114 protein-coding genes, 2 tRNA genes and 1 CRISPR repeat array (1 of these 117 running past the window's edge) are annotated in these 114491 nt (G+C 68.2%); of the genes, 63 read left to right on the forward strand and 53 right to left on the reverse strand.

The genetic code is table 11. From position 1 onward, the window contains the following. Positions 1–130: 130 nt before the first annotated feature. The 11 genes from ABGA98_RS41450 to dacB all read right to left on the reverse strand — a co-directional run bounded on the left by ABGA98_RS41450 (position 131) and on the right by dacB (position 10030). A complete protein-coding gene (locus ABGA98_RS41450; protein WP_347623962.1) occupies positions 131–586 on the reverse strand; it encodes a DUF3180 domain-containing protein in 456 nt (151 codons plus the stop codon). Beyond that, positions 583–1086 carry a 2-amino-4-hydroxy-6-hydroxymethyldihydropteridine diphosphokinase gene (folK, locus tag ABGA98_RS41455; protein WP_347623963.1) on the reverse strand — a complete coding sequence of 168 codons (504 nt, stop codon included), beginning with the start codon at positions 1084–1086 and terminating at the stop codon, positions 583–585. The genes ABGA98_RS41450 and folK overlap by 4 nt, the downstream gene beginning before the upstream one ends. Continuing rightward, on the reverse strand, positions 1086–1448 hold the full coding sequence (gene folB, locus ABGA98_RS41460; protein WP_132597766.1) for a dihydroneopterin aldolase: 363 nt from the start codon (positions 1446–1448) through the stop codon (positions 1086–1088). Before folB ends, folK begins: the two co-directional genes overlap by 1 nt. After that, complete coding sequence (locus tag ABGA98_RS41465; protein ID WP_132332063.1) at positions 1438–1884, reverse strand: nuclear transport factor 2 family protein; 447 nt, start codon at positions 1882–1884, stop codon at positions 1438–1440. The genes folB and ABGA98_RS41465 overlap by 11 nt, the downstream gene beginning before the upstream one ends. After that, a complete protein-coding gene (folP, locus tag ABGA98_RS41470) occupies positions 1881–2687 on the reverse strand; it encodes a dihydropteroate synthase (RefSeq protein ID WP_347624080.1) in 807 nt (268 codons plus the stop codon). The genes ABGA98_RS41465 and folP overlap by 4 nt, the downstream gene beginning before the upstream one ends. Positions 2688–2796: 109 nt before the next feature. Then, positions 2797–3375 (reverse strand): GTP cyclohydrolase I FolE, encoded by a 579-nt coding sequence (gene folE / locus ABGA98_RS41475; RefSeq protein WP_132597767.1) that lies wholly within the window; start codon positions 3373–3375, stop codon positions 2797–2799. Further along, positions 3372–5366: an ATP-dependent zinc metalloprotease FtsH gene (gene ftsH, locus ABGA98_RS41480; protein ID WP_347623964.1), complete on the reverse strand. Its 1995-nt coding sequence runs from the start codon at positions 5364–5366 to the stop codon at positions 3372–3374. Before ftsH ends, folE begins: the two co-directional genes overlap by 4 nt. A gap of 246 nt (positions 5367–5612) precedes the next feature. Continuing rightward, complete coding sequence (hpt, locus tag ABGA98_RS41485) at positions 5613–6164, reverse strand: hypoxanthine phosphoribosyltransferase (protein WP_347623965.1); 552 nt, start codon at positions 6162–6164, stop codon at positions 5613–5615. Positions 6165–6174: 10 nt separating this feature from the next. Next, positions 6175–7167: a tRNA lysidine(34) synthetase TilS gene (tilS, locus tag ABGA98_RS41490; RefSeq protein WP_347623966.1), complete on the reverse strand. Its 993-nt coding sequence runs from the start codon at positions 7165–7167 to the stop codon at positions 6175–6177. A 65-nt stretch (positions 7168–7232) separates the two neighbouring features. Then, positions 7233–8309, reverse strand: coding sequence for a zinc-dependent metalloprotease (locus ABGA98_RS41495; protein WP_347623967.1), 1077 nt, complete (start codon positions 8307–8309; stop codon positions 7233–7235). Positions 8310–8629: 320 nt separating this feature from the next. Then, positions 8630–10030: a D-alanyl-D-alanine carboxypeptidase/D-alanyl-D-alanine-endopeptidase gene (dacB, locus tag ABGA98_RS41500; RefSeq protein ID WP_347623968.1), complete on the reverse strand. Its 1401-nt coding sequence runs from the start codon at positions 10028–10030 to the stop codon at positions 8630–8632. Positions 10031–10219: 189 nt separating this feature from the next. On the opposite strand from dacB, the gene ABGA98_RS41505 reads away from it, so the two are divergent. After that, the gene (locus ABGA98_RS41505) at positions 10220–10717 is read left to right on the forward strand and encodes an inorganic diphosphatase (RefSeq protein WP_132510444.1); all 498 of its coding nucleotides are present in this window, start codon (positions 10220–10222) and stop codon (positions 10715–10717) included. Positions 10718–10720: 3 nt separating this feature from the next. Here ABGA98_RS41505 and ABGA98_RS41510 read toward each other — a convergent pair whose 3' ends face one another. The 5 genes from ABGA98_RS41510 to ABGA98_RS41530 form a co-directional block, all read right to left on the reverse strand. Then, positions 10721–11830, reverse strand: coding sequence for a C40 family peptidase (locus ABGA98_RS41510; RefSeq protein ID WP_347623969.1), 1110 nt, complete (start codon positions 11828–11830; stop codon positions 10721–10723). 78 nt (positions 11831–11908) lie between these two features. Beyond that, complete coding sequence (locus tag ABGA98_RS41515) at positions 11909–13363, reverse strand: sigma-70 family RNA polymerase sigma factor (RefSeq protein ID WP_347623970.1); 1455 nt, start codon at positions 13361–13363, stop codon at positions 11909–11911. A gap of 173 nt (positions 13364–13536) precedes the next feature. After that, on the reverse strand, positions 13537–14337 hold the full coding sequence (locus ABGA98_RS41520) for a hypothetical protein (RefSeq protein WP_347623971.1): 801 nt from the start codon (positions 14335–14337) through the stop codon (positions 13537–13539). A 63-nt stretch (positions 14338–14400) separates the two neighbouring features. After that, positions 14401–16011, reverse strand: a complete 1611-nt coding sequence (locus ABGA98_RS41525) for an ATP-binding cassette domain-containing protein (protein WP_347623972.1) — start codon at positions 16009–16011, stop codon at positions 14401–14403. A gap of 52 nt (positions 16012–16063) precedes the next feature. Beyond that, entirely contained in the window at positions 16064–17062 is a 999-nt protein-coding gene (locus tag ABGA98_RS41530; RefSeq protein WP_347623973.1) for a teichoic acid biosynthesis protein C, read from the reverse strand. 114 nt (positions 17063–17176) lie between these two features. On the opposite strand from ABGA98_RS41530, the gene ABGA98_RS41535 reads away from it, so the two are divergent. The 5 genes from ABGA98_RS41535 to ABGA98_RS41555 all read left to right on the forward strand — a co-directional run bounded on the left by ABGA98_RS41535 (position 17177) and on the right by ABGA98_RS41555 (position 21683). After that, positions 17177–18343 carry a DUF4185 domain-containing protein gene (locus ABGA98_RS41535; RefSeq protein ID WP_347623974.1) on the forward strand — a complete coding sequence of 389 codons (1167 nt, stop codon included), beginning with the start codon at positions 17177–17179 and terminating at the stop codon, positions 18341–18343. Continuing rightward, a complete protein-coding gene (locus tag ABGA98_RS41540) occupies positions 18340–19350 on the forward strand; it encodes a DUF4432 family protein (RefSeq protein WP_347623975.1) in 1011 nt (336 codons plus the stop codon). Before ABGA98_RS41535 ends, ABGA98_RS41540 begins: the two co-directional genes overlap by 4 nt. Then, on the forward strand, positions 19347–20117 hold the full coding sequence (locus ABGA98_RS41545; RefSeq protein WP_347623976.1) for an SDR family oxidoreductase: 771 nt from the start codon (positions 19347–19349) through the stop codon (positions 20115–20117). Before ABGA98_RS41540 ends, ABGA98_RS41545 begins: the two co-directional genes overlap by 4 nt. Before the next feature lie 232 nt (positions 20118–20349). Continuing rightward, positions 20350–20769: a peptidase inhibitor family I36 protein gene (locus ABGA98_RS41550; protein WP_347623977.1), complete on the forward strand. Its 420-nt coding sequence runs from the start codon at positions 20350–20352 to the stop codon at positions 20767–20769. 80 nt (positions 20770–20849) lie between these two features. Beyond that, complete coding sequence (locus ABGA98_RS41555; protein ID WP_347623978.1) at positions 20850–21683, forward strand: hypothetical protein; 834 nt, start codon at positions 20850–20852, stop codon at positions 21681–21683. On the opposite strand, the gene ABGA98_RS41560 is transcribed toward ABGA98_RS41555, so the two are convergent. The 9 genes from ABGA98_RS41560 to ABGA98_RS41600 form a co-directional block, all read right to left on the reverse strand. After that, a complete protein-coding gene (locus ABGA98_RS41560; protein WP_347623979.1) occupies positions 21642–23078 on the reverse strand; it encodes a peptidase S10 in 1437 nt (478 codons plus the stop codon). The genes ABGA98_RS41555 and ABGA98_RS41560 overlap by 42 nt on opposite strands. A gap of 17 nt (positions 23079–23095) precedes the next feature. Beyond that, positions 23096–24322 carry an enolase C-terminal domain-like protein gene (locus tag ABGA98_RS41565; protein ID WP_347623980.1) on the reverse strand — a complete coding sequence of 409 codons (1227 nt, stop codon included), beginning with the start codon at positions 24320–24322 and terminating at the stop codon, positions 23096–23098. Then, complete coding sequence (locus ABGA98_RS41570) at positions 24319–27303, reverse strand: glycoside hydrolase family 38 C-terminal domain-containing protein (RefSeq protein WP_347623981.1); 2985 nt, start codon at positions 27301–27303, stop codon at positions 24319–24321. The genes ABGA98_RS41565 and ABGA98_RS41570 overlap by 4 nt, the downstream gene beginning before the upstream one ends. Continuing rightward, positions 27303–28112: a carbohydrate ABC transporter permease gene (locus ABGA98_RS41575; protein ID WP_347623982.1), complete on the reverse strand. Its 810-nt coding sequence runs from the start codon at positions 28110–28112 to the stop codon at positions 27303–27305. The genes ABGA98_RS41570 and ABGA98_RS41575 overlap by 1 nt, the downstream gene beginning before the upstream one ends. Further along, positions 28109–28960, reverse strand: a complete 852-nt coding sequence (locus tag ABGA98_RS41580; RefSeq protein ID WP_347623983.1) for a sugar ABC transporter permease — start codon at positions 28958–28960, stop codon at positions 28109–28111. Before ABGA98_RS41580 ends, ABGA98_RS41575 begins: the two co-directional genes overlap by 4 nt. After that, on the reverse strand, positions 28957–30210 hold the full coding sequence (locus tag ABGA98_RS41585) for an ABC transporter substrate-binding protein (RefSeq protein WP_347623984.1): 1254 nt from the start codon (positions 30208–30210) through the stop codon (positions 28957–28959). The genes ABGA98_RS41580 and ABGA98_RS41585 overlap by 4 nt, the downstream gene beginning before the upstream one ends. Positions 30211–30252: 42 nt before the next feature. Next, a complete protein-coding gene (locus ABGA98_RS41590; protein ID WP_347623985.1) occupies positions 30253–30951 on the reverse strand; it encodes a FadR/GntR family transcriptional regulator in 699 nt (232 codons plus the stop codon). A gap of 103 nt (positions 30952–31054) precedes the next feature. Further along, positions 31055–31615 carry a dihydrofolate reductase family protein gene (locus ABGA98_RS41595; RefSeq protein ID WP_347623986.1) on the reverse strand — a complete coding sequence of 187 codons (561 nt, stop codon included), beginning with the start codon at positions 31613–31615 and terminating at the stop codon, positions 31055–31057. A 30-nt stretch (positions 31616–31645) separates the two neighbouring features. After that, positions 31646–32779: a LacI family DNA-binding transcriptional regulator gene (locus ABGA98_RS41600; RefSeq protein WP_347623987.1), complete on the reverse strand. Its 1134-nt coding sequence runs from the start codon at positions 32777–32779 to the stop codon at positions 31646–31648. A gap of 212 nt (positions 32780–32991) precedes the next feature. Here ABGA98_RS41600 and ABGA98_RS41605 point away from each other — a divergent pair, with 212 nt between their 5' ends. From ABGA98_RS41605 to ABGA98_RS41670, 14 genes are all read left to right on the forward strand, one after another. Next, positions 32992–34152, forward strand: a complete 1161-nt coding sequence (locus ABGA98_RS41605; RefSeq protein ID WP_347623988.1) for an ABC transporter substrate-binding protein — start codon at positions 32992–32994, stop codon at positions 34150–34152. Between the two features lie 39 nt (positions 34153–34191). Then, positions 34192–35067, forward strand: coding sequence for a branched-chain amino acid ABC transporter permease (locus ABGA98_RS41610; protein WP_347623989.1), 876 nt, complete (start codon positions 34192–34194; stop codon positions 35065–35067). A gap of 44 nt (positions 35068–35111) precedes the next feature. Further along, positions 35112–36122, forward strand: a complete 1011-nt coding sequence (locus ABGA98_RS41615; protein WP_347623990.1) for a branched-chain amino acid ABC transporter permease — start codon at positions 35112–35114, stop codon at positions 36120–36122. After that, positions 36122–36901, forward strand: coding sequence for an ATP-binding cassette domain-containing protein (locus ABGA98_RS41620; RefSeq protein ID WP_347624081.1), 780 nt, complete (start codon positions 36122–36124; stop codon positions 36899–36901). The genes ABGA98_RS41615 and ABGA98_RS41620 overlap by 1 nt, the downstream gene beginning before the upstream one ends. Then, positions 36891–37673, forward strand: a complete 783-nt coding sequence (locus tag ABGA98_RS41625) for an ABC transporter ATP-binding protein (RefSeq protein ID WP_347623991.1) — start codon at positions 36891–36893, stop codon at positions 37671–37673. The genes ABGA98_RS41620 and ABGA98_RS41625 overlap by 11 nt, the downstream gene beginning before the upstream one ends. Continuing rightward, positions 37654–38688 carry a M14 family metallopeptidase gene (locus ABGA98_RS41630; protein ID WP_347623992.1) on the forward strand — a complete coding sequence of 345 codons (1035 nt, stop codon included), beginning with the start codon at positions 37654–37656 and terminating at the stop codon, positions 38686–38688. The genes ABGA98_RS41625 and ABGA98_RS41630 overlap by 20 nt, the downstream gene beginning before the upstream one ends. Then, positions 38685–39290, forward strand: a complete 606-nt coding sequence (locus tag ABGA98_RS41635) for an urea carboxylase-associated family protein (protein WP_347623993.1) — start codon at positions 38685–38687, stop codon at positions 39288–39290. Before ABGA98_RS41630 ends, ABGA98_RS41635 begins: the two co-directional genes overlap by 4 nt. Beyond that, the gene (locus tag ABGA98_RS41640) at positions 39291–40667 is read left to right on the forward strand and encodes an amidase (protein ID WP_347623994.1); all 1377 of its coding nucleotides are present in this window, start codon (positions 39291–39293) and stop codon (positions 40665–40667) included. Between the two features lie 82 nt (positions 40668–40749). After that, on the forward strand, positions 40750–42393 hold the full coding sequence (locus tag ABGA98_RS41645; RefSeq protein ID WP_347623995.1) for a rhodanese-like domain-containing protein: 1644 nt from the start codon (positions 40750–40752) through the stop codon (positions 42391–42393). A gap of 36 nt (positions 42394–42429) precedes the next feature. Next, positions 42430–43605, forward strand: coding sequence for an aminotransferase class I/II-fold pyridoxal phosphate-dependent enzyme (locus tag ABGA98_RS41650; RefSeq protein WP_347623996.1), 1176 nt, complete (start codon positions 42430–42432; stop codon positions 43603–43605). Positions 43606–43658: 53 nt separating this feature from the next. Continuing rightward, on the forward strand, positions 43659–44207 hold the full coding sequence (locus tag ABGA98_RS41655; protein ID WP_347623997.1) for a cysteine dioxygenase family protein: 549 nt from the start codon (positions 43659–43661) through the stop codon (positions 44205–44207). Positions 44208–44430: 223 nt separating this feature from the next. Then, entirely contained in the window at positions 44431–46704 is a 2274-nt protein-coding gene (locus tag ABGA98_RS41660; RefSeq protein WP_347623998.1) for a LuxR C-terminal-related transcriptional regulator, read from the forward strand. Positions 46705–46923: 219 nt separating this feature from the next. Then, on the forward strand, positions 46924–47253 hold the full coding sequence (locus ABGA98_RS41665) for a hypothetical protein (RefSeq protein ID WP_347623999.1): 330 nt from the start codon (positions 46924–46926) through the stop codon (positions 47251–47253). 11 nt (positions 47254–47264) lie between these two features. Further along, the gene (locus ABGA98_RS41670; RefSeq protein ID WP_347624000.1) at positions 47265–48596 is read left to right on the forward strand and encodes a hypothetical protein; all 1332 of its coding nucleotides are present in this window, start codon (positions 47265–47267) and stop codon (positions 48594–48596) included. 34 nt (positions 48597–48630) lie between these two features. Here ABGA98_RS41670 and ABGA98_RS41675 read toward each other — a convergent pair whose 3' ends face one another. Beyond that, a complete protein-coding gene (locus ABGA98_RS41675) occupies positions 48631–49443 on the reverse strand; it encodes a helix-turn-helix transcriptional regulator (RefSeq protein ID WP_347624001.1) in 813 nt (270 codons plus the stop codon). Positions 49444–49556: 113 nt separating this feature from the next. Between ABGA98_RS41675 and ABGA98_RS41680 the strand changes: the two genes are divergently transcribed. After that, positions 49557–49958 carry a hypothetical protein gene (locus ABGA98_RS41680; protein WP_347624002.1) on the forward strand — a complete coding sequence of 134 codons (402 nt, stop codon included), beginning with the start codon at positions 49557–49559 and terminating at the stop codon, positions 49956–49958. A gap of 13 nt (positions 49959–49971) precedes the next feature. Here ABGA98_RS41680 and ABGA98_RS41685 read toward each other — a convergent pair whose 3' ends face one another. Together ABGA98_RS41685 and ABGA98_RS41690 are read right to left on the reverse strand one after the other, a co-directional pair. Further along, the gene (locus ABGA98_RS41685; protein ID WP_347624003.1) at positions 49972–50613 is read right to left on the reverse strand and encodes an HAD-IA family hydrolase; all 642 of its coding nucleotides are present in this window, start codon (positions 50611–50613) and stop codon (positions 49972–49974) included. Between the two features lie 142 nt (positions 50614–50755). Continuing rightward, positions 50756–51343 (reverse strand): hypothetical protein, encoded by a 588-nt coding sequence (locus tag ABGA98_RS41690; protein WP_347624004.1) that lies wholly within the window; start codon positions 51341–51343, stop codon positions 50756–50758. A gap of 170 nt (positions 51344–51513) precedes the next feature. On the opposite strand from ABGA98_RS41690, the gene ABGA98_RS41695 reads away from it, so the two are divergent. Continuing rightward, on the forward strand, positions 51514–52338 hold the full coding sequence (locus tag ABGA98_RS41695) for a helix-turn-helix domain-containing protein (protein WP_347624005.1): 825 nt from the start codon (positions 51514–51516) through the stop codon (positions 52336–52338). A gap of 66 nt (positions 52339–52404) precedes the next feature. Further along, on the forward strand, positions 52405–52986 hold the full coding sequence (locus ABGA98_RS41700) for a dihydrofolate reductase (protein WP_347624006.1): 582 nt from the start codon (positions 52405–52407) through the stop codon (positions 52984–52986). Here the strand turns inward: ABGA98_RS41700 and ABGA98_RS41705 are convergent. Then, positions 52968–53342 carry a hypothetical protein gene (locus ABGA98_RS41705; protein ID WP_347624007.1) on the reverse strand — a complete coding sequence of 125 codons (375 nt, stop codon included), beginning with the start codon at positions 53340–53342 and terminating at the stop codon, positions 52968–52970. The genes ABGA98_RS41700 and ABGA98_RS41705 overlap by 19 nt on opposite strands. A gap of 9 nt (positions 53343–53351) precedes the next feature. Here ABGA98_RS41705 and ABGA98_RS41710 point away from each other — a divergent pair, with 9 nt between their 5' ends. The 6 genes from ABGA98_RS41710 (at position 53352) to ABGA98_RS41735 (ending at position 57401) form a co-directional block, all read left to right on the forward strand. Then, a complete protein-coding gene (locus tag ABGA98_RS41710) occupies positions 53352–53582 on the forward strand; it encodes a hypothetical protein (RefSeq protein ID WP_347624008.1) in 231 nt (76 codons plus the stop codon). Between the two features lie 341 nt (positions 53583–53923). Beyond that, positions 53924–55075: an MFS transporter gene (locus ABGA98_RS41715; protein ID WP_347624009.1), complete on the forward strand. Its 1152-nt coding sequence runs from the start codon at positions 53924–53926 to the stop codon at positions 55073–55075. A gap of 1 nt (position 55076) precedes the next feature. Further along, positions 55077–55955, forward strand: a complete 879-nt coding sequence (locus ABGA98_RS41720; RefSeq protein ID WP_347624010.1) for an alpha/beta hydrolase — start codon at positions 55077–55079, stop codon at positions 55953–55955. 67 nt (positions 55956–56022) lie between these two features. Further along, the gene (locus ABGA98_RS41725; protein ID WP_347624011.1) at positions 56023–56559 is read left to right on the forward strand and encodes a carboxymuconolactone decarboxylase family protein; all 537 of its coding nucleotides are present in this window, start codon (positions 56023–56025) and stop codon (positions 56557–56559) included. A gap of 102 nt (positions 56560–56661) precedes the next feature. Beyond that, positions 56662–56808 carry a hypothetical protein gene (locus tag ABGA98_RS41730; RefSeq protein ID WP_347624012.1) on the forward strand — a complete coding sequence of 49 codons (147 nt, stop codon included), beginning with the start codon at positions 56662–56664 and terminating at the stop codon, positions 56806–56808. Further along, positions 56805–57401, forward strand: a complete 597-nt coding sequence (locus ABGA98_RS41735; RefSeq protein ID WP_347624013.1) for a pyridoxamine 5'-phosphate oxidase family protein — start codon at positions 56805–56807, stop codon at positions 57399–57401. Before ABGA98_RS41730 ends, ABGA98_RS41735 begins: the two co-directional genes overlap by 4 nt. A gap of 1053 nt (positions 57402–58454) precedes the next feature. On the opposite strand, the gene ABGA98_RS41740 is transcribed toward ABGA98_RS41735, so the two are convergent. After that, positions 58455–58871 (reverse strand): NUDIX hydrolase, encoded by a 417-nt coding sequence (locus tag ABGA98_RS41740; protein WP_347624014.1) that lies wholly within the window; start codon positions 58869–58871, stop codon positions 58455–58457. Between the two features lie 616 nt (positions 58872–59487). On the opposite strand from ABGA98_RS41740, the gene ABGA98_RS41745 reads away from it, so the two are divergent. Together ABGA98_RS41745 and ABGA98_RS41750 are read left to right on the forward strand one after the other, a co-directional pair. After that, the gene (locus ABGA98_RS41745; RefSeq protein WP_347624015.1) at positions 59488–60087 is read left to right on the forward strand and encodes a hypothetical protein; all 600 of its coding nucleotides are present in this window, start codon (positions 59488–59490) and stop codon (positions 60085–60087) included. A 183-nt stretch (positions 60088–60270) separates the two neighbouring features. Next, a complete protein-coding gene (locus tag ABGA98_RS41750) occupies positions 60271–60660 on the forward strand; it encodes a hypothetical protein (protein WP_347624016.1) in 390 nt (129 codons plus the stop codon). Positions 60661–60784: 124 nt separating this feature from the next. On the opposite strand, the gene ABGA98_RS41755 is transcribed toward ABGA98_RS41750, so the two are convergent. Next, entirely contained in the window at positions 60785–61021 is a 237-nt protein-coding gene (locus tag ABGA98_RS41755; protein ID WP_347624017.1) for a winged helix-turn-helix domain-containing protein, read from the reverse strand. Positions 61022–61144: 123 nt separating this feature from the next. On the opposite strand from ABGA98_RS41755, the gene ABGA98_RS41760 reads away from it, so the two are divergent. Both ABGA98_RS41760 and ABGA98_RS41765 read left to right on the forward strand, forming a co-directional pair. Then, positions 61145–61330 (forward strand): hypothetical protein, encoded by a 186-nt coding sequence (locus ABGA98_RS41760; protein ID WP_347624018.1) that lies wholly within the window; start codon positions 61145–61147, stop codon positions 61328–61330. An 807-nt stretch (positions 61331–62137) separates the two neighbouring features. After that, a complete protein-coding gene (locus tag ABGA98_RS41765; RefSeq protein ID WP_347624019.1) occupies positions 62138–62416 on the forward strand; it encodes a hypothetical protein in 279 nt (92 codons plus the stop codon). 332 nt (positions 62417–62748) lie between these two features. Here ABGA98_RS41765 and ABGA98_RS41770 read toward each other — a convergent pair whose 3' ends face one another. Together ABGA98_RS41770 and ABGA98_RS41775 are read right to left on the reverse strand one after the other, a co-directional pair. Next, positions 62749–63714 (reverse strand): SUMF1/EgtB/PvdO family nonheme iron enzyme, encoded by a 966-nt coding sequence (locus ABGA98_RS41770; protein ID WP_347624020.1) that lies wholly within the window; start codon positions 63712–63714, stop codon positions 62749–62751. 41 nt (positions 63715–63755) lie between these two features. Beyond that, complete coding sequence (locus tag ABGA98_RS41775) at positions 63756–64532, reverse strand: aminotransferase class IV family protein (protein ID WP_347624021.1); 777 nt, start codon at positions 64530–64532, stop codon at positions 63756–63758. 234 nt (positions 64533–64766) lie between these two features. Here ABGA98_RS41775 and ABGA98_RS41780 point away from each other — a divergent pair, with 234 nt between their 5' ends. From ABGA98_RS41780 to ABGA98_RS41840, 13 genes are all read left to right on the forward strand, one after another. Next, positions 64767–64955 (forward strand): hypothetical protein, encoded by a 189-nt coding sequence (locus ABGA98_RS41780; RefSeq protein WP_347624022.1) that lies wholly within the window; start codon positions 64767–64769, stop codon positions 64953–64955. Positions 64956–65045: 90 nt separating this feature from the next. After that, on the forward strand, positions 65046–65360 hold the full coding sequence (locus tag ABGA98_RS41785) for a WhiB family transcriptional regulator (protein WP_347624023.1): 315 nt from the start codon (positions 65046–65048) through the stop codon (positions 65358–65360). Further along, complete coding sequence (locus ABGA98_RS41790; protein WP_347624024.1) at positions 65360–65536, forward strand: hypothetical protein; 177 nt, start codon at positions 65360–65362, stop codon at positions 65534–65536. Before ABGA98_RS41785 ends, ABGA98_RS41790 begins: the two co-directional genes overlap by 1 nt. Before the next feature lie 13 nt (positions 65537–65549). Next, positions 65550–65774, forward strand: coding sequence for a hypothetical protein (locus ABGA98_RS41795; protein WP_347624025.1), 225 nt, complete (start codon positions 65550–65552; stop codon positions 65772–65774). Next, a complete protein-coding gene (locus ABGA98_RS41800) occupies positions 65771–66151 on the forward strand; it encodes an RRQRL motif-containing zinc-binding protein (RefSeq protein ID WP_347624026.1) in 381 nt (126 codons plus the stop codon). The genes ABGA98_RS41795 and ABGA98_RS41800 overlap by 4 nt, the downstream gene beginning before the upstream one ends. Beyond that, positions 66148–67086, forward strand: a complete 939-nt coding sequence (locus ABGA98_RS41805) for a hypothetical protein (RefSeq protein WP_347624027.1) — start codon at positions 66148–66150, stop codon at positions 67084–67086. Before ABGA98_RS41800 ends, ABGA98_RS41805 begins: the two co-directional genes overlap by 4 nt. A gap of 15 nt (positions 67087–67101) precedes the next feature. Next, positions 67102–67245 carry a hypothetical protein gene (locus tag ABGA98_RS41810; RefSeq protein ID WP_347624028.1) on the forward strand — a complete coding sequence of 48 codons (144 nt, stop codon included), beginning with the start codon at positions 67102–67104 and terminating at the stop codon, positions 67243–67245. A gap of 118 nt (positions 67246–67363) precedes the next feature. Further along, complete coding sequence (locus ABGA98_RS41815) at positions 67364–69598, forward strand: hypothetical protein (RefSeq protein ID WP_347624029.1); 2235 nt, start codon at positions 67364–67366, stop codon at positions 69596–69598. 184 nt (positions 69599–69782) lie between these two features. Beyond that, entirely contained in the window at positions 69783–70094 is a 312-nt protein-coding gene (locus ABGA98_RS41820) for a hypothetical protein (protein WP_347624030.1), read from the forward strand. Between the two features lie 44 nt (positions 70095–70138). After that, positions 70139–71035 carry a bifunctional DNA primase/polymerase gene (locus ABGA98_RS41825; RefSeq protein WP_347624031.1) on the forward strand — a complete coding sequence of 299 codons (897 nt, stop codon included), beginning with the start codon at positions 70139–70141 and terminating at the stop codon, positions 71033–71035. Further along, positions 71032–72177 (forward strand): AAA family ATPase, encoded by a 1146-nt coding sequence (locus ABGA98_RS41830; protein ID WP_347624032.1) that lies wholly within the window; start codon positions 71032–71034, stop codon positions 72175–72177. Before ABGA98_RS41825 ends, ABGA98_RS41830 begins: the two co-directional genes overlap by 4 nt. After that, positions 72174–72392, forward strand: coding sequence for a helix-turn-helix domain-containing protein (locus tag ABGA98_RS41835; protein ID WP_347624033.1), 219 nt, complete (start codon positions 72174–72176; stop codon positions 72390–72392). Before ABGA98_RS41830 ends, ABGA98_RS41835 begins: the two co-directional genes overlap by 4 nt. Then, on the forward strand, positions 72392–73567 hold the full coding sequence (locus ABGA98_RS41840) for a site-specific integrase (protein ID WP_347624034.1): 1176 nt from the start codon (positions 72392–72394) through the stop codon (positions 73565–73567). The genes ABGA98_RS41835 and ABGA98_RS41840 overlap by 1 nt, the downstream gene beginning before the upstream one ends. 657 nt (positions 73568–74224) lie before the next feature. Here ABGA98_RS41840 and ABGA98_RS41845 read toward each other — a convergent pair. The 9 genes from ABGA98_RS41845 to topA form a co-directional block, all read right to left on the reverse strand. Continuing rightward, positions 74225–74301: transfer RNA gene (locus ABGA98_RS41845), tRNA-Thr, on the reverse strand. 53 nt (positions 74302–74354) lie between these two features. Further along, positions 74355–75182: a regulatory iron-sulfur-containing complex subunit RicT gene (gene ricT / locus ABGA98_RS41850; RefSeq protein ID WP_347624082.1), complete on the reverse strand. Its 828-nt coding sequence runs from the start codon at positions 75180–75182 to the stop codon at positions 74355–74357. 103 nt (positions 75183–75285) lie between these two features. Continuing rightward, entirely contained in the window at positions 75286–76332 is a 1047-nt protein-coding gene (locus tag ABGA98_RS41855; RefSeq protein WP_347624035.1) for a permease-like cell division protein FtsX, read from the reverse strand. Then, on the reverse strand, positions 76329–76898 hold the full coding sequence (locus tag ABGA98_RS41860) for a SigE family RNA polymerase sigma factor (protein WP_347624036.1): 570 nt from the start codon (positions 76896–76898) through the stop codon (positions 76329–76331). The genes ABGA98_RS41855 and ABGA98_RS41860 overlap by 4 nt, the downstream gene beginning before the upstream one ends. 9 nt (positions 76899–76907) lie before the next feature. Further along, entirely contained in the window at positions 76908–78080 is a 1173-nt protein-coding gene (locus ABGA98_RS41865) for a DNA polymerase III subunit delta' (RefSeq protein WP_347624037.1), read from the reverse strand. A 9-nt stretch (positions 78081–78089) separates the two neighbouring features. After that, entirely contained in the window at positions 78090–80132 is a 2043-nt protein-coding gene (tmk, locus tag ABGA98_RS41870; protein ID WP_347624038.1) for a dTMP kinase, read from the reverse strand. A gap of 141 nt (positions 80133–80273) precedes the next feature. After that, the gene (locus ABGA98_RS41875) at positions 80274–80831 is read right to left on the reverse strand and encodes a helix-turn-helix domain-containing protein (RefSeq protein ID WP_347624039.1); all 558 of its coding nucleotides are present in this window, start codon (positions 80829–80831) and stop codon (positions 80274–80276) included. A 75-nt stretch (positions 80832–80906) separates the two neighbouring features. Continuing rightward, complete coding sequence (locus ABGA98_RS41880; protein WP_347624040.1) at positions 80907–82139, reverse strand: metallophosphoesterase; 1233 nt, start codon at positions 82137–82139, stop codon at positions 80907–80909. 13 nt (positions 82140–82152) lie between these two features. Then, positions 82153–84831 (reverse strand): type I DNA topoisomerase, encoded by a 2679-nt coding sequence (gene topA, locus ABGA98_RS41885; RefSeq protein WP_347624041.1) that lies wholly within the window; start codon positions 84829–84831, stop codon positions 82153–82155. 190 nt (positions 84832–85021) lie between these two features. Here topA and ABGA98_RS41890 point away from each other — a divergent pair, with 190 nt between their 5' ends. Beyond that, the gene (locus tag ABGA98_RS41890) at positions 85022–85207 is read left to right on the forward strand and encodes a DUF5703 family protein (protein WP_090772450.1); all 186 of its coding nucleotides are present in this window, start codon (positions 85022–85024) and stop codon (positions 85205–85207) included. Between the two features lie 144 nt (positions 85208–85351). Here ABGA98_RS41890 and ABGA98_RS41895 read toward each other — a convergent pair whose 3' ends face one another. Together ABGA98_RS41895 and ABGA98_RS41900 are read right to left on the reverse strand one after the other, a co-directional pair. Further along, the gene (locus ABGA98_RS41895; protein ID WP_347624042.1) at positions 85352–87199 is read right to left on the reverse strand and encodes a chaplin family protein; all 1848 of its coding nucleotides are present in this window, start codon (positions 87197–87199) and stop codon (positions 85352–85354) included. Between the two features lie 241 nt (positions 87200–87440). Further along, positions 87441–88082 (reverse strand): hypothetical protein, encoded by a 642-nt coding sequence (locus ABGA98_RS41900; protein ID WP_347624043.1) that lies wholly within the window; start codon positions 88080–88082, stop codon positions 87441–87443. 355 nt (positions 88083–88437) lie between these two features. On the opposite strand from ABGA98_RS41900, the gene ABGA98_RS41905 reads away from it, so the two are divergent. Further along, positions 88438–88523, forward strand: a tRNA-Leu gene (locus tag ABGA98_RS41905). 783 nt (positions 88524–89306) lie between these two features. Beyond that, positions 89307–90071 (forward strand): hypothetical protein, encoded by a 765-nt coding sequence (locus tag ABGA98_RS41910; RefSeq protein WP_347624044.1) that lies wholly within the window; start codon positions 89307–89309, stop codon positions 90069–90071. Between the two features lie 316 nt (positions 90072–90387). Here ABGA98_RS41910 and ABGA98_RS41915 read toward each other — a convergent pair whose 3' ends face one another. Genes ABGA98_RS41915 through ABGA98_RS41925 form a run of 3 tightly spaced genes read right to left on the reverse strand, consistent with a single transcriptional unit; the run spans position 90388 to position 91832 of the window. Beyond that, positions 90388–91266, reverse strand: coding sequence for a site-specific DNA-methyltransferase (locus tag ABGA98_RS41915; RefSeq protein ID WP_347624083.1), 879 nt, complete (start codon positions 91264–91266; stop codon positions 90388–90390). A gap of 3 nt (positions 91267–91269) precedes the next feature. Beyond that, positions 91270–91398: a hypothetical protein gene (locus ABGA98_RS41920; protein ID WP_347624045.1), complete on the reverse strand. Its 129-nt coding sequence runs from the start codon at positions 91396–91398 to the stop codon at positions 91270–91272. After that, entirely contained in the window at positions 91395–91832 is a 438-nt protein-coding gene (locus tag ABGA98_RS41925) for an XF1762 family protein (protein ID WP_347624046.1), read from the reverse strand. The genes ABGA98_RS41920 and ABGA98_RS41925 overlap by 4 nt, the downstream gene beginning before the upstream one ends. A gap of 339 nt (positions 91833–92171) precedes the next feature. Between ABGA98_RS41925 and ABGA98_RS41930 the strand changes: the two genes are divergently transcribed. The 7 genes from ABGA98_RS41930 (at position 92172) to ABGA98_RS41960 (ending at position 101237) form a co-directional block, all read left to right on the forward strand. Further along, the gene (locus ABGA98_RS41930; protein ID WP_347624047.1) at positions 92172–93296 is read left to right on the forward strand and encodes a hypothetical protein; all 1125 of its coding nucleotides are present in this window, start codon (positions 92172–92174) and stop codon (positions 93294–93296) included. 164 nt (positions 93297–93460) lie between these two features. Beyond that, a complete protein-coding gene (locus ABGA98_RS41935; RefSeq protein WP_347624048.1) occupies positions 93461–94798 on the forward strand; it encodes a conjugal transfer protein TrbL family protein in 1338 nt (445 codons plus the stop codon). Continuing rightward, positions 94795–95721 carry a PrgI family protein gene (locus ABGA98_RS41940; protein ID WP_347624050.1) on the forward strand — a complete coding sequence of 309 codons (927 nt, stop codon included), beginning with the start codon at positions 94795–94797 and terminating at the stop codon, positions 95719–95721. The genes ABGA98_RS41935 and ABGA98_RS41940 overlap by 4 nt, the downstream gene beginning before the upstream one ends. Further along, the gene (locus ABGA98_RS41945; RefSeq protein ID WP_347624051.1) at positions 95718–97454 is read left to right on the forward strand and encodes an ATP-binding protein; all 1737 of its coding nucleotides are present in this window, start codon (positions 95718–95720) and stop codon (positions 97452–97454) included. The genes ABGA98_RS41940 and ABGA98_RS41945 overlap by 4 nt, the downstream gene beginning before the upstream one ends. After that, positions 97451–99802 (forward strand): TraM recognition domain-containing protein, encoded by a 2352-nt coding sequence (locus tag ABGA98_RS41950; RefSeq protein ID WP_347624052.1) that lies wholly within the window; start codon positions 97451–97453, stop codon positions 99800–99802. Before ABGA98_RS41945 ends, ABGA98_RS41950 begins: the two co-directional genes overlap by 4 nt. Continuing rightward, positions 99799–100632 (forward strand): replication-relaxation family protein, encoded by an 834-nt coding sequence (locus tag ABGA98_RS41955; protein ID WP_347624053.1) that lies wholly within the window; start codon positions 99799–99801, stop codon positions 100630–100632. Before ABGA98_RS41950 ends, ABGA98_RS41955 begins: the two co-directional genes overlap by 4 nt. After that, complete coding sequence (locus ABGA98_RS41960) at positions 100629–101237, forward strand: NlpC/P60 family protein (RefSeq protein WP_347624054.1); 609 nt, start codon at positions 100629–100631, stop codon at positions 101235–101237. The genes ABGA98_RS41955 and ABGA98_RS41960 overlap by 4 nt, the downstream gene beginning before the upstream one ends. A 214-nt stretch (positions 101238–101451) precedes the next feature. On the opposite strand, the gene ABGA98_RS41965 is transcribed toward ABGA98_RS41960, so the two are convergent. Beyond that, the gene (locus ABGA98_RS41965; RefSeq protein ID WP_347624055.1) at positions 101452–101937 is read right to left on the reverse strand and encodes a hypothetical protein; all 486 of its coding nucleotides are present in this window, start codon (positions 101935–101937) and stop codon (positions 101452–101454) included. 190 nt (positions 101938–102127) lie between these two features. Here ABGA98_RS41965 and ABGA98_RS41970 point away from each other — a divergent pair, with 190 nt between their 5' ends. Beyond that, positions 102128–103438, forward strand: coding sequence for a serine hydrolase domain-containing protein (locus ABGA98_RS41970; protein ID WP_347624056.1), 1311 nt, complete (start codon positions 102128–102130; stop codon positions 103436–103438). 43 nt (positions 103439–103481) lie between these two features. Then, positions 103482–104399: an aminoglycoside phosphotransferase family protein gene (locus tag ABGA98_RS41975; RefSeq protein ID WP_347624057.1), complete on the forward strand. Its 918-nt coding sequence runs from the start codon at positions 103482–103484 to the stop codon at positions 104397–104399. A 368-nt stretch (positions 104400–104767) separates the two neighbouring features. On the opposite strand, the gene ABGA98_RS41980 is transcribed toward ABGA98_RS41975, so the two are convergent. From ABGA98_RS41980 to ABGA98_RS42000, 5 genes are all read right to left on the reverse strand, one after another. Then, on the reverse strand, positions 104768–105790 hold the full coding sequence (locus ABGA98_RS41980; RefSeq protein WP_347624058.1) for a DUF932 domain-containing protein: 1023 nt from the start codon (positions 105788–105790) through the stop codon (positions 104768–104770). 77 nt (positions 105791–105867) lie between these two features. Beyond that, positions 105868–106398: a hypothetical protein gene (locus ABGA98_RS41985; protein WP_347624059.1), complete on the reverse strand. Its 531-nt coding sequence runs from the start codon at positions 106396–106398 to the stop codon at positions 105868–105870. Positions 106399–106529: 131 nt separating this feature from the next. Then, a complete protein-coding gene (locus ABGA98_RS41990) occupies positions 106530–107588 on the reverse strand; it encodes a DUF4192 domain-containing protein (RefSeq protein ID WP_347624060.1) in 1059 nt (352 codons plus the stop codon). A 444-nt stretch (positions 107589–108032) separates the two neighbouring features. Next, positions 108033–108680 carry a hypothetical protein gene (locus ABGA98_RS41995; RefSeq protein ID WP_347624061.1) on the reverse strand — a complete coding sequence of 216 codons (648 nt, stop codon included), beginning with the start codon at positions 108678–108680 and terminating at the stop codon, positions 108033–108035. Positions 108681–109467: 787 nt separating this feature from the next. Then, a CRISPR array of direct repeats spans positions 109468–109962; the repeat unit is 30 nt; unit sequence GTTGCGATCCCTCCAGGGTGATGAGTGACC. A 475-nt stretch (positions 109963–110437) separates the two neighbouring features. Beyond that, positions 110438–111631 carry a helix-turn-helix transcriptional regulator gene (locus tag ABGA98_RS42000; RefSeq protein WP_347624062.1) on the reverse strand — a complete coding sequence of 398 codons (1194 nt, stop codon included), beginning with the start codon at positions 111629–111631 and terminating at the stop codon, positions 110438–110440. Positions 111632–111694: 63 nt separating this feature from the next. On the opposite strand from ABGA98_RS42000, the gene ABGA98_RS42005 reads away from it, so the two are divergent. The 5 genes from ABGA98_RS42005 to ABGA98_RS42025 form a co-directional block, all read left to right on the forward strand. Further along, complete coding sequence (locus ABGA98_RS42005) at positions 111695–111940, forward strand: hypothetical protein (RefSeq protein WP_347624063.1); 246 nt, start codon at positions 111695–111697, stop codon at positions 111938–111940. Positions 111941–112393: 453 nt separating this feature from the next. Then, positions 112394–112672 (forward strand): hypothetical protein, encoded by a 279-nt coding sequence (locus ABGA98_RS42010; RefSeq protein WP_347624064.1) that lies wholly within the window; start codon positions 112394–112396, stop codon positions 112670–112672. 72 nt (positions 112673–112744) lie between these two features. Further along, on the forward strand, positions 112745–113953 hold the full coding sequence (fxlM, locus tag ABGA98_RS42015; protein ID WP_347624065.1) for a methyltransferase, FxLD system: 1209 nt from the start codon (positions 112745–112747) through the stop codon (positions 113951–113953). Positions 113954–114038: 85 nt separating this feature from the next. Continuing rightward, entirely contained in the window at positions 114039–114227 is a 189-nt protein-coding gene (locus ABGA98_RS42020; protein ID WP_347624066.1) for an FxLD family lanthipeptide, read from the forward strand. Between the two features lie 92 nt (positions 114228–114319). Beyond that, positions 114320–114491, forward strand: the 5' end (the start) of a protein-coding gene (locus ABGA98_RS42025; RefSeq protein WP_347624067.1) for a lantibiotic dehydratase. 2900 nt of this gene lie beyond the right edge of the window; 172 of the gene's 3072 nt are visible here — the first part of the coding sequence; it begins with the start codon at positions 114320–114322; its stop codon lies off the right edge, out of view.

Below are 114491 nucleotides of genomic sequence, written 5' to 3' on the forward strand. Positions count from 1 at the left end.
CAGACTTGGCTTCCAACGGAGCTCCTGCACCGAACAGTGATCTTGGTCGACACCGTTCTAGCAGGAGCTCCGTGTCTATTTCGAGTGGTCTTGACTCCACTCACACACGCTTAACTACACGGCATTGCCACTAGTCGCGCTTCTGTTCCTCGGGCTCCTTGGGGATGCGGCAGGCGTGCTCCAGGTAGAGGGCGGCGCAGACGAGCACGACGCACGACACCAACGACCCCGTGGCGACGAGGAACTCGCCCCTCGGCGTCTCCCGGTCGAGCAGTTGCACCGTGTGCAGCCCGAACCCGGCGAAGATCCCCCCGAACACCGCCCCCGCGTACGCCGACGCCTTCGCCAGCGCGGCCAGCCGGGCCACCGCCATCGGCTCCACCGGCTTCGTGCCGGGTTTCCGCTCGATCCGGGCCTTGGTCAGCCACGCGGTGTAGGCCTCCCCGATGGCCAGCAACGTCACCGTGGGGATCGCGGTCCACGGCATGAGCGGCAGGTCGGAGTAGACGGGCCGGATCACCACCCAGGTGAGCAGCGCGACGACGACGAGGATGCCGACCAGATGGCCGGGGCGTGTGGGTCTCAATCCGGCCTCTGCAGCTTCAGGTCCTCGCGCAGGCGTACGCCCTGCCGGTCGAGGCCCTCCAGCAGGTCGGCCACCCGTCCGCGCCCGGGCAGCACCGCCTCGGGGTCGGCCTTCGACCACGGCACCAGCACGAACGCGCGCTCGTGAGCGAGCGGATGCGGCAGCGTCAGCTCGGGATCGTCGCTGACGGAGTCGCCCACCACGATCAGGTCGACGTCGAGCGTGCGCGGCCCCCACCGTTCCTCGCGGACCCTGCCGAAGGCGTCCTCGACGTTGAGCGCCCGCTCCAGCAGCCGCGCCGGCTCCAGGGTGGTCTCGGCGATCACGATCGCGTTGAGGTAGGGGCGCTGCCCGGACGGGCCGCCGACCGGGTCGGTCTCGTAGACGGGGGACGCCTGGACGAACTCCAGCCCAGGGGCGTCGAACAGGGTGTCGACGGCGCCCTGCAACGTCTGGAAGCGAGGGCCCACGTTGCTGCCCAGGGCGATGACGGCCTTCATCAGCGGCTCCGCTCGATCGTCACGACCACATCGTCGAACGGCAGCGGGATGGGCGCCGCCGGCTTGTGCACGCTCACCTCGGCCTTGCGCACCAGCTCGCTGGACAGGCACACGTCGGCCAGCCGCTGCGCGAGCGTCTCGATCAGCTCGACCGGCTCCCCTTCCACGACCCTGACGAGGGCCTCGGCCAGCTCCCCGTAGTGGACGGTCTTGGTGAGGTCGTCGCCCGCCGCCGCCGGGGCGGTGTCGAGGAACAGCGTCGCGTCGATCACGAACTCCTGCCCGAGCTCCCGCTCGGCAGCGAGCACGCCGTGTCTCCCCCGGGCCCGCAGGCCCTTGAGAGCGATGCGATCAGCGCTCAAGCTCGCCGTCCTCCTCCTCGTCGTCGTCGCTCTGGAGCACCGGCGAGCCGTGGTGCATCCACAACCGCCACCCCTGCGGGGTGCGGAGGTAGACGTTGCTGGCCACCACCTTGCCCGCGGCGAAGCTGGACTCACCCTCCTCGCCGGCGGTGAGGATGTTCTCGACGCAGGTGAGCACGGCCACGTCACCCAGCACGGTCGTGTTGACGTCGGTCAGCACGAACTGGATGTAGGTGGTGTTGGCCATGATCAACGCCCAGGACCGCAACACCTCCGAGCGGCCCGTCAGCAGGGTCCAGCCCGGGTGCACGCAGCTCACCTGCTCGTCACCGGAGTCTTCCGCCCAGATCTCGGTCATCTTGTCGAGATCGGCGTTCTCGATCGCGGTGTAGAACTCCTGGTTCACCGTCTCGATAGCGGCGGTGTCGACGCTCATGTGTTGGCTCCGGCTCTCTTCCATGCGGCGGCCACGCGCACGGCATCGGCATTGGGACCTACCTCGTGCACGCGCACGCACCAGGCGCCCGCGTGGGCGGCCAGCGCGGTCACCGCCAGCGTGGCGTCGTCGCTGCGGCTGAACGGCCGGGGTGTGCCGTCGGGGTCGGCCAGCAGCCGGCCGAGGAACCGTTTGCGCGACGCCCCCACCAGCAGCGGGAAACCCAGTTCGGCGAGATTCGGGATGCCGGCCAGCAGTGCCCAGTTGTGGTCGGCGTTCTTCGCGAAGCCGAGCCCTGGGTCGATCACGATCTGCTCCTCCGTGACGCCCTCCGCCAGCACCAGATCGACCCGTTTGCTCAGCTCCTCGCGCACCTCGGTGACCACGTCGGTGTAGACGGCGCGGCTGTCCATGTCGTGGCTGTGGCCGCGCCAGTGCATCACGACGTAGGGGACGCCGGTCGCGGCGACCGCGCGGGGCATGTCGGGGTCGGCCAGCCCGCCGCTCACGTCGTTGACGAGCCGCGCGCCCGCCTCGACCGCGGCCCTCGCGACCTCCGCTCGCATCGTGTCGACGCTGACCCGCACGCCCTCCGCGTCGAGCGCCCTGATCACCGGGACGACCCGGGCCAGCTCTTCCTGCAGCGACACCCTGGCGGCGCCGGGACGGGTGGACTCGCCGCCCACGTCGACGATGTCGGCGCCCTCACGGACCAGGTCGAGGCCGTGCTGGATCGCGACGTCCTCGTCGAACCACCGGCCGCCGTCGGAGAACGAATCGGGCGTCACATTGACCACGCCCATGACGAGGCACCGATCCGCACCTCCTGGCACGTTCATGGGCACGCTAGTCATGGGCCAAGCCTAGGCGCTTGCGGACACCTGATGACATCGTGGGTACCCCGTTCAGTCGTCAGCGGCCCAGGATCAGCGCCATCGCCTCGGATCGGGTCTTGTCGCTGGTGCGGAAGTCACCGCGAACCGCCGAGGTCACGGTCTTGGCGCCGGGCTTGCGCACCCCCCGCATCGTCATGCACAGATGCTCGGCCTCGACCACCACGATGACGCCGCGCGGCTCCAGCACCCGCATGAGCGCGTCGGCGATCTGCGAGGTCATGCGCTCCTGCACCTGAGGGCGGCGGGCGAACACGTCGACCAGGCGGGCCAGCTTGGACAGGCCCGTCACCTCGCCGCGCTGGTTGGGGATGTAGCCCACGTGGGCCACCCCGTGGAACGGGACCAGGTGGTGCTCGCAGGTCGAGTAGACCTCGATGTCCCTGACGAGCACCATCTCGTCGTGGTCGACGTCGAAAACCTTGGTCAGCACGTCTTCAGGCGTCTGGCCGAGCCCGGAATATTGCTCGGCCATGGCGCGAGCGACCCGGGCGGGCGTGTCGAGGAGGCCGTCGCGGTCGGGATCTTCGCCGATGGCGTAGAGGATCTCGCGAACGGCCTTCTCGATCCGCCCCTGGTCGATGTCGTGCTGAGTCACGCACTGTCTCCGGACGGCAGGGCGTCCTGGTGGCCCGCGCCGAGCGAGCCGTTGGCCGACTGCTCCTTCGGGGTCAGGATCGGCGGGCGGTCGGAGGGCAGCCGCTTGCCATAGCCCGCGTAGGACGGGCGGTGCTCCCTGATGACCACCGGGCTGAAGATCTGGAGCACCTGCTCGCGGGAGAGGGTCTCCTTCTCCATGAGCTCGAGCACGAGGTTGTCGAGCACGTCACGGTATTCGACCAGGATGTCCCAGGCCTGGTCGTGCGCCGTCTCGATCATCCGGCGGACCTCCTCGTCGATCGTGGAGGCGATCTTCTCGGAATAGTCGCGCTCGTGACCCATCTCGCGCCCGAGGAAGACCTCGGCCTGGCCGCTGCCGAACTTGCGGGCGCCGAGCTGCTCGCTCATGCCGTATTCGGTCACCATGCGGCGGGCGACGGCCGTGGCCTTCTCGATGTCGTTGGAGGCGCCGGTGGTCGGCTCGTGGAAGACGAGCTCCTCCGCCGCGCGGCCGCCGAGCAACATCGCGAGCTGGTCCATCATCTCCGACCTGGTGGCCAGGAACTTGTCCTCCATCGGCAGCGTCATCGTGTAGCCGAGCGCGCGGCCGCGGGACAAGATCGTGATCTTGTGCACCGGGTCGGAATTGGGCAACGCGTGCGCCACCAGGGCGTGACCGCCCTCGTGATAGGCGATCATCTTCTTTTCCTTGTCGGACATGACCCGCGTCTTGCGCTCGGGCCCTGCCATGACGCGGTCGATCGACTCCTCGAGGAGCTCCATCGTGATCAGCTTCTGGTCGGCCCGCGCGGTGAGCAGGGCCGCCTCGTTGATCACGTTGGCCAGGTCGGCGCCGGTGAACCCAGGGGTGCGGCGCGCGATGACGTCGAGGTCGACGTCGGGGGAGAACGGCTTGCCCCGCCCGTGCACCTTGAGGATGCCCTTGCGGCCCTCGAGGTCGGGCCGGTCGACGGTGACCTGCCGGTCGAAACGGCCGGGACGCAGCAGCGCCGGGTCGAGAATATCGGGCCGGTTGGTGGCCGCGATGAGGATCACGCCGCCCTTGACGTCGAAGCCGTCCATCTCGACGAGCAGCTGGTTGAGCGTCTGCTCGCGCTCGTCGTGACCGCCGCCCAGGCCGGCGCCGCGGTGGCGGCCGACCGCGTCGATCTCGTCGATGAAGATGATCGCCGGGGCGTTGGCCTTGGCCTGCTCGAACAGGTCACGCACACGCGAGGCGCCGACACCGACGAACATCTCGACGAAGTCGGAACCGGAGATGGAGTAGAACGGCACGCCCGCCTCACCCGCGACCGCGCGGGCCAGCAGCGTCTTACCGGTGCCGGGCGGGCCGTAGAGCAGCACGCCTTTGGGGATCTTGGCGCCGATCGCCTGGAACTTGGCCGGGGCCTGCAGGAACTCCTTGATCTCCTGGAGCTCCTCGATGGCCTCGTCAGCGCCTGCGACGTCGGAGAAGGTCGTCTTGGGGGTGTCTTTGGTGATCAGCTTGGCCTTCGACTTGCCGAAGTTCATCACCCGGGAGCCGCCGCCCTGCATCTGGTTCATGATGAACAGGAAGATCAGCACGATGATGACGATCGGCAGGAAGCTCACCAGAAGGCTCACCAGGAAGTTTTCCTGCGGCACCTCGGTGGCGAAGCTCTTGGTCTTGCCCGCGTCGACCTGAGCCTGGAGCTCGTCGGTCAGCTTGCTGCCGTAACCGGTGACCCAGTCTGACTGGATCAGCTTCGTCGGGGCGTCGCCGGCCTTCACCACCACGGGGTTGGTCAGCGTCACCTCGATCCGGTTGTCCTTATCGATGATCTTGGCGTTGCTGACGTTTCCGGCGCGAATCTGCTGGAGAACCAAGGACGTGTCGGCCGGCTTGTAATTGCCGCCACCGCTCCAGAGCTGGGTGACGAGCAGGAGCAGCACGACGATGCCCAGGATCCACAGCAGTGGCCCACGTGTAAATCGCTTGAGATCCATCCGATGCGGAACCCCTTGCGGGCCCGTCCCTTCCTGACCATGGCCTTGAACCCGGGTCGCCCCGGGGCCGCGGCATCCGACACCGCGACTTCTGACTACCCGGAGGGGACACGGGGTCACACTCCAGAAGTCCGAAGGTACACCGGCACAGCGCACGGAGGGACCCGCCCGCTACACCGGTCTTGCCCTATCAACGTACGTCACGTTGCGCAGTGTTCCCGGCCCGCCGGGAACACTGCCGGATTGCTAGGTGTAAACGTGCGGAGCGAGCGTGCCGATGAACGGCAGATTGCGGTATCGCTCCGCGTAGTCGAGCCCGTAACCGATGACGAACTCGCTGGGGATGTCGAAACCCACGTATTTCACCTCGATAGGCACCTTCACCGCGTCAGGTTTGCGCAGCGCGGCGCAGATCTCCAGCGAGGCCGGATTGCGCGATTTCAGGTTTTCCAGCAGCCAGTGCAAGGTCAGGCCGGAGTCGATGATGTCCTCGACGATCAGCACATGGCGGTCGAGGATGTCGGTGTCGAGGTCTTTCAGCACGCGTACGACGCCGGACGACCTGGTGCCGGCGCCGTAGGACGACACCGCCATCCAGTCCATCTGCACGGGCACGTGCAGAGCCCTCGCCAGGTCGGCCATCACCATGACCGCGCCTTTGAGCACGCCCACGAGCAGGACTTCCTTGCCCGCATAGTCGTCGTCGATCCGGCCGGCGAGCTCTTTGATCCTGGCCTGGAGGTCGTCCTCGGAGATGAGGACCTTCTCCAGGTCATTGCCCATGTCGGCAGCGTCCACCTGTGGTTCCTTACGGGATGGGACTGATGGCGAGTATCAGGGTGCCATACCGCCGCAGGGCCGACAGACCCCCGGGCAGGTCCACCGCCTTCTGCCCGTGCCACCGCGTGACCAGCCGGTCCACTGCCAGCACGTGGGCGGCCGACAGGGCTCCCGGCGGTGCTCCCGCCGCGATGGCCGCACGGCGCAGCACCCTCCGCCTGACGGCGTCGGGCAGCTTCTCCAGCTCCGCCGTGGACAGCGTGACCGACTCTCCGATATCGCTAAGAGCGCAATTTCGGTACGCCGACTCCGCCCACTGGTCCAGGGCGTCAGCGTCCTCACGCGCCATCCCCGCGGTCCTCGCGAGCGCCTCCGCGACCCCCGGGCCGAGCTCCTTCTCCAGCACCGGCAGCACGTGCCTCCTGACGCGGACCCTCGTGTAGCGGGGATCCACGTTGTGCGGGTCGTCCCACGGAGACAGGCGCAGCGCCTGGCAGGCGGCGACCGTGGTCGCCCGCGGGAGGTGGAGGAACGGGCGGAGCCAGCGGCCGCTCCTGGCCGCCATGCCGGACAACGAACGCAGGCCGCTCCCCCTCGCCAGGCCGAGCAGGACCGTCTCCGCCTGGTCGTCCCTCGTGTGGCCGAGCAGGACCGCCGGCGCCCGGAGCCGGTCGGCCGCCTCGGCCAGCGCGGCGTATCGCGCCTCCCTGGCCGCCGCCTCGGGGCCGCCCGCCGTGCCCACCGTCACCGTGAGCACCTCCACAGGATCGAGCCCCATCCCCCGGGCCAGCCCCGCCACCGTCTCGGCGCGCTCGGCCGAGCCCGGCTGGAGCCGGTGGTCCACGGACAACACGCCCGCCCGCAGGCCCATCCTGGGGGCCACGAACGCCAGGGCGGCCGACAGGGCAAGGGAGTCGGCTCCGCCGCTGCACGCCGCCAGGACCAGCGTGCCCGCCTCGGCGTCGGCCAGCGCTTCGCGCACGGCCCTGCGCACGTCGGCTACTGCTGGATGTGGCCCCACGAGGCCATTCTCCCGGCTCCCACCGGCGGCGCGTTCGGCGGGAAGGCGAGTGACGTGTGGGTCGGTCAGGCGGGGAGGGCAGGGGTGCCTGTGACGCGGGCGACCCAGGCGTCCGGGTCGGAGATCTCCGGTGTCGTCGGCAGCGTCTCGGGCGAGGCCCAGATCTTGTTGAAGCCGTCCATGCCGACCCGGTCGACCACGGTGCGGACGAAGGCCGAGCCCTCCGCGTACTGCTTCATCTTGACCTCGATCCCCAGCAGACGCCGGACCGTGCGGTCGAGGCGGGAGCCGCCCTCGCGACGCTGGGCGAACTTGGCGCGGATGTCGGCGACCGACGGCACCACCGAGGGGCCGACGGCGTCCATCACGTAGTCGCCGTGCCCTTCGACCAGGGTCATCACGGCCGTCAGGCGGTCGAGGATCTCCTTCTGGCCGGGCGACTGGATGGCGTCGATGAGGTTGCCCTCGCCGCCGCGCACCACGTCGGCCACCGTGTCGGCGGCGTTGCGCAGGCGTTCGAGCAGGGTGGGCAGGTCGAGGTCGGACGCGAGCAGGAACTCGGTCATCTGCGACCGTACGTATTCGCGCAACCACGGCACGCCCGTGAACTGGACGCGGTGGGTCTCCTCGTGGAGGCAGACCCAGAGGCGGAAGTCGTGCGGATCGACGCCCATCTCGCGCTCGGCGTGGACGATGTTGGGCGCGACGAGGGTCAGGCGGCCCGTCGGCTCCTCGCCGGTCGGGTCGGGCGGGAGGAAGAGCTCGTACTGGCCCAGCACGCGCGAGGCCAGGAACGCCAGGACCGCGCCGACCTCGACGCCCGTGATGCGGGAGCCCACGGCCGTGACGATGGCGGGTGGCGGGTTGTCGCCGCCGCTCATGCGCTGGGTCAAGGGTTCGAGCACCACGCGGAAGCCCTCGACGTTGGCCTTGATCCAGCCCGGCCGGTCGACGATGGTCGCGGGCTGCGGCGCGGTGTCGGTGTGAATTTTCGTGAACTCGCGCACGTGGCCCTCGGCCTCACGCGACAGGGTGCGGAGCTCGGCGACGGCCTGCCTGGCCTCCTCCCGGCTCACCTGAGGACCGGGGCGCACCAGGCGCGTGCCGGTCGTGACGGCCAGATCCCAGTCGATCACCTGCATAACGTCCACCGTACGTGCTTCTCGTCGTACCCGCGAAGCTCCCGGCCGAGCCGCGATCCGAAGGATCGCCACAAGCACGCGAGGGAGCGCCGGTGTCTGGACTGAGGAGAGAGGGAGCGCAGCGACCGAACGACGAGGGAAGACACCGGACCCAAGCGACCGAGCCCGCGATCCGAAGGATCGCCACAAGCACGCGAGGGAGCGCCGGTGTCTGGACTGAGGAGAGAGGGAGCGCAGCGACCGAACGACGAAGGAAGACACCGGACCCAAGCGACCGAGCCGCGATCCGAAGGATCGCCATAAGCCCGCCATCAACACAACTAATTACGGGCGACGATGGCGGCGAGGCGGTCGAGTACGGGTTCGGCGGTGACGGGGACGTGGTCGGCCATGAAGGCGAACGTGACCAGTCGGCCGTCCTTCGTGGTGGCCAGTCCTGCCAGGGTGTTGACGTTGTTGAGGGTGCCGGTCTTGGCGCGTACGAGGCCGACCTGGCCCTTGCTGTCGGCGGCGGTGAAGCGGCGGCCGTTGCCGAGGGTGCCGGAGAATCCGGCGATCGGCATGCCGGAGGCGATGGCGTGGAGGTCGGGGTGGTTCGCGGAGCCGGCCATGGCGATGATCTTGGCCAGGGCGTGGGGGCTGATGCGGTTGCGGATGGACAGGCCGCTGCCGTCGGAGAGCGCGGCGACGCCCTGGGCGGCCCCGAGCCGCTGGAGTACGGAGATCACGCCCTTGGCGCCTCCTTCGAACGACGCCTGTTGTCCTTCCTTGAGTGCGACGTGCCTCATCAGCGCCTCGGCCATGTCGTTGTCGCTCTCGGTCAGGGTGTGCTCGACGAGGGCGTAGACGGGGGCGGAGTCGACCCGGCCGAGCTCGGTGGCGCCGGCGGGGGCCTTGGCCTGGCGCAGGGATTTCGACACCGCGATGCCCTCCTTCTTGAGGAGCCTGGCGAAGGCCGCGGCGGCGTATCGGGGCGGGTCGTCGACTCTGGGGGCGTTGTAGCGGGGGTGCCGGCGGCCTTCGTCGATGGCGAGGGCGTGGACGGTGGCGACGTTGCCGTCGGGGATGTAGCTCGGCTTCCAGCCGTCGGCCTTGGTTGGGCCGACGAAGAGGGATGTGTCGTACGAAAGGGTGACTTTCTTGATGTTCTGCGACTTGAGCGTGGCGGCGGTGCGGGCGGCCAGCGTGCGGAGTGAGGCCTGCTTCGGGTAGCCGGGCTTGGCGGAGGGACCGGCGAGCAGCGGGTCGCCGCCGCCCACGAGGATGGCGGTGCCTGGTTCGGCGCCCTGGACGACCGTGGTGGACAGGCGGGTGTCAGGCCCCAGAGAGGCGAGCGCGGCGGCGCAGACGGCTATCTTCGTGGTGGAGGCGGGCACGAAGGCGGCGTCGGCATTGGAGGCGAAGATCTGCTGGCCGGTGACCGCGTCGAGCACGACGGCGCCGACCCTGTCACCCAGGGCCCGGTCACCCAGCGCGCGGGTGAGCTGCCGCGTCAAAGTACTCTTAGTCGGGAGAGGTCCGTCTCCGGGCTTCGCCGGAAGCTGGGCCAGCACAGGTCCCGCGGTGACCACGGGGGCGGGGGGAGACTCTTCCTGCGGTGACTCCGTCGGCCCGGCCGGTGGAGACTGCCCCGTCAACGCGCTGAGGCTGAAGCCGGTGGTCATCGCGTAAACGCCGATGACGATGGTCAGAGCCTGGAGCACGACGAGGGTGGTCAGCATCACCCACCTGTCGTGCCGCGCCACGTCGCCCGCCCTCTCTCCAGTGTTCGCCTACGAGACATTAACGCCCAGCCGGGGGTGCCCGGGGGCTGAGCGGGGGAGAGAAGCCCGGACCGGGCCCCGGGGAGGCGGGTGATCGCGTTCCCAGATGCCTGGCGAGGTGCTCTCGACCCATGAGAGAGGACCGCGGTGGAGTTCGACGTTGTCGTAGAGATTCCCAAGGGGCAACGGAACAAGTACGAGGTGGACCACGAAACCGGGAAGATCAGGCTCGACCGGCTCCTGTTCACCTCCACGCAGTACCCCGCCGACTACGGCTTCATCGAGAACACCCTCGGTGAGGACGGCGACCCGCTGGACGCGCTGGTGCTGCTGCAGGAGCCGACGTTCCCCGGCTGCTACATCACGTGCCGGGCGGTGGGCATGTTCAGGATGACCGACGAGAAGGGCGGCGACGACAAGGTCCTCTGCGTCCCCTCGACCGACCCCCGTATGCACCACATCCAGGACATCCATCACGTGTCGGAGTTCGACCGGCTGGAGATCCAGCACTTCTTCGAGGTCTACAAGGACCTCGAGCCGGGCAAGTCGGTCGAGGGCGCCAACTGGGTGGGCCGCATCGAAGCGGAGGCCGAGATCGAGCGCTCCTTCCGCCGGGCCAAGGACGAGGGACACCACGGTCACTGACCGTCAGCGGGGCCTGGTGGCGCCCACCAGGTCCCCGCGGTAGATCGAGGCGACCCGTACGACGTCGCCGGTCTGCGGCGCGTGCACCATCTGGCCCCGGCCGACGTAGATCCCCACGTGGTGGATGGTGCCGGGGTCGTCGCTGATGTGGCCGAAGAACACCAGGTCGCCGCGCTGCAGCTGGTCGAGCGGCACGTGCGGGCCCGACGTCCACTGGGTGCCGGTCCAGTGGTCGAGCCGCACGCCGACCTTCTCCCAGGCGCGCATGGTGAGCCCGGAGCAGTCGTAGGTGTCGGGGCCGTCGGCCGCCCACACGTACGGCTTGCCGAGCTGGGTGAGCGCCCAGTTGGCCGCGACGTTCCCCAGGGCCGAGCCGCGGGAGACGAGCCCGGCGACCGACGCGGCCGCGGCCTTGCGGCGGGCCAGCAGTTGGGCGCGGGTGCGGGCCGCGTCGACCTTGCGCTGGAGGTGCTCCTCGCGGGCCCGCAGCGCCTTCGTTTCACGCAGCTGCCTGGCCACGGCCTCCTTGGCAGCGATCTTGGCGAGTCTGGCGCGTTCGGTGGCGGCCCTGTGGGCGGCGTAGGCGTTGGCGGCCTCGATGCGCAGGATGCTCGCGACCTCCTGGGCGTCGCGCATCCTGGCGAGGATCGCGGCCCGCTCACTGCTCATGTGTTCGAGCACGCCCGCCCGGTGCAGCAGGCCGTTCGTTTCGCCCTGGTCGATGAGGATGCCGAGGAACGGCTCCCGCATCGCCACGCCGCCGTACGTCTCCGCCGCCAGCAGCGCGACGTCGCGCCGGGCCAGCTCGACCTCGGCGTCGGCCGCCGCGAGGCGCGCCTTGGCCTGCTCATTGGCCTGCTCGGCGTGCCGGAGCTGGACGAGCTCCCCGTTGTACGCCTCCACCAGCCGCTCGACCTCGGCCGCCAGCCGGTCGAGCCGTGACTGGGCGGTGGCCAGCTTGGCGCTGGTCTCCCCTAGCCGCTTCGACCGCTCGCGTACGGTCTGGCGGGCCTTCTTGACGTCACGCGAGGAGGGGACGGGCTCCGCCATGACCGGCGGGCACATGCCGACCAGCAGGCAGCCCGCGAGCAGCCCAGCCCGGAATGCGCGCATAGGTCCCCCTGGAAGCAGATGGTCACTCTATGCACACAGTCCCCGGCAGTTCACTTGCGTAACAGGGGTTTACGCAGGTCAGCCGCTTTCCGTAGGCGTTGGCGAAGGTTCCTCGGTGTGCGGCGGGGTGGCCGTTTGCGTCGGCTTGGTAGTGGTCGGGGTGGGCGTCACCGTGACAGTCGGGGTCGGCGTCATGGTCGGGGTGGGGGTGCGGGTCGGGGTGAAGGTCCGGGGCGGCCCACCGGGGGGCCTGAACGTGTGCCGCGGCCGCGAGGGTCTGACGGGCGGGGGCTCCGCCAGGGACGGCTCCACCGGCCGTACGTGCGTCGGAGGAAGGCCCGGCGGCCGGCCCTGCCCGGTGGGCCGCGGCGCGGGCGACGGCGGCGGGGCGCCGGTCGGCGAGGGCATCAGGGGCGCGGGCGAGGGGATGACCAGGGGCGGCGGGAAACCGGGCGACTCCGTGACGCCGAGCGGGCGCATGGTCGTGGCGTCGACGATGGGCATCACGGTCACCGGCTGGTTCTTCGGCTCGCCCTGCCAGGGCAGCCTGATGCCGGGCGGCTCGCCCGTCGGGGGGAACGCCGCCGTCGCGACGCCCGACAGGCCGCCGTTGTCCCTGCCGATCTGCTGGAAGATCACCGTTATCGCCACCACGGCCGCGACCGCCGCCAGCGCGCCTGCCAGCGCCTGAGGCCACCTTCCAGCGCCCTTGTCCGCGGGAACGGGAAACCCGGCGGCTCCCAGGCCACTCGTCCGCCTGGCGACGTAGCGCCGGTAGGGCAGCAGTTCCGGGTCGCCGAAGCAGCTCAGCACCCTGACCCGCAGCGCCTCCGGCAGCGCCACGGCCGGCAGCAGCGCGTAGACCTTGGTGACCGACACCTCGCGGGCGCGGTGGGGCGCGCAGGTCTCGCAGTGGGACAGGTGCCTGATCAGGTGCTCGCGCATCTCCTGGGTCAGCCGGCCGGAGAAGCCGGCGAGGATGCGGGCGCGTGCCGGGCAGTCGTACGGGCCCTTCCCGGCCAGGATCTCGGCCGTGAGCGCGCCGCCCAGGCGCTCGCGGGCCTCCCCCATGACCTGCTCCACCTGGCGCGGCGGGAGCGCGAGGACCTGGGCGAGCTCGGCGGCGGGCAGCTCGTGCCGGTAGGCCAGCTCCAGCGCCTCGCGGTCGGCAACGGGCAGGCTGTGGACCGCGTTCCACGCCATGACCCGCAGGTCGGCGTCGGCCGGGTCGTCCAACGGCGGCGCCTCGGCCAGCGCCTGCTCGGGGCCGGGCGGGGCGCAGGCCCTGCGGCGCAGGCACTCGGCGCGGGCCAGCGCGTACAGCCAGGTGCGCAGCCTCCCCGGGTCGGCCAGCGCGTCCGCGTGCGCCTCGGCCGCGATCAGCGTGTCGCGGAGAGCCACCTGCGCGCTGTCGCCGCTCATGAGGAGGGACCAGCAGTAGCGGTAGATGCTCTCCGCATAGGCGTCGTAGAGAGCGGCCACGGCGTCAGCGTCGCGGGCGCGAAGGGCTTCGACCAGAACGCGGTCATCCATGTGACTGAAGGTAATGGATTAGTAACTAGTAGTTCCACCATTTCCGCGCCGTTGGCTTGGCTTGTCGGGCCGCATGTTCGGGTTCCTGATGAATATTCGCGATAGCCCTCTGTGCCTCCTTTACTCTCATTGCGACCTCTTCGACCTGATTTATCGAGCTTTAGAGCAGAAAATCATTGCTTGTACTTGGAGACGATCTCAGTGCTCCGGTCCACTGCGAACGGCTCTGTCGTCGGCTTGACCGTGTGCACCGGCAGGGCGCCGCCGAGTGCCAGATCCTCGTAAGGACGGCCGGTCGATCCCCAGGTCCGCGCCACGATCTGGGTCTTGGCCACCTTGGTGCGCGCGGGCACCCCCGACACCGTGAGGATGAAGCGCGGCGGGCGGCCCGCTTTCACGTCATCCACGAACGTGCTGCCGCCGGCCAGAAGTTTGCCTGATTTGTCGCGCAGCAGCGCGTTGACGACGAGGCTGCTCGCCGCCGTCCGATAAGGATTGTCAACATACCCGGTAATAAGGTATGAGCCGTCTTTCTGGCGCAATGTCTGAGTCCGGGTGATGGGAAACTCCCGGAACGCCGACGGGATGCGCGCCGCCAGCCGCCACTGCGCGGGACGGTACTGGATCGTCACCTTGGCCGGCTTCTCGGTGGCGGTGGCCTGGCCGGTGAAGGCCAGCGACCCGCCCGGCGGCACGGCGTCGAGCGGCTGGTCCATCCTGACCACCTCGGTGCCCTTGGTGTCGTGCCCGACGATCGTGGCCACCACGTGCTCGCCGAAATGCCATGGATTGGTGTTGCTGAGCACGCCGGCCCAGTTGACGGCATATCCGTCGGCGGATTTGACGATATTGGAGACCTGCTCCTTGAGAGCGAGCGGCTTGAGCTCTTGTACGGGTTGTTCCTCGCTCGCGCACCCGGTGAGGCAGATCGCCCCGAGTGCGAGGAGGCTGACGGTTCGGCTACGCGGGATCACTTTGCCGTGATAACCCGTGCATGGCACGGATGGCAGAGGACACGCGCCTGCCGTACCAAGTCTTTAACGCGGACGCACGACCCTGGACTCGTCCCAGACCGGCTCGGGCGACTCGTAGACCGTGCCGTCGGAGCCGAAGACCAGGAAGCGGTCGAAGTCGGCGGCGAACCAGCGGTCGTGGGTCACCGCCAGCACCGTGCCGTCGAACGCCTCCAGCCCCGCCTGCAGCGCCTCTGCGCTGGCCAGGTCGAGGTTGTCGGTCGGCTCGTCCAGCAGCAGCAGCGTGGCCCCCGACAGCTCCAGCAGCAGGATCTGCAGGCGTGCCTGCTGCCCGCCCGAGAGCGATTCGAAGCGCTGCTCCGCGACCCTGCCCGCCAGCTCGTAGCGGGCCAGCGCCTTCATGGCTTCGTTCTTCAGCCGGGCGTGCTCGGTCATGACGATGTCGACAGGGGTGCGGCCGAGCAGTTCGGGCCGGGCATGCGTCTGGGCGAAGTGGCCCGGCACGACGCGGGCGCCCAGCCTGGCCACGCCCTCGTGACGGACCTGCTCGCCCGCCAGCAGGCGCAGGAAGTGGGACTTGCCCGAGCCGTTGGAGCCGAGCACCGCGACGCGCTCGGAATACCAGACCTCCAGGTCGAACGGGCGCATCAGCCCGCTGAGCTCCAGCCCTTCGCAGATGACCGCGCGCTTGCCCGTGCGGCCGCCCCGCAGGCGCATCTTGATGTTCTGCTCGCCCGGCGCCACCTCCGGCGGCCCCGCCTCCTCGAACTTGCGCAGCCGCGTCTGCGCGGCGTGGTAGGCGGGGGCCATGCCGTCGTTGTAGCGCGCCTTGTTCTTCAACATGGTGACCAGGGCCTTGAGCTTGGCGTGCTCTTCGTCCCAGCGCCTGCGCAGCTCGTCGAGCCGCTCGTTGCGGGCCCTGCGCGCCTCGGCGTAGGTGGCGAACCCTCCGCCGTGGATCCAGATGCCGCCCGACTCGACGGTGACGATCCGGTCGGCCGCGTTGGCCAGCAGCTGGCGGTCGTGGCTGACCAGCAACACCGTCTTCGGCGTCTCCTTGAGCTGCTGCTCCAGCCATTCCTTGCCGGGCACGTCGAGGTAGTTGTCGGGCTCGTCGAGCAGCAGGGTCTGGTCGGGGCCGCGCAGCAGCGCCTCCAGGACCAGCCGCTTCTGCTCACCGCCCGACAGGGTGGCCACGTCGCGATATTTCACCCGTTCGTACGGCACGCCGAGCGCGGCCACCGTACAGGTGTCCCAGAGCACCTCGATGTCGTAGCCGCCGGCGTCGGTGTAGTCGCTGATGGCCTGCGCGTAACGCATCTGCGTCTTCTCGTCGTCGCGCTCCATCATCGCCAGCTCGGCCTCGTCGAGCCGCTCGGCCGCCTGCCGCACGGCGGGCGGCGCGACGCCCAGCAGCAGGGCGCGCACGTCGCTGCCGTCGCGCACGCTGCCGATGAACTGGCGCATCACGCCCAGCCCGCCCGAGCCGGCCACGGTGCCCTCGACCGGCTGGAGGTCGCCGGCGATCAGCCGCATGAGCGTGGTCTTGCCCGCGCCGTTGGGCCCGACCAGCGCCGCCTTCACGCCTTCGCCGATCCGGAAGGACACGTCGTTGAGCAGGGGCCGCCCGTCGGGCAGCACGTATGTCAGATGTCCTACTTCGACGTGGCCCATGCGCGCAGGCTACCGGGCCGGTTCGTGGCGGAGCATCACCTTTTCCGGCCGCTCAGACAAGCTCGGTCTTGTAGAAGATGCTGGCCTTGCGGGCCTTCGGTACGCCCGAGGCGAGCCCCAGGCACAGGCGAGGACCGCCGGAGGTGAGCTGGATGGCCATGCCCTCCGGCTCACGGAAGTCGAGCGACCTGCCCGCCTCGGTGCGCGCCCGCTGGACGCGGCTGCCCGTGCGCAGGTCGAGGCACGTGATGAACGAGTTGCCGGGCGGCGGGTTGGCGTCACTGTAGGCGTTGCCGGTCAGGATGTAGACGAAGTCGCCGTAGGGGGCGTACCCCTGGAAGGTGCCCAGGCCCGACAGCTGCGGCACGTCGTGGATCGGGTCGGCCGAGCCGGACTTGAGCGCGGCCAGCGAGAACACCGCGAAGCGGAAGGAGTTGCCGTCGTGGTAGCGCATGACCAGCCGGTCGGTCGAAGGGTCGATCGCGCAGGTGGTGTTGACCGCTCCGGAGATCGGGCTGAACTTGGTGAGCGCCGACGACGACCTCGTCAGCGTCTGCCCGTTGACGAACTTGAAGCGCGCCAGCCTGCTTCCCCTGGCGGAGTCGCCGTCGCTCACCGCGTCGGTCTCGGTCCACAGGTACGCCGAACTCCCTGACGGCTCGACCCCGATCTGCACGCCGTGGCCGAAGCCCATGAGGTACATGTGGCCGAGGACCGAGCCGCTCAGGCTCAGCTTGGTCAGGCACAGGTCACCCGCGGCGTTGGAACCGCTGCCGTTCTTCACCTGGACGGTGTAGATGTGACCGTTGTCGTTGTCGAAGGCGAACGACTGCAGCACGGTCTCGTCGCGCAGCGCTTTCTTCCAGATCAGCGGGCTGGAGGGGGCGGTCAGCTGGAAGCGGCCCTCAGCCGAGGCGGCTGTGGCGGCTGTCGCGGCTCCGGCGCCCGCCACGGCCGTGGCGGCGGCGCCCGCCCCGATCCTGAGCAGGCCTCGACGGGTGACCGGCATGTGGAAGGACATCTTCACCATCCGTTCTGCTGTGATCAGCACGCGGCGTCACTGTAGCGGGTGGCGACCTCAGTTTCAGGTGTGATCCGGAGACTCTGGACAGCAAGTGATCTAATGACTAGAACTGTAGGGAGCCTCCTCCCCCAAGGACCAGTGATGACGCGATTCCGCTCTGCCCTCGCACCCCTCGCCATCGCGTTGGCCGGCCTGACGGCCGTGCCGCAGCCGGTCTGGGCCGCGCCTCCCAAACCTGCGCCCTCCGCCGCACCGCAGGAGCAGCCCGCCACCGCCGCCTCCGAGTGCGCCCCGACCGTCGCGGGCGCCACCACGAACGCCCGCCTGACCACGTTGTTCACCACCTACGGCAACGACAACAGCCGCCTGGACGACTGGACGGGCGCCGACGGCACCTATTCGCTCAGGCTGCCTGGCGGCAAGGAGTTGTGGATCTTCTCCGACACCTTCCTCGGCCAGGTCAACCCCGACGGCTCCCGACCGCCCGTGGTCGAGGAGGGTGGCACGACCGTCTTCCTGAACAACACGTTCGCCGTCGAGCGCGACGGCAGGCTGTCCACGATTTACGACGGCACCGCCGAGAAGCCGACCGCGGTGATGCCGCCGCGCGACGAGAACCACTGGTTCTGGGCCGGTGACGCGACGCTGGCCGGGGGGATCGTGGAGGTCACCTACCAGGAGTACGAGCGCTTCGGCGACGGCGCGTGGGACTGGCGCTGGCACCGCAACGTGGTGGCCAGGTTCGCCCCCGGGCGGCTCGACGAGCCGATCAGCGTGCACGACCTGCCCTCGGGGCACGGCGTCTCGTGGGCTTCGGCGACCCTGAAGGACGGCGGGTACACCTACGTCTACGGCGTGGAGGATCTCGGTTCGCCGAAGTACATGCACGTCGCCAGGGTCAAGGGGCAGAGCCTGCTGGGCCGCTGGGAATATCTCAAGGCGGACGGCACCTGGTCACCCGACGAGGCCGACTCGGCGCGGGTGATGAGCGGGGTGGCGAACGAGTACAGCGTCAGCAAGGTCGGATCCGGATATGTCCTGATCACTCATGACACCACCGAGGCGCTCAACCCGAACATCGTCGCCTACTCCTCCTGCTCACCGGCCGGACCGTTCACCGGCAAGCAACACGTGTACACGACCCCCGAGACCAAGGGCGACGTCTTCACCTACAACGCCCACGCGCATCCCGACGTGGCGGGCGACGGGCTCGTGATCTCGTACAACGTCAACAGCTTCGTGAACACCGACCACTACCGTGACGTGTCGATCTACCGGCCCCGATTCCTGGATGTGACGTTCGAGTGAGGCGTAACTGGGCGGCCCGCCTGCGGCACGTCACGATCGACGGGCTGCGGGCGGTCGTGCTGGAGAACGAACGGCTGCGCGTGACGGTCGTGCCGGACAAGGGCGGCGACGTGGTCGAGTTCCTGCACAAGCCCACCGACACCGACTTCGTCTGGCTCTCCCCGCAGGGCCTGCGCAACCCGCGCGACCACCTCCAGGGAGCGGCCGACGACGTCGCCCAGTTCGTCGACCACTACGAGGGCGGCTGGCAGGAGGTCTTCCCCAGCGGCGGCGCGCCGAGCGAATACCGGGGCGCGCGGCTGGCCCAGCACGGCGAGGTCTCGGGGTTGCCGTGGGAGTGCCAGGTCGTGGCCGACTCCGAGGAGGAGGTCGCGGTGCGGCTGCGCGTGCGCACGCGGCGGCTGCCGTACGCGGTGGAGAAGGTCTTCCGGCTGCGGTCGGGCACGGTGGCGCTGGAGATCGAAGGACGGGCCACCAACGAGTCGGACCTCCCGCTGCACGCCATGTGGGGCCGGCACATCGTGTACGGCCTGCCGTTCCTGCGGCCGGGCGCCAGGATCAGGCTTCCCGAGGGCGTCACCGTGATCCCGCACGAGAGCGCGATCGGCCCCGGCGGGCGGCGGGTCCAGGCGGGCGGGCCCTGGCAGTGGCCGGTCGTGCCGGCGGACGGGGGCGGCGAGACGGACCTGAGCGTGGTGCCGGAACGGGGTGCGCCGAGCGACATCGTGTACCTGACCGGCTTCGACGAGGGTTGGTACGAGATTTCCGGGGATATCGGCATGCGGGTGGAGTGGGATGCGACGCTCCTGCCGTACCTGTGGATGTGGCAGGAGCTCGGCGCGTCGACCGGCTATCCCTGGTGGGGACGGGCCTACACGGTCGGCCTCGAACCCTTCTCCAGCATGCCCACCGACGGCCTGGCCGCCGCCGTCGCCAACGGCACGGCCCTCACCCTGAACCCCCACGAGACGAAAGAACTGCGGTTGCGCGCGGAGGTGCTGGCATGAGCGAGTTCGGCGGGAAAGTCGCGCTGGTGACGGGCGGCTCGATGGGCATCGGCCGGGCGGTGGTCGACCGGCTGGCCGACGGTGGGGCGTCCGTGGTCTTCTGCGGCGCCGACCAGAGCGCCGAGCTCGACAGCGAGCACGTCGTCGGCAGGATCGCCGACGTCCGCAGCGCCGGCGCCATGCGCGGCCTCGTGGACCTGGCCGTGGCCAGGTTCGGCGGGCTCGACATCGTGGTGACCTGCGCGGGCGTGCAGCGCTACGGCACGGTCGAGGACACCCCTGAGGAGGTCTGGGACGAGGTGCTCGACATCAACCTCAAGGGCGTCTATCTCGCGTGCAAAGCCGCGGTGCCGAGGCTGCGGGCCCGCGGCGGCGGCTCGATCGTGATCATGTCGTCGGTCCAGGCGTTCTCCTCGCAGGCCCAGGTGGCCGCCTACACCGCGAGCAAGGCCGCGCTCAACGGCCTGACCAGGGCCATGGCGCTCGACCACGCGGCCGACGGGATCAGGGTGAACGTGGTCTGCCCCGGCTCGGTGGACACGCCGATGTTGCGCTGGGCGGCCGACCTGTGGCGCGGCGAGCTGTCGCAGGAGGAGCAGGTGGCGCAGTGGGGCCGCTCCCACCCGCTGGGCCGCGTGGCCAAGCCCGATGAGGTGGCCGAGATGGTGGCGTTCCTGGCGGGCCCGCGCGCGTCGTTCATCACCGGGGCCGAGCACCGCGTGGACGGCGGGCTGCTGGCCCAGAACCCGGCGGCGCTTCCGGAGTAGGTCGAGCGGAGCCCACGGGTTCCTCCACCGGCGCACCAGAGCCGGCAACAGTTCCGTCAACGCGACGAAAGGCCACGTCACAGGACTGATACGAGTGAGTCGGCGGGCCGGGGCACGCGACCTCGCACGGGCGCACAGCCCTTACGGGATCGGCGAGTCACCACGACTCGTGTTCGATTCGGCACGCCACGTTACCGAGGTCGAAAACGACTCACCGATCGAGGAGAGACCTGTGAGGCTATCCAAGAAGGCCGCCGGCATCGTCGCCGTGGCCGCGATGTTCACCGTGGTCGCCCCCGCGGCCACCGCGGTGGCGAGCCCCCGCTCGACCTGCTACGGCGGTCGTGTCTGCCTGTACGCGGGCTTCGACTACAACCGCGGCCAGATCGACCACTGGCGTGACTTCGTCAAGGACGACTCCAACCTTGCCGACAACAACTGGCTGAACTGGGACTTCAGCAACACCTGGCACAGCATGGACAACGAGACCAGCTCGGTCAGGAACCGGGTCGGCTGCAGCGCCACCCTGTGGCAGCACCCCGGCTACACCGGCGCGCACAGCACGTTCACGCACAACTCGAACGACGGTTACCTGTCGAACAACGCCATCGGCAACAACCGCACCAGCGCGATCGACATCTGGTGCCGCTGAGAAATGACGGGAGTGCCGGTTTCCGGGCTTGGCCGCCGGAAACCGGTCGCCGGGGGGTCCTCGCGAGCACGCTGCTGCTGGTGGCGTCGGCCGCGGCCTGTGCCGCCGACGAGCCCGCCGCCCCTGCGGCGCCCGGCAGTGACACCGCCGAAATGACGCAGCTGGTGCTGCCGTTCGACGCCTACAAGACCACTCCCAAGCAGCGGGCCGTTCTGGGCAATGCCCACAACCATCTCGTCGTCCAGTGCATGCGCGAGCGGGGCGACACCGTCACCCCACCCGCCGAGGACGCCGACACGATCGCCGCGGTGGATCCCGGCAACTCCCGCCGCTACGGTGTCTCGGACATCGAGGCGGCCAAGCAGTACGGCTACCACCTGGCCAGGCCGCCCTCTCCCGACACGACCGGCGCGTGGGCCGCCAAGCTGCCCAAGCCGGTCCGCCACCGCCTGTACGGCACCGCCGCCGACCGCGGCTGCCTGGACCGCGCGACGCAGGCCCTGGACAAGGGGGCACGCAAGGCGGACTGGCCGTGGTTGTCGCTGCAGGACTCGCTCACGCTGGAGCAGGCGGCCAAGGACCCCGCGGTGAAGGAGGCGGTCAGGCGCTGGCAGTCGTGCATGAGCCAGGCCGGCCACTCCTACCCGTCGCCGGAGGCGGCCATCGCCGACAGCCGCTGGAACCTGGACGATCCGGAGGTCACCGAGGAGGAGAAGCAGACGGCGACCGCCGACACCCGGTGCAAGTGGTCGTCGGGCCTCGTGCTGGCCTGGTACGGAGCCGACGCCGAACTGCAGCAGCAAGTCATCGCCGACAATCCCGGACGGTTCGCCGCGCTCCGCGCCAACCTCAAGCAGCGGCTGAAACGGGCGTCAAGCCTGCTGGCCCAGCACAAAAGCGGCGAGGTCGGCTGACTGGCGCAGCCTGCTGGGCTCGTGGACGTACATCATGTGGCCGGCCTCGTAGTACTTGAACTCGACGTTGGCGGCCAGCTCCGCGGGCACCGGCAGGTGGGCGAGGGCGTGCTCGGCGGCGTAGTAGGGGGTCGCGCCGTCGTGGTAGCCGCTGGCCACGTGCACGCGCAGGTGCGGGTTGGCGCGCATGGCGGCGGCCAGCTTGTCGGTGACGCTGACGTGCGCGCCCTCGAACTCCTTGAACGACCACGGGTAGACCCGCGAGGTGAGCACCTCGTACGCCAGGTCGCTGGCGTACCCGAGTTCCGCGCGCAGGTAGTGGTTGAGTGCGGCGCTGAACGGCCCCATGATCGCGTTGGAGCTGGGGTCGGCGAAGAAGTGTTCGCGCCCCGCGTCGGGGTCCCAGCCGGTGAAGCGCCCGTCGAGGCGGCCGACGACCTGGCGGCGCGGGCGCAGCAGCTCGGTGAAGAACCGGATGTGCTCGATCCGCAGGTTCACCCGGTCGACGTAGTCCTCGCTGAGCCCGGTCAGCGAGGCGATCCTGGCCACGGCGGACGCGCGCTCGTCGGCGGTGAGCCGGTTGCCGCGGGCCAGCGCCCACGGGTAGTCGCGCTCGGCGAACGCCTCGGCCTCGCGCAGCACGTCGGCCAGCGGCCGGTCGCCGTGCAGCCCGTGGTAGTGGGCGATGGCCGCGTAGGTCGGCAGGTAGAGGGCGTGGGCCAGGTCGTTGCCCTCGTTGAACTCGCCGGTGATGAAGTCGAGCACCGAGGAGATCAGCATCACGCCGTTGATGTACATGCCGTAGCGCGACTGCAGGTGCTCGGCCAGCCCGGCGGCCCTGACCGTGCCGTACGACTCGCCCGCCAGGAACTTCGGTGACATCCACCGCGCGTTCCTGGTGGTCCACAGCCTGATGAGCTCGCCGACCGACTCCAGGTCGCCGGTGAACCCGTGGTACGGCTCCGCCTTCTCCCCCTCGGCCGCCCGCGAGTAGCCGGTGGAGACGGGGTCGATGAAGACCAGGTCGCTCACCGCCAGCAGGCTCTCCTCGTTGTCGGCCAGGCCGTACGGGGGAGGCAGGAGCGCGCCCGCGTCCCCCATGACGACCCGGCGCGGCCCGAGCACGCCGAGGTGCAGCCACACGCTCGACGATCCGGGGCCGCCGTTGAAGGCGAACGTCACCGGCCGGGTCGGCGGGTCGGCGCCGTCCAGCGTGTACGCGGTGACGAACATCTCGGCCTTGGGGCGCAGGCCGTCGAAGGCGCCGTCGGTGTAGACCTCCTCGCGCAGCACGATCGTGCCGGCGGTGGCGGTGTACCGCTCCCCCGACGGCAGGGTGTGGGAGGTGGTGACCAGGTTGTCGGCGGGCGGGGCGGGCCGCGAGGGTTCAGACATACCGCATCATTATGGTGCTATTCCACGGACGCGACGGTGGGGTCGGCGAAGCGCGCGTTGGGCACGGTGGCGTACCAGCCGGGCCGGCCGGGGTCGCGGTCGTACGGGTAGCCGCCCATCTCGCGGTAGAGCTCGGCGTATTGCGCCACCCGCTCCCTGTCGAGCCGCACGCCCAGCCCTGGGCCGTCGGGCACGGCGATGGCGCCCTCCGAGTACGCCATCTTGCCGCCCTCGATCACGTCGTCGCGCAGCTGGTGGTAGTGCGCGTCGGCGGAGTAGGTGAGGTTCGGCAGCACCGCGCCGAGGTGGAGCATGGTGGCGAGCTGGATGCCGAGCTCGCCCGACGAGTGCACGGCCACCCCGATCTGGAAGGTCTCGCACACCCCTGCCGCCTTCACGCACGGCCGGATGCCGCCCCAGAAGGTCGTGTCGAGCAGCACCACGTCGGCGGCCCTGCGCAGCACGTTGGAGGCGAGCTGCTCGAAGTTGACCACGACCGTGTTGGTCGCCAGCGGCACCCTGACCTGCTCGCGCACGGCCCGCAGCCCTTCGAGCCCCCAGACCGGGTCCTCCAGGTAGTCGTTGTTGAGCCCTTCGATGGCCCGGCCGAAGCGCAGGCCCTCCGCCACCGACAACACGGCGTTCGGGTCGTACCTGAGCCGGTCGCCGGGGAACGCCTCGGCCAGCGCCCGGTAACACTCCAGCTCGTGATCCGGCGGGAACACGCCGCCCTTGAGCTTGTGCACGGTGAACCCGTGCGCCGCCTTGAGCTCCGCGGTGTGCGCGACGAGCTGGTCGGGCGTGCGGATCTCGGCGTGGCCCTCGGCGGCGTACCGGAAGAACAGGTAGGAGGCGAACGGGACGGCGTCGCGGACGCGCCCGCCCAGCAGGTCGCTGGCGGGCACGCCGAGGTGCTGCCCGATGAGGTCGACGCAGGCGAACTCGATGGCGGCCAGCAGCTGGGTCCTGTTGTTGTAGAGCGAGGCCGTCGGGTTGGCGATCTTGAAGCGGAGCGCCTCCAGCTGGAAGGGATCATGATCCTTCAGGTACGGCATGAGCGCGCGGAAGGCCGACTCCGCGCTCTCGCCTCCGCCGCCCATCTCCCCCAGGCCGATCAGCCCGTTGTCGGCCTCGACCTCGACGATCGTGCGGACGAACCGCCCCCAGTGCGCGCCGTTGCTGTGCCGCAGCGGCGCTTCGAGCGGGACCGCGACCGTCGTGGCCCTGATGTCAACGATCTTCACGCGCACGTCCCCCAGACAACGGCGACCCCGCAGGCGGGCAGCCGTACCTTGACCGACTCGTCCACCACGTCCAGCCCGCGGGCCGAGCGCAGGCCCGGCAACGTCACCGTCGCCTCGACCGGCTCGGCGGCCAGCGACTGGAGCCGCACCACGCGCTCGTCACCCGACCGCCCGAGCGACGTGACCAGCACGTCGGGGTGGTCGACGGAGACGTACGTCCCGGTGGCGGCGGGGCCGTCGCCGATGAGCGCGCCGACGAACGGCTCGGTCAGCCCCGCGGCGACCGCCGCCCCGAGCCGCCTGCCTCCAGTTCCGGCCTCGCTGGTGACCGCGTAGCGGAACGTGGTCTCGCCCTGCTGCTGGGCGGGGAAGTTCGTGTCCCAGATGTTGTTGAGCGCCCACGAGTAGACCGTGCCGTCCTCCTGGTCGAGGGTCGGCGGGAACGGCGCGTACGGCATGTGGATGGTGCCGAGCTGCACCAGCGGCGCCTCCAGCGTGGCCCAGGCGATGGTCAGCTCGGGGTCCTCGAACGCGATCCAGTGCCGGATCGGCAACATGTACTCGGCCGAGCCGGGCACCCGCGGCACGTCGGGGCCGCCGACGCCGCCGGTCAGCTCCCAGGCCGTGGCCTGGCCCGCGGCGAACGGGAAGGCCAGGAAGACCGCCTCCTTCGAGGGGGTGCCCTGCTTGGCGAGCTGGTAGGTCAGGTCGACCCTGGGCACGCCGTTGTGCAGCTCGATCGTGGTGCGCAGCCAGTCGACGCCCTTGGCCCGCAGCTCCACGACGAGCTTCTCGCCCACGGCGGTGCGCTGGACCTTGGTGATGACGGCGTTCCTGCCGATGGCGCGGTCGCCGAGCAGGGTGCGGTCATGCGCCCCCACGTGTCCCGACATGTGGTTGAAATGCGGGGCGGTGGCGTACTGGTCGTAGACGTACTGGCCGAAGCCGGCCGCGGCCTCGCCGTTGACCAGCTCGCGGCCCGCCCGCTTGTCGAAGATCGAGCTGACGTAGCCCTCGCGCACGTCGTACGCCACGCGGTAGAACTCGTTCTCGATCACCCCGTCGAGGGCCGGCTCGACCGGCTCGGGGGCCTGGGTCTCGCCGGGCACGACGTCGAGGCGGGCGTAGCCGTACCCCGGGATGTCCTCGACGACCGCGTGCACGTGCCGCCCGATCGGCCGGGTCGGCCAGTCCACCGGGTCGACCAGCTCCTCGTGGTGCGGCAGCGTCCGCCCGGTCCGCGCGTCCACCAGCGCGATCGGCACGTCCACGCCCACGACGTCCCTCGGCAGGAACGCGCGCACGACGTCGGTGCGCGCCCGAGTGCCGGGGTTGAAGACGGCGAACGCGGCCAGCGCGCCGCCCGTCCCCTGCTCCCCGCCTGCCCCCGTCAGCGCGGCGGCGAACCTGCGGGTCGCGGCGTGCAGCAGGTCGGACGCGTCGTCCTGGGCCTGGTAGGCGCCCGACGACTTGCGCGTCCACTGCAGGCCGCCCGAGTCGCCCGCTTCCTCGGCGTCCTCCCACGGGTTGGCCGCGCCCCACGTGTGCTCGTTGAACAACGCCACCTTGTCGTAGGCCGCGTCGATCTGCTCGGTGGCGTCCTCGCCGGCCAGCGTGTGCAGCGTCTCGGCCACCCGCAGCGCCGACTGGGCCCTGCGCACGTAGCCGAGCGGGCGCGCGCCCGAGCCGAGCCCGTCGGCCCACCAGTCGGTCCAGTCGCCCTCGTGCACCGAGAGCCGGTCGAGATAGCGCTCCTCGACGTGCTCGAAGAAGTCCTTGTTGGCGGCCGAGCGCAGGCGCGGGTAGGCCCACTTCTCGTTCCACCTGCGGGCGATCGACGCCGGCACGATCGACGGGCCCGCGTTGTCGGCGTGCGCCCCCTGCACCCGCAGGTGCAGCACATCCAGCTCGTACGGCTCCTTGGGCGCGTCCGGCCCCTGCCACCCGAAGGTGCCCGGCCCGTACGGGTAGCCCCGCGTGGCCAGCGCCGACAGGTAGCGCGGCAGCAGGTCGTCGGCCAGCTCGAAGGAGTCGGTCAGCCCGACCGTGTTGCCCTCCATGTACGCCATGCCGTGCGGCGTGTCCGTGAACCACACGATGACCTCGTTGCCGCTCGGCGCCCGCCACCGGAACGGCCTGGTCAGCTTGTCGCCGCCGTGCAGGTAGGGCACCGACCGGCCGGCCCAGTTGTGGGCCGCGGCCAGGTAGCGCACGCCGTGCGCGCTGAGCGCGTCGACCAGGCCGACGACCGCGCCGGGCACGTCGGTGTGCATCGCGGACGTGGTGGCGAAGCCGTACCGGTCCTTGAGCTGGGAGGTGAAGCGGAGCTGCCGGTGCAGCTCCTCGGTCGAGCAGGCCTCGGTGTGCAGCTGGAACGGCAGCGCGGTCACCTCGATGACGCCCTCGCGGGCCCGCGCGGCGAACGCCTCGACCAGCTCCGGCGGCCGCGCGTCGAGCCACTTCAGCGCCGGCATCGACGACTCGACGCTCCACCGGAACTTGGCGTCGTCCGGCCAGGACGAGGTCTCCTCGGCCAGCCGCAGCGCCGCGTCCAGGTAGTCGAGGTGGTGGCGGAGCACCGTGCCCTGCGGGTCGGTGTAGCCGATGTCCAGGTGCGAGTGGTGCACGACGAACACACTCCACTTGCGCTGCGGCGTCACCGTGACCCTGGCCGAGCCGACCACGCCCGCGTCGTCGCGGCACTCCAGCGTCAGCTCGCGCGGCGCGTCCACCTCCGGCACCAGCAGCGTCACGTCGCTGCCCGCCGCGCTGTCCACATCCACCAGCGTGTGCGTGAGCGGCCGGCTGCTGGACACCCTGACCGCCTGGCGGCCGTCGTGGGTGAACAGCGGCAACACCGAGACCCGCACCTCCAGCCCGCGCACGCTGATCACCGGTGTCGAGGTGTCGTCGCGCAGCGCCTGCCTGATCCCGTCATAGTCGGGACTGCCCAGGCTCCGCTGGAGCAACCGGCTCGTCATCAAACACTCCCTAGAGACAGGCCCCTGGCGAAGAGGCGCTGGGTGGCGAGGAACAACACGACCGTCGGCAACGAGACCACTAGGCCCGCCGCCAGGCCGACGGGCACCGGGGTTCCGGCGTACACGTCGGTCATGAGGCCGGCGATGGCGGTCATCACGGGCCGCACCTCCTCGGTCTGCGTCAGGGTCAGGCCGAAGATGAGGTCGTTCCAGATGAAGGTGAACTCGAGGATGAACACGGCGGTCAGCGCGCTGGCCGAGATCGGCAGGTAGATGCGCCAGAAGACGCGCCACGTGGACGCGCCGTCCATCCGCGCGGCCTCGAAGATCGAGAAGGCCACGCCGGAGTAGAAGTTGCGCAACACGAACGCGGCCAGCGGCACGTTGATCGCCGTGTAGATGAGGATCATGCCGAGCCTGGAGTCGTACAGGCCGGCGTCGCTGTAGCCGACGAAGAGCGGCACGAGCAACATCTGCGAGGGGAAGATCGTGCCGCCGAAGATCAGCAGGAACCACCAGAACCCGTACCTCAGCCGCAGCACCACGATCGTGTAGCCGGCCAGCGCGCCCACCAGCACGCCGAGCAGCGGCGAGACGACGCTGTAGAGCGCGGTGCTGGCCAGGCTCTGGGTCAGGTCGGCGCTGTCGAGCGCCCGCGCGAAGTTCTCGAACAGCGCGAAGTCGCCGGACGGCACCCACGCGCTGCCCGGATCGTACGAGCCGGCCGGGCGCGCGGCGTTGACCAGCAGCAGGTACGTCGGCCCGAGCCAGACCAGCCCGAGCACGACGAGCACGGCACGCCTGATCATGTGGCGGTCACCTGCCTCTTGAGATAGAGGTACGACGCCAGCCCCGTGACCACGGTCAGCATCACCGCGACCGCCGACCCGTAGCCGTAGTCGCTGGCCACGAACGTCTCCTTGTACATCGTCACCGCGAGGGTCTCCGAGTTGCGGCCGGGCCCGCCCTGCGTCAGCACCCACACGATGTCGAACGTCTTCAGCCCGGCCACCAGCGCGAGCCCCACCACGACGGCCGTCAGCGGCCTCATCAGCGGCCAGATGACGTGCCGGAACAGCCGCCACCCCGAAGCGCCGTCGAGCCGGGCGGCCTCGATGGGCTCCTTGGGGATCGACTGCAGGCCCACGACGAACAGCAGCGTGTTGACGCCGAGCTGCTGCCACGTCCAGACCAGCAGCATGGCGACCGTGTTGGCGGGCGCGTCCTGGAGGAACGCGGTGTCCACGCCGAGCATCAGGTTGGCGATCCCGCCGTGCGACAGGATCGGGCTCCACACCATGGCGAGGCCGGCGCCGCTCAGCGCGTACGGCAACATGAACGGCAGGCGGTACCAGGCGCCGCCCTTCAGGTCGTACGACAACACCGCCACCAGCAGCCCGAGTCCGACCGGCAGCACCATCGTGCCGACCACCCAGATCAGCGTGTTGCGGGTCGAGGTGAGCAGCGCCGGGTCGTCGAACAGCTTGGTGAAGTTGCGCAGCCCGATCCACGCGGGCGGCTCCAGCCCGTCGTAGCGGGTCAGGCTCAGGTAGGCCGTCCACACGAACGGCGCGTAGAGCAGCCCCGCGACCAGGAGGGCGGCCGGGGCGACGTAACCGTGCTTGAAGCGGCCGAGCAAAGGAGCACGTGTGCTCACTGATGCGTGCTCCAGTACTCGTCGGCGGCCTGCTGGATGGTCTCCAGGACCTCCTTGTACGAGTCCGGCTGGGTGACGAACTTGCTGAACCCGTCGAGCGCGGCCGTCAGCACGGGCGGCGGCGTGGCCTCGAAGTAGCGGTTGACCAGACGGTATTTCCCGCCGCCCGCGTCCTTGGTGACGGCGCCGAGCGCCTTGTCGGCGATCTCCACCTTCGGGTTGGCGCTCACGTCACCCCGGCTCGTCGCCCACTTCTCCTGGGCCTCGGCGGTCGTCCACCACTTGAGGTACTTCGTGCTGGCGTCGGGGTCGGCCGCCTTCACCAGCGAGCACAGCGGCCCGCTCTCGAAGATCATCGAGGTCTTGGGCAGCGCGGGGTTGACGTTGGGGATGACGAAGAAGTCGTAGTCCTCGCCGGCCTTGAGGTCGCGCTGGGTCATGCTGGTGTTGAACCAGGTGCCGAACGACACCATGGCGGCCTTGCCGTTCTTCATCACGTCGCCGGGGTCGGTCTTGTCACCCGGGTTGATGAAGTAGCCGGCGTCGATCAGCTGCTTCCACTTCTCCATCACCTGCACCACACCCGGGTCGGTGTACTTCGCCTCGCCGGTGGACAGGCGGTCGTACAGGTCGGGGTCGGTGCCGGCCAGGAGCTGCTCGAACCAGACGAACGAGAACAGCACGCTGGTGTGGTAGAAGGCCTTCACGCCGTTCTGCTTCAGCGTGTCGGCGGTCCTGATGAGGTCGTCCCAGGTCTCCGGGGGCTTCAGGCCGTGCTTGTCGAAGATCTTCTTGTTGTAGAACATGCCCCAGTAGGCGACGTTCATCGGCACGCAGTACTGCTTGCCGCCGATCGTGTAGTAGGGCATGAGGTCTTTCGACAGGTCGCCGTTCTTGATCGCCTCCTGCCAGATCGCCGAGGTGTCGGCCACCTGCTTCTGCTTGACGATCTGCTCCAGCATTCCCCCGGTCTGCCAGGTGAACAGGTCAGGCTTGACGTCGGTGCGGAACGACGCCTTGATGAACGCCTGGTACTGGGCCGAGTCGGTGTATCCCGTCGGCTTGATGCTCAGGCCGACGCTCTGCTTGGACAGAGCACTCATCTCGTCGAAGTACTTCGTCCAGGCGCCCTTGTCGTTGTACAGCGTCAGCTCGGTCTTCTTCTCCCGCGGCGCGTCGGCGCCGTTGCCGCCGCAGGCGGTCAGGACGAGCGCCGCCACGCCGAGCGTGACCACACGTGACCGGAACATGGGCCGGCCTCCTTGTTTCCATCGGGGGTTCAACCGGGGGGTTCAACCCGGGGGGTGCAACCTGTGCTCTATGACCGTCCTGACCTCGACCAGATGGGCCCGCATGCGCTCCTCGGCCTGAGCCGCGTCACGCGCCTCGATGGCCTCCAGGATCGCCAGGTGCTCTTCGTAGTCACGCCGCCGGTCGTCGAAGATCTGCAGGATCTCCCGCTGCTCCGGCCCGTGGACGAGGAGCAGCGAGTCGACGACCTCGTGGAGCACGCTGTTGCCCGCCATCCGCGCGGTCGCCCGGTGGAAGGACATGTTCGCCTCGTGCAGCTCGGCGTCGTCGCCGCGCAGGTGCTTGCCCGCCCTGTCGAGCACGCCCTTGAGCGCGGCCAGCTCCTCGCCCTCCGCGTGTTGCGCGGCCATCGCGGCCAGCGGCGGCTCGATGACGATCCGCGCCCCGAGCAGCTCGACGAGCTGGGCGGCGTGCACCTCGCGCATGTTGGGGTTGGGCAGGACCAGCCGCTCGATGGCGGCGCCGACGTAGATGCCGGAGCCGTGCCGCAGCTCGATGGCGCCGGTGGCCTCGAGCCTGCGCAGCGCCTCGCGCAACGTCGGGGTGGTGACGGCGAAGCGCTGGGAGAGCTCCCTGGTCGAGGGCAGCCTGTCGCCTGGCCGGTGCCCGCCCTTGCGGATGAGCTCCAGCATGCGCTCGGTGAGAGCGTCGGAAAGCGTGGGCCGCGTCACCTCGGACATATCAAGTGATCTAATCACTTATTCCCATCGGCGTCTATGCGCCGAGCAGAACTCACGGCAAAGGATGCACCTTCCCAAGGGATTGGAGGCCGGCGCGCAAGGGTCACATCACCTGGTGGCGGAGGTAGACGACGCCGGAGTCGAACACCCTGCTCTCGACCAGGCGGGTTCTGACCGAGGCGGCGAGTTCGGGGAAGAACCGCTTGCCCTGGCCCAGCACGACCGGATGCATGAGCAGGTGGAACTCGTCGACCAGGCCGAGCCGCACCAGGCTGTGCGCCAGCGTCGCCCCGCCCACCTCCAGGTCGCCGCCGTCCTGCCGCTTCAGCCTCGTGACCTCCTCCTCGACATCGCCGGTCATGAGCGTGCTGTTCCAGCCCACTTCGGCGAGCGTCCTGGAGAAGACGTGTTTCGGCATGGCCCGCCAGACCCGCGCGAAGTCCGTGACGACCGGCGGGGCGTCCGGATGCTGATCGGCCGTGGGCCAGAAGGCGGACATGTTCTCGTACATGCGCCTGCCGTAGAGGGCGCCCCCCATGCCGCGCGCCATGTCGTTGCAGAACGCGTGCACCTCGTCGTCGGGGGCGGTCCAGCCGATGTCGCCGCCGGGCGCCTCAACGTAGCCGTCGAGCGACACCATCATGCAGTAGATGACTTTTCGCATGCCTGTAGAGACCTCCGGGGCCGGCGAAACTCATCTCATTTCAGCGGGGGCGGCCGCCCAGCCGTCTTTCGCGCCGGGCTCGCCTGGAGTCCGCGGCGCCGTCACAGGGGCCGTGACGGGTGCGACCGAGGAGCTCGAATCACGCACCACCAACCGGGGCTGAAGTGCGACCGACCCACTCGTCCGCCCCTCAAGCATGTCGATCAGTGATCGTGCCGCTGTCTCCCCCATCTCCCGCAGGGGCGTGTGGACGCTCGACAACGGGATCGGAAGATCCTGCGCGATCGCGATGTCGTTGTAGCCGACCAGCGCCATGTCGCGCCCCACGACCAGCCCGTTGTCCCTGAGTGCCCCCATCGCCCCTATGGCCGCGGAGTCATTGACCGCGAAGATCGCCGTTGGGCGTCGCGGCAACGTGAGCAGCTCCTGCGCAGCTCGCCGTCCCCCCTGGGGGTCGAAATCCGTGTGGACGATCTGCGCTTGGCCGACGGCGATGCCGGCCCGCTCGTACACCTCCACGCATCCTCGGACCCGATCGAGAGCAGTGGGGTAACGCGGCCCGGCGATGATGCCGATCTCGCGATGACCTGCCTGCAGGAGGTGCTCGCCCACCAACCGTCCTCCCAGCACGTCGTTTCCGGTCACCGAGACGTGCCCTTCGGCACGGTGGTTGACCAGGACATGCAGGGTCCTGGATCGGGACAACTCTTCGTAGATCTTCTCGTCGAGGGTGGGGTCGCCGATCACCAGGCCGTCGACCCTGCGGCTGAGAAGCATCTCGACCCGCTCCCGGCGCCGTTCCGGCGCGCCCAGGGTGTTGGTGACGATGGTCTGGTAGCCGAGGCCGAAGGCCGCGGTGTCGATACCGCTGAGAATCGTGGCGAGCACGACGTCGTGCAGCTTCGGCAGCAGGACCCCCAGAACCATGCTGCGTCTGGTTCGAAGGCTTGCCGCCGTGAGGTCGGGGCGATAGCCGAGACGTTTGGCGACCTCCCGCACCCGCTCTTCGGTTTCGGCGAAATCCGCCCTACGGGGTCCAGGCGCCCGTCGGAGAATCCTCGACACCGTCGAAGGATGCACTCCGGCCACCTCCGCGATCAGCTTGTGCGTCGGCGGCTTCGATCCACGGCCTGACGGCTCGTTCATCGACTGTTGCCTCCCCATGTGAAGGTGTGGAGTCGCAGGAAATCATCCCAATGAAGCACTTGACAGGCAGCGTACATGCAGTCGATTGTAGCTACATGCAGTCGACTGTAGGTAGATGTTCGAGCATCAACCCTTGAGTCGGCTACTTCAAGCCGGACCGGGCATCACCCAGCCAGGTCATGAAACGGACGCGTCGCGCACAGCGTCTGATCAGCTAAGAGGCACAGAAGATGCGTAGTAAAACACTCGCAGCAGCCGTTGCTCTCACCCTCACGGCCGTAGGTTGTGCAAACTCGGCCGACGATCCGAGCACGGGCTCCGACCCCATCAAGATCGGCCTCTCAACCCCCCTGTCAGGATCAGCCGCCGCGCTCGGAGAAAATGAACGCAACGGCGTCCAACTGGCCATCGATCAGGTCAACAAAGACGGTGGTCTCCTGGGGAGCCGAAAACTCGCACTCGCCGCCCAGGACAATGCCTGCAACCCGACCGACGGCGTTGGATCCGTCACCAAACTCATCACCCAGCAGCAGGTGTCGGCAGTGATCGGCGCTCTGTGCAGCGGGGTCACCCTTGCCGCGATGCCGCTGGCCAAGCGATATCAGGTGCCACTGGTGGTCTCGACGTCCACGTCGCCTGACATCACCACGGGAGCCGGCAAGGGAGGCAACGACTTCACGTTCCGGATCAATCCCTCTGACGCGACGCTCGCCGTCGCCTTGTCCACATACCTGCAAACAGCAGGCGATGCGCGCGACGTGGCCATCCTTGCCGAGGACAGCACGTACGGCCGGACAGGCGCCGCAGCCCTGGAAAAGGCGCTCGCCGACAAGGGCATCAAGGTGACGGCGGTCGACTTCGTGGCCCAGGGGACCTCCGACTTCTCACCGCAGATCAGCAAATATCGCAACAACGGCACTCAGTCGGTCGCCCTGTACATCACAGGCGCCGATCATCTTTCGTACCTGCGCCAGGCCGCCAGCGCCAAACTGGGACTGCCGGTGACGGGCCGCGTCGAACTCGAGGGCCAGAACCTCGACATCCTCAAGGACCGGCAGTTCGCCGGATCGTCCAGCGTCTACCCCTACAGTTCCCTGATCCAGACGCCGGCGAACGCGAAGTTCACCAAAGCCTATGAGAGCGCCTACAAAACCCCGCCCACCTATGAATCATTCGAGGGCTACAGCGCTGTCATGGTGATCGCGGATGCCATTCGCCGAGCGAACAGCGCCGAACCGAAGGCCATTCAGAAAGCGCTGGTGAGCACCGACCTCGCCTCTCTTACCGGGGGCACGCTGAAGTTCGACGCCAACCACCAGGCCCACGACAAGGCATTCATCATGCAGATCAGAAACGGCAAGACCGTCATCGTGTCGGACGTCGTCACCTGATCCGTCCCTGTCGGCAGACTGACGACTGGAGGTCATCGCGTGGACGCGACGTACACCTGGGAACTGATCGCCAACGGCGTGGTGCTGGGGTCCAGCTATGCGCTGCTCGCCGCAGGCCTGGCCGTGATCTTCGGTGTTCTCAATGTTGTGAACTTCGCCCATGGGGCGTTGTACATGCTGGGGGCGTTCGCCGCCTACTTCTTCATCCCGCTCACCGGCTATTGGGTGGGCATCCTGCTCACCGCGGCGACCATGGCGCTCATAGGAATCGTCATGCAGGAAGGCCTGCTTCGCCGCCTTCCCGCCGATGGAGCGTTCTCCAGGACCATGCTGCTGACCCTGGGCCTGGCCATGATCATCCAGAACGGGGCGATCATGCTCTGGGGCGCAGGGCCACGGCAGTTGCCCGAGGACGCCAGGCCGCAGGGCCACCTCGTACTTGGAGACGTGATCATCCCGATCGGACGCGCCTTCATCGTCGTCGTGGCGGTCGTCACGCTCGGGGCGCTCTACCTGCTGCTCAGCCGGACGCAGGTGGGCCGGGCCATGCGCGGCGTCTCGCAGAACCCCACGGCGGCGCTGGTCGTGGGAATCTCTCCGGAGCGGATCGGCCGGCTGGCGATGGCTCTCGGCGTCGGCCTGGCCGGCATCGCCGGTGCGACGTTGACGCCGGTCTTCACGGTCAGCCCGCAAATGGGCATCACGATCGTCTTCAAGGTGTTCGCCATCGTCGTCATCGGCGGCCTGGGCAGCGTGCCCGGTGCAGTGATCGTTTCCTACCTCGTCGGCATGCTCGAAAGCTTCGCCGGAGGTTACGGATCCGCCATGACCCAAAGTGTCAGTGTCTTCCTGTTCATGATCGCAATTATGTTGGTGCGGCCGCAGGGCCTGTTCTCGACAGAGGTACGAGTATGACGGCGGACCTGAAAGTGCATGATCCGGCCGAAACAGGTGACGCGATGTCGGGCAAACCCTCGTCTCATCTGACCAGATGGCTGGGAGGCCGGCACCTCAATCCGCTGCTTCCCACAACCGCCGCCATCGCGCTGGCACCTGCCGTGGTGACCGACGACTACTTCATCGACGTCGCCAACCTCGCGCTGACGTTCATGGTGCTGGGAACGGCCTTCAACCTGCTGTACGGCTACGTGGGAATGCTCTCCTTCGCCCAGGTCGCCTTCGTCGGCATCGGAGGATATGCCACCAGCTGGCTGGTGACCCACACCGACCTGTGGCAACCCGCGGCCTTTCTCGCCGGCGGTGGAGTGGCCGCCCTGGTCGCCGCGGCGGTCGGAGCCGTCACCGTGCGCTTGTCGGAGGGCGCGTTCGCCATCATCACGCTGAGCTTCACCTTGCTCTGCGCGATCGTCGCCGCGGAGTGGACCAGCGTGACCGGCGGAAGGCAGGGCATGTTCGGACTGCCTGCCCCGTCATTGTCGCTGGGCTCCGTCGAGCTGGCGGCGGACACGCCGAGAAGCTACTACTACCTGCTGGCCGGCTTCACCGTGCTCGCGTTGTGGGCCATGCAACGCCTGGTCACATCGGCCGCGGGCAGCGTGATGATCGCGATCCGCGACAACGAGCCGCTGGCCAAGGCACAGGGCTACGCGACGAACACGTACAAGCTCGCCGTCTTCACCTTCTGCGCGTTCGTCACCGGGCTGGCAGGAGCGCTCCACACTTTCCGGCTGACCACCATCGACCCGTCCATCTTCGACTTCTACCTCATGCAGGTGATGCTCATCATCGTGATCCTCGGAGGCGCCGGAACCTTCTGGCCGGTCGCTTACAGTGCCGTGCTCTTCGCCGTTCTTCCCGAGGTGCTGCGCATGGCGGACGAGGCCCGCCTCATCGTCTACGGCGCGCTGCTGGTCCTCGGACTGCTTTTCGTTCCGCAAGGTGTCGGAGGATTCCTCCGAGCACGGGCGATGAACAGACATCTGCGCGCCATGAAAGGTGGCCGCTCGTGATGGCCGCCCCCGGGGGTACGGCCCCTCCAGCCCTGCAGGTCACCGGCCTGGGAAAGTCGTTCATGGGCGTTGCGGCACTGTCGGATGTCGATTTCACCCTCAGCACGGGTAGCGTACTCGGCCTCATCGGCCCGAACGGATCGGGTAAGTCGACGGCTCTCGACTGCGTGACCGGCTTCGTGCAACCCGACTGCGGACGGATCCTGCTGGACGGAGAGTCCATCTTCGGCAAGGCGCCCCACGTCATCGCCAAGGCCGGCCTGGTGCGAACGTTCCAGACCGTGAAACTGTACGACCAGCTCACCTTGGACGATCATCTGAGCCTTTCACTGCGCGGGCTGAACAGGACAGGCCGTTCCGGAAGCTCTCGCAGGCGCTCGTCGGACATGAACCGAGCGACGTCCTGGCTGGTCAAGTTCGGGCTCGAGCGGCTTCGCTCAGCGCCTGCCGGCATCCTGTCCTACGGCCAGAAGAAGCTGCTCGCCCTGGCTGCGGCACTCGTGACCCAGCCACGGATCGCCCTGCTCGACGAACCGCTGGCGGGGGTGAATCCGCGGATCATCGATTTGATCCGCGATGCCGTTCTGCAGGCCAACAGCGAGGGCCAGACCTTTCTCATCATCGAGCACAACGTCGAGTTCATCACCTCCTGCTGCTCCGAAGTCGTGGTGCTGGACGCGGGCAAGAAGCTCGCCGCGGGACCGCCCTCGGTCATCTGGGACGACCCGGCCGTGTACGAAGCCTTCCTCGGAAGAAAGGGGGACGGTCATGCCGGCTGATCGGCATCTGAGCGTCTCGGCGTTTTCCGCCGGATATCTATCGGGCGTGCCCATCGTCAACGATCTGACCTACGGATTCGCCAGTGGATGCCTCACGACGATCGTGGGCCCCAACGGGGCAGGAAAATCTTCCCTGCTCAAAGGCATCTACGGGTTGACCAAGTGGTGCAAGGGGTCCATCCGTATCGGCGATCGTGACATCACCACGTTGCCCGCCTGGAGCCGCATGCAGGCCGGCATCAGCCTGGTTCCTCAGGGACGCTGCAACTTTCCGCGCATGACCGTGCAGGAAAATCTGCAGCTGGGGGTTTACACGCTGCCACGCGGCAGCCGTGCGGTCGCGGTCGCCGAATCGCTGGACCAGTTTCCCGCCCTCGCCGCCCAGCGGACGCGTCCGGCCGGAAATCTCAGCGGCGGGCAGCAGCAGCTCCTGGAGATCGCCATGGCGATGATGGCGCGTCCCAGAGTGCTGCTCATCGACGAACCATCGCTCGGGCTCTCCCCCAAGGCGCGGTGCCAGATCTTCGACGAGCTGAAGGAGATCGCCGCCCACGGCGTGTGCGTTGTCATGGTGGAGCAGAACGTGATCGAAGGTCTCGCGGCCTCGGACGTCGCCGTCGTCATGGTCGACGGCCGTATCCATCGGCACGGGCCGGCCGGGGAGGTCCTCGGTGATCCGGAGATGAAGAACGTCTTTCTCGGAGGCAGGCCTGACGCCCCCGCCCCTGGACACGAACCCGACAGGAGACGTCATGACGACGACGGTAACTGACCACCTGAGCCGTACGATCGTCGGCGACACCGGCCGGGGTCTGGTCGAGGCCGGCCGATTGGCCAGCGGCAATACGATCGGCATTCCCTACATGATTGCCCGCGGAAAAGGTAGTGGCCCTTGCCTGTGGGTCAACGCGGCAGTCCATGGTGACGAGTCGCAGGCGGCTATCGTCGCAACGGAGTTCTTCCGCTCCATCTCGTCACTTCCCCTGTACGGCAACGTCATTGTGACGCCCGTCGCCAACCCCCTGGCCTTCGACTACCGGCGCAAGCATTCCCCCTTCGACGGAGTAGATCTCGATCAGAGCTTCCCCGGAAGGGCCGACTTCCTCGGCACGCAGCGGCTCGCCCATCGCCTTTACGAGGAGTTCGCACCGCTGGCCGACGTGGTGGTCAACATCCATACCATGGGCCCCTTCCTCGATGCCTGCAACTACGCCGTCTACAAGTTGCATCCGCGAGAAGCCCACGAGCACGACCTTCTGTCCATGATCTCCTTGCTCGATCCACGGGTGGCCTGCCGTATGGACGTCTCGGGTCCAGGCGAACTGCCCGGTCACATAGCCGGGGCGCTGGACTATCAGATGATGGAGCTGGGCAAGCGGGCCTTCATGCTGGAGGCAGGCGCAGGAGGCCGGCTCGACCGTGAGGCTGTGGACAGGGCCGTCGCCGGTCTCGTCCGCCTCGCCACGGCAATCGGCACCGCGAAGGGAAACCCGTTCGCATGGCCGACCTCGATATGCCGGGCTACTCGACGTACACACGTCACCACCGCTGACGGCGGCTTCTTCCACGCGCTCGTCGCTCCCGGTGAGGTAGCCGCGGCGGGACAACCTCTCGGCGAGGTCCGCAACGCCTTCGGTGACATCGTGGCAACGGTCAGCATGCCTTCGCCGGCGCTGGTGATCGGCATCCGACGTGACCCCGTCGTGCACTCCGGTGATCGCGTGGCATTCGTCGCCACCGAATGGAGCGACGTCGATCTGACCTCAGCACCCCGGACGTCGCCATGAGCAGACAGAGCCGGCAGGTCGAAGCAGCCGAGATCGGGACTCTTCACGTGGCTGCGGGAGAAACCCTGCGTGTGATCAACTCGCTCGGCGGGCAAGTCGTCGACGCGTGGTTCTTCGCCGCGGACGACTGGACCGAGCACGTCTGCATGAGCCACTCACGTGCGGCTCTGCGCACGATCCGGCCAGTGGTGGGAAGTGCCTTCGTCACCTGCCGGCGGGTTCCGCTGATCACGATGGTCGCCGACACGTCGCCCGGCATCCACGACATGACCATGCCCCCCTGCGACCGATGGCGTTATCAGCAGCTCAACGCTCCGGGGCATCGCAACTGCGCCGACAATCTCAGGTCTGCTCTGCACGCGGCAGGACATACACCTGGTGCGCTGCTGCCTGACCCGCTCAATCTCTTCCAGAACTCTCCCGTCGCCCCCGACGGGCACATAACGTTCCGGGAATCCCCCGCGCCGGCCGGCTCCTATGTCGATCTGCGGGCGGACAGAGATCTCGTCGCGTTCCTGTCCGTGTGTCCCATGGACATCATGCCGATCAATGGTGGTAGCCCGCGAGGGATCGCGGCCGCCGTTCTCGACGAGGTGACGTAGATGTCGACGTCACCGTCCGATCTGACGCTGGAAGAGACCAGGGCCGCCCTCTACCGGAAAGAGATCTCTCCCCGTGAGGTGGCCGCCGGCTACCTGGAGGCGATCAACCGCTGGGAACCGGCGCTGGGCGCCTTCGTGTCACTGAGCGAGGACCGCGTGCTCAACGTCTCCCGAATCGTCACGGACGAGTTCGGAAGGGGCGTGTTCAGGCCGTTGGCAGGCATCGGTGTGAGCGTCAAGGACAACATCGACGTCGCCGGACTGCAGACCACGGCCGGATCGTCGTGGCTGAACGAGCAGGCCACCGACGACGCCGAATGCTGGCGTCGCGTGGAGCTGTCCGGAGCGGTGCACATCGGCAAGACCAACATGCACGAATTCGCCTACGGCGCCACCAACGTCAATCACAAGGCCCAGACCACCCGCAATCCCTGGGACCGCCGCCATATCAGTGGCGGATCCAGTGGCGGAAGCGCCGTGTCCGTGGCCATCGGTTCCTGCGGCGCGTCACTCGGCACCGACACCGGAGGATCCGTACGCATCCCCGCGGCCCTCACCGGCGTCACGGGCTTCAAGCCGACCTTGGGCCGGATACCCACCGCCGGGGTTTTTCCGCTCAGTCCCGCCTGCGACACCGTCGGTGTGATCAGCCGCACGGCCGCCGGCTGCGCCCGCGTCTTCCGAAGTCTGGTCCTGCACGGCGAGCTCGAGCACGACGACCCTTGGCGACTGTCGTTGCGCGGAGCTCACCTGGGCGTCGTGATGTCACATGTCTCCCGGTCCTCCCCGGCTGTCAGCGACGCCTTCCGTCGCGCGCTCGACGCTGTCGAAGCGTTGGGCGCGACGGTGGAACCCTTCGAGCTCCCCCACGAAGAGGACGCCCGGCTCAGCACGGGCACCATCGTTCAGTTCGAAGCAGCTCAGGTGCATCGTCGCTGGCTGCACGACCGTGGCGAAGACTATGGGGACGATGTCAGGGCACGTCTGGAGACCGGGCTCACGGTGTCCGGCCGGCGATACCGCGCGGCCAAGGACGATCGCAGCGAACTCGCGGCGAAGATGCTGGAGAGCCAGAGCCGGTTCGACGCCGTCATCGGTCCAACGGTCCCCATCACCGCTCCCCGCGTCGAAGCGTGCGGTCTCGCGCAGGCAGCCGGCATGCAGGCCGCGTTGCTGGCGAACACCTACTGCTTCAACGTCACCGGCCAGCCGGCGATCTCCGTTCCCTGCGGAATGGCGAGCGACGGCCTGCCGGTGGGACTCCAGATCGCAGCGGCCCCGGGCCGGGATTGGGACGTCCTCAGGATCGCCAGGGCACTGCAGAGAACAACCGAGTGGCATCGTCGTCGCCCGTCGTTGGAAGGGCTGAGGAGATGAACGCCGCGCAGCCCTCTCAACCCCTCTGGCGCGTACGCCCACACTGACCTTCGAAATCTTTCTTGTGAAAGACAGGTGCCTCATGACCTCTGAAGATCACCCATCCTTCATCACGTACGACGAGATCAAGCGGTGGCGTGACGCGGGAAAAGCTCACGCGCTGTTGGATGTACGCGAACGAGGCGAATATGCGCTCGGGCAGATACCGGGCAGTTGTCCTCTCCCTCGTGGCCTCATCGAGATCTGCCTGGGACAGCTGGTTCCCTGGAAGAACGTTCCGCTGATCCTCTATTCGAACGACGGCCATCGAAGTGGCCTGGCCGCGCGGACCTGCCGGGACCTGGGACATGAGGACGTCAGGGTCCTGGAGGGCGGGTTGAACCGCTGGTCCAAGGAAGGAAACGCGCCGGTCTACGGTGTCAATGTCATAGGCAAGACGTTCGGCGAGAAGCTTTCGATCACCGACCAGGTGCAGCAGCTCGATCCCGATGCGATCGCCGCTCTCGCCGACCGCACGGAAACGTTCATCTTCGACGCCCGTACGGCCAGTGAGTACGCCAAGGGCCACATTCCCGGAGCGTTCCACGTTCCAGGCGGCGAACTCGTCCCCACGCTTTACCAGGCCGGCATCGACGGGCTGGGCAAGGACCACCCCATCGTCGTCCATTGCGCCGGACGAACCCGGAGCATCGTCGGCGCCTACCTGCTGAAGCAGGCCGGCTTCAGTAATGTGTTCGCGCTGCGCAACGGAACGATGGCCTGGGTGATGTCAGGTCGTGAACTCTCCGTCGAGGCAAGGCCCTGGACCGCATCCGCGATCAGCGAGGACGGTCCGGCACGGGCAGCGGAGTTCGCGGAAGACTTCGTCGACGGCACCCAGGCCTTCCCCGTTGAGGCATCGGAGGTCGAAGAGCGCAACGACGTCCGCTACCTGATCGACGTACGCCTGGTCGACGAATACATCGCGGGCCATATCCCCGGCGCTCTTTCCTGCCCGGCAGGCCAGCTCGCCAACGCGGTGGACGAACACATCGGCGTCCGTGACGCCCTCCTCGTGTGCTACTCGAATGACGAGACACGCGCCAGGATCGGGGCAGGGCTGCTGTCGCGTATCGGATACCGCCGAGTCGCGTGGCTCACCGGCGGCCTCAAGGAATGGTCCCGCGGCGGAGGCGCGGTCATCGCCGGCAGTCCCCATGCCTATCTCGATGACCTCTCCCTTCCCGGACCGGACATACGCACGATCGCTGCGGATCGGCTGCAGGCTGATCTGCTGGCCGGCAGCAGAGTGCTGGTGGATGTGAGACGGAGCAGCGAGTACGCCCTGAGCCACATCCCCGGCTCCGTGTGGGTTCCCCGGGGCGATCTGGAACGCCGCATCGAAACGTACGCGTCTCCCGGCACACCCCTGGCCGTCGCCTCCGATCGCGAGCTCCGTTCCACGCTCGCGGCCAGGACGCTGCTGAGCATGGGCTACCACGACGTCGTCGTCCTCGATGGGGGTGTCAACCGATGGATCGCGTCCGGCAACCCGATCGAAGAAGGGCTCGACGGTGCTGACGTGTCCCTGGCCGAGGCCAAGGAGGACGCGGAACTCGTCGCCCGGCGACCCAAGATGCTCGAGCGCAACCGCGAGGACATGGTGCGCTACCTCGATTGGGAAGAACGCCTCGGTGAGGAGCTCCTGTCCGACACCGAGTCGTCAGCCGGAAAGCACTCATCGTGAACGTGACAGGCAGATTTCCCGGATGGGGGGAAGGTCATGGCTGAGGAACTGGCCCTCCCAGAGATCCAACTCCGCGCCCGGATCAGCAAGAAGTGGCACGCCTATGCTCCGGACGTGCTGCCGATGTGGCTGGCCGACATGGATTTCCGGCCCGCGGAGGCCGTCAGATCCGCCGTGCTGGAGGCAGCAGAAGCAGGGCAGTTCACCTACCCGCTCGATGCCGAGCACCGCGGGGTCGCGCAGGCGTTCGCGGCTCGTATGCGCGATCGCTTCGGCTGGGAGGCCGGCGCCGACCGGGTGGCGGTGCTCGCGGACCTGGTGCAGGGCCTGACGACCTCGGTGATGGCCTTCAGCGAACCAGGAGATGGGGTTGTCATTTTCAGCCCCATCTATCCCCCCTTCATGCGCAGCATCGAGGTGAGCGGCCGGAAAGTCGTCGACGTGCCGCTGGCGGAGGAGGCTGACGGGTTCGTCATCGACTTCGATCTGCTCGAGCAGCAGGCCGCCCGCCCCGACGTCACCCTCATGCTGCTCTGCAATCCCCACAATCCGACGGGCCGGGTCTTCACCGACGCCGAGCTTCGCCGGGTGTCCGGCATCGCGGTCGAACACGGGATCGTCGTGGTGTCCGATGAGGTGCACGCCGACCTGGTGTATGCCCCGCATCGCCACACAGTGTTCGCGACGGTTGCAGAAGCCCCCACCGTAACCCTGCAGTCAGCGACCAAGGCCTTCAACATCGGCGGTCTCCGATGCGCTCTCATGCACTTCGGATCCGCACCTCTGCATCAGCGGTTCCTCGAGGTGTTTCCCGACAGGACCCTGGGCCGGGTGTCAGGACTCGCCGCGGCAGCGACGGTGGCTGCCTGGAGCGGAGGGGACGCCTGGCTGGGCGACGTGCTGGAGACGCTCGAAGCCAACCGCCGGAAGGTCTTCCAGTGGGTCGCGCATCATCCGAGCGTCCGCGCGCACATGCCCGAAGGCACCTACTTCGCCTGGCTGCACTTCGCCCACCTGCCGGCCGGCGTGAGTTCGGCGCACGAGTTCCTGTTGCGTTCCGCCCATGTCGCCCTCCACGCAGGACAGGACTTCGGAACTCCCTACGCATCGTGGGCGCGGCTGAACTTCGCCACGTCACCTCGCATCCTGCGAAAAGCGCTCAACCGCATGACGGCGGCGATGCCGGCCCCTCTTACCGGTCATCCGAAGTGACCGTCGCCGGCCTTGCCCGACAACGGAACACCACAACGCGAAACGAGGACATGATGGAGCCTCTTCACCAGTTCATCCATGATCTGCGCGAGCTCACCACCGCGAAGGAGCGGCTGCCTGAAGACGCCTTGGCCACCACGGTGGGCGATCTGCTGGCGGAGCTCGTCACCCGGCCGAACCCCGTCCCCGCCGAATTCACCGTGAGGTCGGCGCTGCACGGAGGACGTGGCCGTTACATCCTGCATCGTTCACCCACGTTCACGATCAGTTCGATCGTGTGGGCTCCAGGAGAGGTCGCTCCTCCTCATACCCATGAGACGTGGGGAGCCATCGGGCTGGTCTCCAACCGGATCGAGGAACGGCGCTACGAGCTGAACGGCGACGACACCGTACGTCCCGTCGAACACCACCGGCACGACCGCGGCGCCGTCTCCGTCCTGATTCCCGACGACGACATCCATTCGATGCACAACCTGACCGACACCGAGACCGTCGAGATCCACGTGTACGGCAAGGACCTGACCGGCTTGGTCCGCAGGCGCTGGACCGTGGAAGGGCAGGACATGCGGGAGTTCTCGAGCGGGAAGTACATGAACTGCTGAGAAACCGAGAGCTTCGGCTCCTTCAGCCCAGATGGACTTACCCGATGTAACACCAGGTCGGACGGCCTCGTAGCTTGGGTGTAGCGGTCCCGCCACGGTGACTGCTGGAGATCGAGGCCAGCGCGAGGCTCGCATGAACACAGGCACAACTGAAGGTGTCAGGCGGCGAAGGCCAGACCGACTGCCGGCTCAGGTGACCAGTTTCGTCGGACGGCGGCCGGAGGTGAACGAAGCCAAACGGATGTTCAGCACGGCACCTGTGGTGACCCTCACCGGCGTCGGCGGCGTCGGCAAGACCCGGCTCGCGATCCATGTGGCCGCCGAGGTCCAGCGAGCCTTTCGTGACGGTGTGTGGGTGGTTGAGCTCGCGACGCTGGAGGATCCGAAGCTGCTCGCCCAGACCCTGCTCAGCGCTCTGCATGTGCAGAACCGCTCCTCCCGGCCGCCGGTAGAGGTGCTCGTCGACCACGTGCGGGACATGCAGATGCTGGTGGTCCTGGACAACTGCGAGCACCTGCTGGAGGAGTGCGCGGTGCTGGCCACGACGCTGGTGCGTTCCGCGCCGGAGCTTCGGATCCTGGCCACCAGCAGGGAGGCGCTGGGCATCGCCGGCGAACGCGTGCTGGCCGTGCCGACGTTGTCCTTGCCGGATTCCGAGGATCCGCGGTCGCACGCCTGGACTCGAGGGGAGGCGGTGCAACTGTTCGCCGAGCGGGCCGCGGCTGTGCTGCCCGGCTTCGAGGTCACCGAGAACAACAGGACCATGGTGGAAGGGATCTGCCGCCGGCTGGACGGCCTTCCCCTTGCCATCGAGCTGGCGGCCGTACGGCTGAGGACGCTGTCGCCCGAACAACTGATGGCCCGGCTGGAGAACCGCTTCCAGTTGCTCACCACCGGGCCGCGGGCGACGCTGCCCCGGCAGAGGACGTTGCGTGCGCTGGTCGACTGGAGCCACGGCCTGTGCACCGAGCCGGAGCAACTGCTCTGGGCCCGCGCGTCGGTGTTCACCGGCGGACTGGATCTGGAAGCGGCCGAGGCGGTGTGCTCCGGCGACGGCATCGCCCGCGAACAGGTCCTCGACCTGGTGACCGGGCTGGTCGACAAGTCGGTGCTGGTCAGGGAGGAGAGCCCGACGGGGATGCGCTACCGGATGCTGGAGACGATCCGGGAGTACGGCCGCGAGCAACTGCTCGCCTCCGGCCAGGAGGCCACGCTGCGGCGCAGGCACCGCGACCACTACCGCGACCTGGCGGCACAGGCGCGCGCCGAAGCGTTCGGCCCGTACCAGCTGGAATGGTTCGCCAGGCTGCGGGCGGAGCACGCCAATCTACGCCAGGCCCTGGACTACTGTTGCGCTGTGCCGGAGGAGGCCGAGACCGGTCTCAGCATGGCCACTGACCTCGTCCAGCACTGGAAGACCGGCGACTACCTGCGCGAAGGACGCGACCGCCTCGACCATGGGCTGGCCGCGATCACCGAGCCGAGCGAGCTCAGGGGCCGGGCCATGGTGGTCAACGCCTGGCTGGCCAACACTCAGGCCGACCTCGTCACCGCCGAGTCGATGGTCCGGCAGGCCCGGGAAGTCGGTGAGCAGCTCGGGCTGGAGGCGGTGCTGGCCTACGCCGCGCTCTACTCCGGAACGATCGCCATGTACCGCGGGAACGGTGAGTCGGCGGTCGCCCATTACGAGGAGGCGGTTGCCCGTCACCGCACCACCGGCGACCCTATGGGCCTGACTCGGGCGCTGGTCCGGCTCTGCCTGGCACGCGCCCTGCTGGGCGACATCTCCTCCGCGGTCGCCGCCGGCGAGGAGTGCGTGGCCATATGCGAGGCGCACGGCGACAGATGGGTCAGGGCGTACGCGATGACAGTGCTCGGCGTTCCGCTCTGGCTCCAGGGCGACGCGGAGCGCGCGACCGCGCTGGAGCGGGAGAGCCTGCGGTTCCAGCACTCGATCGACGACGTGCTCGGCAGCAGGTTCAACATCGCGGTGCTGGCCTGGATCGCGGCCGATCAGGGGCAGCACCGGCGAGCGGCCACGCTGCTGGGAATCGTGCGGAGCCTCGAGCGGACGGTGCACATAGTGCCGTTCAGGTACAGGCAGTTCCTTCGCCGACACGAAGAATGCGAGTCGTGTGTCCGTGAGGCTCTCGGCAAGCCGGCATTCGAAGCGGCTGTCAAGCGAGGTGCCGGGCTGTCCTACGACGAGAAGATCTTTTTCGCCTTGGGTGAGTCCGACCATGCGAACGAGCCGCCCGGCGAGGAAGCGTCATGGTCACCGCTGACGCGCAGGGAGGCAGAGATAGCGCGCCTGGTCGCGCAGGGGATGAGCAACAAGGAGATCGCAGCTGCCCTGGTGATAGCCCAGCGCACCGCCGAGGGACATGTCGAGCACATCCTGAACAAGCTCGGCTTCAACTCCCGAACCCAGATCGCCCTCTGGGCCAGAGAGCAAGACACGCCCGCGCGTGACGAGGGCCCCACAGGTCGCCGGTAGCGACGGGATGCCGGTGGGCGGCCTCGGGCAAGCGGCTTCCTCCGCCACAGCGCCCGCGCGCCCGGTTGACCTCGCCTGGCCGCAGCGACACCCCGATCCGGCTCGGCAACGCGTCCGTAGTGGCGATCCGGCGGGGCCGGACGTCTGTCGGGTTCTCGCCGGTCAGGCGCTGAAGTACTGTGTCTTTCACAACTCTTGGCGGGGTGAAAGAGGCGATAGGTGGCGGAGGACATTCGTTTCGATCGCTCGTCACTGACGAGTGCCGGCGAGGGCTTCCTGGATGCCGCAGCCGACTTCGAGCGGCACACCGGAAGCCTCCTCGCCTCGGTGCGCGGCGCGGCGGAAACGGCGTGGGGCGGGACTTCCGTCGGCGTGGCGATGGACAGGCTCGGCGGTCTGCTCGACGATGCCTGCCGAGTGCTGCACTCCAACCTTCACCAGACCGGCGACGGCATCCGCACCATGGCCGACGATTTCCGCGCGACGGAAGCCGCCGCTTCCGCCGCCGTCCCAGATCCCGGCGTCCCCGGCACTCGTCACTCCGACTGACCGACCACGCGATGGCGCTGACCCTTCCCGCGAACCTGCAGTCGTCCTTCGCCCTGCTTGAGGTGGAATGGCCTCCGGAGGACGAAGACGGCATCCGCGCCTGCGGGGCAGCATACCGGGCCTGTGCCACCAGCCTCGATGAACAGATCATCCCGACGGCGCAGGGCGCCGTCGGCCACGCGGCGCAGCACAACGCCGGTGGCCACATCGATGCGCTGACCGATCACTGGTCCGCCTACCACGCCGACGACACCGAGTCGGGCCACCTGCAGAGCCTCGCCACCTCTCTGCGGGCCCTGGCGAGCGGCTGCGACCTCTTCGCCCGGATCGTGGAGGTTATCAAGATCTTCTTGACGCTGCTGGCGACGTACGTCCAGCTTGCCCTGCTCTGGGCTGCGACCATGGCCGTCGTGTCCGGCGGGCTGGCCGCGTTGAAAGCGCGCGGCACCGTCATGATGTTGCGGGCGTTCGCCAAGAAGGCCGTGGCGACGCTACGTGACAGGCTGGAGCGGTACTTCGGCCAGAAGCTGATCCGTGCCGTGGAGACCCGCCTGCGCCGGATCCTGCACGCCAAGCCACCGTCGTTCCCTGCCCGCCCGGCGGGTTCGCTGCTGCGCCGGGCGGCCGCGGCCAAGGGGATGGCCGCCTCGTCCGCGGGCGCGGCCTGGCTCATGACCGGACAGCCGGAAAGCCGCCCGCGCCCACCCCTGGACATCCCGGAGGAAGGCCCACGCGACGGCAAGTACGACCTCGGTCCGCCCCGCGACCCCGGCATCCCCTACGACGACCCCTGGCCGTACGACCCTGATGCCGAGCCGTCGATCGGCGACCACGCGACCTGGCACAAGTGGCGGGCGCTGCAACTCGCCGAGGAGGCGATGCCGGGGTTCGACGAGGCGGCCGACACCTTCAAGCACTATCTCGACGGATCCGGTGACGACTACCACATCGACTACGACCAGGCCTACCGCGACGACAAGCTGATCCGCGACGCCGTGGACGCGGAGATCCGCCGTGCCCAGGAAAACGCCGAACGCCTCTACCGGGAGACCGGGCGGCAGAACTTCCAGATGACCGGCGAGCCGGCGCAGATCAAGCAGACTGAGACCAAGAACTGGGAGTTCGCGCTGGGCCGTCATTCCATCTGGGGCAGCGCGGACGTCCGGATCGACGGCAGACAGGCCAGCATGGACGTCACGATCCACGCCTACGACCGCTACAACTTCAACCGCGAGGACAAGTGGATCAACCAGGACAACGGCCGTTTCGAAACGCTCGGCTGGGCCAGGTCCTACGACACCCACGGCTCCCTCAAACGGACGATCACCTGGACGCTCCCGTGACGCCCGCTCGGAGCACCGCACTGACCGCGCAGGCTCACGGCCGAACGCCTGTCGCGTTCTCGCCGATCAGGCGGAGTGCCTTGGCCGTGAACTCGTCGAGCGGGTAGAACAGCTCGATGGCCAGCTCCGACAGCGTCACGTCGGCCGGCGCGCCGAATGTTGCCATGGTGCTGAACATCGACAACTCGCCGAACGCGCTGCGGATCCTCAGCGGCACCTGGATCGGGCTCGCCGGATGTTCCGCGCCATCCGGCTCCCCCGTCACCGGATAGCGGGACACCTCCTCGTAGAGCGCGCGGAGCGTCTCGTCACCGGTGGCGTCGACCTGGCGGAGCAGCCGCTGCAGCGTGAGCGTGCGCACCTCACCCAGGTTCGCCAGCCGGGAGGCCAGCCCGTCGGGGTGCAGGGTCAGCCGGAAGACGTTAGGCCGCGGCTCCAGCAGGTGCCCCGGCACGCCGTCCATGAGGACGGACATGGCGCGATTGCCCACCAGCACGTCCCAGAGCCGGTCGACCACGACCGCGGGGTACGGCTCGTGCGCCGCCAGCATGGTGTCGATCGCGGACCGGACCGAAGCAAGGTAGGCATCGTCGAGGCTGCTCTCCCGGTAGGCCGGCGCGTAGCCCGCCGCCAGCAGCAGGGTGTTGCGCTCGCGCAACGGGATGTCCAGGGCCTGCGACAGGTGGAGCACCATCGACCGGCTCGGCCGCGCGCGCCCCGTCTCGACGTACGACAGGTGCCGCGCGCTGACGTCCGCCAGGTTGGAGAGGTCGAGCTGGCTGAGCCTGCGGCGCCGCCGCCAGGCACGCAGCTGCGAACCGATCCGGGGCGGCTGCTCCACTTCCATGCCCCGGAGCCTAACGACCGTGGCGAGCGGCCATGACCCCGGAGGTTATTGAGTCGACGACCCCGGCGCTGGCACCGTTCCTGTGACCAGACCTTCACCGGGAGGAGATCGACATGACGACGACCAGGACAGACGCTTCTGTACGGCTGCGGCAGATCCTACGCGTCGACGGCTGGAGCACCGCCGTCTTCGGCGTGATCATGTTGGCCGGCGCTCAGGCGCTCAGCGGCCCGCTCGGCCTGCCGACCTCGTGGTCCATCCCGTTCGGGGTCGCCATGCTGGGCGGCGCCGCGGCCCTCGGCCTCATCGCCGGATATCCCCAGATTCCGCCGCGCCACGCGGCGTTCGTCGTCGCGGGGAACACGCTGTCGTGCGTGGCACTCCTCGTGCTCGCGTTCTCCGGCCTCATCCCGCTCACCGGGCTGGGCGTGGCGTTCCTGCTGGCCGGAGCCCTGGTGGTGGCCGTCTACGCGGCGCTCGAACTCATGGGCCTGCGCCAGCTCACCGCCGCCTGAACTCGCCGCGCTCCTACGCGAACTCGCGAACGGCGGCCACCAGCTCCGGCATGGTCCTGACGACGCTCCACGGCTGCCACTGATCGCAGCGCACGGGGTTGGCCTCGGTGTCGTCGCTCAGGAAAACGATCGTGCGCATCCCCAGCGTACGAGCCGGAACAAGATTGACCGGACGGTCGTCGACGAACACCATTTCATCAGGGGAGACGCCCAGCGCCTCGATCACCGTCGTGTACGCGGCCCTGTCGGGTTTGCGGGCCCGCAGATCGGAGCTGACGAACCACCGCCGCACGGGTGCCTCCAGGCCGAAACGCCGGCGTACGAGCTCGGACCAGACCGCCGTGTCATTGCTCAGGCAGGCGAGGCGCAGGCCATCGCCCCCCAGCTCCGCGAGCGCCTCCCGCACGCCTTCGTTGAGCTGGTGCCGCCCGCAATAATCCGCGTCACGCCCTTCCCGCGACAGCCCGACGGCCGACCAGAACCGGTCGGTCGTCATGCTCCCCAGCGTGGCCGAACGGTAGGCGGCGCGGATCTCCTGCTCGGTTCGTCGGCATCCGTGATCGCGCAGGTAGGGGATCAGGACACGACCCTGCACATTGCCGTACCGGTACAGAACTCCCATCGCATCGAAGAGGACCACCTTCGGCCGAGGCATGACCAGAGAGTACGCCGCAGCGATCCGGCGGTCCAAGCGCGCGAGGCCAGCGGATCTCGGCCAGAGCCACGGGCGGAACCGGCCGATCAGGGCTCTTCGCCATCCTGAGAGACCAGATCACCCCAGCGGCGTCGCGCCCCGTTCAGCGCCCCTCCGGATCCTCCGCGAGGAACTCCGCGACCAGCTCCGCCGGGTTGGCGGCTCTTGTCAGGGCGAACATCTCGTCGGGGTCGAACATGTCGTAAAGGACCACCGGCAGCGCTCTCCCGAAGGTCTCGACGATCCGGCCATCCGCGTGGAGCCGCCGGGCCAGATCGACGCAGAGTCCGTGGAACTGCTGGTCAAGCCGCTCGCCGCGCTCGTCCCGCTCGTGTTCGGAGAGCCCGTCCTGGTCGTCGTACCAGAGGCCCTGCGCCACCGCCTCCCGCCGGTGCAGCTCGGCGCCGGCCGGATCGCGCTCGGGGTCGTGGCCGGCGACGCAGTGACCCTCCAGCCCGGGCGGCGGGAAACAGGCGTAGCTCCAGCGAGCCTCCCATGCGTCCCGCGGGTTCGGCTCCGCCGGCAGCCGGGCCACCTCGGTTTCGGTGTTGTAGCCGATCGCGAGGTACGGGAACCGGGCGTCCTGGTCGACACTGTCGATTCGGAACGTGATGACGTAGATGTCGGACTTATCAGGAAACTCGGACAGGGCCCGCACGGCCGCCTGCTCCATGTGCAGCCGGAACGTCATCCAGAACCCACCTCCGTCTCGGCGAGAACCCCGTTCCCGCGTTCTCCTCCTGGTCGCCAGAAGACGTCGCATGCTACCGCGCACGCACCAACGGGCTGTCGCCCGTAATGCCCGGAATGTGGCCTGGCGACCCGCCCATGCCCTCGGCGATGCTGTGAAACGTGCAGTACGTGTCCAGAAAACCGCGACCACCCCTGGCCGGGCTGATCGACGACCTCTACTACCTGGAGGGCACGCCACCGTACCCCCGGCTGTGGCTGCCGCCGATGCCGTCGGCGGTGCTCATCATCAACCTCGGAGCGCCGTTCCGCATCCGCACCGGCTCCGAGACGGCCGAGTACGCCGACGGCTGCGTGCTCACCACCCCCACCCGCGCCTTCGCGTTCGGCTACCCGCCGGGGACCAGGTCGGTCGGCGTGCATTTCAAGCCGTGGGGGCTGGCGCCGTTCCTGCCGATGCCCGCGGCCGAGCTGTGCGACCTCCCGGTGACGGTGGAGCAGGTCTGGGGGCGCCCTGGCGTCGCCGCGTTGCGGGACCGGCTGGCGACGGCGGCCGGGCCGTACGAGATGCTGACGTCACTCGAGGACGAGCTGCTGCGGCGGCTCCGCGAAATCGCAGGCCTCGGGCTGGTACGCCACACGAGCAGCGTCATCGAGGCGGCTGCGGGAGCGGTCGCGATCGGCGACCTGAGCGCGGCGGCCGGCGTCAGCAGCACCCATCTGGCACAGCGGTTCAAGGAGCTCGTCGGCGTCACGCCGAAGCGGCTCGCCCGCACCTACCGCTTCGCCACCACCGTGTTCGCGATCGACCCCACCGGACCGGTCAACTGGGCCGACCTCGCGGAGCGCGCGGGCTATTTCGACCAGGCCCACTTCGGCCACGAGTTCCGGACGTTCACGGGGCTCACCCCGACCCGGTACGTCGACGTCCGGCGGCGCTTCCTGCGCGAACACCCCGGTCACGCGCTCGACGTCGGGCCGCTGCCGGCCGATTGATTTCTTACAAGAACCGGCGACCCCTGACCCGCCACCATGGGTACTTCCCGAGCAAAGGAGAGGTCCATGGGCAGAGTGGTCATGTACAGCACGGTGTCGGTGGACGGCTTCATCGCTGACAGGAACGACCAGGTCGGGCCGCTGTTCGACTGGATGTCCAGCGGTGACGTCCCGCTGGACGAGACCGGGGACGTGAAGGTGTCGCAGGCGTCCTACGACTACACCCGGCCGTACTGGGACCAGATCGGGGTGACCGTCGTCGGCCGCCACGTCTTCGACCTGACGGACGGCTGGGGCGGCAATCCGCCGGGCGGGATCGACCACGTGGTGGTGGTGTCGCACCGGCCGATGCCCGAGGGCTGGGATCCCGGGGCGCCGTTCCACTTCGCCGACGGCGTAGAGGCCGCCATGGCCAGGGCGCAGGAACTCGCCGGCGACCGCACGGTCGAGGTCGCCGCCGGCGACGTCGGCGGCCAGGTGCTGGCCGCAGGGCTCGTGGACGAGGTCGCCATGGACGTCGCTCCCGTCGTGTTCGGGTCCGGCAAACGCTATTTCGGCTCGGTCGACGCGCAGCACCTGCTGGAGGACCCCGACGTGGTGATCCAGGGCAACCGGGTCCTCCACCTGCGCTATCGAGTGCGCCGATAACCGCGTGCGGCAGAACATCCCCAGCCTGTGGACAAGCCTGGGGGACCCTGCCAGGAGGCGGGGTGACGGCCGGTGAGGCGGTCGAGGGCCGCGGCTGTGGCGTCGTCGGAGGCGAGGTAGACCACCAGCCGCTGCTCGTCGGGGTCAGGCAACTCCAGGCTCTCGTACGCCAGCCGCAGCTCCCCCACCTCCGGGTGCGCCCACCGCTCCACGCCGGTGCGCGAGGGCAGCGCGGGCCGAACCCGCGAACGGTCGCGAAAACGGGCATCGGCGGTGATCGTCAGCTCCTCGGCGAGAACCGCCGCGTGCGGATCGCCGAGCGCGGCCGCGGCCCGCAGCGCGGCGTTTTGTGACATCCCCGGCCGATGGTGCAAGGCAGCACCCGCGGCGCCCTGCTCATCGACGGCAGCCTGGCTGCCCACTGTTGCCCGCCAGGCCTGCCGGAGTGGATCGCCGCGGTCAACAGGGAGTACCTCACGGCGTACGCACAGGGCCGGGGCGACTACACCACCTCGACGTTCACGGACGTGACGAGCCACCCCGGCAGGTCGTTCGCCGACTTCGCGAAAGACCACGCCGCCCACCTGCGCTCGTGAACATCCGATCCTCAAGGCCCGGTGGCCCGACCCTCGCCTGCGAGATGCCACCGGTGTCATCGGCCGGCGCCTGCGCGGCTGACGGCCGTGGCAGTCCTGACAACGGCCGCCCGCAGGCTCCGGTCTGATGCCGGCGGAATAATTTCTAACGATTAAAGCTTGCATCATCCATTAGAACGAGGAGTGATATGAATGTCCAGGTCTTCCCCTGATCCAGCCCGAGAAGAACGTCACCGGGGTCCCTGGCCGGCGGTCGCCGCCGTGCTTGAGCACCTCAGGGAAAGGCTCCCCACGGGTGGCGTCCAGCCACCCGCCTGCCGGGGCCGGAGCGCGAGCGACCGGTGAACCGCACGGCCAACGCCGCGCTGGCGGCGATGACGGTCTCCTTCGGCCTCAATTTCTCGATGGGCGTGTTCCTCGCCCCCACGGCGGCTGCCTACGGCATCAGTGCCACCGCGTTGTCCCTCGCCGCGGCGGCGGCCACCGCGCTGACCGGCTTGGTCCAGTGGAAGGTCGGGAGCCTGCTGGACCGGCTCGGCGCACGAGTGGTCCTGGTCGTGGGCCTCGCCCTGACCTCGGGCGGCTACCTCGTCCTGGCGACGGTCCAGCAGACGTGGGAGTTCGTCGCGGCGTACATGGTGTTCGTCGGGCTCGGCTTCGCGTCGGCCTCCAGCCTCACGATCACCACGCTGATCTCCCGCTCGTACGGCCCGCGGGCCGCCCCCGCGCTCGCCAGGGCCAGCATCGGCATCAACCTGGGCCAGGTGCTCGCCCCGTGGGCCGCGACCGCCCTGTTCGAACCGGTCGGCGTCCGCGGCGCGTACACGATCCTCGGCGCGGCCGGCCTGGCGGCCACCGCGGTCCTGTGGTTCCGGCTCTCCCCCGACCGCGTGGAAAGCGTGCGCGACGTGCGCGGCGAGTCGCTCGCCGGCCAGGCCCGGGTGCTGGTCTCGTTCGGGCTGCACGCGGCGACCATGTACGTCGTCGTCCTCATGCTCCCGAAGCACGCCCTGGAGACCGGCTGGTCGGTCGTCGGCTCGGGCCGACTGGTGGCGGTCGTCGCGATCTCCGCGGGCGTCACGTCCGCGCTGGTGGCCCGCCTGCTGCGCACCCGGGCCCCGGAGACGCTGCTGCGCCTCCTGTACGGCGTGCGCGCGCTCGCTCTGGTGCTGGCCGCGTTCGTCCCCGGCGAAGGGGTGATCCTGGCGGTGGCGGTGCTGTTCGGCGCCGCCTCCTTCCCGGTGATCCCGCTGACCATGGCCGTCATGTCGCGCGGCCTCGACCCGAAACGGATCGGCCGCACCCTGGCCCCCGCCTGGGTCACCCACCAGCTCGCCGCCGCCGCGGGCCTCGGCGTGGCCGCCGCCATCCACTCCCTGACCGACAGCTACCGGGGATTCTTTGTGCTCGGCCTGGCCTTCAGCCTCGCCGCGGCCGCCCTACTCACCTCACCCGCTTCGTACGCCGCCAACTTCTCACAACGGAGGAACTGACATGACCGCAGTACGCCACAACACCGTCACCGTCCAGGGCCGCCCGATCTTCTACCGGGAGGCGGGCGACCCCGCCAACCCGACGATCGTCCTGCTGCACGGCTTCCCCTCCAGCTCCGCGATGTTCCGCAACCTGATCCCCGCCCTGGCCGGCTCCTACCACCTCATCGCCCCCGACCACCTCGGCTTCGGCCAGTCAGCCATGCCGTCCGCCACGGAGTTCGACTACAGCTTCGACTCCCTGACCGGGATCACCCTGGAACTGCTCGACACCATCGGCGTCGACCGGTTCGCCCTCTACATCCAGGACTACGGCGCGCCGATCGGCCTGCGCATCGCCTCGCGCCACCCCGAGCGGATCACCTCGATCATCACCCAGAGCGGCAACGCGTACCTGGAAGGCTTCACCCCCTTCTGGGAGGTGCTGTTCGCGCACGCCGCCGACCGGGTCACGCACGAGCCCGCGGTACGCAAGCTGCTCGAACCGGACGCGACCCGCTGGCAGTACACCCACGGCGTCCCCGCCCAGCGCCTGAGCCTGGTCAGCCCCGACACATGGACGCTCGACCAGGCGTACCTGGACAGGCCGGGCAACAAGGAGATCCAGCTGGAGCTGTTCCACGACTACAAGAACAACCTCGACGGCTATCCGGCCTTCCAGGAGTACTTCCGCACCCACCAGCCGCCGGTCCTGATCGTCTGGGGCGAGAACGACGAGATCTTCGGTCCCGACGGCGCCAAGGCGTTCCTGAACGACCTGCCGGAAGCCGAGCTCCACCTGCTGGACGCCGGCCATTTCGCGCTGGAGACCCACGGCACGGAGATCGCCGATCTGATTCGCGATTTTCTCCGGCGGAAGGGAATCGCCCCCTTGATCTAACGGTTATCCGATCAGTCATCCATTAGACATCCACCGGTCACCACCAACGAGAAAGGCAGAGACCACCATGTCCCGACTTCCCCTGATCCAGCCCGAGACCGCCACCGGCAAGGCCGCCGACCTCCTCGCGGGCGTCCAGAAGGCCCTCGGCGTCACGCCGAACATGACCAAGGCGATGGCCAACAGCCCCGCTGTGCTCAAGGCGTACCTGGACTTCTCCGGCGCGCTGAACGACGGCAGCCTTCCAGCGGCCACCCGCGAGCGCATCGCGCTGCTGGTCGCCCAGGAGAACGGCTGCGACTACTGCCTGTCCGCGCACACGTACATCGGCACCAACCTGGCTGGGCTCACCGCCGAGGAAGCCGGCCGGGCACGCCGGGGGCAGGCCGCCGACGCGTCCGCCGAGGCGGCGCTCACCCTGGCCGCAGCCCTGGTCCGCACCCGCGGCGGCGTCACCGACGGTGACCTGAAAGCCGCCCGCGAGGCCGGCCTAGACGACGGCCAGATCGCCGAGGTCGTCGCGAACGTGGCGCTGAACGTCTTCACCAACTACCTCAACAAGACGGCCGACACCGACATCGACTGGCCCATCGTCCGCCACTGATCCACCCGATCTCCGGTACGGCCCGCGCCCACAGCCGCGGCGCGGGCCGTACCGGCACCGCATGAACGCGAGCCGCATACCCACCGCGCACAGGAGCACCCCATGCCCCGTCCCCCGCTGCCACCGTTCACCACCCCCGGCGCCGCGCAGAAAGTCCAGCTCGCCGGGGACGCCTGGAACAGCCGCGTCCGTTTCCAGTACGAATGGCGCGACGAGGGCGACCGCACCATGTTCGGACCACGATCATGAGCAGGTTCGCCCAGCTTGCCTTCACCGAAAGGGTCCGGGCCCACCAGAAGGCGCACGGCAGCGATCGTGCCTACCGGCGCATGCTCGAAGGACCCGCCGAGGCCGACCGGCTGGGGCCCGACGAACGCGCCTTCATCGCCGAGCGCGACAGCTTCTACATCGCCACCGTGAGCGAGACCGGCTGGCCGTACATCCAGCATCGCGGCGGCCCGCCCGGCTTCCTGAAAGTCCTGGACGATCACACCGTCGGCTTCGCCGACTTCCGCGGCAACCGGCAGTACATCACGGTCGGCAACCTCGACCACGACCACCGTGTCTCGCTGTTCCTCATGGACTACGCCAACCAGGTGCGGCTCAAGCTGCTCGGCCGCGCCCGGATGGTCGAGGACGATCATTCGCTAGCCCGGACGGGCTACCCCGCCAAGGTGGAACGCGCCGTCATCATCCAGGTCGAGGGGATCAACTGGAACTGCCCCCAGCACATCCCGCAACTGTTCCCACGCGACGCCGTCGAGCACGCCCTCGGCCATCTGCAGGACCGGATCGCCGAGCTTGAACAGGAGAACGCCCGGCTGCGCGGAGCCGTGTCATGAGACGCTCGGGCACGCCTCCACCCGCTTCGGCGGGCCACGGATCGGCGATGTCCGACGACAAGCCGAGCTCCATCAGATCAGGTCAAGAGCCCGCCCCCTCACGGTGACCTTGCCTGTAGTGAATTCGACGTCCACGATGCCACCCCGGCAACCTTGCCTACCTCGGCCTTGGCCGGCGTCCCCGTACACGATGTCGCCGCCCGTCTCGGCCATGCCGACCCCGCGATCACTCTTCGGGTCTAAGCCCACGTGATCCGCTCAGCCGAGACGGCCGCTGCCGACATCTTCGCTGACTCGCTGCGAGACGGCTGTTGGTCGGCGAGCGGTTTTCGAAATACGAAGATCACCACAAGCACGAGGGTCGGCCATGACAGGAGGTGCCCGATGATCGTCAACGTGAACTGCTGCCACTCCACCTTTCGATGATCCCTGCCTCACTGGCCTCGTATGACTCGATGTCTGCCTCTGTTCTCACACCGTGATCAACAGGCCAAAGCCAGAGGAGTGATCCGCACAAGCCGGGACGCACGAGCACCATGAGTGCGGACCTCCTCATTCAATCCGCAACGCATCTCACCGCCATCGACATCGCTCTCCGTGTCTCGTGGGCGGCTTGTTTGCAGGAGGGTTAGCAAAAGACCCCCGCGATCATCGCGAGGGGCCTTTGACCTGGAGCCGCCTTGGGGATTCGAACCCCAGACCCCTTCATTACGAGCAAAATCGAACAGGTGTTCCTAGTCGATAGGTAGTCCTCGCTGCCCTGCTCGACTATCCGTTGACGTCCGTCAACGTCCGCGATCGCCTGCCGCCGTTGTCACTCAGAACGTCACTCACAGAAGACTGGCTCCGTTCGCGACTTTCGGCGCCACGTTGCCGGCGCCGCGTGCCGAGATGTTCGTGGGAACCGGCACCACTTGTGGATCTCGCCCGCCGCCCGGTGGCGCCGGCGGTAGCTCCGGAGCCCCGTGCACCCTCCGTGCGATCAATCATGGACGAGCCAAGTGCGAGTGCGCGGATCTGCCGATGAGCGCACCGCTGGTTTCCTGAGCGACGTCACGTGACGAGCACGGCCGTGAGTATCGAGAGATACGACTCATGGGCGAGATGCAGGCCGTCAAGATTGGACGTCCCGAACCACGCCACAGCGTCGTGCTCGTCCGGCGCGGCGTTGACGGGTGTTCCGGTCCACCTGTCGACTAACCAGATCTGCATGTGAAACGTCGCGGTCCGGATCTCATGCATCGGCGGGCCGGACGGCTGCGATGCCGTGATTCCCAACTCCTCCCGAAGCTCGCGGACAAGGCTCTCTTTCGGATCCTCCCCCTCCTCCACATGACCGCCCGGCAGGTCCCACACGTCGGGATACCAACGGCGTCCGGCGCTTCGATGACACAGCAACACCCGATCGCCGTCGCGAAGAACGGCCGTCACAATCCGGACCGGACCGGAGTCGTCAGCGGAGATCGTCATCGGCCCATTCTGACCCATGCGAATCTGCTGCATACAAGGCGCGTCCCGCCGCCGACACCCGTCACCGTGCGTGAGCGGTGCGCTGGCCGACGACAGACGTATCCCGCACCCACCAATGGGTGGCGCCCAAACTCACAAACATCGAGATCAGTAAGATTCCGCTGGTGCCGAAACTAAGCGACATCTGGCGCCGGAATTCATGACAAAGCCAGAAGAGCCAAGAACGGTGCTTCGCACGGGAGAGGCGCTGCAACATGTTACAGCCTGCCCCTGTCGCGCGTAGCGCAATGGGACGCGCGAAGCGCCATTTATATCTCGAAGTTGTTCAGGGACAGCAGGGACACCCCGCCGTGGGGCGTGTCCCCTCGTATGCGTCAACGATTGCGCAGGTCAGACGGCAGACGGGGACAGTGGGGACGCCGGGGACACACATCGTGGTTGCGACTTCGAGAATCGCTGCTGCGGTAGGGGCTGGTGAGGATGTCTCGCGAAGCATGGCACGCACAGACCCGGAACGAAAACCAGTCCGATCCCCACATCCGCCCCTTTGCCCCCGAAAGCCCCATAAGCGCCTCTGTATAACATGCAGCGGAGTACGGCGTATTACATTACGTTAATGGGCAGAGATGACTCTAGAGACGCCGTTCTAGCCCGCACCGAGCACGTATGGCCAGAGGTCTACAACGCGCTCACCAACGGCATCAAGACCGCGATCTACCTGCACGAAGTCGCGGAGTGGGAATTCCGGGACGACAAACACTTATACCAGCATATGATCCGCCGCAAAGCGATCGAGGCATTCAAATCTCTCGCACCCGAGGGCGACACCGCATCAGACCAGAGCGACGCTACCGACCTGCCGATGAGCGGGCTCATCCTCGCACTCGAACAAGACATAGTCCGGATATGGCACATCGCAACTGCCGACATCCCCAAACCGACAACACCTGCCAAGCTTGAGTTCGTGGACCAACCAGCCAGCGGCCAAGCCAGCTTGTTCGACCCCCACGAGTTCTCTGGACGTCCGCGTCGACGCAACTCAGAGCTCAACCACCTGATCTTGCGCTGGACGGTCAAAGACCACGAGATCGAGCGGTACGAACTGATTCGCCCAGCAGGGATTTGGAAGGGAAGGGTGGATATCGACTGGAGAAAGGACCTGCTCCCACGCTTCAGACAGCCACCAGCAGAACGTGGGAGCCAGGGTCGAGCGTGAATCCGAAGTCCGTGGAGCTCAGATGTCTTTCCGGGACGGCGGGGACAGCCCCACCCGTGAAGTGTCCCGTGCAAGGTTAGGCTTTCTTGCAGGTCAAGTCCCCCAAGGGACAGCAGGGACAATGGCGGCACCTAGAGGGCGGAACCGCAGGCACTCCTTGGACCACACCACCAGGGGGAGCCAGTGTCATACCCGCAACAGCTCACCCCCGAGGAAAAACTCGCCGACGCGAAGAAGCAGCTGAACCTCCCGCGTATCGTCGTGATCTGCGGCTCCACCCGTTTCATGACCGAGATGACCGAGGCCGACCTGCGGGAGACCACAGCCGGAAAGATTGTCGTCAAACCGGGCTGTGACATGAAGTCGCCGCACGAACTTTGGTCCGATCCTGTCGAGGCCGAGGCGCTGAAGGTTCGACTCGACGATCTGCACCGAGCGAAGATCCGGCTCGCTGATGAGGTGCTCGTAGTCGGCGACTACATCGGAGACAGCACCCGAGCCGAAATCGCCTACGCCCGGTTGCTGGGCAAGCCCGTGCGGTTCACGCACCCCGAAGTCGACCCTGACGCCTGACCGCCCGCTGCCACCTCGACAACCAGGGCCGGCAGCCCACCGCCTGACCGTCTCGCGGTGGCTTCGGCCGCCGCCCACCCCACACCCTCCGCAGGCATTCCTTGGGAATTGATCTTGTAGTGCGTCAGGGTGTGTTGCCGCCCACCGGGTGACCATCCTCAGGAGGCTTCGGACCGGCGAACGAGCCCAGACCCGGGACCGTGTAGATCACGCCTTCCTCGCGTAGGTGCGCGATCACCTTCCGCGCCGTTCCGCGCGCGATGCCGAACTCCTGAACCATCGATTGCTCGGAGTCCACCAGGTCGCCCGGCGACATGGCCGCGATCCGCCGGCGCATCTCGTCGGCCACCTGTCGCCACACGGGGCGATCCTTCCGAAACTCCATCACAGCTCGACCGTAAGCAGGCGTGGACGTGCTCAGTAATGCAGCTACGTTCATGAACAGGCATGTACGTGTATGGACGTGTGACGGTAGAGTCAGCGCATGGCCAAGTTGGAGCTTCCCGACTTCGACGCGTGGCAGGAGGAGTCCGGCATGTACAGAGCGAGACACAAGAGGACGAAGCAGGAGATCGAAGCCGACACATGGCGTCGACTCGAACTGCTCGCGTGCGCCGTACAGATCGGGGTCATGCTAAGCGAGTCGACCGGTGTCCGCGATACCCGATGAGCCCCTGGACATCGACTGGACAGCGTACGTCTCACGAGGGACACGCTCCCGCGTCCGGGAGTTCATGACACATGGTGCCATCGAGTATGAACTCTGCCTGGAGGGTGGGCAGTACGTCATCCGGCGAACCGACCGGCGGCGCCCGAACCATCCCACGGTCCTCGAAGCCGGGCGGAACCTATGCCGTCAGGCGATGCTTGAGCTCTGGCGGCTCATCGTCGAGGGACACGTCGGCTAGCTTCGATCACCGCGCCCATGGTGCATGACCTGCGCAAACGATGGCCACGCAGGCACGGATCTTCCTCAGAGTTCGGCGCAAGTTCAGCGTGGGGGCGGCACAGGGTCATGCCGCCGAACCGGCAACGGAACCCACCCTGGGATATGGAGATCACTCACCCGACTAACTGGAGGTTTGGGCATGGTTCTTCCTCTCCGAGGTACCGTCTTCCGTGACCAGTACGACGCGGCCAGCACCGACGCACGGAAAGGTCTGGGAGCGGCGGCCTCACTTGCAGAGCCTTATCGTCCCTGGCTTGCTGGGCACGTGGCCCAGCTCCAGCGGGCCGTGCGCACACTGGCTGGCGAGGCTTGCTCCCATCTGACAGCGCCGACTGTGATACACGCGGCCGTATGGGCGCCGGGCCGCCTCGTTTGCTCTGCCTGCACCGCCCACCTTGTGGCCATCACGTCCGAATGTGATCACTGCGGCAAGGTCACAGACCGGGTCCGGACAGGGCTATGCGTCGTCGGCCCCATTCAGCTCGCCTTCCGTCTGTGCCCTGCCTGTACGGTTGGCATGGGAAGCTCGTGAGCCGCATCTCGCCCCAGCTGGCATACGACTGGGAGGTGTTCTACAGCACCCACGACGCGTCCGAGGTCGGCTCGGCCGGCACCTGCGGCAGTGAACTCGGCGCCACGGTGGCGCTGAGTGTCGCCATGGCGCAGCCCGGGGCGTCCTGGGGGCGAGTCGTGAGGCGTGACGTGCAACTTGATCAGGCTGAAGACGCATGGCGAAGCGCCGTCATCCGCTTCGCTGAACTCAGCTCCACAGGAGCCGTTCAGTGGACTCCACCGCTCGATACGTGATCGCTCAGTCCTGCCAGGCGTCTTCTACACTGGCATTCACGTACCCGAAACCCCTGATCTGCCGAGGAGTCCGGCCCGGATGTCTGATCGATCAGGCCCCGACCCTGAAGCCGAGTGGTGGACGACGTCCGACGTCGCCGCCTTTCTTGGTGTGCGGGTCGCGACCATCAGCACGTATCGGCGCCGCGGGCAGATGCCCGAACCGGATCTCACGGTGGGCCGCACTCACGTATGGAAGCCGAGTCGCATCGTCAGCTGGCATGAGTCAAGGCCACGGCCCGGAGTCGGTGGGCGTCCAGTCCCCTCGGCCGGTTCGGAGGGCCAGGACTGAGTCACCTCTCCAACTGGGCGCGTAGCTCTTCGGCTGATATCGCACAGCGGAACCCGGTGTCGTCGTCCATCATGAGCGGCGATGCGTCGTTGAATTTTGATGGCGTCGCGCGGAAGAAGGGGCTTGTGAAGGCGCTCCCCTTGAGTTCGTACCTCACCGGGTCTTCCTGGCTGCGCGTCGAGCACCATTCCCACGTATTGCCGCACATGTCGTAGACGCCGTACATGCTCACACCGCTGTGGTACGTGTCCACAGGGGTCGTGTGCCGCAGGCCGCTTTCCCTGGAGTTGCATTTGGCCGGAGTTTCCTGACTTCCCCACGGGTAGATGTCACCTCGCGGGCCGCGCGCTGCCTTCTCCCACTGCTGGCTTGTCGGTAGGTCTTTCTGAGCCCATTCCGCATAGGCGGCGGCGTCGTGCCAGTTGACAAACACAACCGGGTGGTCCAGATCTTCGGTAGGTCTGGTTCCGGCTGTCCAGTGTCGCGGTGGTTCATAGCTCGTTGCTTCTACGAAGCGAGCGTAGTCAGCATTCGTGACGGGATAGACGTCGATGTAGAAGTCCGGTAGCCATACCGGCTCATCTTTCGGCCCTGACAGGAATATTCCCGCTTCCACAAGCGCCATGAGCCTGCCGTCACCGGGATGACGAACCTCGGCAGTTTTCGGCGAAGACGCGGACCCGGGATTCTCGACGCCTTGCTGCTGCGCCGTAGCGGGAGAATCCAGAGGCACGACATTGAGGATTCTTTCGAACCGTTCGTGAACTTCCGGATCTGATCGGACGAGGACAGTGTCCAGGGCCGCCTGGTTCATCTGCCGAGGGACGATCGTCTCCCCGCCGGCTTCCCACTTGGAGACCATACGGTCGCTGATACCGATGTGCTCTGCGAAGTCTCGGATACTCATTCGCTTCGCCTCGCGGAGAGCTCGAATCTCTCGACCCGTCCACTTGTCTACGGTAGCCACGAAGATGGACTCACCTTTCCTGTCGTCCTGGCCGCAGGCGGCTACAGGGGGTCCGGCAGAATATCGCTGTATTCCTCGCGCAGGGTATCGATAATCGGATGCCCTCCCGGGAAAGCAACGTCGTCTATCAGCTTGATAGCACGCACTCCGATGGCGGCATTCGTGGCAAAGGCGGCTTCCATGCGCTGAAGGTCAGATAGACGCACCTGGCTGCTGACCGTTCTCTTGTGCGTACCTTTCAGAAGGTCCATGGTCACGCCTTCAAGGACGTCCACGTTCGGCCAGATGACATTATCGCCATCGAAGAACCCAATGTTCCATGTCGCCCCTTCGCTGATGACAGATTGCGCGTCCACAAAGAGAGCATCGTCGAACCTGTTGAGCTGTGCCGCCCTTCGGTGCCACAGGGTGCCGAAAAGAGCGACATGCTTTATTGCTGGCATCTCTCTGACATAAGAGACGGATTGAACACTCAGGGGCGGCAACGGGATGTTGGCCGCTGCGCGCGTCGTGACAAGCACGTGCGGCTCAGCCTTCTTGCCCGGCGTGCCCAGTTCAAGATTCGGATCAAAGACGGTTACCCGAACGGTGTGAATGCCCGTTTTGCCAACCATCCGGCGTATGTATTCGCGGATGCTGTCCTCATTCGGACTGACACCGAATAGCAGCTGGCTATCCCGCTTGAGCCTCGCCATGTGCAGCTCAAGGCCGCGCACGCCGCCCTCTTCAACCCTAATTGAGGTGAAATGACCGAAATTGGTCAGCGCCAGGACCTGGAGATCTTCAACGCTGACCGCTGATCCGTTGAGTTCCGCCACAGACGCAGTTTCGCATCTGATCGTTTGGCTGCACAGAGGTTCAGCGGAAGTACCACACCAGCGATTCAACGGAAGTTCGGGGTTGGGGCGGCACTAGATCATTCCTCCTTCAGAGCCCTCGGGAGCAACCTGGACATCAGCAACACCGCAAGCGACCAGGGCGAACACAGGCTCCTTGACGAGTACTTACTGAGTTAGTACTCTCGGGAACGCCGAGCGATTCGGAGGACTTCCATGCGAAACACCATGTCGGCCCCTACGCGGGTCCTGCCCCGGTTGATCCTCTGGGGCGCGCTGATCGGCTTCGGCTGCTACGCGTTTCAAGACCCGCAGGGGGCGGCTCTGCTCATCAAGAAGGCGCTCACTTTCCTGCCCCAGCTAGGTGAGGTCTTGTCGACCTTCGTACGGACGATCACGTCCTGACTCGGCTTACACAACCAAACGAGGGCGACCCCCAATCCGCCAAGACCCAGGGTCGCCCTCAACTCCTCGAACAGAAGGAGCACCACCATCATGGCCTACCGGTCAATGATCAACGGTCCTGTCCCAGGGCCGCCCCAGCTGGCAGACCTACGGAACGAACTGCTGAACGCAGGACCGCAGTGCACGCCGGCCGATGTCGAGCTGTTCACCGGCCCCGACGACGACGCCGAGTCCGACGAGGCACGGCACAACCGCGAAGCGCAGGCGAAGGCTCTCTGCCGGCGGTGTCCGGCTCGGGCTGCGTGCCTGGACTACGCCCTCGCCGTCCGCCCGGATATCGGAGTGTGGGCGGGCCTGACCGCTGACGAACTCCTCGGGACGCACACGGACTCGGAGGTGGCGTGATGGCCGGCCGCTTCCAGTGCTCCGACTGCGGTCACCGCTCGCAGAGCGCGTTCGGCTGCCGCCGCTGCGGCGCCACCATCGGCCGTCAGATCCAGCTCTGCACCGCCCACGGTACGCGCTGCCATCCCGGGTGCCGCCCCTGCCGCATCCTCGTCCGCTCCCAGTCCGGCGCCTGAAAGGAGGGCTTCCGTGATCTCCGTACTCGTCTACCTGCTGGTGTTCTTCGCCGGGTGCGTCGCCTGCGACCTGGTGCGCTACGCGCAGGAGCGCCACCGGCTGCATCAAGCGACCCGCGTCGCAGCGAGCCAGGGCGACCCCCTGGAGGCGGCCTACCAGGAGTGGTCCGTCAATCCCGCCTACTGGTGCAACCGTCCTGGTTGCTCGCGCTGCGGGGGATGGTGGGGTCTGTCATGAGCCGTATCCGTGCCCGCTTCTGGGACCCGACCGGCGACCGCTACAGCCTCCCCACCTACCCGTGGCAGATGGCGCCGCCGCACCTGCTCACCCTTCGCCAGCTCACGGCCCGCGGGCTCCGGCCCGGCGGCCAGGGCGTCCAGGCGCAGGTCCTCTGGCGCTCGACCCGCTACGGCGCGCCCGGCGTGCGTGCCGCCTACCTGTACGACGTGCGGTTCGCGTTGCCCAAGCGCGTCGCGACGCCGGCGCAGCTCGCGGCGCTGGACAAGGCCAACGCCGCCCGCCGTACCTGCCCGGAGTGCAAGCGAGACGCCGGATACGTACTGCCCCGCCATCTCGACATCTGCCTGGACTGCGCACAGGAGGTGGTCGCGTGACCACCATCAACCCCGATCAGCCTTCAGAGCCCAGCCCGGAGGACATCGCGCGTGGCCTGGCCGAACTGGAGCAGCACGTAGCCAGCCAGACCCCGGTCGCGCCCCCGAGCGGTTCGGCCGTGCCAGTCGGCGAGACCAAGCGCGTGCGACAGCTCCGCGCCGAAGTCGCCGAAGCGCACCTGCTCGCCGACCTCCAGGACGACGACGCCCCGCTGTTGCTGGACACGCCCAAGGTGCGCAAGCGCCGCAAGGCTGCCCAGCAAGCCGCGCGGCTGCACGCCCTGGCTCAAGACCCGCAGATGCGTGCCTGGCAGGCCGCCCGGATGCGGCGCGTGCTGGTCACCGCCGCCCTGGTCTCGCTGGCACTCGCGCTGGCCTGGTCAACCGCCGGAGTGCAGCACTTCGCCGCTGACAGTGCCGCGCCCTGGTCCCCGGCCTGGCTCTTCGCCTGGCTGGTCGAACCGTTCCTGTCCCTGGCCCTGCTGGTCGTGGTCGGCGCACGCGCCTACCTCGGCACGCGAGGCCAACCGCTCGACGACCCCAAGCTCGTACGAATCGAATGGCTGTTCCTGGCGCTCACACTCGCCATGAACGCCTGGCCGTACCTGCCGCTGGTGGCCGCCGACTTCTCACTGTCCCGGCTCGTCCTGCACGTCCTGGGACCCATCGTCGCGGTGGCCATCGTCACCGCACTGCCCATCATCCTCGCCGCCTTCTCCAACCTGGACCACGGCGCCACCGGTACCCCTACTGACCCTACGTACAGGCCAAACACCAACGCACCGGACGCACTGACCGCCCGCGCCCGGCACCTGACCGCCACCGGCGAGCTTCCCCCCAACGCCGGAGCCGACAAGATCCGCCGCGCGCTCGGATGCGGCATGGACACCGCCCGCGCTGTCCGTGACGCCCTGCGCAACGACACCACCACCTAAGCGAGGAAACCACCCATGTTCACCACCGCTCTCGTCGTCAGCCTGATCTGCCTGGCCATCCCCGTGTCCACCTACATCCGCATGGTCATCACCGGTCGCCGCATCCGCTCCGCGATCCGCGCCCGCGTGTCCGCCTACCACCACATCGACGCGAGGTGATCGTGGCCACCGCCACCAGCGACAACCCGAACATCACACAGGGCGCGGACCCAATCCGCCAAGACCAGTCCGCGCCCTGCCACCACGCAACCCGCAATGAGCACGAGGTGCACACATCATGACCGACCAACCGCACGAGCACGAACGGACCCCGGCGAAAGACAACGAACGGCCCACCCAGAGCGCCAACATCGTCGACCTGGCCACCGCCCGCGCCGGACGCCTGACCCACAGCACGCCGCCGGCCGACACTGACGACGCTCCGGTCACCGAACGGCCCGAGTCGGCGCGGCGGACCACCGCCCGCGACACCTCCTATGAAATCGAGCTGGACGAGCAGCCGCCGGCCGATGCGGCACCGGTCGCGGTGGACCTGCCCGAGTCCGACGTCCCGGCCTCGCCGCAGGCGGAAAAGCGCCGCCCGATCATCCCGACAGGCCTGCACCGCGCCAACCTGCCCTCCACCGTCCGTGCAACGGCGAACAGGTGGGCGCACGTCGCCGCCTTCCACGCCATCCGCTCGCCCTGGTACCTCCTTCAGGTCACCTGGTGGGCCCTGGTCGGCCTGCCCAAGCTGGTCAGCCGGCAACTTCGCTGGTGGTGGGTCGACGAGCAGTACGCCCTGCTCCAGCAGGCAGCCACCGACAACGACCCGGCCATGTGGCTCAAGTTGCACCGCGAAGGTAAGGCCACCCGCCGCTGGCGTGGCCTGGTGCTGTTCTTCCAGGCCATCGCCGTGACCATCGCCGTCGTGGTGACGGCCCACCTGGAGACGTTGTGGCAGGTCGCCGTCGCCGCCGTCCTGGTGCCGGTCCTCGCCCGCTACGGCCGCCCCGCTGGCCGGCCGATCATCCCGACCGCCGTAGTCACCCGCCGCTACCGCAAGCTCAACAGCGACATCGTGCTACGGGCCTACTACGCCGCCGGGCTCGGCCATCCGGACCGGCCCAACCAGCAGATCGAGTTCGGCACCGCCATGGCGCGCGAGGGCAACGGCTCCAAGGTGCTGGTCAACCTGCCCTACGGCAAGACATTCGACGACGCCGTCAAGGCGCGTCCGAACATCGCATCCGGGCTGGATGTGGCGCTTGCCCAGGTCACCCTGTCGCGCGACCCCGAGTCTCACCGCTCGCACTGGCTGTGGGTGGCCGACTCCGATCCGCTGGCCACCCCGGCGGGCCGTACGCCCCTGCTGGCCTGCAAGGAAACCGACATCTGGCAGCCCGCCCCGCTCGGCGTGGACGAGCGTGGCCGCGCAGTCAGCCTGCTCATGCTGTGGGTGTCCATCCTGGTCGGCGCTCAGCCCCGGCAGGGAAAGAGCTTCACCGCCCGGCTGCTGGCCCTGTACGCGGCGCTGGACCCGTACGTCCGGCTGGAAGTGTTCGACGGCAAGGGCTCGCCGGACTGGCGCAAGTTCGCCCTGGTCGCGCACACCTGCTCATTCGGGTTCACCCCGTCCCGCGACGGCGACCCTGTGGAGATCTTCGTGCAGATGCTCCGCGACCTCAAAGCAGACGTGCAGGCCCGCTACCAGAAGCTCTCTGAGCTGCCGGTGGACGTCTGCCCCGAAGGCAAGCTGACCCGTGCGATCGCCCGTGACCCCAAGTACGGCATGCCCGTGCGCCTGGTCGTCATCGACGAATGCCAGGAGTACTTCGACACCGGCGACAAGGAGCTGAACAAGGAGATCGCCGGACTGCTGGTATTCCTGGTCAAGGTCGCCCCCGCCGCCGGCGTCATCGTGCTGGACGCCACCCAGAAGCCCGGCGGCGTCGGCACCGGCGACATCGCCACCTCGTTCACCAGCTTCCGCGACAACCACCAGGTCCGCATCGCCCTGCGCACCGGCTCCTGGCAGGTCTCGGACCTGGTGCTCGGGTCGGGCGCCTACAGCGAGGGGTTCGACTCCTCCGTCCTCTTGCCCTCCTACAAGGGCGTCGGCCTGCTACGCGGCGCCGGGGACAACACCCCGACCGTCCGCTTCCACCTGGCCGACGCCGAGGACGCCGAAAAGATCCTGCTGGCCGCACGCAAGCTCCGCGAGCGCGCCGGGACCCTGACCGGCATGGCCGCCGGGCAAGCCGCCATCCGCGAAGTCCGCGACGTACTGGCCGACGCCCTGAGCGTCTTCCAGAGCGGAGAAGCCGGCCTGCCGTGGGCCGTCATCGCCACCCGGCTGACAGAACGCATCCCCGAGCACCACGCCGACCTCACCGCCGAGGCCATCTCAGCGCAGCTGCGCGGGCTCGGCGTACCGAGCGTCGACATCAAGCGGGACGGCAAGGCGCTCAAGGGCGCCAAGAAGACAGCCATCACCACGGCGATGGACCGCCGGGAGACCACCACCGGATAGCCCGACCCGCGCCCGGCGAACCCCGGCTCGGAGGTTCGCCGGGTCGCGGACCACCCGCGACCGGTCGCGGCGGCGCGACCAGCCCCGCGACCACCAGAACACCACCTGACCAGCCCGAATATCCGCAGGTCGCGGGTAGCGGGCTCGGCTTCCCACGCCCTGAAACCGGCTCTGGAGACCATCCATGACCCATCTGGCCGCGACCGCGACCACCATCACCGCGACCCTGATCGCGACCACACCGACACCGTCCACACTGCCCGGCTGGGCGGTCCTCGCCGTCCTGGCACTGGCGCTGCCGCTCGCCTACGCCGTCGTGTGCGCCGCCACCCCGTTCGCGGCCTGCCGCCGCTGTCACGGCGTCGGCAAGACCCTCAAGCCCAACGGACATCTCAAGCGCTGGTGCAACCGCTGCGACGGCACCGGCCTGCGTCTGCGTTGGGGGCGCCGCCTCTTCAACTACCTCCGCCGACTCCATCAGGCCGGCACCCGATGACGACCACACCCCGCGCCCCGACGCATGACCGAAGGACTCACACCATGACCCGCTCGAACCTGCGCTACGCACTGGCCGCCGCCGCACGTGGGTGGCACGTGTTCCCGCTCGCGCCCGGCGGCAAGGTGCCGCCCCGCGGCTTCACCTCCTGGCAGGACCGCGCCACCATCGATCCCGCCGTCATCCACAGCCTGTGGGCACATCGGCCGTACAACATCGGCATCGCCACCGGCCCGTCCCGCCTGCTGGTGGTCGACCTCGACCGCCCCAAAGAAGGCGAGACGCCACCGCCGGAATGGGACCGCCCCGGCATCGCAGACGGCGCCGACGTGTTCGCCGCCCTGTGCGCCGACGCCGCGCAACCGCTACCGCTGGAAACCTTCCAGGTCCGCACCCGGCGCGGCGGCCTGCACCTGTACTACACCGCGCCGGACGGCTGGGAGCTGGGCAACACCCAGGGCGCACGCGGCGGGCTCGGCTGGCTCATCGACACCCGCGCAGCCGGCGGGTACGTCGTCGGCCCCGGCAGCCACGTCACCGCCGACGACGGTCACGGCACCTACGACGTGATCCACGCCGTACCCGCCGCCCCGCTGCCCGCCTGGCTGGCCGACCGGCTCCGCCCCGCACCGCTCCCAACGCAGCAACCCGTGGTGGTGTCACTGCCCTCCGACCGGAAGGGCAGCTACCTGCGCGCCGCCATCGCGTCCGAGCTGGAACGAGTCACCGGCTCACCACCACACGGCCACAACACCGCGCTCTACCGCGCGTCCGTGGCGCTCGGACAACTCGTCGCCGGCGGCGAACTGGCCGAGTCCGACGTCACCGCCTGGCTCACCGACGCCGCGCAGCAGGTTGGCCAACCCTACGGCGAAGCCGTCCGCACCATCGCCTCAGGACTTCGGGCAGGCGCCCGCCGTCCACGAACGGTGGCCGCATGACCAGCGAACGCTCTACCCACCTTCGCCTGGTCCCCGGTGATGCGGTCCACGCACCGGCCGACCAGGCCCCGGCGGTCCCGTTCCGTACCTCATGGACCGCCGACGAGCTCATGGCCACGACCTTCCCAGAAACCCGGTGGGCCGTGCCCGGCATCGTCGCCGAAGGGCTCAACCTGCTGGCCGGACCGCCCAAAGTCGGCAAGTCCTGGCTGTCACTCGCCACAGCCATCGCCGTGGCGAGCGGCGGAAAGGCGCTCGAAGCCATCGACGTGGACCCCGGACCGGTGCTCTACCTGGCGCTGGAAGACACTCCGCGCCGTCTCCAGTCACGCATGCGCAAGATCCTTCAAGACAATCCCGCACCGCGAGACCTGACCCTGTCCACCTCATGCCCGACACTGCCGCAAGGCGGGGAAGACGCCATCGCCCGCTGGCTGGAACGCAACTCCGGCGCCCGCATGGTCGTCATCGACGTGTTCGCCAAAGTACGCGGCACCACCCCGCCCGGCCTGTCCGCCTACGACGCCGACTACACCGCCATGGGCCGCGCCAAACGCCTGGCCGACACCTACGGCGTCGCCGTCGTCCTGGTCCACCACGTCCGCAAGATGGGCTCAGACGACTTCCTGGAGCAGGTCTCCGGCACCAACGGCCTGGCCGGCGCCGCCGACGCCACGCTCGTACTCAAGCGCGCACGCGGCACCGCAGACGGCGTCCTGCACGTCACCGGCCGCGACGTCGAAGAAGCCGAATACGCCATGGCCTTCCAGCCCGCCGCCGGCATCTGGCACCTACTCGACGGCCCGCCAGAGGACCACACCCTGTCCGACACCAGAGCAGCCATCATCCGCCACCTGCGCCAGCAGCCCAACAACCCGCCCAAGGCCATCGCCGAAGCCGTCGGCGTGGCCTACGCCAACGTGAAGAAGACCTGCCAACGAATGGCCACCGATGGCCAGCTCTGCGTGGACGCTGCCGGACGCTACCGCCTGCCGGGGACACCGGCTGCCGGAAGTGTCCCCGCTGTCCCCGGAGTTCCCGGACCCGCAACGACCTGCAACAACGCGACCGATCAAGAGGGACACCTGCCGCTACCGGGTGTCCCCGCTGTCCCTGCCGATGAGGAGAACCCGCCTTCATGACCACCTCAGCGCCGGACAGGGTCCGGCTCGACGACACCCAGCTCTACCGCGTGACCGACGCCATGCGCCTGCTCCGCATGAGCCGCACCGTCATCTACGACCAGATCCGCACCCGCCGCCTGCGGTCAGTCAAGCAGGGCCGCGCCCGCCTGATCACCGCCGGTGCCATCCGCGACTACATCGCCCTCCTGGAGAAGGAAGCTGAGGAAGCCTGATGACCAAACGACGCAGCAGAGGAGACGGCGGCCTCCACTGGGACGACAAGCGCCAGCGCTGGATCGCCACCGTGACCGTGGGCTACACGCCCGCCGGTAAGCGCATCGTCAAGAAGGGAAGCGGCAAGACCAAGACCGAAGCCAAGGAGAAGCTCAAGGAGGTGCTCAGGGACTACGAGGACGGCCTGACCCTCGCGAAGGGAGACGCCACGGTAGAGCAGGCGGTCAACGACTGGCTCAAGTACGAACTGAGCCGGCGGGACAAGGCCACCTACGAAGCGGGACAGATCATGTGTCGAGTCCACGTCATCCCTGCTCTGGGCAAGCGGAAGCTCCGCGAACTCAGTGCACAGGATGTGGATAAGTGGCTGGCGGACAAGGCTAAGACGCTGAGCACGAGCACGCTGCGCCTGATCAGGTCCTACCTCAACCGGTCCATGAAACGTGCGATGGCCCGTGACCTGGTGAAGCGGAACGTGGTGGACCTCTGCTCAGTCCCGCGAGGTAAAGAGGGGCGCCCGTCCAAGGCCCTCACTCTGGCTCAGGCGGACGCCGTGCTTAAGGCGGCTGAAGGGACTCGGATGCATGGGTATCTGGTGATGGCCCTGCTTACAGGCGCACGCACCGAGGAGCTTCGGGCACTGACGTGGGACCACGTAGACCTGGAGGGCCTGCCCGACGCTGACCCAGCCGTGCCACCGTACGTGGCCGTCTGGCGGTCCGTTCGTACCGGTGGGGACACCAAGACCCGGAAGTCCCGGCGTACTCTGGCGCTCCCACAGCGCTGCGTAGAAGCGCTCAAAGCGCAGAAGGCTCAGCAGGAGGAGGACAAGAAGGCGGCGGGCAAGAGGTGGATGGAGCACGGGCTCGTGTTCGCCTCGACCGTAGGCACGCCTCTCGACTCCCACAACGTACGGCGTGCCTTCCGCGCGGTCATCGCCAAGACCGACCTCGATCCCGACGAGTGGACGCCCCGAGAGTTGCGGCACAGCTTCGTGTCCCTGCTCTCGGACCAGGGCATCCCCTTGGAAGAGATCTCCCGGCTGGTCGGGCACAGCAGCACCAGCGTAACCGAGCTGGTCTACCGCAAGCAGATCCGCCCCGTCCTGCAGGGGGGTGCGATCCTGATGGATCGGATTTTCGGAGTAGCAGACAGTCACATGGATAACCGCTAGTCAGTCATCGACAACAGATACACCACAGTCAGTAACAAGAAACCGAGATCGGGAACAAGCCATTCGTACACTTAGTTAGCGCCACGGCCTGTCGGGAGGCCACGAGTAAAACAACTGTAGTATCCGACGAAGCTCCGTAATTTGCGGCCCCCTAAAATAGAAGTGGCACTGCTACCAACCTCTTATATGTACGAAGCCGCAGGTCAACGCGCCACGATTGGAGGGCAACATCGGGCGACTTACAGAAAATTCGCGAACTCGCCTACGGGCGCGCCCCACGCGCTGCTACGGTTCCTCCCGAAGAAGAAAGGAGCGAAAAGTGAACGGATTCGTTCGGATCGTGTGGCGGTCCAACTCCCGGCGTCGCCACACTCGTCCACCGCGACGCCGGGAGCTGAGGTTCTCGTGGAACCTCTGACCATCTGACCATCTAACCTGCGGGGGTGGTGGCCGCCATCCCCGCCATCACTTGATGTGGTTAGCAACCTCCACGGTACCGGCGCTGGGAGCTGGTACGGCGAAGAACTGGCACATCGGATGGGATCTGAACGGGTACAGCGACAAGGCTCAGGGGGAACGATCGCCTGCACGTGGCGGCGGTAGTCACTCACTTAGTCACGCAGAAGCCCTCCGCGAGATCGCGAAGGGCTTCTGACCTGGAGCCGCCTTGGGGATTCGAACCCCAGACCCCTTCATTACGAGTGAAGTGCTCTGGCCGACTGAGCTAAGGCGGCGTGCCGTACGGCGTGACAGAGTCTACAGGAGCCCGAAGGGTTCTCGCTCCCACCTATTGCCCCGGCTCCCCGTACGTCGAGTCGTACGCCTTCCGCGGCCCGCACACGCTCGCCTTCGAGCAGGCGCACCGTCGGCCGCCGTCGTTGAGCCGCACCACCACCGAGTCGGACGGCACGTTGTGCCCCACCACCGTCCCGGGGCCTTCCGGGGTCTCCACGTTCGTCCCCACCCGGGGTGCCGAGGCGCGGAACTCCTGGTAGAGGGGGTGTTCATACTTGAGGCAGCACATGAGCCGCCCGCAGGCCCCCGCGATGCGCAGGGGGTTGACGGGGAGGTCCTGGTCCTTGGCCATGCGTACGGACACCGGCTCGAAGTCCTTGAGGAACGTCGCGCAGCACAGGTCGCGCCCGCAAGGCCCGATGCCGCCCTGGAGCCGCGCCTCGTCCCTGGGGCCGATTTGCCGGAGTTCGACCCTGGCCCGCAGGTTGCGGGCCAGGTCGCGGACGAGGGCGCGGAAGTCGACCCGGTGGGGGGCCGAGAAGTAGACGGTGTAGACGTTGTCCTCGTCGAGGTAGTCGACGCCGACGACCTTCATGGGCAGGGTGTGCCGTTTGATGAGGCGTTTGGCCACGCTGCGAGCCTCGGCTCTGCGGCGTTTGTTGGATTCGTCGCGGGCGAGGTGTTCCTCCTCGGCCGGCCCCGCGCACACGGGCAGTCCGTCGATGTCCTCGCTGCTCCATTGGGGCGCCCATACGCACTCCGCCACCTCTGGACCCGAGTCGGTGGGTACGAGCACCTTGTCGCCCACCTTGGGGCTGTGCCCGCCCGGGTCGAGGTAGTAGAGCCTTCCGTAGCGGGTGAAGCTCACGGCCATGATCATTCCCATGGGCTCGAGCTCGCCTCCTTGACCGGCATCGGGGGTCCTTGTGGCCTTCCTTTGCCACATTACGTGCCCCCGCGAGCCGCGAGTCAGGGGGTGCGGATCATCTTTTCGTGAGGCACACCTTGTCGTCAGGCACCACCAAACCGTAGTTGTTCATCAGCGCGAGCTGGCGAACCGCACACGTGTGGTCCACGGCGGTGGCCACCCCCGGCTGTCCTTTGAGCCTGTCGACCACCGGCGCCGCATCGGATTCCCGCCGCAACGTCAATCTAAAGCTTTCGGGCATGTCCTCCACCGTGGTGGCGTTGAGGAGCGTTCTATTGTCCTCGTGCTGCTTGCGGAAGGACTCCCACGCCATCACCTGGGTTTCGAAGACGAAGGACTCGACCTCGGGCATTCCCTCGATAAGTTTCTTGACGGCCTTGATCTGCGCGGCGGTCGCCCCCTTGCCCTCCTCGGTGATTTTGCTGTCCTTCCCACCTCTGGTGCGCTCCCCTCCGCACGCCGGCAGCCCAGAGCCGTCTTGGCAGAGGAAGACGGAGACGTCCACATACTTGTTCCACTGGCGGGAACGGTCAGCCGCGATGTCGCCGACGTTCACCACGGGCAGCCCTTGAAGTGCCCGGGACGCCAGCGTCACATCGGCCTTCCCTTTCGTCTTCACCCTGAACGACGGAGGCATGTCAGCGGGCTTGACGGCGGCCAGCAGCGTCTTGTCCTGCGCGTATTCCTGTTGGAATTGCTCGTAGGCGACCTCCTGGCTTACGAAGGCCACCACGTCGACCTGCGGCAGCTCCCGAAGCCTCTCCTCAGTCGTCCGCACCTCTTCGGGGGTGGCGGCGCGACCGTGGCACCCTGTCTTCTCAGGCGCCGACTCCGTGCACAGGAAGACCGCCAGGTCCGTCTCTTCGATCGGGAGGGTCTCCGGGTTCGTGGCCACCGCGCTGTTGACGTCGCCCGGCCCGCCCAGCACCGCTGCCGTTGCCGCCCCCGCGAGCACGACCGCCGCGGCCGCCGCCACCAGCCGGCGGTTCGGCCGGAAACGCCGCTCCGGCGCCCGCAGCGGCCTGAGCGTGCCGGGGTCGAGCGTGGCGCCCGCCTCCGTGAGCGCTTCGCGCAGCCGGTCTTCGATCGGGCTGTGGTTCATGATTCCTCCCCGAGTGCTCGGCCGAGCGCGGCGAGCCCCCGCGCGATGGTGGATCGGGCCGTGCCGGCGCTGATCCGCATGGTGTCGGCGACCTCCTGGTCGGTGAGGTCGAAGTAGTAGCGCAGGGTGAGGGCCTCGCGCTGCCGGCGCGGCAGCTCGCGCAGCGCCAGCAGCACCTCCCGCCGCTCCTCCCCGAGCATCGCGGCGCTCTCCGCCGACCAGACAGGCGGTTCGTACGGCACCGCCCGCCGTAAGACGGTCGCCCGCCGGCGCAGCACCGACCGGCACCCGTTGAGCACCGCGGAACGTACGTAGGCCAGCGCCTTGTCGGCGTCGCGCAGCCTGCCCCGGCCGGCGTGGGTGCGCGCGAACGCCTCCTGCACGACGTCTTCGGCGCTGGCCTGGTCACCGAGCATGATCAGAGCGAGCCGTACGAGGCCCACGTGGTGCTCGGCGAAGGTCGACGCCACGTCCACGCGCTGCCGGGCGAGGGCTTCCTGTTGGGTGAGCAGTTCGACTTCCACGTAACAGAGACGCCTGGCGGCCTCGTCTGCTGCTTCTGTCACCCGGTCATCTCATGGGCGGAGCGCCAGCATCATGGCCTCGATCGCGATCTGGGGGTTGACGTTGGCGGCCAGGCGTTCCCTGCACTGCATGATCGCGTCGATCCGCCGCAGCGTCTCCTCGGGCGTGGACGCCTTGGCCAGCTGGTCGAGGTCGAAGCGGATGTCGTCGTTGGCCAGCTCGACGCTGGCGCCGAACTGCATGGCCAGCACGTCGCGGTAGTAGGACACCAGCTCCAGCAGCGCCGAGTCCAGCGAATCGCGTTTGATGCGGGTGGCCCGGGACTTCTGCCGGTCCTCCAGCTCCTTCAGCGCGCCCGCGCCGCCGCGTACGAGCCCTCGGTTGAGCCCTTTGCCCGTGGAGCCCTCGCCGTAGATCTTGCGCAGCTCGGCGGTCTCGTTGTCGTTGAGGGCGGCCGTGGCGGCGGCGGCCTCTTCCTCGGCCGTCTTCACCAGCCGCTCGGCCGCGGCCACGCACTCGCCGACCCCCGTCAGCGCGCGTGGAATGCTCAGCACCGCCTCGCGGCGTGCCCTGGCTCCCTCGTCGAGGGCCAGCGCCCGCGCCCTGCTGATGTGCCCCTGAGCGGCTCTGGCGGCGAACCTGGCCATGTCGTGCGGCACGCTGTCGCGGGTGGCCAGCACGTGGGCGACGGCCTCCGTGGCGGGTGTGGTGAGGGTGACCAGCCGGCAGCGGGACCTGATGGTGATCATCAGGTCGTCGGGGGCGGGGGAGCACAACAGCCACACCGTGCGGGGCGGCGGCTCCTCGATGGCCTTGAGCAGGGCGTTGGCGGCCGACTCCGTGGCCCGGTCGGCGTCTTCGAACAGGATGACCCGCCACCGGCCCTGCGTGGGCGCCCCGGCCGCGCGCAGGATGAGCTCGCGGGTCTGCTTGACGCTGTAGGACAGGCCTTCAGGGCGTACGGACTCCAGGTCGGGGTGCGAGCCGATCAGCACCTGGTGGCACTGGTCGCAGTGGCCGCAGCCGGCGTCGGGGCACAGCAGCGCCGCGGCGAAGGCGCGGGCGGCCTCTTCCCTGCCCGAGCCGGGCGGGCCGGTGAAGAGCCAGGCGTGCGTCATGCCCGCGCCGCGCCCGCCCCCGATGACCTCGCCGGCCGCCGCCGCGGCCCGCGACAGCACGGCGGTGGCTTGGTCCTGCCCGACCAGGTCGTCGAAAACCGTCACGAGGCAAGGCTAGTCGCGGATGGCGGGCATCGTGCCGGTGGCGTCTTCTGACTCCCTCGGCACCGGGTCGGGCAGGATCTCGTGGATGCGGTCCTGGATCTGGCGGGTGAGCACCTCGGCCGGCAGGGTGCCGTCGACCACGAGGTAGCGCTCGGGCGCCGCGGCGGCCAGCTTGCGGAACTCCTTGCGTACGCGCTCGTGGAACTCCAGCGGCTCGGCCTCGATGCGGTCGGCCGCGCCGCCCAGCCGGGTGAGCCCCACCTGGGGCGGCGTGTCGATGAGCACGGTCAGGTGCGGCACCAGCCCGCCGGTCGCCCATGCGTTGATCTTGGACACGTCTTCGGGGTCGAGCGCCCGTCCGGCGCCCTGGTAGGCCAGCGACGAGTCGACGTAGCGGTCGGTGATCACGAGTGAGCCGCGGTAGAGGGCGGGCCTGATCACCTTCTCCACGTGCTCGGCCCGGTCGGCGGCGTAGAGCAGGGCCTCGGCACGGGCCGACAGGCCGCGCTCGGCCGCGTCGAGCAGGATGGCGCGCAGCCGCATGCCGACCTTGGTGGAGCCGGGCTCGCGCGTCTGCACGACGTCGTAGCCCTGGTCGCGCAGCCAGATGGCGATCAGCCGCGACTGGGTGGTCTTGCCCGACCCTTCACCGCCCTCGAACGCCACGAACAGGCCCGGCACGTGCTCGGCCGGCTCGGTGCCCAGCCGCTCGCCCCGCACCGCGGCGATCAGGTCGGCGGTGAGGGGCACGCCCTTCCTGTCGTCCATGTGGCGCAGCGCGAGGATGCCGACGCCGGTCGCGAGCACGCCGCCGATCAGCAGCACCAGGTTGGACCCGTCGAACTGGTAGGCGAACTCGCCCAGGTCGAGCACGTGCACACCGAAGATCGCCGCCACCGGGTTGGCCACGGCGACCACGAGCAGGAGCGTCACACGCGCGGTGGACTGCAGGAACGAGAACGTACGGCCGCGCAGCCCGTCTTCGACCTCGAGCCCGATCAGCGTGTAGCCGATGATCCAGGCGATGCCCGCGCACGCGCCGAGCACGACGGTCAGCATGACCACGATCGGCAGGTTGTGCACCAGCGCGATCGTGACGAGCACCAGCCCCGCCACGGTGATGGCCAGGCCGAACAGCCGCCGCCGCGACAACTGGCGCAGCAGCCTGGGCCCGAAGAACATGCCCAGCGCCATGCCGACGAAGACCGCGCCGAACACGACGCCGTAGGCCGCGTCGCCACCGCCGAGCGCGCCGACGTAGATCTTGGCGACGCCGACCACGGCCCCACCCGCGGCGAACGCGCCCAGCATGCCGATGATGAGGCCGCGCACCATCCGGTGGCCGCCGACGAACCGCCAGCCCTCGATGACCTGCTTGAGCACGGACGGCGTGGAGATGGCGCCGTCGCGCTTGGGAATGCCCCGCAGCGTGAAGATCAGGAAGGCCGACACGAGGTAGGCGCAGGCGTTGACGATGAGCGCCAGCCCCGTGGCGTCGCGGCCGAACAGGAACGGCACCGTGCTCGTGACCACGTCGCCCACCACGGACAGCGCGGCGAAGAGCATGGCGGCGATCGGCGCGGTGCCGTAGGTGACCAGCAGGTTGAGCTGGTTGGCCGACTCGAGCTGCTCCTTGGGCACCAGGTTGGGGACGGTGGCGTCCTTGGCCGGGACCCAGAACAGGTTGATGCACTCGACCAGAAGGGTGGCGATGATCACCCACTGGTAGCTGTGCACGAACGGGATCGACAACACGATGGCGAACCGGGCGAGGTCGGCCGCGAACATCGTCAGCCGCCGGTCGAACCTGTCGGCGAACACGCCCGCGAGCGGCCCGAGCAGGATGGCGGGCAACATCTTGGCCACGAACACGCCGCCGATGGCCAGCGACTGCACGCGGTAGTCGTCCTGCATCAGGTTTCCGGCCAGCGCGGTCAGCGCCAGGATGTTGAGCCAGTCACCGAGACTGCACACCGACATGGCGGTCCACAGCCGCCGGAATGGCGCATTGGCCAGCACGTGAGCCGGGCGGCGTCGGCCAGGGGCAGTCATGATTTCAGCGTATCCAGGTGTTGACCGGAAGCGGGCAGTCAGGAGAGGAGCCGGAAATGCCCGGCTGCTCGTGGCTGAGGGTATTACGTCCGCGGGCTGGCGCGCAGGTTTCGCACCTCGAAAAGGGCCCCAAATCCATCATCAATTGATAACTCCGGCCTCAAGTCGCGCCGCCTCCACCAGTGGCCGCCATTCGGCGCGGATGTCGGGCGGCAACTCCAGCTCGTCGAACAGCTCGACGAGCAGCACGCCGTCGACGTGGTCGAGCAGCTCCTGCGGCCCGCCCTCGCACAACAGCGCGGTGTAGGCGGCCCGCCGCTGGTCGCGGTCGGCCAGGTCGTGGACGTGACCGCGCAGCCGCACGACGCCCAGCGCCGCCGCGACCGGCAACCGCCGCAGCCGGCTCGCCACGTGGAACGTGCGCCCGTCGCCGCTCACGCGCGCGGCGAACTCGACCTTCGCCTCCAGCACCAGCCGGAACCCGGCGGCGTCGAGAATGCGCCCGGCCGTCTCCAGCGTCGGCGACTTCCTGCCGTGCTCGTAGGCCGACAGCGTCGTGCGCGAGGTGCCGCTCACGCTGGCCAGGGCCTTCTGGTTGAGGCTCGCGGCGTGCCTGGCCTGCTTGAACAGCAGGCCGCCGCGCTCGGCCCAGAGCGCCACCTCCTGCCGCAGCGCCCGCTCCACCGGCGAAGGACCCATGTCGCACCTCCGACTCGTATCCGGTCGGATACTGTACGCCATCATGGCCCTACGTGACCAGTGGATTGCGGAAAGTCAGGCGCGCAACTCGAGCATCGTGATCTCTGGCGGCGCTCCCACGCGCACCGGCGGCCCCCAGAACCCGGCGCCCCTGGTCACATAGACCGGCACGCCGTCGACGGTGGCCAGCCCTGACACCACCGGCTGCTGCAGCCCCACCACCAGGTTGAACGGCGCGAGCTGGCCGCCGTGCGTGTGCCCCGACAGCTGCAGGTCGACACCGTGACGGGCGGCCTCGGCGACCTGGATGGGCTGGTGCGCGAGCAGCACGGTGCTCCTGCCCGCCTCACGCCCGCCGAGCGCCTTGTCGAAGTCCGGAGGGTCACCCGCGTCCGCCCCGCCGACGTCGTTGACCCCGGCCAGGTCGAGCACGGCGCCCTGGTGCCGGATCTCCACCCGTTCGTTCCGCAGAGAGCGCACGCCGAGCTCCGCGAGTTCCTCGATCCACTCGCCGGGGCCTCCGGACACGTAGTACTCGTGGTTACCGGTCACGAAATAAGCCCCGTAGCGGGACTCCAGGTGCTTGAGCGGCCGGGCCAGCGGCCCCAACTCGGCGACCGGCCCGTCCACCAGGTCGCCCACGATCGCCACCACGTCGGCCTCGAGGCCGTTGATCATGCGGACGATGCGCTCGGTGTGCCGCAACCCCGTCAACGGCCCCAGGTGCACGTCGCTCACCACGGCGAACCGCAGGCCGCTGAGCCGGGGATCCAGCTTCGGCAGCGTGACCGCGACCCGCTCGGTCACGGGGTCGCCCAGAGCGGTCGTCACACCGTACCCGACCGTGCCCAGCGCACCCACGCCCGCGACCGCGGCGGTGGCCCGTCCCAGGAACAGCCGCCTGCTCATCGGAGCCGCCCGCGGCGCGGGAGGCGCGACCGGCTCGTCCTCGGCGGGCCCGCCGGCCCCGGCCAGGACCGGCACCGGCTCGGGCTCGGGAGTCGCGCTCCGCCGCGCGGCCCGGCGCAACAGCAGCGCCGCCACAGCCCGCGGGGTCTCCAGCACGACCAGGAAGACCACCAGGTAGAACATCACCGCCACCCAGAGGTAGCCCGGCCAGGCGAGCCAATGCCCCCACGCCACCCGCGAGCCCACGAAAGCCGCGGCAACCAGCAGCACCAAGCCCACCAGGCCCCAGGTCAGCGTCTTGCGCAACCGCCCGGGGCCCGTCGTCGAACGCACCATCCGATGCCACAGATAGAAATGCGCGAGCGCGACGACGCCAAGAAACATCAGGACGAACAACACATCCTGATGCTACTTACGATTTGGCCGCCGGCTTCTTCGCGGTGGCCTTTTTCGCGGGCGCCTTCCTGGACGACTTCTTCGGCGCGGGCGCCCGCTCCCGACGCTCGGCCAGCAGCTCCGCCGCCCGCTCGATCGTGATGTCCTCGACCGTGTCGCCCTTGCGCAGCGACGCGTTCGTCTCGCCGTCGGTGACGTAGGGGCCGAACCTGCCCTCCTTCACCACGACCGGCTTCTTGGAGTTGGGGTCGTCGCCCAGCTCGCGCAGCGGCGCCGCGGCCGCGGCCCGCCGGCCGCGCTGCTTCGGCTGCGCGAACAGCTCCTTGGCCTGCTCGATGGTGACCGTCAGCAGGTCTTCCTCGGAGGCCAGCGAACGGGAGTCGGTGCCCTTCTTCAGGTAGGGGCCGAACTTGCCGTTGTAGGCCACGACCTCCTCGCCGTCGAGCTCGCCCACAGGCCTGGGGATGGACAGCAGCCTCAGCGCGTCCTCGAGCGTGATCGTGTCGAGCGACATCGACTTGAACAACGAACTCGTACGCGGCTTCGGCGCATCGGCCTTCTTGCGCTTCTTGGGCGCTTCGTCCTCCGCCGGCTCGGGCAGGATCTCCGTCACGTAAGGCCCGTAACGGCCGTCCTTCGCCACGATCGTGTGGCCGGTCACCGGGTCCTTGCCCAGCTCCCTGTCACCCGTCGGCCGCGAGAACAGCTCCTCCGCCTTCTCCGCCGTCAACTCGTCGGGCGTCATGTCCTCGGGCACGTTGACCCGCGAGCCGTCACGGTCGAGATAGGGGCCGTAACGTCCGACCCGCAACACGATGTCGGTGCCCTTCACCGGGAACGAGCTGATCTCCTTGGCGTCGATGTCGCCGAGGTCGGTGACCATCTCCTTCAGGCCCTCGTCGCCGTCGACGCCGTAATAGAAGCGCTGCAGCTCCGGCACCCGCTCCGCCCGGTCGTTGGCGATGTCGTCGAGCACCTTCTCCATCTCGGCCGTGAAGTCGTAGTCGACCAGGTTGCCGAAATGCTGCTCCAGCAGGTTGACCACCGCGAACGCCAGGAACGACGGCACCAGGGCCGTGCCCTTCTTGAACACGTAGCCGCGATCGAGAATCGTGCCGATGATCGAGGCGTACGTCGACGGCCGCCCGATCTCGCGATCCTCCAGCTCCTTGACCAGCGACGCCTCGGTGTAGCGGGCGGGCGGCTTGGTCGAGTGGCCGGCCACGTCGAGCCGGGTGACGGTGAGCGCGTCGCCCTCGGCCAGGTTGGGCAGCCGCTTCTCCGAGTCGTCGCGATCGGTCGACGGATCATCCGACCCCTCGACGTACGCCTTGAGGAACCCGTAGAACGTGATCGTCCGCCCCGAGGCGCTGAACTCGACGTCCTCGCCCCCCGACGACCGGCCGGTCACCTTCACCGTGATCGACTCGCCGACCGCGTCCTTCATCTGCGACGACACCGTACGCTGCCAGATCAGCTCGTACAGCCGGAACATGTCGCCCGACAGCCCGGTCTCACCCGGCGTGCGGAACTCCTCGCCCGACGGCCTGATCGCCTCGTGCGCCTCCTGCGCGCTCTTCACCTTGCTGGCGTAGACGCGGGGCTTGTCGGGGACGTACGCGGCGCCGTACAGCTTGATCGCCTGTGACCGCGCGGCCGCCACCGCCGTCTCCGACAGCGTGATGCTGTCGGTACGCATGTAGGTGATGAAGCCGTTCTCGTAGAGCCGCTGCGCCACCTGCATGGTGTATTTCGCGGAGAACCCCAGCTTCCTGCTGGCCTCCTGCTGCAGCGTGGTCGTCCTGAACGGCGCGTAGGGCTTGCGGGTGTACGGCTTGCGCTCGACCGACTTGACCCCGAACGACGAACCCCGCAGCCGGCCCGCCAACTCGCCCGCGGCGGCCTCGGACAGGTGGAGCACGTCGGCGTTCTTCAGCCGGCCCGTGCTGGTGAAATCGCGCCCCTGCGCCACCCGCTTGCCGTCGACCACGGTCAGCGTCGCGGTGAAGTCGCGCGGCCGCTCCTCCGCCTTGCCGGTGTCGAACAGCGCCTGCAGATCCCAGTAGTGGGCAGACGTGAACGCCATACGGTCGCGCTCGCGCTCCACCACCAGCCGGGTCGCCACCGACTGCACGCGGCCCGCCGACAGACGCGGCTTGACCTTCTTCCACAGGACGGGGCTGACCTCGTAGCCGTAGAGCCGGTCGAGGATGCGCCGGGTCTCCTGGGCGTCGACAAGGCGCAGGTTGAGGTCGCGCGGGTTGGCCACGGCGTCCTGGATCGCCTGCTGGGTGATCTCGTGGAAGACCATGCGGTGCACGGGGACCTTGGGCTTGAGCACCTCGCGCAGGTGCCAGGCGATCGCCTCGCCCTCGCGGTCCTCGTCAGTGGCCAGATAGAGCTCGTCAGCGTCCTTCAGCAGCTGCCGCAGCTTGTTGACCTGCGATCGCTTGTCGGGGTTGACGACGTACAGCGGCTCGAACTCGTGCTCGACATTCACCCCGAGCCGTGCCCAGGGCGCACCCTTGAACTTCTCGGGGATGTCGTCGGCCTTCTCCGGCAGATCGCGGATGTGGCCGATGCTCGATTCGACGATGTAGCCGCGCCCGAGGTAGCCCGCGATGGTCTTCGCCTTGGCGGGCGACTCGACTATCACCAGGCGTGTTCCGCCGGCGCTGCCGTTCTTGGCTGGCACGCTGCTTCCTACCTCGCTGTTCGCTAGCTATCCCCCTGCCGGGAGTCGGCACAGACTGAAAAGGTAACCCGACTCGCGGAAATTTCCTTCCCCCCGGGCTACCCACTGGCTTCCGGGTCCACCCACAAGCACGCAGAATAAGGCTCATCGAGCGGCATGGCGCCCTGACTCACTCTGGAGACTAATCGTTGTGCTCGACTACTCCTACATGGATATCTTCATTCCGCGCGACCTCACTCGCGAAGCAGCACGTCAACTGCTGACCGAACACGCAGAGTACGGTCAGTGGGAGCTCGCGCGCGTACGCGTGCACCCCGACGGCAGCCGGCACGTACGCCTGCGCCGGAAGGTCATGCGAGTGCGGCGCACGTTGTGAAGGCGGACATGTTGCACGCGGACATGGCTTTGCCCGCCCCGGGCCGCGCCCCCGGAACGGGCAAAGCATCTCTCGCTGACCGCTCGCCGGACGCGAGCGTCAGCCGATCTGGTCAGGCGCTGTTACGCGCCTGAGGTGTCCTGCTCAGTGCCTGCGGCCCGGACGGAAGCGGCGGGCGGTCGCGAACAGGGTCGCCGAGGCGGCGAACAGCCCACCGAGCATGAGGGCGAGCAGCGAGCTGGAGTTCATCCCGGTCACGCCGGCCGGCTGCTCGGCGCTCATCAGGCCCAGGTTTCCGACAGGCAGGCTACGGGTGGCGGAGGTCACCACGCCGCCGGCCGGGGTCGAGGCCACCAGCGACGTCGCCGGAGCGAGGGGGGAGGCGGCGGCGCCGGAGGGCCGGGCGTGACCGGACGTGTCGGCCGACGCCGCGGTCCGCTTCTTCGGCTTGGCCGGGGTCACGACGGTCCGCTTGGGCGCGGCCGGGGTCTTCGCCTGGGCGGGCAGCCCCGGCAGGCCGGGCACACTCGGCAGGCCGAGCGTGCGGGAGGCGTCATCGAGGAGGGGCAGCGAGGTCAGGCCGCCGCCCTGCAGCTTGGCGACGTCGCCGACGCCGCCGAAGTCCGGCGTGCCGCCCAGTGCCGGCACGCCCGGGATCACGGGCAGCACGCCGCCCTTGGCCGCCGCGGTCTTGGCGGTGGTGCGGACGAAGCGCTGGTGGCCGCTGAAGCCTCCGTGCCCTGGCTTGCCGACGTGCGCCCCGCCGAGGCATCCGGCCGCGGCATCGCCCAGGACGGCCACGGCGTTGCCGCAGACGTTGACCGGCGCGGTGATCGGCGCGATGATCTGGTTGCCGCCGAGGATGCTCGCGTTGCCCGAGGTGCGGTTGCCGCCCGTGCCCTTGCCGGGCTCCTTCACGTGGGCGCCGCCCTTACAGCCGGCGAACGCGCGGCCGACCAGCGCCACGGCGTTGCCGCAGACGTTGACCGGCGCGGTGATCGGCGCGATCACCTGGTTGCCGCCGAGAATGCTCGCCCGCCCCGAGGTGCGGTTGCCGCCCGTGCCCTTGCCGGAGTTGTGTACGGTCGCGCCGCCCGCGCATCCGGCCGTGGCGTTGCCCACGGCGTTGCCGCAGACGTTGATGGGCAGGGTGATCGGCGCCACGACCTGGTTGCCGCTGCCGACCCCGAACCGGCCGTCGGTGTCGTTGCCCCGCGAGCCCACGTGACGGCCCTGGTGGTGGTAGCCGCGCTTGGGACCGCCGTTGGTGACCGACGACCCGCCCTTGCAGCCCGAGAACGCCCTCCCGACGACCGCGACCGAGTTGCCGCAGATGTTGATCGGGGCACTGATCGGCGCGACGACCTGGTTGCCGCCGAGAATGCTCGCCCGCCCCGATGTGCGGTTGCCGCCCGGGCCGCCCTTGCCGGAGTTCTTCACCGTGGCGCCGCCCTTGCAGCCCGCCGTCGCGTCGCCGAAGATCGCGACCGCGTTTCCGCAGGCGTTGATCGGGGCACTGATCGGCGCGACGACCTGGTTGCCGCCGAGAATGCTCGCATCGCCCGACGTGCGGTTACCGCCCGTACCGTCCCTGCCCTGGTTGCGCACCTCAGCGCCGCCCTTGCAGCCCGCGTCGGACCTGCCGATCAGCGAGACGGCGTTGCCGCAGGCGTTGATCGGGGCGCTGATCGGCGCGTCGACCTGGTTGCCGCCGAGGATGCTCCCGTTACCCGACGTGCGGTTGGGGATGCCGCCGCCGCGGTTGTTCACGACCTCGGCGCCGCCCTGCGAAGAGGCCTGCGACGAGCCGACCGCCGCGACGGAGTTGCCGCTGATGTCGATGGGCAGCGAGATCGGCAGGTCGACCTGGTTGCCGCCGCCGATGGACGCGTCGCCCGAGGTGTCGGCCAGCGCGGTGCCGCTGCCGCCGAACGACATGACGGCCACCGCGAGAAGGGCCGCAGGGGTCGATGCCTTCGCCCACGTACGCATATCGATGCTCCTTGTGGTTCTTGGGGGGATTACCTGAACAGCTCGCGGACAGCCCGAGGCCGTGCGAGGTTTCGCGCACAGCGGAGACCTCGGATTCGCGAACCAGCTGAACTGACGTGTTCACCCGCCGACGGAGGGGATCAAAGCCGCGCTCCGCCGCGATTCCGTGAAGAAGGGCCCGGCGGTCGCCTTGCCCGCGACGTCTTCCGTCGCGCGTGACCGGCCGGTGCCCGGGCGGGGATCAGTCAGGTGAGAAAGAAGGGTCGTCCGCCGCTGTGCGGACGACGGGGGGAAGCACGTACGCCAGAGGTGCACGCCGCGCCTCGAGCCGCGGGTCGAACACTGACCTCGCGACATCCCCAGTGGCGGACCCGAAGGGGCCGCACCCACCACCGTTGGGCACCAAGCCGTTGGTGTCCAGGATCTGGCCGGCGGTGGACGGTGTCGGCAGGCCAGGATCCTGCTGGCTGTTGAGGCCGTCGACCGTGCGCCCCGCCATGGCTTCGGCGTTGTCGGACACCGAGACGTGGTCAGGGTCGAGGGAGGCGGCCGACGCGCCGACTTCTGTGACCGCGGAGGGAACCGCGGCCGTTTCGGTCACGGGAAGCCCCGCGGCCGCTGTTGAGGACGCTCCCGTCGCCGCAGTGGAGTCCGCGGCCGCCGGAGCGGCGGTGAGCATGCCGAACAGAACAGCGAGCAACCACCCGGCGGCTACCAGAAAGCCGATCGCGGTTGCCCGCATGACGAGCCGACGGGCACCGGCCGCGAACCGCGCCATCCGGTCGACCCGATCGGTGGCCGTGTCCTGCCCCTGGGAGGTCACGGGCAGGCGACGCACAGCGAGGGACTTCTCCCTCGGCTGATGCATCGCCGCGCGCGCCACGTGACCTCCCGCTATCCAGAACCGGCCCCATCGTGAGTGGAGCCGGTCCGTGGACTCTCACCCCTCAACGGTCCGTAACCGTAGCAGTACTCAAGGTTGTCGCAAGGCCTTTTCACCGTGGCCCCAGAAATTCACCAACGCCACACAGCCCAAACCACCCCCAACTGGGCCAATGCACTCTGGCGTACGTCATGAGCGGCCCATCAGCGACCCCGCGACGGGCCATCACCCGGCATTCCCGGGCCCTCGGAGTCAGCTTTCGGCAGGAGGCCGGATTCTCGGTATGACGCACTCCTCAGAGTTTGCTAGCCTTACTGAGCCGACGCGGGATGACGGTCCCGCGTGCAGGCACCAAGTCCGGGTGGCGGAATAGGCAGACGCGCTAGCTTGAGGTGCTAGTGCCCAGTGATGGGCATGGGGGTTCAAGTCCCCCCTCGGACACGCACTCTGGTACATGCTGGGCCTCGCCTCGACTGTGACAACCCTCCCCGAGGGGTCATAGGCGAGGTGGAGGCCCATCTGTTTGTAGAGGTCGTTCCTGTCTAGAGGATCGGCATCCCTTAGGATCTTGGGAAACTCGGCCATCGCCGGAATCATCTCCTTGATCTCCTTCTCTGTGATCTCACGCTTCCTGTTGATCGCCCGCATGCGCCCTTCGGCCTGCATGCGTTCCGCCCGGGTTTCGGCCATCCACGCGCCGATCTCCTGCGGGTCACCGCCCGCGTCCAAGGTCGCCCTGTAACGAGCCATCCGCTGATCGCAGTCATCGATCGTCTTGCGAGCGGCTTCGATGGCGATGCCGTCCATCTCGTTGTTCTGGGCGTCCAGGAGAGCCCGGACCGTCTCCTTCAGAGCTGCCGGGTCGAAGATCCGGCCGAGCCACGGATCCAGCTCCGCGAGGATGTGGTCCTCGCGGACGTAGACCGTACGTGGGTGCTCGATCTTGTTCGCCAAGGCGTACTCGACGGGAAACTTGCACCTGTAATGGGCGCGGCCGTTGTTCCAGGTACCTTCCATCCGCCGCTCGCATACGCCGCAGTGGAGCAGGTGGCGGAGAACGTAGGGGCGCGGGGTCCTTCGGGGCTTGCGCTGCCTCGCTGGCCGCCCGTTGGCCGACAGCAGCGCCTGGGCCTTCTCGAACGTCTCCGTGTCGATGAGCGGCTCGTGGACCACCGCCTCCGACCACACCCACTGCTCTTCGGAGTTCCACTTCAGCTTGGTCACATGCCCCTGGGTGACGTCGTTGACGTCCAGAAGCTCTTCCTGCTTGTGCTGCTTGTTCCAGACCTGGCGACCCGTGTAGCGCGGGTTGAGGAGGATCGCTCGAACCGCCGACTTGGACCAGGCGACGCCCGAGCGGTGTCGATTGCGGGCCCTGTCGTAGGCGGACGGGCATGGGATGCCCTCCTTGGTCAGCCCTTCGGCGATCAGGTAGAGGCCCTGTCCCTGAACGAATTCCTCGAAGATCCTTGCCACGTAGGGAGCTGTCAGCGGGTCCGGCTCCAGGCGGTGGAGCCGCTTTCCGTCGGCGGCCTTGCTCGGGTTGGGATGAGGTCCTGCATCCATCAGGCGGTAACCGTACGGCGGGCGCCCGCCCAGGAAGCGTCCTTCGATCTTCGCCTGCGCTTCCATGGTGGTGCGGACGCGCATCTTGATGCGGTTGCGCTCCCCTTTGCTGATCCCGCCGAACATCAGCATGATCAGCTCGTGTGCTTCGTTGGTGGGGTCTATCGCCCCACCGACCTCGGGCACCCACAAGGGCACTCCGTAGTGGTTGAAGAGCTCAAAGGTGTTGCCGAACTGGTTACCGTAGAAGGCGCGTTGGGGCTCACCGACCACGACGGCGTCGAACCCGCGGTTCGGGTTTCGCAGCTCACCGAGCAGGTTCGCAGCCTGCGGCCTGCGTTGCGGCGGGATCGATCGGGACTTGTCGATGTCGAAGAACTCCGCGACGATCATCCCTCCACGAGGCTCGATCAGCGCTCGTGACCGCGACAGTTGCCAGTTCCTCGACGAGGTGGGGTCCTGGTTGTCCTCCGTGGACACCCGCCCCCAGAAGGCGAACGGGATCATTCAGTTTTCCTCGCTTTCTGCTGACGTCGTGTCAGCGTCGTTACGTGTTAGGAGAATGCGCAGGAGCGCACGAGCTGCCCCGGCGGTCAGAGAGGGGCTCGTCTCGGGTACCTCCACGCGCAGTGCGCGCCTGCGCCCAGCATTTCCGCCGCCCGCAGGAACCTTTGCGGGCCCTGCAGGGTACGCCTCCGTGGTCGTTTCCGGAGGCCCTGAGCAGGCCCTTTGTGGCTGGTCAGACACCCTGGCCCTCCGCATCCGTGAGGCGGGTACGGGCCAGGTCGCAGTAGGCAGCGTTGAGTTCGATGCCGGCGAAGGTGCGGCCGAGTTGCCGGGCGGCGATGCCGGTGGTGCCGCTGCCCATGAAGGGGTCCAGGACCTTGCCGCCGGGGCGGCAGCCGGCGGCAATGGCCCGCAGCGGGATGTCGATCGGGAAGGCGGCGAAGTGTGCCGCCCGTAGCGGGCGGGTGGGGATCGACCACACGTCCCCGGGGTTCCGTCCGCCCGGGTGGCAGGCGGCGTGCCGCTCGCCGGTGGGCCGCATCGCCGCCCCGTGGCACGGGCCTGCCGCGTCCTGGCCGGTTGTGCCGTACTTGCCGGGCGGCGGCCAGGGCGTGGTGATGCTGTTCGGCTTGGTGCCGCCCGAACGTGACCGCCTGCTGATCGGACGTTCGCCGGTGTAGGGCTGGCGGATCGGGTCCAGGTCGAAGCCGTAGTGCCGCTGTTTGACCAGCAGGAAGATCAGCTCGTACCGGTTGGACAGGCGGTCGCGGACGGACTGCGGCATCGCGTTCGGTTTGTGCCAGACGATGGCGTTGCGCAGGATCCAGCCGTCCTCTTGCAGGGCGAAGGCGACGCGCCAGGGCATGCCGAGCAGGTTCTTCGGCGGTACCGACTGGCGGGCTTTGGGCCGTACGAGGGGCTGGCGCGGGTTGAAGTCCGCGCCGCGGGCGCAGCCGTCGGAGTTGGCGGCGTAGAGGTCGCCGAGGTTGAGCCAGCAGGTGCCCTCGTCCGCCAGGACCCTGCGGACTTCGGCGAAGGTGAAGCGCAGGGTCTCGACGTACGCCTCGATGGTGGGTTCCTGGCCGTACTGGCCGTCGCAGTAGTGCCGCAGCCCTCAGTACGGAGGACTCGTCACGATGCAGTCCACCGAGCCCGGGGGCATCTCGGAGAGCACCTGCCGGGCGTCGCCGTGGTAGATAGCGGCCTGGTCGTCGTACCAGTAGGGCTGCCTCAATACGGTCATCGGCAACCCCCGACCGTCCGGGCCACCCACAGCGCCTCGCTCGCCCGCGCACCGCCGGGGTAGGCGCCGACGACCATCCGCCGGTAGCCCTTGACCCGGGCCGCCCACCACGTCGCGCCCAGGAGCGCTCGTTCGACGCCCGGTGTGCCGTCGGTGGCCAGGCAGAGGATCTCCACCATGGAGCCGTCATCGTCCCGCCACGAGCTGGGCGGGCCAGCGAACACGACGCCGACCAACGTCGCGTTGCCGTTGCGAACGCCGAGAACGAATTCGGCGTCGGCGGGCGCGAGAAGGTGACGGTGAGTCCAGGCGGTGAAGGCCCGAGCGGTCTGAAGCCCGATCGGTGAAATGACCAGGCGCCGGTCTTCCAGCCGAGCGGGATTGGTCAGTTTGCGGTTGTTGATGCTCGCGAAGATGGCATTCGACTTCTCCATCGCTGTTGTCGGGACACGGTTTCCGGATGCGCGCCTCCAGAACCGCGAACACGGCGTTGGTGGCGCTTGACCAGGCAAGCAGCGGGCTCAGAAGTCGCTCAGAAACAAGAGTGCGCGACCGCAAACGCAGTCCTGATGGCACTTCTTCTGAGAAATTTCTGAGCCGATTCCCAACGCTTCTCTGAGTGGTTTCTGAGGGGCTGCGTAGACCGGTTTCGAGACCACGGGAGCTTTCTCGAATCGGAGCACGACATGAGCGCACATCGCCTCACCGAATCGCCCTTGGACACGGCGGAAACCTCGTTTCGACTGCTGAGCACCGGCCCTGGATGCCTGTCCTTGGACTCCACGGCGTTCGCGCCCGGCCTGCCTCGCGGGCCGATCGAGCTGCTGGAGTTGCGTGTGCTGCTCACCAGCCAGAACGTCACCGAGCAGGCCAGAGACGCCGTCTGGACGGAGCTCATCACCCGGGCCCGGCAGACGGGATCGGCCTGGACCGTTGCCGCCGCCGGCATGGCGATGCCGGCCCTTCGCAGGACGGCCCTCTCCCTGACGCGCGAGCTGGCGTGTGGTGACCCTGTGGACGTCGACATCGCGATCCTGGCCGGGTTCCTGCGGGCCCTGCACCACGTGGACACCGACCTGCCCCACATCCGGCGCCGCCTGTGCGAGGCGGCCCGCTGCTCGGGCGAGAGCGCGCGCCGATACCTTCTCGCCAAGGCCGAGCGGCAGCGGCAGGCCGGTCAGCCACCGCCCGCGGGCCGCCCGTGGCACCACCCCGATCTGGTCCTCCTCGACGCGGTCGACGACGGAACGCTCAACGAGCTCGACGCCGAGCTGATCATGCTCACCCGGCTGCAGGACGTACCTCTGCGAGACGGCGGCCCCGTCCTCCGGCCGCAGAACCGGCACGACGCCTCGCAGGTCAGCAGGCTGTGGCTGCCGGACACCGAACCCACCCCGTCTTCCCCCACCTCTTCCGCGCGGAGCCAGGAAACTCCGGATGCAGACACGGCAACCGAGCTGAAGGGAGGCAGGGACACCACCCCTGGCTCCGCGCGGATCTCTCCCAACCACCCATCCGTCGCCGGACGAGCCAGGAGGCGGCACACGCGGCAACCCCGACGCGGCAAGCCCTGCCTGCGTGGCTTTGCCCTGTCGGTCGTTGCCGCAGCGGCAATCGCCGTGCTGCTGGTTGCCGTGGTGGCAACCGCGGCACTGGCCGCCGCTCCGGCGGACCTGAACACGGTGTTCACCAACCTGCGGAACTGGCTGATCGGGCTGCTGGCCACACTTGCCACGCTCATGCTGACCGTCGGCGGGCTGCGCTACCTGATCGCCGGCGGCGACCCCGGGGAGATTCAGAAGGCCAAGGCAGCGCTCAAGGCAGCGGCGTTCGGATACGCGCTCGCGGTGCTGGCGCCGCTGTTCATGAGCGTGCTCAAGCGCATCGTGGGCGGTTGACCGCCATGCCACGCCTCGCCAGCACCGTTGCCGTCATCGCCGGATGCATTGCCGTTGCGGCGGCAACCCCTGCCGCCGCCACCACCCCTTCGCCGACGCCCTCGCCCGAGCCTTCCCCGCCGCTGTTGCCGCCGGGGGATGTCTCCATCGGGAGTCCCGGGTCGATGTTCGGCATCGGGGACTGGATCGCGGGCTGGATCAACTCGTGGTTCGCGAACCTGGTGACGCTGGCGGTCGAGCCGATGCTGAAGATTCTTTCGATGACGCTGCTCGCCACACCGGACGTGGCCGCCAGCCCCAGGGTGTACGACCTGTGGCAGGCGAGCGCCGTGATCGCCAACAGCGCGTTCGTGCTGCTGGCCACGATCGGCGCGATCGCGGCGATGGGGCACGAGACGGTCCAGACCCGGTACGCGGTCAAAGAGGTGCTGCCCCGGCTGCTGGTCGCCGTCCTGGCCACGAACACGAGCTTCACCATCTGCGGAAAGATCATCGAGCTGGCCAACGCGCTGTCACAGGCGCTGCTCGGGCAGGACTTCGACGGTCGGCGGGCATTGACGACGCTCCGCTTCATGATCGTTCCTCCGGCGCAGGACGAGAGCTTCTACATCCTGCTCGCGCTGGTCGCGGTCATCCTGCTGACCCTGCTGCTGATCACCTTCGTGATGCGCGCCGCGCTGGTGTTGCTCCTGGTCGTGGCCGCGCCGCTGGCGCTCGCCTGCCTGGCGCTTCCGTACACCGATGGGCTGGCCCGGTTCTGGTGGCGGGCCTTCACCGGGCTGCTGACCGTTCAGGTGGCGCAGTCGCTGGCGCTGGTGATGACGGTACGGATCTTCTTCAACCAGGACGGGCGCCTGGTGCTCGGGCTCATACCGTCCGGCCAGCTCATCAACCTGGTCCTCGCCATCTGCATGCTGATCATCCTGGTCCGTATACCTCGCTGGGTCACGCGGCGGCTCTTCGCCCAGACGGCCGGGCGCGGCTCGACGATCACACGGATCGTCAAGTACGCCCTCGCCTACAAACTCACCTCACCCGTGCTGAACGCCCTGAGCCTGGGCCGGGGAGCTCGCGCCTCTTCCGGGACCCGGGCAGCCCATGGGATGCAGGGCAGGGTGCTACCACCACGCCGTCCACCCGGAGGCGGACCGCCTGGCCCCGCCGGTCAGCGCAGACCAGGCGGGCCGCCATCCGGCCCTCCACCCCACGGCGGGCCCGGCCAGGGCAACCGCCCACCGACCGGCACCCGCCACCAGCGGAACACGACGGTGGTCACATCCTCGTCGTCCGCGCCGCCGGTCCGCGTCACGAACACCAGCGCTGGTCCCCAACGCTGGCTGCAACAGCCGGGCTCGACCCGCCAGGGGCCGTCCGATCACCACCGTCCTTCCCGACCTCGGCCTCCGGTTCCGCCGGCCGTGTTCCTGCCGCCCGTCTACCCCGGCAACACCACGGCTCCGCGACGGCGTACTCCCCCTGATGCGGGAGGTGAGCGCAGGTGAGCTGGCCGACACGGATCCCCGCCGACGTGGAGCAGGAGGACCGGATCGTCGGCGGGTTCACTACCCGTCAGGTGGTCATTCTCGGCGGAACCGCGGCCCTGCTGTACGGGGTCTACCTGATCGCCGGCGAGCGCATCGGGTTGCTGGTGTTCGCCGCCGGAGCTCTGCCGGTCGCGGTGGCGGGGTTGCTGCTGGCCGTCGGGCGGCGTGACGGTGTCCCGCTGGACCGTTATCTGCTGGCCGCGCTGCGCCACCTGTTCACGTCGAAGGCTCTGACCTCCTCGCTCGACCAAACTTCGGCGGCTCCGAAGTGGGTGGCCGCTCGCACCGGTGCCCGTTCGGCTCCGCTGCGGCTGCCTGCTCGCGGGGTGATCGGTGACGGGCTGATCAATCTCGGCCCGGACGGCGTCGCCGCGGTGGCGGAGGTGTCCACGGTGAGCTTCGCCCTGCGAACGCCCGAGGAGCAGGACGCGCTCGTGGCGACGTTCGGACGCTGGCTGAACTCGCTGTCCGGTCCGGCGCAGATCTTGCTGCGCGCCCAGCGGGTGGACCTCGCTCCGGCGATAAACCAGCTGGTGGAGGGCGCCGGTGATCTGGCTCATCCGGCGTTGACGGCCGCCGCGCATGAGCACGCCTCATTCCTGGCTGACCTGTCCGCCCGGCACGACCTGCTCCGCCGCCAGATCCTGCTGATCGTGCGCGAGCCCTCCGACGGCGGGCAGGACGCGGCGGCGGCGCGTGCGCTTCGGCGGGTGGAGGAGGCCACGCGGCTTCTGCCGGGCTGCGGAATCACGGTCCGGCTGCTGAACGCCGAGGCCACGAGCGCCGTACTGGTGTCCTGCTTTGACCCGGCCGCGCCGCCCCTGCCCCGCGATCAGCTCGCCGAGCCCAGCGAGGTCATCACGAAGGGAGAGCACCGGTGAAACTTCGACGTACACGGTCAAGTCGCGCAGGGCTGGGGCCGGACGCGGTGCTGGTCCGGCCGTCCCATCTGCGGGTCGGCGGTGGGCTGTGCGCGACGCTGGCCGTCAGCGGGTATCCGCGGGAGGTCCACTCCGGGTGGCTGGAGCCGTTGCTGACCTACCCCGGCCGTCTGGACGTGTCGCTGCACGTGGATCCGGTGCCGTCCCTGGTCGCTGCCGATCGGCTGCGCAAGCAGCTGGCCCGGCTGGAGTCCGGGCTGCGCAGCGACCAGCAGCACGGACGGCTCCTCGACCCGAGCGCGGAGGTGGCCGCCGAGGACGCCCAGGACCTCGCCTCGCGCATCGCGCGTGGGCAGGCCCGGCTGTTCCGGGTCTCGATCTACCTGACCGTCCACGCGACCAGCCAGAACGAACTGGACGAGGCGTGTGCCCAGGTGCGCGCGCTGGCCGCCTCCCTGCTCCTGGACGCCCGCCAGGTCGCCTTCCGCCAGCTGCAGGGCTGGGTGTCGTCGCTACCGGTGGCCTTCGACAACCTGGGAGCCACCCGTACGTTCGACACCCCGGCCCTGGCCGCCGCGTTCCCGTTCACCAGCCCCGACCTCACCGCCGAAACGGGACCGACCGCCGTGCTGTACGGGGCGAACGCGGCCAGCGCCTCCCTGGTGACCTGGGACCGGTTCGCCCAGCCCAACCACAACTCGGCCATCATCGCCAGCAGCGGAGCCGGCAAGTCGTACCTGGCCAAGCTGGAAGCACTCCGCTCGCTGTACACCGGCGTCGAGGTCGCGGTCATCGACCCCGAGGACGAGTACGCCCGGCTGTGCGAGGCGGTCGGCGGCGCCTACCTGCACCTGGGCGCGCCGGACGTCAGGCTCAACCCCTTCGACCTGCCCGCCGACGGACGGGACGCGCTGACCCGCAGGGTGCTGTTCCTGCACACGCTCGTCGCGGTCATGCTCGGCGAACCACTCGACAAGACCGGCAAGGCCGCACTGGATCGGGCCATCCTCGCCACGTACAAGCAGGCCGGGATCACCTTCGATCCCGGCACCTGGGACCGCCCGGCACCACTGATGCGCAATCTGGTAACCGCTCTTACCGAAGACGCGGACCGTCGAGCGAGCGAGATCGCCGCCGGGCTCGCGCCGTACGTGACGGGCAGCCACCGACGCCTCTTCGACGGGCCCACCACCACCCGTCCCGACTCCCACCTGATCGTGTTCTCCCTGCGAGACCTTCCCGAGGAGCTCAAGGCGGTCGGCACGCTGCTCACCCTGGACGCCGTCTGGCGGCGCGTGTCCAACCCGGACCAGCGGCGTCCCCGACTGGTCGTGGTTGACGAGGCGTGGCTGCTCATGAAGGACCCCGAAGGAGCCAAGTTCCTGTTCCGGATGGCGAAGGCGGCCCGCAAACACTGGGCCGGGCTGTCGGTGGTCACCCAGGATGCCGCCGACCTGCTCGGCTCCCCCGCTGGGCAGGCGATCATCGCCAACTCCGCCACCCAGATCCTGCTCCGGCAGGCACCCCAGGCCATCGACGCAGTCACCGACGCCTTCAACCTGTCCGAGGGCGAACGCCAGCTCCTGCTGTCCGCCGAACGCGGCACCGGCCTGCTGGCCGCCGACGCGGGCGCGTCCCGGGTCGCCTTCCACGTCCTGGCCAGCGCCGGCGAACACCGCCTGGTCACCTCCTCCCCGCAGGAACTCGCCCAGTACGACGAGGAGGATCTGTGAACCTCTACGATCTCGACCCCGATGTCCTGCTGGACGTCGTCCTGACATGGCTGCACGGGCACGGCACGCACCTTGCGATCCTGGTTCCGGCCAGCGTGTTCACGGTGAGTCTGAGTCGGTTCGTGCTCTTGCGGCTACGTCACCGCGCGGCGGTCCGAGGGGCGCGCTGCCTGGAGATCCTGGCTCCACCGGCCGCGGACCTGCCCGGAGCCGAGGCGTTGTGGGGCAACCTGCTCGGGCTGCTACGTCCGGCGTGGAAGCGTTTCTTGTTCGGCCAGCCGCACCTGACCTTCGAATACCACTTCAGTGCAGGTGGAGTGCGGATCCTCATGTGGGTCCCCGGCACCGTCCCCCAGCATCTGGTGGACCACGCGGTCGAAGCCGCCTGGCCCTCCGCGCGCACCACCGTGGTCGAAGCGGATCCGCCGGTGCCGCTGAGCGGGCGGACCACCGGCGGGCAGTTCGTGATCGCCCGCGAGGAACGGCTACCGATCCGCGACGACCACGACCACGATCCCCTCCGAGCCCTGCTGGGCGCCGGCGTGGGCATGCCCGCCTGGCAGCACGCCGCCGTACAGGTCCTGGCCCGTCCCGCCACCGGCGGGCGTCTGTCCCGTCCGGGTCTTCCCGTCGCGCTGGTGCGCGCCGCCCTCGACCTCGCCGTTCCCGACCGTTCCCGTACGCACCGCGAGTCCGATCACGCCGTACGGCTGGAGCACTACGCCGAAGCCCGCGCCATCCGCGACAAAGCCCTCCAGCCCCGCTACGAAGTGGCCATCCGCTATGCCGTCCAGGCAGACGACGGCGGCACGGCCTCGCTGCGCCGTCAAGCCATCCGCGGGCGGGCTCACGCGATCGCCGCCGCCTTCGCCCTGTACTCCGGCCACAACCGGCTCGAACGACGCCGACTGATCCGGCCAGGCCATGCACTGGCCGCCCGCCGCCTCGGGCGCGGCTTCCTGCTGTCGATCCCCGAACTGGCCGCGCTCGCGCACCTGCCGACCGATCCCGCCGTCCCCGGCCTGCGACGGGCCGGGGCCAACACCGTCGCCCCCACACCGCAGGTCGCCCAGCACGGCAAGGTGCTCGGCACCGCCGACGCCGGCCACCAACGCCCGGTCGCGCTGCGCGTACCCGACTCCTGCCACCACGCGCACATCCTCGGCCCGAACGGCACCGGCAAGAGCACCCTGCTCGCCCACATGATCCTGTCCGACATCCAGGCAAGGCGCGGCGTCGCCGTCATCGACGCCAAAGGCGACCTCGTCGCCGACCTCCTCGGCCTCATCCCCGAAGAGGCCGGGAAGCGCATCGCGCTCATCGACCCCGACGACCCCCATTCCCGGCCCGCGCTCAACGTCCTGGCAGGCCCGAACCCTGACACCCTCACCGACAACCTGGTCGGCATCTTCCACAAGATCTACGCCGACTCGTGGGGGCCACGCAGCGACGACATCATGCGCGGCTGCGCCCTCACCCTGTCCCGCAGCGGCGGCACTCTCGCCGACATCCCCGCCCTGCTCACCGACCCCGCCTACCGCCACCAGCTCACTGCGCAGTTGAACGACCCGTTCCTGGCCGGATTCTGGACCTGGTACGAACGCCTGTCCGAGCAGGCCCAGTCCCACGTCACCGCGCCCATCATGAACAAGCTCCGCGCGTTCCTGCTCCGCCCGTTCGTCCGCGACATCCTCGGCTCCGCCCAGTCCACCTTCGACGTCGGCGACGTCCTGGACGGCAAGATCCTGCTCGCCCGGCTGCCCAAAGGCGTGCTCGGCGACGACACCGTTCGTCTACTCGGCTCACTCCTGCTCGCCCAGGTCTGGCAGGCCGCCTCCCACCGCGCCCAGCTCGGCCGCAGCCGCGCCCCTTCGGCCCTGTACGTCGACGAGACCCAGAACTTCCTCAACCTCCCCCGCGCCCTGTCCGACATGCTCGCCGAAGCCCGCGCCTACGGACTGTCGATCGTGCTCGCCCACCAGCACCTGGCCCAGCTCCCCCGCGACCTCCACCAGGCCATCAGCTCGGACGCCCGCAACAAGATCTACTTCACCCTCTCCCCCGAGGACGCCCGCGACACCGAACACCACTTCAGCCCGTACCTCACCCGCCACGACCTGGCCAACCTCGGCGCCTACCAAGCCGCCGCACGCCTCATCGTCCGTTCCGCGGAAACCCCGCCGTTCACCCTGCGCACCCATCCCCTCCCCACCCCGGACGCCGGCCTGGCGCTACGCGTCCGGGCCGCCGCCGCCCGAGCACACGGCCGTACCCCCGGCCGTCCCGAAGCCCTGCCGCAGGACGACCCGCGGCAGCAGCCCAGCACAGGAGGAGACGTCCACGGATGAACGAGCACTACACACCAGCCGTCATGGCCTCACTCGCCAGCCGGCTCACCAGCCGCGACCGGCACCTGCTCCGCCTCGTCTGGACCCACAAGGTCCTGACCAGCCACCAGCTCGCCCGCATCGTCTTCAACGACCCGACCACCGCACGCCACCGCCTGGTCAAACTGCACCACATCGGCGTCCTCGACCGCTTCCGCCCCAAGCCGCCGACCGGCTCCGCGCCCTGGCACTACGTGCTCGGCGAGAGTGGCGCCGTCGTCCTGGCCGCCGAGGACGGCACCGAACCGGCCGAGTTCGGTTACCGCCGCGATCGAGTCCTGTCCATCGCCTACAGCCAGCGCCTCGCCCACACCGTCGGCACCAACGACGTCTTCGCCCACCTGTACGGCACCGCCCGCCGTACCAGCGAATGCCACCTGCACACCTGGTGGACGGAACGGCGCTGCGCCACCCAATGGGGCACCCACGTCCGCCCCGACGCCTACGGCCGCTGGACCGAGAACGGCCACACCATCGACTTCTTCCTCGAATACGACACCGGCACCGAAACCATCGGCCGCGTCGTGGCCAAACTGGACGGCTACGCCGCCCTCACCGCCGCCACCGGCATCACCACACCCGTCCTGTTCCTGACCAGCTCCGCGCGCAGGGAAAGCACCCTGCACGACCGCCTCCAGCTGCGGGCCATCCAGACCGGCGTGCCATGCGCCACCGCCGTCACCGGCCCCAGCCCACACGGCCCCGTCTGGCGTCCCCATGACGCCCGAAACCAGCGTCTACGCCTGGCCGAACTCACCGACCACTGGCCCCAACCAGGGGCGCGCGGTTGATCGCAGAAACCGGTCTGACCCCGATCATCGCCGCAGCCGCCGGTCTGATGGGCGGCGTCGTCCTGCTCGCCGGGCTTGTGGGAGGGGCCTACCTCACAGCCACCACAAGCACGGCGACGTGCGATCCGGGGCCGTGTGAACAATTCCCCGACGTGATGCCGATCGAGGGACTGGCCGGCGCCGAACGCGGGCTGATCGCCATGCAGGCCGCCCTGAACATGCGCGGCGTCCCGTACTCCTGGGGCGGCGGCGGCCCCGACGGCCCCAGCTTCGGCATCCAACACGGAGCGCATATCCGGGGGTTCGACTGCTCCGGCCTGGCCGAATACGCCTGGGCCAAGGCCGGAGCCCGGATCGGCGGCCACACCGCCCCACAGTGGAACGCCGGCGCCCGCATACCCAGAAGCCAGATCCGCCCAGGAGACCTGATCTTCTTCGCCCGCGACCCCGCCCGTCCGGCCACGATCCACCACGTCGGTATCGCCGTCGACGCCACCCGCATGGTGCACGCCCCCTCCACCGGCAGCACCGTACGCATCGACACCTGGGCAGGCGACCCCTACCGCGAACGAGAATTCATCGGCGCCGTACGGCCCGCCCTATGACCGGTACGACCAGCGCGGCGAGGGCCAAGCACCCGCCAGATGTCCCAGCTCCGGTTGGCGGTCGCCTGAGGAAGGGTCCGAGCCAATCCATGGCATGCCTCTGCGTGAAGCCGGACAGCCCCGGTGACAGGCGGTAAGCTCACCGTGACCGTTTCAGTCTGCCTTCGAACAACAGATTCGAGTCGGTCGAGGGTCGGCTCCTCGGAGCCGGCCCTCACTCATCGGCCAGGCACCGCTGCAGCAGAACAAAGCCCGGCATGGTCTCCTCCGGCCTGACACCCACTTCGAAGATCTCCGGCTCTTCGAAGACGGGTTCCCCGCTCGGGCGGCGTACGTACACCACTCGCCCGTAGTCCACGCCGTCGCCCTGGTCGAAGCTCATCCACGTGATCGCCTCCTGCTCCCCCTCCCGTAGGGGATGGTTGGAGACGGCCCGCGTGGTGATCGTGTCAGGAGGCTCGAAGAGCCACACCTGCGGAACAGCCAGCACCCAGCGAACGGCTTCGATCTCCTGAGCCTTCTCTGCCGCCCTGGCCTCGAACGCCTCCGCCGTCTCGGTGTCGCGCAGGTAGTCGTAATCGCTCAGAACGAGCTTGGTCGCGCCTTGCATGGCGACGATCGCCGGGCACTCCCGCGCCATGATGTTCTTCTCCATGCGCTCCACCACGTCGAACAGCAGATGCGCGGTCGCCTCGTTCATGTCGCCTCCGGCCCTGCTCACTCATGGCGCCCCCCTACTGTGCCAGCGTTTCAGAAAGGGCCGGAGGCGGCCTCAGAACTCCCAGAAGATTCCGGCGTGGCGTCCATCAGGGCCCGATGAATTGCCCCGATTTTGATGGAGGCCTTGGTGTGTCCCGGGTTGGGCGGAGGCTTGTCACTAGCCTGGCGGGATGGGATGGGGTCTGGGCGAGCTTGTCGCGAAGTACGACGTACCGGGTGCACAGGTCGCCGTGCTTGCCAACGGGGAGATCCGGGACGAGGCTGCGGGCGTGCTGAGTCTGCGCACCCGGGTCGAGGCCACGACCGACTCGGTGTTCAAGATCGGCTCGATCACCAAGATCTGGACAGCCACGCTGATCCAGCAACTGGTCGGCGACGGTGTGCTGGATCTCGACCGTCCCGTTCGCGACTACCTGCCCGGCTTCCGGCTGAGCGACCCGGCCGCCACCGCGTCCCTGACCGCCCGCCACCTGCTCACCCACACCGGCGGTATCGACGGCAACCACTTCACCGACACCGGTCGCAACAACGACGCGATCGAGAAGTTCGTCGCCACCCTCGCCGAGGCCGACCAGTTTCTCCCGCCCGACACCGTCTTCTCCTACTCCAACAGCGGGTACGTGGTGCTCGGCAGGCTGGTGGAGGTGTTACGCGACAAGCCCTACCACGACGTGCTCCGCGAACGCCTGGTGACACCGCTGGGCCTGCACACCGCCGCTACCGACACCTACGAGGCGATCCTGCACCGCGCCGCGGTCGGCCACATCCACAGCGGCGGAGAAGTCGTTCCAGCGCAACAGTGGGCGGTTTCCTACTACTCCGCGCCCAGCGGCTCGCACCTGGCGATCAGCGCACGCGACCTGCTGGAGTTCGTCCGCCTGCACATCACCGACCCCGCGCTGGCGGCACTGCGCGAACCTCAGGTCGAATCCGTCCCGGACTTCGGCGGCGGCGTCATCGGCTGGGCACTCGGCTGGATGCTCTACCAGGACGGCGTCGTCGGCCACACCGGCGTCTCAAAGGGGCAGAAGGCATTCCTTCGCGTCGTCCCATCGGCGGGTGTGGCGGTAGCCGTGCTGACCAACAGCACCGGCGGTGAGCCACTGGCCTACGAGATCTTCGATGCGGTGCTCAGGGACCTTGCCGGCGTCGAGACGGCACCGCTACCCGTGCCGCCCTTGAACCCGACCGGGATCGACGCGCACCGCATGTGCGGCACCTACCGCTCCACCCTGTACGACATCACCCTTACCAGCGAGCACGACCGCGCGTTCCTCATCTACCGCCCACGCAATGAAACCGCCGAGTCCTTCCTCGGCGGGTCCGAGAAGCGCGTCGAGGTCGTCCGCCTCAACGACAACTCGGTCATCACCGCCGAACCGAAGTCTTCCGGCCACCAGGTCCTGTCCCTGGTCGGCTCCGACGGGCACGGCCGCGCCCGTTTCCTGCACAACGGCGCCGCCGCCTACCGAATCGCCTGATGGTCACCGCCGACGACGTGTGATCGTCCGGCAGAATGGCGGGATGCCTCGACCAGTCCCCGCCGACCTGCTGGAAATCGCTGAGGCACTCGTCCCCGACGCTGCTCTCGGCTCCGTACGTCTTGCCGAGCATGGAAACATGCACCACGTTGTGCTGTTCCCCGGCGTCGCCGCGGTACGTATCAGCAAGCGCCCCGATGCCGCCGCCGAGTTGCCGCGCCGGGTCGAGATTCTTCGAGCCGTTGCGGCGGCCGGTCTGCCTTTCGCCGTACCGGAGCCGCTGACTGCGGTGACCACGTTCGGGGAACGCGCGGCCGTCGCGCTCTCGTGGATCGACGGCGAGTCGTTGCCGGAAGGCATCGGGGACCCGGCGGCGTTCGGCCCGCTCTTGGAGGCACTGCGCGACGTTGAGATCTCACCGGGACTCGAGGCCGTTCTCCACACGCCCCGCCGGTACGCCGATGACCTGGGGTGGGCCGACATCCTGAGCGACGAGATCATTCCGCGCCTGCCGACGAAGTGGCGCGACGGAGCGCGGCAGCGGCTGGACACGATGCTGGCACTCGAGGAGGTCCCGCCCAGGCTCGTCCACGGCGACCTCGGCGCCGGCAACGTCCACTTCGGTGAGGACGGCAAGCTGGCCGGCGTACTCGACTGGGACATGGCGATCCTGTCCGACCCCGCGATCGACGGGGCACTCGTCGCGACCTGGCACGGCTGGGACGTCCTGCGCGCGGCCACCGACGAGGAGACCTACCGACGCGCCTGGGCCTGGAACGACGCGGTCGGGGTCGGGCACCTCCACGCGGTCTTCGCCGGCAAACCCCTGTCACACGTCGACGGCTTCGTCCGTTCCGTCGTCGCCTGGTTGGAGGAACGCGGCCCCAACCCTAACGATCGGCCCAAACTCATGCCCGAGCACAACGAGAGGCAGCACTCAGCGCACGCTGCCCCTGACTAAGGCACGCCGCAGGGATCTCCCTTCTGAACACCGCCTATTTCGGCGACGTCGTCACGAGCAAACCCACGATCCGCGGCTCGCGGACTCCTTGTCCGTGATCTGGTCTGAGCGCAGGCACCAGGAGGGGTCTCGTCGAAACCTGCCGACGCTTCCATCAGCCCGGATCCTGTTTCGCCCGGCGTGGAGCGCGCGCACTTCGGTGTTTCTCAGCCGTCTCTCTCGCGGGCGCGGTCTGTTACGCCGGGCACGAGGGGCACGCTCTTGTCTGCGGCCATGGGATGCCAGCAACACGATGTGTACTCCTTTCGGCCGGTACGGCTCCAGCCCCGGGGATCCGAGGGCAGGAGCCCTACCAGGTCGGGGTGTCATCAACCGGCGAAGGTTAGCGGCCGGTCCAGGGCTGTGGACAGGGTGCGCAGGGTGTCCCGGTCGAGGTCGTCGACGCCTCCGGTCACCGCGCGCAGCATGTTGCGCTCGGCACGGTCGGCGCCGCGTACGTGCTGCTCGTGGTGGGTGTAGGTGTTGACCGCCTGGACCACTCCCCAGGCCGTCCCCTGCCAGGGCGACACCCGAAGGTCGTGGTTCCAGAGTCTGGTCAGAGAGTCGCGTTTGTTCTCGGCCATGGTCCGGCTGCGTCCCGGTGCGGCGGGCATCGGGACGTGGGCGTCCAGGAAGGTATTCCACTGCCACCGGCTGACCGGGATCCGGCACAGGTCTGCGACGGCGCGTGAGAACTCGTCGGCCAGGGTGTAGACGATGTTCAGAGCCTGGCGCGCCTCGGTCAGCCGGAACTTCGAGTGCCGTGAGTGCTTGATCTTGATCTGCTGGCCGCGTTCGGCGAGCCCGGCGGCCATCGTGTTGTCGCACACGATGTTCGTGATGGCGCGTTTGAAGATCGTGGACAGGGACCCGTCGAAGGACGTCGCCCCGAACAGGTGCGGGCGGAACTCCACCCCCTCAGGCGTGTGGATGTTGTCGGGCACCTCGACCGACACCCAGGCGACCGCGCCGCCCTTGAGCAGTCCGGCCGACCCGATCGACAGGTCCGCGTCCAGCAGGCGAGAGATGTTGCCGACGAGCCACTCCACGTACGGATGCGGCTCATAACCGTCGGAGAAGATCCCCATGACGTGGCCGTTGTCGCTGCGCAGGATCGCCTGCCGTCCGGGGACCTGGGCGAGCCCTCCGCGCGGATCCTCCACGTACACCGGGCTCGACAGCGCCTGCCAGCCGAACAGGCGCCGTTTGACGTCGTCGACCGGGATGGGGCCCGGGTAGTGGTTGGGCTCCTCCCCTTGCATGCTGGCCCGGTAGTGCCAGGCGCTGCCGCGTTTGTCGGTGTGGCCGATCAGCGTGTTGGTGTTCAGCCACTCCAGGGATTCACGGGACATGACGTGCTTCCTCTCTGATCAGGAGAAACGGAAAGGCACCGGCCGGAACCGGTGCCCGTCGGATGTGTTTGGGGCGCTCAGGTGGCGCGCTGGTTGATCGCGTACGCGACCCGTTCGGCGAGCTCGCGGTCCGCGTTGCGGATCTCGATGCCGATGGCGTGGTCGCGGACCTCGAAGACTCCGTACATGGAGCCGAGTCGCCACCGGATGGCTGTTTCCTGCTCGGCAGCGGTGACGGCGTGCCCGGGCAGCAGGGCGAGCAGAGTCTCCACCAGATCGGTTCGCGCGGTGTGTTTGGCGGTTCTGGCCTGCTGCTGCTTGAGATCGCGTACGTATTTCGGCAGGAGCCGGCGGCTGATCTTCTTGGCGATGTGTTTCGGTCCGCGTGTGGTCACCACGATGATCGAATGGCGCCGCAGGTCAGAGGACTCGACGGGGTAGAGTCCCGTGACCACGATCCACTCTGTCCGGCCCATCAGTTGGTGTACGGCCAGGCGCGCGCCGTCCGGTCCCATCAGGTACGGCGTCCCCCAGAGGGTCTCTGGGCTGTAGCCGTGCAGATGCCTGGCGATCTCGGGTACGAGGTCGTTCACGTCGCAGCCGTCCATCGGGAATCCTTTCGTTCCGGCATGTCAGGGCAGCGTTCGATTGATCGCAAAGAGGCCCGCCACCGCGCCCTTTGCTGGGCACGGCGGCGAGCTGGCTGTTGGGAAGGTGGTTCAGATCGCCGACCGGGCGATCACCAGCCCTCGGGGAGCAGTGGCCAGGCAGCCGAGGGCCGCTCTCGTACCTGCGCGATGATGTCGTCGGCCATCTGGCTCCAGTCACGCCCGAGCACCTCCGACGGCGACAGACCCACCATGAGCGCCTCGACGAGCAGGAGCGCGAGCGTGTAGTGAGACGTGACAGACAGAGCCCGGTCGAGCGCGACGCTCGCCAGCGGCCCGTCGCCCCGGCACATCGCGGCGAAGGCCAGCAACGTCGCGGGAGCAGCGGCGAACGCGGGTTGAACCTTGCGGACGACCTCGGTCCACAAGCGCACATGCGTCTCTATGTCGTACTCCAGCACGTACGTCATCGCTATGTCGCGTACGGGCTTGGCTGTCAGGCACACCCCGAGCCAGGCCACCGTCTCGGCGTCAAGGTGCCCTCCGGCCTGGACCTGATCCAGCGCAGCCACGACCCGCTTCACGCCGTCGCCGAACCAGTCGTCGCCCGGACTGCTCTCCTTCTTGGCCTGGGCGCAGACCTCCCGTGTGATCTTCTCGGCACGATCCTGGTCGAAGTTCTCGGGCGGCTCCAGCGTTGCAGCCAGGGCCGTTTTGTCCGGGAGCGCGCGCATCCCGGCCACCACGGCAGCAGCGGCAGGTGCGCTACTGGAGGGATCGACCGGTACCCCCTCCGGAGGGCAGCACCTGACATCCGAGCAGACGTAGGACCAGTAACGCCCCTCATCAACGCGTATCGCCTCGCAGACGGCGACCCCGTTCCCGGGCAGGGTCTCCATGGCGGCATCCATCATCGGAGTGACCTGCGGACCAGCTCCGTAGCCGACCAGCAGCGCACGATGGATGCCGTTAACCTCCAGTACGTTCGCCAGGTGACTCGTCCGCGCTGCCATCTCGGCAGGGTCCTGCGTCAGGTCCAGGCGTACGACGCCCTTCACCTTCGCGTCGTCGATGCCCACCGCCACGAGACTCTGTGAGGGGTGGAAGCCGAGCAGGTACGGCACGCTGGCGACCACGTCGGCCAGCTTCTTGATCGTGACGGTGTTGGTGAGCTCGGATGCAGCGCTCATGGAAAGACCTCCAGACATGAGAAAGCCCCGCAGATGGCCGGGCGGATGGACGTAGGCGCAGAGCGCTATGGACGCTGCCGCGCGCGAGCGAAGAGATGGGCTAATGAGATCGCCGAGCGCGCATCTTGGACATGCTCGCGAAGTTGCCCTCACTTAAATACGGTTGACGAAACGGCTCAACCGTCCGCGCTCGATGGATTCCTTTCGTGTAGCGGCAGGCGCAACGGCAGACGTTTGCCCAGGAACCACATGACCGATAAAGGGCGATCACGCCGGGCGCGTACCGGCGAATCTGCCCTCACTTGAATACGGCCACCGGCCCCGCCCAACCGTCCGTCACCAGGCTCCTTTTCGGAAATCCGTCGCTCAATGCACCACGGCTGGCAGGCCCATAAGAAGAGGGCCTCAGAGATACTCTGAGGCCCTCTTCTTATGCTCTTCTGGTTACTCCTGCGTCATTTGGTCTTCATACCTGAGCGTGTCCCTGGCATCGTCAATGCGCTCGGACAGTTCCTGCCACTCGGCCCGTGCGGCGTCACGCGTCCGGATCACAGCCCGGCGGGAACCGTAAGCACCGCCGTAGCGCTCCTGAGCGACCTTGCCCAGGACCCCCGCCCGCCCCAGATCATCGGCTTGCCCCGCGATCTTCATCATCGCTCGCAGGGTCGGGAAGTCACCGCCATCTCCGAACGCCTGCCGGAAGATGACGGCACTGTTTTGGGCCAGGCAGAACGCCACAGCCGCCCGCGTGGCACTCTCCACGTGCGGCACCGGTCGCATGAGCTGCGCGCCGGGCGTGGCGTCGACCTCGGTCGGAGGCACATCAACCCGGTAGCCGTTCCGCGCGGCGGCATCGCGGACGGCCCACCGGTGCAGCGTCGTACGAGAGACGGTCATCTCGCCCCCGTCGCGCCGGACGTAGACCCACGCGGGGGCATCCGTCGTGCTCTCGGAAGCCTGGCGGCAGGACGCGGAGATGTCGCGAAGTTTTTGGGCGAAGAGCAGCACCGCATCTTGGGTGACGTCATCCGAGACATCGTCCGTGCCGTACGGCGCGTGCCCCTGCTTGACGATCGTGGCGCTTCCGTCCATGCGCTTACGGGACCGTGTAGCGTCCACCGTACGGCAGTAACCGCGCGCCAGCCGCTGAATCTCCGCCCAGTCCTCTGGCGTCACTCGTGCCATATATTCCGGCGCGAGGCTTTCTCCAGGAATGTTGGTGGGAACGCTCTTTCCAGAAGCCGCGTATGACATTTTCTGCCTCCGTTTCTGCCGCACTATTGCGCGACTGCCTTCGAACTCCTCAATTACATCTCGAAACGGAGCGTTAATCAACGACATCCGGCGAGTTTTTACCATTATCCTGGCACCCTAAACGCCAAGCCACCATCGTCGAATACAGAGGAACTCAATGCGAATTGCCAGCGTAGATTTCCAAAAGGAAAACTATTCACTAGACAGGGAGGATAGAATTCCGAGAACCGCTGAATGAATAAGTGTGTAACCGGCGCCCCACCCGCCTTCTAAAGAGACGGGCTACGTCCACAAGAGTCGGGGCAGCGACTGGCCGACCCTATCCCGCCGTGAACTGTAGCTATACCGAACTCCTGGACGGCCACTCTTGAACGGCCGTTTATTGGCCTACGACTGGTCATCCGAGTGGCCGCATCAGCGGCTCCTGCGCCTGGTGCTACGCCACTGGGTCAGTCACGACACCAGGCCGAGCCAGACTGCGAAGCGCCGCAGGTCCTCGCTGAGCCGCGGCCCCCGTGCTCGCCAGCGCCTGCACAAGCTTCCGGACCATCGGATGGTTCCACGCCCGCTGCGACGCGACTGACCGAGCCCGCCGCAGATGCTCCTCAACGGTCCACATCACGCTGTTGCGATCCCTCCAGGGTGATGAGTGACCCAGGTACGTGCCGTCCCACCGGCGGAACACCCACGTTGCGATCCCTCCAGGGTGATGAGTGACCGATCTTCCCGCTGGGTTAGCGGCCGAAATCGTGCGCTAGTTGCGATCCCTCCAGGGTGATGAGTGACCACGGTCACGCTGGCATCCCGTGCGCTGGACCCGGCCTATGTTGCGATCCCTCCAGGGTGATGAGTGACCGACCGCCCTCAGCCGGGTCGTCCCCGCCGCGTCACCAGAGTTGCGATCCCTCCAGGTGATGAGTGACCGCGGCGGCCGAGCTGATCGCGCCGCTCACCCCGTGTTGCGATCCCTCCAGGGTGATGAGTGACCACCAGCATCCGCCGTTTCGGCATGGGCGTCCCCAACGTGTTGCGATCCCTCCAGGGTGATGAGTGACCGGGGTGTGCTGAAGTTCAGCGTGCTGTGCCCACGGTTGCGATCCCTCCAGGGTGATGAGTGACCCCCAGGGTAAAATGGCAGGTCAGGGGCGGTTGATCAGTATCGTAATCGAGGCCTTCTGCAGCAGTCCGGCGGTATTGCAGAAGCGCAGGTCAGAGCACCGTGTCCGTCGCACGTCAGGTGGCTCTGCGATGCACCTATTCCTCCTAACTGCTTTGACCACAGCGAGGTAATGATGCCCACAATCGCTCCACCAAGATCCTGAGCGTGACCCGTCACCCCTACGAAGCCTTTCGCGTGACTTGTTCAGCGAAAACCCGGCCCCACGGGCAACGTCCCTCGAATACCACCAGGGTGCCCGCCACGCCATCACCCAACACCTGCCGCAGTACACCGGCTTCTCTGGACACCACCACGGCAGCACCGGGATCGAAGTGTCCGACACCGGTACCCCTTCCCCCGGCTGGCCGCAGCCCAGGCGCTCGTTCCCCGGCTTCTGAGCCACGTCCCCCAAGGGTGGTGCCGGACCGACGTACGGTCAGACCAGGCCGAGCCAGGCCGCGAAGCGCCGCAAATCCTCGCTGGGCCGCGCCCCCGTGCTCGCCATCGTCTGCACAAGCTCCCGGACCATCGGATGGTTCCGCACCTGCTGCGGAGCGGCCGAGCGAGCCCGCCTCAGCGCGTCGAAGGCCTGCCCCCGGTCACCGTGGTAGTACCAGCCACGTGCCACGTCGATCCAGTGATGCCCGGCACGCACCGGCGGCAGGTCCACCGGGAAAGCCCTGTACAACGGCAACGCCCGCTCGATCGCCTTGGCCCCGTCCTCCAATTCCACAGCCGCCGACACCGCGTGCAACGCGACATTGGACGCCCTGAACTCCAGCCCGTAGTAGTTCGTTGAATCACCGGCCAGCGACTGCGCGGCCCGGCCGGCCAGCCGCAGATGCTCATCCGACAGGTCCGCGTCACCGGAGCGCGCCGCCAGCACGGACGATCTCAGATGCAACGACCCGTACAGCGCCACGGCGGCAGGCTCCATCCGCTCAGGGTCGTCACCGAGGCCGCGCCGCGTCTGCTCCATCAGTCGCAGCCCTTGCTCATAGGCGGCGACCCCGAGCAGCGAGACCCCACGCGACCACCGCGTACGCGCGACCCGCAGCGGATCACGGCTCAGCTGCGCCTCCCGCTCGATGCGCTCCAGCACGATGCCGCGCATGTCCTGGTATCCGAGCATGTGGGCGAGCGCGGAGACGCCGCCGTACGCCTCGGCCATCAGCGCATGCAGACGGGGATCGTCACGGTGGTGGATGGCGATGGACAGCTCTTCCAGCAGGGCAGGCAGCATCTCCCCGAGCCGCAGGTAACGAGCCTGCCGGCCCAGCTGCGAAGCCTCTTCGACATCCTTACGCAGCTCCTCCAGGGGCCGTGGCTCCGGCGCCTCCTCCGGTGGAAGGTCCTGGGTGAGCAGGGCGCGACGCAGCGGCTCGACGACGGCCTGGAGCCGCTGCCCCTGGCTCACGGGCTCGTGGTAGGGCTGACCGGTGATGCGCGGAACATCGACTTTCAACGCCCGCGCCACCGCGCCGATGAACGCCGGACTCGCAGGCGCATGCCCGGATTCCACCTTCGTGAGCAGGCTGTAGGAGACATGCGCGCGTGTGGCGAGGCCTCGTTGGCTGTATCCGCGTAGCTTGCGTAGCCCGGCGACCCGGACTCCGATCGTCTCGGTCACGCCCACACCCGCTTTCAGACCCTTTGAAAGCTCGTCCCGGTCTTCAGTATGACTCTGTCTAGCGTGACACAGGCTGATTCTGGCGACCGAACAGTAGCGCTGGGTGACGATGCGGTTGCCATCGAACTCGAGCAGAAGTTCCCGGCATGGGGCGTGTGGAGAAGCGACACCGGCCTCTGGTGGGCCGCGCGCCGCTCCTACCCCACCGGCGCCGAACGGAACACCAGCCTGGCGTCCTATCTCCGCGCCACCACCGCCATGGGCCTCGTCGACCTCCTCATAGATCAGGAGCAAAGCAAGTCGCCGTAGCCAACACCGGAACGCGCAATCCGTCGCCGAGCATGCCCCCCGTGTGTCCACCCATTCAAGCCCAAGGAGATACCGATGTTGGCGCGCGAAGTCGAAGCCGCCGCTGACGAGTCAGCACGCAAAGACGTCCAGGAATTGCAGCAGACCGCTCGTGGGTGGTTCCACGTGGAGTACTCCCTCCACGGGCGAGCGTTCGTCGCCTACTACCGGGGCCACTGCCCTCCAGGCGGCATCATGTGCCGGGCTGCTGTCAGCAGCCAGCTCCTCATGCTGATGGACCGTGTGGCACCGCCCGGCTGGCGCATACCGGACCTTCCGCTGGTGTCCGCTCGGCCGAGCGCGAACCGTTCCATTTCGCGGAGGTAGCCAGCCATGACGAGGCAGCGTCTTCCCACGTCCGACGCAGTTGGCCAACGCGATCCAACACGCGAGGCCGACTCGGAGGTGAGGCTCTTGGACGTCGTGTGGGAGGCGTACAAGCCCACCGGCGGCATCCTCCGCATCAGCTACACATCCTGCTGCGGGGCCTTGGAACTCGCCTCCGAGGGCGGCCACTTCTTCGTACTGCGCTCCGCCGGCGACGGCGGCTACGAGGAGACCGGCCGTGGCCTCTATCGGCAGGCAATCGACCTCTACATCGCCTTGGCCGAGCGGCACCGCGACGAGCATCTGCACCGTAGGGAGAAGCCGGCCCCAGACGCCTTCCTCAAGGGAAAGGAACGGCGCGGCTGACCAACACTTCGTACCCGCCGCCAACCATCATCGACCAGTTGCCCGTCACAACCAACCGAAGGGGACCTGCCCGTGACCACCGACAACGACGTCCAGGACGCCGCCGAGCTACGTCACGCCATGGTGCGCGAACTGCGCGATCAGGGGGCGATCCGGTCCGAGGCCGTGGCGGCGGCCGTCGCCACGGTGCCGCGTCACGTGTTCACACCGGGCGAGACGCTGAAGAGCGCCTACGCCCCGGACCATACGCCGCTCGTCAAGGCCGGCCCCAACGGCGGCAGGCATCTCAGCGTCGTCTCCGCCGCCCATCTCCAAGCCACCATGCTGGAAGCGGCCGAGATCGAACCCGGCATGCGCGTCATCGAATACGGAAGCGGCGGCTACAACGCGGCCTTGGCGGCCGAGCTCGTCGGTAAGCGCGGACACGTCACCACAGTGGACATCGACCCCGACATCGTCGCGCGAGCCCGTACCTTTCTCGACGAAGCGGGCTACCACCATGTGAACGTGATGCTGGGCGATGCGGAGCAAGGCATTCCCGGAGCTGACACTTTCGACAGAGTGATCGGCACGGCAGGGTTCTGGGACATCCCGCCCGCATGGCTGGAGCAGCTCGCCGACGACGGCCGGATCGTCGTCCCGCTCAGGTTCAAGGGGACGACCCGATGGATCGTCTTCGACCGTGACAGGTCAGGCCTCGTCAGCCGGGCCTACGGCTTGTGCTCCTTCGTGCCAGTCCAGGGGGCTGGTTCCCACACCGAGCGGACCATCACGATCGACAACGGCGTGGTGGTGTGCCTCGACGACGAGGGTCTCAACGTTGATGCGGAGGCGTTGCGCCGGGCGTTGCTTCTGCCGAGAGTCGAAGGCTGGTCCGACGCCGTGTTCGACATGCCCGACGAGCAGATGCTGTTTTTGCTCACGAACGACCCGGACATGGCGCTGCTGTATGCCGACCAGACGATCGTCGACCAGGAGCTGCTCGCACCCTCGACACTCAAGGGCGTGCCCGTCCTGATCAGCGGCGACAGCTTCGCCTACCGGGCCGCACGACCGAACACCGACATGAGCAGCGGATACGAGAGCGGCGTCTACGCCCACGGGCCGGCGGCCGAGAACCTCGCCGCCCGCTACGTGGAGTTGCTGCGCCGGTGGGCGAACAAGCATCACCGCCGCGGCGCCGCGTCCATTCGGTACATCCCCAAGCCCTCCGACCCTCCGGCCCTCTCCCCAGGAGTGGTGGCGAAGCGACACGGAACCGTCGTCGTCACCTGGCCTTAGACCGCCGGGCTCCCAGGGAGGGTCGGCCGATCTTGCCTAGGAAGCACCGGGGAATCCCACCCACCCCAACCAGAGAGGAACCGTCATGACCACGCGGACTCCCGGAGGTGCGGCAACGCTCGCACCGTCCGAACCGGAACTCGCAGACGCCGACTGGCTCGCCGACCTGGACGTGTCCATCGTCGAGTCCGGTGTGGCGGCCGAGCAACTCATTCGCATGACCGACGACGGATGCAACTCGACCTGCGGAACAGCGTGCGTCAGCTGCAAGTGAGCACCCTGCAGATATCCGTCATCTAACCCGAGCGCCCGGCCGGCGCGACTAACCGGCCGGCCGGGTCGCCTTCCAAGCCATGGGAGCGGATCATGTATCGATACCTCGACGCCGCAGTGTTGCGGGCCCCCGGGTGGCCGCCACACCAGGAGGTCGCATCATGGCCTGACCTGACCCACCAGGGCGCGGACAGCGCCTCCTGGAGAACCTGGCTGGCACGTACATGGCAGACGCCCGGTTTCGCGGCGGCCGTGGAGCAGGCCA

The sequence above is a fragment of the Nonomuraea sp. B1E8 genome (genome assembly GCF_039871515.1).
Lineage (GTDB): Bacteria > Actinomycetota > Actinomycetes > Streptosporangiales > Streptosporangiaceae > Nonomuraea.

Bases quoted from the DNA above. Each gene is read 5' to 3' on its own strand.
- folK (WP_347623963.1), bottom strand. From the start codon at position 1,086: ATGAAGGCCGTCATCGCCCTGGGCAGCAACGTGGGCCCTCGCTTCCAG.
- ABGA98_RS41465 (WP_132332063.1), bottom strand. From the start codon at position 1,884: ATGAGCGTCGACACCGCCGCTATCGAGACGGTGAACCAGGAGTTCTAC.
- folP (WP_347624080.1), bottom strand. From the start codon at position 2,687: ATGGGCGTGGTCAATGTGACGCCCGATTCGTTCTCCGACGGCGGCCGG.
- ftsH (WP_347623964.1), bottom strand. From the start codon at position 5,366: ATGGATCTCAAGCGATTTACACGTGGGCCACTGCTGTGGATCCTGGGC.
- ABGA98_RS41495 (WP_347623967.1), bottom strand. From the start codon at position 8,309: ATGCAGGTGATCGACTGGGATCTGGCCGTCACGACCGGCACGCGCCTG.
- dacB (WP_347623968.1), bottom strand. From the start codon at position 10,030: ATGCTGACCACCCTCGTCGTGCTCCAGGCTCTGACCATCGTCATCGGC.
- ABGA98_RS41510 (WP_347623969.1), bottom strand. From the start codon at position 11,830: ATGCGCGCATTCCGGGCTGGGCTGCTCGCGGGCTGCCTGCTGGTCGGC.
- ABGA98_RS41515 (WP_347623970.1), bottom strand. From the start codon at position 13,363: ATGGATGACCGCGTTCTGGTCGAAGCCCTTCGCGCCCGCGACGCTGAC.
- ABGA98_RS41525 (WP_347623972.1), bottom strand. From the start codon at position 16,011: ATGGGCCACGTCGAAGTAGGACATCTGACATACGTGCTGCCCGACGGG.
- ABGA98_RS41535 (WP_347623974.1), top strand. From the start codon at position 17,177: ATGACGCGATTCCGCTCTGCCCTCGCACCCCTCGCCATCGCGTTGGCC.
- ABGA98_RS41545 (WP_347623976.1), top strand. From the start codon at position 19,347: ATGAGCGAGTTCGGCGGGAAAGTCGCGCTGGTGACGGGCGGCTCGATG.
- ABGA98_RS41560 (WP_347623979.1), bottom strand. From the start codon at position 23,078: ATGTCTGAACCCTCGCGGCCCGCCCCGCCCGCCGACAACCTGGTCACC.
- ABGA98_RS41570 (WP_347623981.1), bottom strand. From the start codon at position 27,303: ATGACGAGCCGGTTGCTCCAGCGGAGCCTGGGCAGTCCCGACTATGAC.
- ABGA98_RS41575 (WP_347623982.1), bottom strand. From the start codon at position 28,112: ATGATCAGGCGTGCCGTGCTCGTCGTGCTCGGGCTGGTCTGGCTCGGG.
- ABGA98_RS41585 (WP_347623984.1), bottom strand. From the start codon at position 30,210: ATGTTCCGGTCACGTGTGGTCACGCTCGGCGTGGCGGCGCTCGTCCTG.
- ABGA98_RS41590 (WP_347623985.1), bottom strand. From the start codon at position 30,951: ATGTCCGAGGTGACGCGGCCCACGCTTTCCGACGCTCTCACCGAGCGC.
- ABGA98_RS41595 (WP_347623986.1), bottom strand. From the start codon at position 31,615: ATGCGAAAAGTCATCTACTGCATGATGGTGTCGCTCGACGGCTACGTT.
- ABGA98_RS41600 (WP_347623987.1), bottom strand. From the start codon at position 32,779: ATGGGGAGGCAACAGTCGATGAACGAGCCGTCAGGCCGTGGATCGAAG.
- ABGA98_RS41605 (WP_347623988.1), top strand. From the start codon at position 32,992: ATGCGTAGTAAAACACTCGCAGCAGCCGTTGCTCTCACCCTCACGGCC.
- ABGA98_RS41615 (WP_347623990.1), top strand. From the start codon at position 35,112: ATGTCGGGCAAACCCTCGTCTCATCTGACCAGATGGCTGGGAGGCCGG.
- ABGA98_RS41620 (WP_347624081.1), top strand. From the start codon at position 36,122: ATGGCCGCCCCCGGGGGTACGGCCCCTCCAGCCCTGCAGGTCACCGGC.
- ABGA98_RS41625 (WP_347623991.1), top strand. From the start codon at position 36,891: ATGCCGGCTGATCGGCATCTGAGCGTCTCGGCGTTTTCCGCCGGATAT.
- ABGA98_RS41630 (WP_347623992.1), top strand. From the start codon at position 37,654: ATGACGACGACGGTAACTGACCACCTGAGCCGTACGATCGTCGGCGAC.
- ABGA98_RS41635 (WP_347623993.1), top strand. From the start codon at position 38,685: ATGAGCAGACAGAGCCGGCAGGTCGAAGCAGCCGAGATCGGGACTCTT.
- ABGA98_RS41640 (WP_347623994.1), top strand. From the start codon at position 39,291: ATGTCGACGTCACCGTCCGATCTGACGCTGGAAGAGACCAGGGCCGCC.
- ABGA98_RS41645 (WP_347623995.1), top strand. From the start codon at position 40,750: ATGACCTCTGAAGATCACCCATCCTTCATCACGTACGACGAGATCAAG.
- ABGA98_RS41650 (WP_347623996.1), top strand. From the start codon at position 42,430: ATGGCTGAGGAACTGGCCCTCCCAGAGATCCAACTCCGCGCCCGGATC.
- ABGA98_RS41655 (WP_347623997.1), top strand. From the start codon at position 43,659: ATGGAGCCTCTTCACCAGTTCATCCATGATCTGCGCGAGCTCACCACC.
- ABGA98_RS41670 (WP_347624000.1), top strand. From the start codon at position 47,265: ATGGCGCTGACCCTTCCCGCGAACCTGCAGTCGTCCTTCGCCCTGCTT.
- ABGA98_RS41675 (WP_347624001.1), bottom strand. From the start codon at position 49,443: ATGGAAGTGGAGCAGCCGCCCCGGATCGGTTCGCAGCTGCGTGCCTGG.
- ABGA98_RS41680 (WP_347624002.1), top strand. From the start codon at position 49,557: ATGACGACGACCAGGACAGACGCTTCTGTACGGCTGCGGCAGATCCTA.
- ABGA98_RS41685 (WP_347624003.1), bottom strand. From the start codon at position 50,613: ATGCCTCGGCCGAAGGTGGTCCTCTTCGATGCGATGGGAGTTCTGTAC.
- ABGA98_RS41690 (WP_347624004.1), bottom strand. From the start codon at position 51,343: ATGACGTTCCGGCTGCACATGGAGCAGGCGGCCGTGCGGGCCCTGTCC.
- ABGA98_RS41700 (WP_347624006.1), top strand. From the start codon at position 52,405: ATGGGCAGAGTGGTCATGTACAGCACGGTGTCGGTGGACGGCTTCATC.
- ABGA98_RS41705 (WP_347624007.1), bottom strand. From the start codon at position 53,342: ATGTCACAAAACGCCGCGCTGCGGGCCGCGGCCGCGCTCGGCGATCCG.
- ABGA98_RS41710 (WP_347624008.1), top strand. From the start codon at position 53,352: ATGGTGCAAGGCAGCACCCGCGGCGCCCTGCTCATCGACGGCAGCCTG.
- ABGA98_RS41720 (WP_347624010.1), top strand. From the start codon at position 55,077: ATGACCGCAGTACGCCACAACACCGTCACCGTCCAGGGCCGCCCGATC.
- ABGA98_RS41725 (WP_347624011.1), top strand. From the start codon at position 56,023: ATGTCCCGACTTCCCCTGATCCAGCCCGAGACCGCCACCGGCAAGGCC.
- ABGA98_RS41730 (WP_347624012.1), top strand. From the start codon at position 56,662: ATGCCCCGTCCCCCGCTGCCACCGTTCACCACCCCCGGCGCCGCGCAG.
- ABGA98_RS41735 (WP_347624013.1), top strand. From the start codon at position 56,805: ATGAGCAGGTTCGCCCAGCTTGCCTTCACCGAAAGGGTCCGGGCCCAC.
- ABGA98_RS41740 (WP_347624014.1), bottom strand. From the start codon at position 58,871: ATGACGATCTCCGCTGACGACTCCGGTCCGGTCCGGATTGTGACGGCC.
- ABGA98_RS41745 (WP_347624015.1), top strand. From the start codon at position 59,488: ATGGGCAGAGATGACTCTAGAGACGCCGTTCTAGCCCGCACCGAGCAC.
- ABGA98_RS41760 (WP_347624018.1), top strand. From the start codon at position 61,145: ATGGCCAAGTTGGAGCTTCCCGACTTCGACGCGTGGCAGGAGGAGTCC.
- ABGA98_RS41780 (WP_347624022.1), top strand. From the start codon at position 64,767: ATGCGAAACACCATGTCGGCCCCTACGCGGGTCCTGCCCCGGTTGATC.
- ABGA98_RS41785 (WP_347624023.1), top strand. From the start codon at position 65,046: ATGGCCTACCGGTCAATGATCAACGGTCCTGTCCCAGGGCCGCCCCAG.
- ABGA98_RS41790 (WP_347624024.1), top strand. From the start codon at position 65,360: ATGGCCGGCCGCTTCCAGTGCTCCGACTGCGGTCACCGCTCGCAGAGC.
- ABGA98_RS41800 (WP_347624026.1), top strand. From the start codon at position 65,771: ATGAGCCGTATCCGTGCCCGCTTCTGGGACCCGACCGGCGACCGCTAC.
- ABGA98_RS41810 (WP_347624028.1), top strand. From the start codon at position 67,102: ATGTTCACCACCGCTCTCGTCGTCAGCCTGATCTGCCTGGCCATCCCC.
- ABGA98_RS41815 (WP_347624029.1), top strand. From the start codon at position 67,364: ATGACCGACCAACCGCACGAGCACGAACGGACCCCGGCGAAAGACAAC.
- ABGA98_RS41820 (WP_347624030.1), top strand. From the start codon at position 69,783: ATGACCCATCTGGCCGCGACCGCGACCACCATCACCGCGACCCTGATC.
- ABGA98_RS41825 (WP_347624031.1), top strand. From the start codon at position 70,139: ATGACCCGCTCGAACCTGCGCTACGCACTGGCCGCCGCCGCACGTGGG.
- ABGA98_RS41830 (WP_347624032.1), top strand. From the start codon at position 71,032: ATGACCAGCGAACGCTCTACCCACCTTCGCCTGGTCCCCGGTGATGCG.
- ABGA98_RS41835 (WP_347624033.1), top strand. From the start codon at position 72,174: ATGACCACCTCAGCGCCGGACAGGGTCCGGCTCGACGACACCCAGCTC.
- ABGA98_RS41840 (WP_347624034.1), top strand. From the start codon at position 72,392: ATGACCAAACGACGCAGCAGAGGAGACGGCGGCCTCCACTGGGACGAC.
- ricT (WP_347624082.1), bottom strand. From the start codon at position 75,182: ATGATCATGGCCGTGAGCTTCACCCGCTACGGAAGGCTCTACTACCTC.
- ABGA98_RS41855 (WP_347624035.1), bottom strand. From the start codon at position 76,332: ATGAACCACAGCCCGATCGAAGACCGGCTGCGCGAAGCGCTCACGGAG.
- tmk (WP_347624038.1), bottom strand. From the start codon at position 80,132: ATGACTGCCCCTGGCCGACGCCGCCCGGCTCACGTGCTGGCCAATGCG.
- ABGA98_RS41875 (WP_347624039.1), bottom strand. From the start codon at position 80,831: ATGGGTCCTTCGCCGGTGGAGCGGGCGCTGCGGCAGGAGGTGGCGCTC.
- ABGA98_RS41895 (WP_347624042.1), bottom strand. From the start codon at position 87,199: ATGCGTACGTGGGCGAAGGCATCGACCCCTGCGGCCCTTCTCGCGGTG.
- ABGA98_RS41910 (WP_347624044.1), top strand. From the start codon at position 89,307: ATGCCCCTGGGTGACGTCGTTGACGTCCAGAAGCTCTTCCTGCTTGTG.
- ABGA98_RS41920 (WP_347624045.1), bottom strand. From the start codon at position 91,398: ATGACCGTATTGAGGCAGCCCTACTGGTACGACGACCAGGCCGCTATC.
- ABGA98_RS41925 (WP_347624046.1), bottom strand. From the start codon at position 91,832: ATGGAGAAGTCGAATGCCATCTTCGCGAGCATCAACAACCGCAAACTG.
- ABGA98_RS41935 (WP_347624048.1), top strand. From the start codon at position 93,461: ATGTTCGGCATCGGGGACTGGATCGCGGGCTGGATCAACTCGTGGTTC.
- ABGA98_RS41955 (WP_347624053.1), top strand. From the start codon at position 99,799: ATGAACGAGCACTACACACCAGCCGTCATGGCCTCACTCGCCAGCCGG.
- ABGA98_RS41965 (WP_347624055.1), bottom strand. From the start codon at position 101,937: ATGAACGAGGCGACCGCGCATCTGCTGTTCGACGTGGTGGAGCGCATG.
- ABGA98_RS41970 (WP_347624056.1), top strand. From the start codon at position 102,128: ATGGGATGGGGTCTGGGCGAGCTTGTCGCGAAGTACGACGTACCGGGT.
- ABGA98_RS41975 (WP_347624057.1), top strand. From the start codon at position 103,482: ATGCCTCGACCAGTCCCCGCCGACCTGCTGGAAATCGCTGAGGCACTC.
- ABGA98_RS41980 (WP_347624058.1), bottom strand. From the start codon at position 105,790: ATGTCCCGTGAATCCCTGGAGTGGCTGAACACCAACACGCTGATCGGC.
- ABGA98_RS41985 (WP_347624059.1), bottom strand. From the start codon at position 106,398: ATGGACGGCTGCGACGTGAACGACCTCGTACCCGAGATCGCCAGGCAT.
- ABGA98_RS41990 (WP_347624060.1), bottom strand. From the start codon at position 107,588: ATGAGCGCTGCATCCGAGCTCACCAACACCGTCACGATCAAGAAGCTG.
- ABGA98_RS41995 (WP_347624061.1), bottom strand. From the start codon at position 108,680: ATGGACGGAAGCGCCACGATCGTCAAGCAGGGGCACGCGCCGTACGGC.
- ABGA98_RS42020 (WP_347624066.1), top strand. From the start codon at position 114,039: ATGACCACGCGGACTCCCGGAGGTGCGGCAACGCTCGCACCGTCCGAA.